Here is a 104,793-nt window from a genome sequence, read left to right as displayed (position 1 = left end):
GCCGACCAGGCAGAAGACCTCACGCGGGGCGACCTCCAGGTCGATGCCCTTGAGGATGTGCGCCGCACCGTAGGACTTGTGGACGCCCTCGGCCTTCACCATGGCAGTCATCAGGCCACCGCCTTGCTGTTCGAGAAGCTGGACAGCTTCGCCTTGATCTTCTGCAGCGGCGTGGGCGGCAGGGTCCGGAGCGCGCCACGGGCGTAGCGGCGCTCCAGGTAGTACTGGCCGACGCTGAACACGCTGGTCAGCGCGAGGTACCAGATCGAGGCGACGAAGAACATCTCCATGACCGCGAACGAGGTCGAGGCGATGTCCTGGGCCGCGCGCAGCAGGTCGAAGTACTGCACTGCGACGACGAGCGACGACGTCTTGAGCATGTTGATGAACTCGTTGCCCGTGGGAGGCACGATCACCCGCATGGCCTGCGGCAGGACGACGCGGCGCATGGTCTGCGTCCGGGTCATGCCCAGCGCGTGCGAGGCCTCGGTCTGGCCCTCGTCGACCGACTGGATGCCGGCACGGACGATCTCCGCCATGTACGCGCCCTCGTTGAGGCCGAGGCCCAGCAGCGCGGCCAGGAACGGCGTCATGACCTGGGTCATCTCGTCCTTGTAGAACCCGAGGTTCAGGATCGGGAAGATCAGGGCGAGGTTGAACCAGATGAGGAGCTGTACGTACACCGGGGTGCCGCGGAAGAGCCAGATGTAGAACCAGGCGATGGTGCTGGTCACCGGGTTCTTCGAGAGGCGCATGACGGCGAACAGGACGCCGAGCGCCAGGCCCAGGGCCATGGCGGTGACGCTGATCCAGATCGTGTTGACGACACCTCGCAGGATCGAGGGGTCGAACAGCTTCTCCGGCACGGTCGCCCAGCGCACGTTGCCCTGCGAGAAGGCGACGATGAGCGCCACGACCAGGCCGATGACGACCACGGCACTGATCCAGCGGCCGTAGTGGCGGACCGGGATGGCGCGGATCGCCTCGGGGGGGACGGAACCGGCCGGCGGGGTGTCCGCCGGACCCGGGTCCTTGTCGAGCTTGTCAGTCACAGTGACTGCCCTTCAGTGTGCTGCGGTGGTACGCGGAGGTCAGGAACCGGCGTTGATCTTGGCCTCGGTGACGGCGCCGGAGCCGGCGTTCCACTTGTCCAGCGCGGCCTTGTAGGTGCCGTCCTTGATGATCGCGTCGAGGGCTTCCTTGAGCGCGTCGCGCAGCTCGGTGTTCTTCTTGTCCACCGCGATGCCGAAGAGGCCGGCGTCGGTCGGGTTGGCGATGGCCTCGAAGTCGTTGCCGCCACCGGCGGTCTGCGCGATGTACGCGGCGACCGGGGAGTCGTTCAGGTCGGCGGCGGCGCCACCGGCCTTCACACGGGTCTGGGCCTCGGCGTCGGTCGGGAAGGACTCGACCTTGAGCTCGCCCTTGCCGTCCGTCTTGCACTTCTCGGCCTGGGTCTTCGCGGACTCCTCGTACGTGGTGCCGCGCTGGACGGCGACCGTCTTGCCGCACAGGTCGTCGAGGGTCTTGATGCCCTGCGGGTTGCCCTTCTTGACCAGGATGCCGGTCGAGGCGGAGAAGTAGTCGACGAAGTCGACGCCGGCACCGGTCTTGGCGCCCTTGTCGTCCAGGCCCTCCTGACGGGCCTTGGTGTCGGTGAGCGAGGACATGACCAGGTCGCTGCGGCCGGTCTGCATGCTGCCGATCAGCGTGTCGAAGGTGCCCGACTCGAACTTGAACTGGACGCCGAGCTGCTTGCTCAGGGCTGCGGCCACGTCGGGGTCGACGCCGACGATCTTGCCACCCTCGGTGAACTCCATCGGCGCGTAGGTCGCGTCGGTGCCGACCTTGATCACACCGGCGTCCTGGATCTTCTTCGGAAGCTTCGAGAAGAGCGGCGCGCTGCTGTTGTTCGCCGCACCCGACGGGGTCGACGACGCCTTGTCGGTCTGGTCGCCACAGCCGGTGAGGATCAGGGCGCCGGCGACCGCGATCGCGCCGACCGCGGCGATCCGGGACCGTGCGGCGGTCGTACGACGGGTGGTGCTAGCGGTCATGGCTTCGTTCCTCCGACAGGGGTCGAAAAGCATCGAAAAACGGTCGGACACGCACCATCGAGTGTCGCGACCTTGTGTGATTACGGCATCTTGCCATTCGGACTGAGACATTCAGGCTGCCCGTCAGGTCAAAATCGCATAACGGGCGACACGGGTAGGCCAACAGGACTGCGGGCAAGGGGGTTCGAGGCCGCAGATACTGCCGTGACCAGGCCTTTTGGGCGCAGTTTCTACGGAGCGTCTCGCCCACCGGACGCGAAGGTTTGGACTTTTCGCCAAAAGGCGGGCAGTTGACCTACGGTTGAGCCGGAATCGACTCGTCTGAGCGAGCGTTCTTCGGGTAGAACAGATCCTTACACCCCTCATCCGGGGCTCAGGGCGCGCGTGCGGCGCGCCCGCGCGTACGAACCTCCCCTTCGCGGAGACGGGCCAACCGTCGATGCGGAGTACGGACGCGGTGCCCGCCCACCCCTTAACCAGGAGTGGCCACCCTCAACGAACAAAAGGAATTAAGGGGTCACACGAAGTGGCAGCGGAGATCGTCAACCCTCGCAGCGACAGTGCGACGGACAACAACCCCGACGCGGTGTTCGCACTGCACCGGGGCGGCAAGATGGCCATCCAGGCAACCGTTCCGGTGAACGACAAGGACGACTTGTCCCTGGCGTACACCCCGGGCGTGGCGAAGGTGTGCACCGCCATCGCCGAGCAGCCGGAGCTGGTGAACGAGTACACCTGGAAGTCCAACGTGGTCGCCGTCGTCACCGACGGTACGGCCGTGCTCGGCCTCGGTGACATCGGCCCGGAAGCCTCCCTCCCCGTGATGGAGGGCAAGGCCATCCTCTTCAAGCAGTTCGGCGGTGTCGACGCGGTCCCGATCGCGCTCGCCACCAAGGACACCGACGAGATCGTCGAGACGGTCATCCGTCTGGCGCCCTCCTTCGGCGGGGTGAACCTGGAGGACATCTCCGCCCCCCGCTGCTTCGAGATCGAGCGGCGCCTCCAGGAGGCGCTGGACATCCCGATCTTCCACGACGACCAGCACGGCACGGCCATCGTGACGCTGGCCGCGCTGCGCAACGCCGCCAAGCTCACGGGTCGCACCCTCGGCGACCTGCGCGCCGTGATCGCGGGCGCGGGCGCGGCGGGCATCGCCATCGCCAAGATCCTGGTGGACGCGGGCATCGGCGACGTCTGCGTCACCGACCGCAAGGGCGTCGTGTCCGCGGACCGCTCCGACCTGACGGACGTCAAGGCGGAGATCGCGGGCCTGACCAACAAGACCGGCCAGACCGGCTCGCTGGAGCAGGCCCTCGCCGGCGCGGACGTGTTCATCGGCGTCTCCGGCGGCTCCGTCGCCGAGGAGGCGGTGGCCACCATGGCGAAGGACGCCTTCGTCTTCGCCATGGCCAACCCGAACCCGGAGGTCCACCCGGACGTCGCGCACAAGTACGCGGCGGTCGTGGCCACGGGCCGTTCGGACTTCCCGAACCAGATCAACAACGTGCTGGCGTTCCCGGGCATCTTCGCGGGTGCCTTCAAGGTGCGCGCCACGCGGATCACCGAGGGCATGAAGATCGCCGCCGCCGACGCCATCGCCGGTGTCGTCGGTGACGAGCTCGCCGCCGACTACGTGATCCCCTCGCCGTTCGACGAGCGCGTCGCGGAGGCCGTCGCCGCGGCCGTCGCCGCGGCGGCCAAGGCCGACGGCGTGGCCCGCCTGGCCTGATCACGGACCCGAGCAGTACGCGAAGAGGCCCGACCGGATCCATTCCGGCCGGGCCTCTTCGCATGTGCGCGGCGCTCGCGCGGTGCCGCGCCGGGGGCCCCTGCCGCCCGCGGGAGCGGGCCGGGTGCGACGAAGGCCTCACCCGTGCGGTCGCGGGAGGTCTGGAACGGGGACCTACCGAGCGGTAGCGTCGCCGCATGTTCGCTGCCTATGCCGCCCGAATCGACCGTGACCAGCCGCTGAACGGCCTTGTGCTGGGCGACCGCCCCGCTCCCCGGGCCCGTCCCGGCTGGGTGACCGTGAACGTCAGGGCCGCCTCCCTCAACCACCACGACCTGTGGTCGCTGCGCGGGGTGGGCCTCGGCGAGGAGAGCCTCCCGATGATCCTCGGCTGCGACGCCGCCGGGATCGACCAGGACGGCAACGAGGTCGTCCTGCACTCCGTGATCGGCCAGAGCGGCCACGGGGTCGGCCCGGACGAGCCCCGCTCGATCCTGACCGAGCGCTACCAGGGGACCTTCGCCGAGCAGGTGACCGTCCCCGCCTGGAACGTCCTGCGCAAGCCCGCCGAGCTGTCCTTCGAGGAGGCCGCCTGCCTCCCGACGGCCTGGCTGACCGCGTACCGGATGCTGTTCACGAACGCCGGGGTCCGCCCCGGGGACTCCGTCCTGGTCCAGGGAGCCGGCGGCGGTGTCGCGACCGCCGCGATCGCCCTCGGCAAGGCGGCGGGCCTGCGGGTCTTCGCCACCAGTCGCGACGAGGCCAAGCGCAAGCGGGCCGTGGAGCTCGGCGCGGTCGAGGCGTTCGAGCCGGGTGCCCGGCTGCCGCAGCGGGTGGACGCGGTGATCGAGACCGTGGGCGCCGCCACCTGGTCCCACTCGGTGAAGTCCCTGCGTCCCGGCGGCACCCTGGTGATCTCCGGCGCCACGAGCGGCGATCGCCCGGCGCACGCCGAGCTGACCCGGATCTTCTTCCTGGAACTGAAGGTCGTCGGCTCGACGATGGGCTCCAAGGACGAGCTGGAGGATCTCCTGGCCTTCTGCGCCGCGACCGGGCTGCGGCCGGTGATCGACGAGGTCCTGCCGCTGGACCGGGCGCGCGAGGGATTCGAGAAGCTCGCCTCGGGCGACCTCTTCGGAAAGATCGTCCTCAAGCCCTGACCCCCCTTCATGTCAACCAGGGTTGACGATTCTCCCGCGTCAACCTACATTGACATGCATGACCGAAGCCACTGATCTCGCCGAGCGGGCCGGTGACCGGGACCCGCGCGTGGGCCTGCGTGCCGTGGCCGCCCTCCGCAGGCTGCTGGAGCAGCTGGAGGCCGTACAGGTACGCAGCGCCCGCGCGCAGGGCTGGTCCTGGCAGGAGATCGCGGCCGAGCTCGGCGTCAGCCGGCAGGCCGTGCACAAGAAGTACGGGAGGCTCTGATGTTCGAACGCTTCACCCGTGACGCCCGGTCGGCAGTGACCGGGGCGGTGGCCGAGGCCCGGCAGGCCCGGGCCGCCACCGTCACCGAGGAACACCTGCTGCTGTCCCTGCTGGCCCTGGGCGCCCTGGACCCCCTCGGCGTGGACCGCGCGGCGGTGGCCGCCGACCTCGCGGCGGCCCGTCGGCGGGGCGGCATGTCCCGGGCGGACGAGGAGGCACTGGCCGGACTCGGCATCGACCTCACCGAGATCGTCTCCCGGATCGAGGAGACCCACGGCGAAGGGGCCCTCGCGGCGCCCGCGCCGCGCCGGCGGACCCTGGGCTCCTCGCTCCGCTCGGCCCTGGGGCGCGCCGAACCGGACGACCTCGGCGGCAGCCGCCACGTCCCCTTCACCGAGGGCTCGAAGAAGGTGCTGGAGCAGTCCCTGCGCATCGCGCTGGGCCGCAAGGACAACCACATCGGCACCCTGCACCTGCTGCTGGCCCTGCTCTCCCGCCCCGGCACGGTGTCCGAGGTCCTGGCGGACCACGGCATCACCTACGCCACGGCGGAATCTAAGCCGGCGGCGTAGCGGCTCGGCCCCGGCGGCGTTCGATGCGCGAGGCCCTGGGTCACGCCGAGGGCCCGGGCGGAGTCCCGGGGCCCCGGCCCCGCCGGGGGCGTTCGGCGCGGCGCCACGGGCCAGGGGCTACGGGCTACGGGCGGGGGGCGAACGTCCCGTTCAGCCGGGCCGCGGCGGACGCGAGGTGGTCGCGGGCCTCGGCCACCCGGGCCTCGGTCACCCCGTGGTCCCGCGCGGCGTCGCGCACCTCGTCGCGGAAGCGGTCCAGCAGCCGGTCCAGGTCACGGGCCGGGTCGCCGGTGGGCGCCAGGTCCGCGGCCCAGCCCGGGGCCCGGCCCGCGTGGGCCGCATCGGGCCGGCCCGCCGCGCCGGCGCCCTGGGAACCGCCGCCGAGCCAGGCGCCGGCCAGACCGCCGAGGACACCGCCGGACTTGGCGAACTGCTCCTGGAGCTGGCCCGCGATGCGCTGGACCTCCTCGCGGGCCCGGTCCTGGGCCTCCTTGGCCTGGCGGCGGGCCGTCTGCGCCTCCTCACGGGCCCGGCGGCTCTCGTCCTTCGCCCGGCGGGCCTGCTCCTTCCACTCCTGCCTGGCCTTGCGCAGCTCCTCCTTGGCCGCCTTCCAGGAGTCGTCCTCGCCCACCCGGGTGGCCGACGCGGAGGCCGCCTCCCGCATCTCGCGCCGCAGGTCGCCCGCCGCGCCACGGACGTCGCTGCGGATCTCGGCGGCCAGTTCGGTGACCGAGTCGCGGATCTCCAGCTCCAGGTCGGCCAGCTCGCCGCTGCGGTCGGCCAGTTCGGCGCGGCCCGCCTCGGTGATGGAGTACACCTTGCGCCCGCCCTCGGTGGCGTACGTGACCAGGCCCTCCGCCTCCAGCTTCGACAGGCGCGGATAGACCGTGCCCGCGGAGGGGGCGTAGAGGCCCTGGAAGCGCTCCTCCAGCAGGCGGATCACCTCGTAGCCGTGGCGCGGGGCCTCGTCCAGCAGCTTGAGGAGGTAGAGGCGGAGGCGGCCGTGGGCGAAGACGGGCGGCATGTCAGAGCACCTTCTTGTCGAGCGCGAGCGGGGCGGGGGTGTCGGGGTCGGCCTGCGGGCGGCGCAGCAGGGCGATGCCGCCGGAGACCGTGGTGGCCCGCAGGGTGCCGGCGCCGGAGCCGAGGGTGCCGGTGATCCGCTTGGCGCCGAGCTGGCCGGAGACCCGCAGGTCCTCGAAGGCGTTGGAGACGCCGCCGGTGGCGGTGTTGGCCTCGACGCGGGCGTCGGCGGGGTGCGGGAGGCGGATGGCGACCTGGCCGGAGACGGAGTTCAGGGCGATGTCCACGGGGCGCTCGGCGTCCGGGCCGGGGTCCAGGTCGATCAGCATGTCGCCGCTGACCGAGTCGGCGCGCACGCTCACGCCCGCGCCGTCGACGACGGTGAGGCCGCCGGAGACCGAGTGGAAGCCGAGGTCGCCGGTGACCGACTGGGCCTCGACGCTGCCGGAGACGGTGTGCGCCTTGACCCGGCCGGACAGTCCGACCAGCGTGGCATCGCCCGAGACCCCCTTGACGTCGGTTTCGGCGGAGATGCCGGACACGAAGGCGGCGGCGTCGACCGTGGCGACGTGGACGCGGGTGGCGGCGGGCACGGTGAGGGTGACCGCCACACGGCGCTCCCACACCTTGCGGCCGGAGGCGGAGGAACCGGACCAGGCCTTCCAGGGCTTGTCCTCGAACCACTGCTTGAGGCCCTGGGAGCCGTTCCAGGGCACGTCCTCGTAGGAGACCGTGAGGACGCCGTCCTCCTGCACGACATACAGGGGCGGTCCGTCGACCTCGGTCACCTCCAGGCGGGCCGGGCCCTCCTCGGCTGCCACCACGTTCACGGTTCCGCTGACGACGCGTACGCGGAGCTCGGTCACCGGCTCCTCGAAGGTGAGCTTCTGCGGTTCGGCGAAGTGCCACGTCGACCGCGACGGCTGGGACGACTGCTCTGACATGGTGCTGATCCTCCTCGTGCGTTCACGGACAGGCTCGACGCACGCAACATATCGCGTCTTCTGAGAACACGATATATCGCGGTCGGGTGAAGTCAAGCAGCGTGTCGCAATCCGCCATTTGGGGGTGATTTGCCTTAGCGTGTGAGCATGTCAATTTCCGGGCCCCCGACCGGCGGGCTGCTCCTCTGCCGCACCGACCCGCTCACCGCCCGCTCCCCCGCGCACCTGCTGCGCGTACGCCTGCTGCTCGCCCCGGCCGGCGCGTGGACGGTGCTCGTTCCCGAGGACAAGCCGTGGCTGGCGGGCGAGGAGAGCACGGCCGAGGTGTTCTCCGGCTGGGGTTCGACAATCGCGCTCGGCGCCGACCGGCCGGTGCTGGGCCTGTGGTGGGAGGGCGAGCGGGCCGGGTTCTCGCTGGCCGGCGGCTTCCGGCGGACGGTCTCCCAGCAGTGGGACGCGGCCGGGCAGCCGTCCGGCGATCCCGACGCGATGCGGACCCTGGCGGCGCGGCTCGGGCTGGATCCCGTACTCGACCTGGAGGAGCTGGAGCGGCTCATCCGCCCCGGCTCCGGGCCGGGCGCGGACGGCCCGGCCCGGCTGCGCGGGCTGACCGCGCTGCTGACCCGCGCCGGCCTGGCCCTGCCGCCCGGCCTGACGCCGGGCGAACCGGCCGACCGGCTGCGCAGCGCGGCCCGGATGGCCCCGGGCGTGGAGGCGCTGGAGCGGTCGGGCCGGCGCGACGCCCTGCGGGCCCGGCTCGACGGGGTGGAGGCGGGCCCGCTGGGCCCGTGGGTCCGCGGTCCGAGAGCCCGGCGGCTGGGCGCGGCACAGGTGGCCGCGGGTGCCCCGGTCCTGGCGTGGGCGGCCCGGCGCCGGAGCCCGGCGTGGGCCGCGGCCGGTGCCTTCCTACTGGCCCAGGGCGCCCTCTCGCTGGCCTACGACCGGGCGCGCGCCCGGAGTCGGGCCGTCGGGGCTCCCCCGGGAGCGGGTCAGGCCGCCTCCAGCAGGGGGCTCGCGTGGTGGTGCAGCCACGCCCGGTACGGGGGCGTGCGCAGGGCCGCCTCGCGGTAGGCCGCGCGGAGGTCCTCGTAGACCTCCGCGTGCGCGCCCGGGCGGGTCGCCAGGAGCAGCCGCACGGCCAGGGGGTCCCCGCACAGCGGCCGGATCGCCATGTCCTCGCGCGGCCCCGAGGTCGGCTGGCAGGGCGCGACGGCCTCGCCGGAGATGATCAGCGAGGTCGCCGTGTGGTAGTCGGTGTGCAGCACCGGCGGGTCGAGCCCGGCCCCGGCGAAGACCCTGCGCAGGCCGTCCCATTCACCGTCGACCGACGGATCCACCGCCCAGCGGTCCGCGGCCAGGTCCCGTAAGGAGACGATCTCCTGTCTCGCGGCGGGATGGTCCCTCGGCATCGAGACGAACTGCGGCTCCCGCTCCATCAGCACGTGCGTCTGGAGCCCCTCGGGCACCCGCAGCGGACTGCCCTCCACCTCGTGCACGAACGCCACGTCCAGCTGCCCGGTGGCGACCATCCTGAGCAGCGCGTTCGCCGAGACGTCCACCAGGAGGGAGGTCTCGGTGTCCGGCAGCCGCCGGTGGAGGCGCCGCAGCCATCCCGGCAGCGCCCGGCTGGCCGTCGATCCGATGCGCAGCCGCGGGCCGTGGGCCTGCGCCCGGGCCTCCGCCACCAGCGCGGCCATGTCGGCGAGAAGCGGCCGGGCCCGGCCCAGCACGGTGCGGCCGAAAGGAGTGGGCCGGCAGCCGGTCCGCTCGCGCAGGAACAGCTCGCCGTCCAGGGCCCGTTCGATGCGGCGCAACTGGGTCGTCAACGAGGGCTGGCTCACGCCGAGTTGCCGGGCGGCCTTGTGCAGGCTGCCGGCGTCGGCGATGGCGCACAGCGCGCGCAGGTGCCTGACCTCAAGCTCCATGCCCCGAGGGTAGGCCGGGCCCGTGGACCGCACCAGCCACCGATAGCCCCCCGAATCCCGCCATTCTCACGCTAGTTGGGCTGTCGAAATCTTCCCGATAGGCCGGCGCTATCGGCCAGTGACATCATCCGCCGGCCCGTTCCGCTCCCGCAGACTCCGGTACCGAACGACCCACCCCCCACCGCACCGGATGAGTAGGAGCTCCCCCACATGCGCCACTCCCGTAAGGCCCTGCTGGCGACCGCCGTCGGCATCGGTCTCGCCGCCACTCTCGGCGCCGTCCCCACCGCCGCCGCCGCGTCCGCCCCCGTCGGCAATGCCGCGAGCTTCGCGGCGTACGAGCGTTCGCCGGAGAACGAGGCCGCCAACCGCGCCTTCTTCGAGGCCGTGCAGCGCTCGGTCGCCGAGCAGCGTGCCGCGAACCCGGGCGCCCTCGCCGTCACCGTCACGTACAACACCCGCAACGCGCCGAGCTTCCGCACCCAGATAGCCAACTCCACCCGCATCTGGAACAGCTCGGTCAGCAACGTGCGGCTGCAGGAGGTGTCCTCCGGCGGCAACTTCTCATACCGCGAGGGCAACGACTCGCGCGGCTCGTACGCGAGCACGGACGGGCACGGCCGGGGCTACATCTTCCTCGACTACCGGCAGAACCAGCAGTACAACTCCACCCGGGTGACCTCGCACGAGACCGGCCACGTGCTGGGTCTGCCGGACCACTACTCCGGCCCGTGCAGCGAGCTGATGTCGGGCGGCGGCCCGGGCACCTCGTGCCAGAACGCCACCCCGAACTCCGCCGAGCGGTCACGCGTCAACCAGCTCTGGGCCAACGGGTTCGCCTCCGGCCTGGGCACGAAGGACCTCGCGCCCACGGGCTGAGTCACCGCCCCTCGTGATCCACGCTGTCCGTGCAGTCGGGGTTCCGGCAGGGACCCCGGCTCCACACCGGGATGAAGACCCCGAGTGACTTGCGCCGCCTGACCACCGTGTCGACGCGGAGCCCGCACGCCGGGCACGTCTGCTGTTCGTGCCCGGCCTGCGGGGCCACGGTCTCGTGCGCGTGCTGCTGTTCACCGGCCATACCTCCACGGTAGGCCGGTTTTCGTATGTCCGCTGGTCAGCCCGTGCGGACGTAGGTGCTGATGACCTGGCCGCCGCCGAGGGCGGTGACCCCGGTCAGCTCCAGGGGCCGCACCCCGAAGCCGGCGCGTGTCATCGGCATGCCGGTGCCCGCGAAGACGGGGTAGGTCTTGACGACGAACTCGTCGATCTCGTCGATGAGCTGGGTGGCCAGGTCCGCGCCGCCGCAGAGCCAGATGCCGAGTCCGTCCCGGGCCTTGAGCTCACGGACCCGGGCCGCCACGTCGCCGCTGATCAGCTGCACCTGCGGGTCGGGCGGGGTGGTGAGGGAGCGCGAGACGACGTACTGCTCGGGCAGGTGTCCGTAGGGGCTGGTCATGCCCGCCTTCAGGCCCGGCTCGTAGGTGGCGCGCCCCATGAGGACCGCGTCGAAGCGCTTCGGCGGAGTGTCGGCGATCCCGAGCTGCGCGCGCCCCTGGGCGGCGATGGTCTCCGGGTACTCGGCCTTGAGGTGCTCGACGAACTCGGCGTCGAGCCGGCCGTAGAAGAAATCGCCGTCGCCGTCGGGGGCACCGATGAACCCGTCGACGGTGGTGGCGATGAAGTACGTGAGCTTGCGCAAGCGATTCTCTTTCGTCCGACAGCGCCACCGCACCGGGGCACGCCAAGTAAAGTACTTCGAGTGAAGTGGTTACGCAAGCTCCCGCACCCGGGCGGCCGTCAGCCCCTGGGCTTGCGCCACATCGGCCACATCAGAGGACCGTCCGGCAGGCGCACCGCGTCGCCCGTGAACTCCCAGCCGAGCCGCTCGTACAGCCCCTTGCTGCGCTCGCTGCTCGCCTCCAGGTACGCCGGCACGCCCTCGCGGTCGCAGCGCTCCAGCACCGGCCGCATCAGCTCCGTGCCCAGCCCCTCCCCCTGCCGGCCCGGGGCGACCGCGATCATCAGCAGGTACTCGTGCTCCTCGGACGTCGGGTGCACCGCGCCCGTGAGCCGCCCCACCAGCTCGCACCGCTCGTTGTCCGGGTCGGCCACGGCCCGCATCTTCGCCGGGACCTCGTCCTCGCCCTCCGGCTCACCCGCCGGGATCCGCAGCCACAGCGCCGCCGCCGAGCCGTCCACCGCGTAGTCGATCCGGCCCTCGGCCAGCGCGACGTCGACGAAGACCCCCAGGAACCTCCCGTGCACGGCGGCCCGGTGCTCCGGATCCGGGAAGACCCAGCTGCTCACGGGGTCGGTGCGGAAGGCCTCGTCGAGGAGCCGCGCCACCGCGTCCCGGTCCGACTGATCCGCCTGACGTATCTCCAGCGCCACTGGTCACACCCTTCGCTCAACGGTCAACAACCGTCAGCGATCCTAGAGTTGGCGCGTCCATGCGGTAAGGCCCGTTCCGGCACCGTGCGGTGCCGGAACGGGCCTCCCCCCCCGTCCTCGGGTGATCACCTCGTACGGCGCGTCACGAACTCCGCCAGCGCCAGCAGCCCGCCCGCCGCCCCGAGGTCCGGAACGGCCCGGGACAGCTGCTGGACCGCGCGGCCCATCCGGTCGGCGGCCTGGACCTGGGCCCAGTCGCGCCCACCGGCCCGCTCCACCGCGTCGGCCGCCCGGAGCACGTCGTCCCCGGTCATGGGGCCCGCGTACAGGTCGGCCAGCTCCCGGCCCGCCGCGGTGCCCGAGGTGAGGGCGGCCACGACCGGCAGCGACTTCTTGCGGGCGATCAGGTCGGCCCCTGCGGACTTGCCGGTGTGCCCCGGGTCCCCCCAGATGCCGATCAGGTCGTCGATCAGCTGGAAGGCCAGACCCGCCTCCCGGCCGAAGGCGTCCATGGCGTCGACCTCGTCCGGCCCAGCCCCCGCGTACAGCGCGCCCAGCGCGCACGCGCAGCCCAGGAGTGCCCCGGTCTTGGCCGTCGCCATGGTCAGGCACTCGTCGAGCGAGACGTCCGGACGCTGCTCGAAGGCGCAGTCGGCCTGCTGGCCCGCGCACAGCTCGATGATGCAGGCCGAGAGCCGGGACGAGGCCGCCGCGGCGGCGGGGTGCGGATCGTCCGCGAGCAGGCGCTGCGCGAGCGCCATCATGGCGTCGCCCGTGATGATCGCGTCCGGCGTCCCGAAGACCGTCCAGGCGGTGGCCCGGCCGCGCCGGCGGACGTCCTTGTCGATGACGTCGTCGTGGAGCAGCGTGAAGTTGTGCGCCAGCTCCACCGCGACCGCGGCCGGTACGGCGTGGTCGACCGGGCCACCGCCGCCCTGGCCCTGCAGGGCCTGGGCGGCGGCGAGCACCAGTGCGGGCCGGATGGCCTTGCCGGGGCTGCCCTCGGCCGGGGTGCCGTCCGCGTGCTCCCAGCCGAAGTGGTACATGGCCACGCGCCGCATGCCGCCCGGCAGGCTCTCGACGGTGCGGCGCAGTTCCGGGTTGACCGTTTCTCTCGTACGTTCCAGGAGGGCCGCGGCCTCCTGGCCCTCGCCGGTCGCGATCGCGTTCACCTCGCTCAGCGCCAACGGCCGATCTCGACGTTCTCCAGCACGCCGAGCGCGTCCGGCACCAGCACCGCCGCCGAGAAGTACGCGGTGACCAGGTAGGAGATGATCGCCTGTTCGCTGATCCCCATGAAGCGGACCGACAGGCTCGGCTCGATCTCGTCCGGGATCCCCGGCTGGTGCAGGCCGATCACGCCCTGCTCGTCCTCGCCGGTGCGCATGCACAGGATGGAGGTGGTGCGGGCGTCGCTGATCGGGATCTTGTTGCTCGGGAAGATCGGCACTCCGCGCCAGGTGGTCACGCGGGTGCCGTCGACGTCGATCGTCTCCGGGTAGATCCCGCGCTTGTTGCACTCGCGGCCGAAGGCGGCGATCGCCTTGGGGTGCGCCAGGAAGAGCTTGGAGCCGCGCCGCATGCTGAGCAGCTGGTCCATGTCGTCGGGGGTGGGGCCGCCGTCGTGCGGCTGGATGCGCTGGTCGTAGTCGGCGTTGTGGAGCAGGCCGAAGTCGCGGTTGTTGAGCATCTCGTGCTCCTGGCGCTCGCGCAGCGCCTCGACCGTGAGCCGCAACTGCTGCTCGGTCTGGTTCATCGGCTGGTTGTAGAGGTCGGCGACGCGGGTGTGCACGCGCAGGACCGTCTGGGCGATGGAGAGCTCGTACTCGCGCGGGCGGCCCTCGTAGTCCACGAAGGTGCCGGGGAGGACCGCCTCGCCCTGGTGGCCGGCCGAGAGGTCGATCTCCGCCTCGCCGTACTTGTTGGTGCGCTGGGCGGGCGTGGAGCGTACGCGGTCCAGGTGCTCGCGCAGCGAGGGGACCCGGTCGGCCAGCAGCTGGAAGTCCTGCCGGGTCAGGGTGAGGGCGGTGCCGGGGGTGGCGGCGCGGGCGGTGTACTCCCAAATCGATTCTTCATCGACGAGGGCGTCCTCGCCGAAGTAGGCGCCGTCGGCGACGGTCCGCAGGACGGCGTCGTCCCCGTAGGGGCCGGGGCCGATCTGGTCGATGCGGCCGTGCGCGAGGAGGAAGACCTCGTCGGAGGGGCTGCCGAAGGAGGTCAGCTCCTGGCCGGCCTCGAAGTCGATCTGCCGGCACCGCTGGGCGAGTTCGCCGAGGACGTCGAGGTCCTCGTAGTCGCGCAGGAGCGGGAGTTCGCCGAGCTCGGCCGGGATCACCTGGACCTGGGTCCCGGTCTTGACGAACTCCACGACGCCGTTGCCGACCGAGTAGCTCAGCCGCCGGTTCACCCGGTAGGTGCCACCCTGGACCGACACCCACGGCAGCGCCTTCAGCAGCCACCGCGAAGTGATCTCCTGCATCTGCGGCGCGGACTTGGTCGTGGTTGCCAAGTTCCGTGCGGCCGCCGTCCCCAGACTGCGCTGCGGTGTCTGGGCCTCGGACTCGGAACCTGCCTGGACCGACATGTCTTTCCCTTTCGATCACTCCATGGGTCTGCGGAAGGCAGCCTTTCAGCACGCAACGTGGTGGGACCATTACACAAAAGGGTGGGACTACTCCGCCGGGGGGCGGGGCACTCTCTCGGATCGAACTCCCCGCCCGCGGGCCGCGGGAGCCCTTCACGACCCATCGGTTTCGGCCAAGCCGCGACCCCGGCCGAGTTTTAATTTGTATCTTGGATGCGAATTTTCTACGGTGGCCCCATGCGGCTGACCCGATTCACCGACCTGGCGCTGCGCACGCTGATGCGCCTGGCCGTCGAGGAGACGGACCTCCCGACCACGCGCGACGTGGCGGCGACGATGGAGGTCCCGTACACCCACACGGCCAAAGTGGTCGCCAGGCTGCAGCATCTCGGCCTGGTCGAGGCGCGGCGCGGCCGCGGCGGGGGGCTGACCCTGACCTCGGCGGGACGGGTCGCCTCGGTGGGCGCGGTGGTGCGCGAGCTGGAGGGCGCCGGCGACGTCGTCGACTGCGAGGGCACCGCCCCGTGCCCGCTGCGCGGCGCCTGCGTACTGCGCGGCGCCCTGCGCCGGGCCCAGGAGGCGTTCTTCGCCGAACTGGACCCCCTGACGGTGAACGACCTGGTGGCGGCCCCGACCGGCCCGCTCCTCCTCGGCATTTCGAGCAGGGCGCCCAGGGGGGCCGAAGGTCCCTGACCCCAGGGCCGAATGGCCGATTACCACTACCCGCCGGACCTCGTAGCCTCACCTCCGACGGGAGTTCGAACAGAAGTCCGCACCGCGGCGGGCCCCTGCGATCAAAAATACGCATCTAAGATGCCAATTAATGGACCAGTTCCACCACGAGGAGTTCCCCATGCTGTCCGAGAAGTCGACCGCGACCGTCCGAGCCACCCTGCCCGCCGTCGGAGCGGCCATCGGCGACATAACGGAGCTCTTCTACGCGAAGCTCTTCGCGGCCCACCCGGAGCTGCTCCGAGACCTCTTCAACCGGGGCAACCAGAACGCGGGCCTGCAGAAGCAGGCGCTCGCCGGCTCCATCGCCGCCTTCGCGACCCACCTCGTCGAGCACCCGGACACCCGCCCAGACGTGATGCTCGGCCGGATCGCGCACAAGCACGCCAGCCTCGGCGTCACCCGCGAGCAGTACGCGGTCGTCCACCGGCACCTGTTCGAGGCGATCGCCGAGATCCTCGGCGAGGCCGTCACGCCCGACGTCGCCCAGGCCTGGGACGAGGTCTACTGGCTGATGGCGAACGCCCTCGTGGCCATCGAGGAGCGCCTCTACGCCGGCCACCGGATCGCCGCCGGCGACGTGTGGCGCGAGTGGACCGTCACCGGCCGCGCGGAGGAGACGGCCGACTGCGCCACCTTCCGCATCGCCCCCGCCGACGGCGCCCCCGCGCCCGCGCACCTGCCCGGCCAGTACGTCTCCGTCCAGGTCGAACTCCCCGACGGAGCCCGCCAGATACGCCAGTACAGCCTCTCCTCCGCGCCCGGCTCCGCGGTCCGCGCGATCACCGTCAAGCGGGTCCACGGCCCGGCCGCCGCGGGCCCCGACGGCGAGGTCTCCAACCACCTGCACGCCCGCGTCCGCGCGGGCCACACCCTGCGGGTCTCGGCCCCGTACGGCGACCTGGTCCTGAAGGACTCCGGGGCCCCGGTCCTGCTCGCCTCGGCGGGCATCGGCTGCACGCCGATGCTCTCGATGCTGGAGCACCTGGCCGAGACCGGGTACACCGCACCGGTGACGGTGCTGCACGCCGACCGCTCCCCCGCGGACCACCCGCTGCGGGCCGACCACCGGGCCCTGACCCACAAGCTGACCGACGCCTCGGCCCGGTTCTGGTACGAGGAGGAGGCGGAGCCGGGCGACGGCACGGGCCTGATGGACCTGTCGGACGTACCCGTCGCCCCGGGGACCCGGGCCTACCTGTGCGGGCCGCTCCCCTTCATGCGGTCCGTGCGCGAGCAGCTGATCGCCAGGGGCGTGCCGGCCTCCGACATCCACTACGAGGTGTTCGGCCCCGACCTGTGGCTCGCCTCCGCGTGAAGCCTGTCCGGATCCGCTCGCTCGCCGTACGAAAGCACTAGCCGCGGAAGGGCCGCCTCCACTAAACCGGAGAGTGACGATTCGGACACATGGGGTGTCCATCGCGCACCGCACGAAGGGAGGCGGCCATGGCCGCACCCATGTCCGCGGACCGGTTCATCAACGCACTGAGGAACGAAGGCCTGACCGTCGTCGAGGTCGGCGCCTGGCGCACCCACAACCGCAACCACAAGGGGCCCTGGGGGCCGCTGCACGGGGTGATGATTCACCACACCGTCACGCGCGGCACCGCCTACTCCGTCGAGCTCTGCCGGGACGGCCACAGCGCCCTCCCGGGACCGCTCTGCCACGGCGTGATCGGCAAGGACGGCCGCGTCCACCTGGTCGGCTACGGCCGCGCCAACCACGCCGGCCTGGGCGACCCCGACGTCCTCTCGGCGGTGATCGCCGAACGGCGCCTCCCCCCGGACAACGAGGCGACCGCCGACGGCAACCGCCACTTCTACGGCTTCGAGTGCGTGAACCTCGGCGACGGCGAGGACCCGTGGCCCCCGGCCCAGATCGACGCCATCGCCCGCGCGGCGGCGGCCCTGTGCCGGGTCCACCGCTGGACGGCCCGCTCGGTCATCGGCCACCGCGAATGGCAACCGGGCAAGGTCGACCCCCGCGGCTTCACGATGGACTCCCTCCGCGACCGCATCGCCGAACGCCTGAAGTAGCCATCACCGACGAAGTGGCGGCCGGCCGCCACTTCGTCACCCGAGGTACGGCACGTCCCGCCGCTCCAGGAAGTGCCGCAGGCGTTCGTGCCGCGAGTGCGGCAGTCGACCTCCCGATGCCGATGCTGAGGCGTGACTGGTGAGGCACCGCATCACTCGCTCCAGAGCGTCAGCCTCCCGCGAGGCAGCCGGATCAGAACGGTGCGAAGCTCGGCTCGACCGGACCGATCTCACCGCGCTCTGCCAGTTCGTTCAGCTCCTCCGGCTCAAGGAACTCCAACAGATCGGGGTCGACCCCGTGGTGCGGGTCCACGTCGCGCAGGCGTTTGACGAAGCCGAGCACGAAGTCGGTGAACGGTCCGCCGAAGACCTCGGGGTCAGCTCCGTTGATGTTCGTGACGATCTTCCAGCGGTCAGGGTTCGGGTCACACGGCCAGAAGAAGTGCTCGTCACCGGAGTAGTCGTATCCCCAGGAGATCAGGCCGCCTGAGGTGGGGTGGAAGCGGAAGGGGTACTTGTCCGAGTCGCGTCGCCACGACTGGCCGAACGACTCGTGGATCTTCCGCATCCGATCCAGCAGCGGGCTGGACCCCAGGGGGTGGAAGACGACCAGCTCTCCGCAGATCGCGCCGGTGCCATAGGCGTCAAGGAATGCCTTGAAGTCACTCGGTAGCGCCGAGCCGAGATAGTTCTCGACCTCGGCCCAGCCGTCCGGGAATGGCTCTCGAGCCGGTGGCAGGCCGAGCAGTTGCACCAGGTCATCCAGCCCCGCCATGAGCCCCACCTGCTTGATCGCCCGTTGTCGGCGGAAAGCTAGTCAGACTCAGCTGCGGGAATCAAGGGGAGCGGGGCCGGAAGCCACCCCGCCGTCCGACGGACCCGACATGCGACGTCCGCGCGGCCCTGGTAGTGCAGCGCGCGGAGTGCTACCGGCTGCGGAGCCGAGTCGGGTGTGCACGTGCAGGAGGGCCCGCAGGACTGGGCGCTCCGGCATGCCGGGCGGACCGGGCACGGACTGTCCCGGCGGGTGTTCACCGATCACGCACGCGTCACCCGCGACGCGTAGCCCCCGCCCGTGCAACGACACGGGGCGCCCCACAATGGACGGGTGGACCACCCCGAACTGCAGGCACGGCCGGCGTCCCCGCTCGTCGAGGCGGTGGACGAGCGGTTCGCCGCGCACGGCGTGCGGCTGCTGCTGAAGCGGGACGACCTCGTCCATCCCGAGCTGCCCGGCAACAAGTGGCGCAAGCTCGCGCCGAACCTGCGTGCGGCCCTGGAGGCGGGGCACGACCGGCTCGTCACCTTCGGCGGCGCGTACTCGAACCACCTGCGGGCCACCGCGGCCGCCGGGCGGCTGCTGGACCTCGGGACGGTCGGCATCGTGCGCGGCGACGAGCTGGCCGGCCGGCCCCTGAACGACTCCCTCGCCCGGTGCGCGGCCGACGGCATGCGGCTCCACTTCGTCTCCCGCTCGCGCTACCGGGCCAAGGCCGATCCGCAGGCACTCGCCGCGCTGCTGGACGAGGCGGGCGCGAGCGGCGCGTACGTCGTCCCGGAGGGCGGCAGCAACGCCCTCGCCCTGGCGGGCTGCGCCGAGCTGGGCCGCGAACTCCACGGCCTCACCGATGTGGCGGCCGTGGCCTGCGGCACCGGCGGCACCCTGGCGGGCCTGGCCGCGGGCCTCGCCCCCGGGCAGCGGGCGCTGGGCGTTCCCGTCCTGGCCGGCGGCTTCCTGGCCGCGGAGATACGTTCCCTCCAGACCGAGGCGTACGGCGGCCCGGTCGGCGACTGGTCCCTGGCCGAGGACTTCCACCACGGCGGGTACGCCCGCGTACCCCAAGCCCTGGAGTCCTTCGCCGCCGACTTCGCCTCCCGCCACGGCTTCCCGGTGGAGCGGATCTACGTCGCCAAACTCCTCTGGGCCCTGACCACCCTGACCAGGACGGGAGCCTTCCCGCCCGGCACCACCGTCACCGCGATCATCACCGGCCGCCCGTAACGAGAGCCGCCGGGCCGGGGACGGGGTGGGGGTGATGTCCGGGACGTAAACGTGATTTGTTGGCGCGGCATCGGCTCGTACCAGTGGCCCCTGAGCGGGCGCCATAAATCATGAGTACCGGACGTCACCCCCACCCCGGCCCCGGCACCGGCCCCCGCCGAGCAGCCCCGCAGGGGTCACGTCGACTCGCGGTACGCCGCCGCCTCCTCCAGGTCCAGCCTGCGCAGCAGCACCCGCAGCATCTCGTCGTCGATCCGCCGGCCGTCCCGCAGCGCGACGAAGACCTCCCGCTCCGCCTCGATCATCTCCCCCGCGAGCCGCCGGTAGATGTCGTCCGCGGACTCCCCCGTCAGCGGGTTGACCTCGCCCAGCCGTTCCCACACGGCGTTGCGCCGCCGTTCCAGCACCGTCCGCAGCCGGTCCGCCAGCGGCGGCGGCAGCGTGGAGTTCTCCGGTTCCTCCAGCAGCTCCGCCAGCCGCTCCTCCGCCGCCCGGGAGGCCTCGCTCTGCGCCTGCGCCTCCGCCAGCGTCTCGGCCTGCACGTCCTTCGGCGGCAGCTTCAGCGCCTTGATCAGCGGCGGCAGCGTCAGCCCCTGCACCACCAGCGTCCCGATGACCGTCGTGAAGGTCAGGAAGAGGATGAGGTTCCGGTGCGGCACCGAGATCGGCACGGAGAAGGCGATGGCCAGCGATACGACACCCCGCATCCCGGCCCAGCCGACGATCACCGGGGCCTTCCAGTCGGTCTCCGGCTCCCGCGTCCGGATCCGGGGCGAGATCCACCGCGGTACGAAGGTCGCCGGGAACACCCACACGAAGCGGGCCACCACCACCACGAGGAAGACGGCGATCGCGTACCAGGCCGCGGAAGCACCTTCGTACTCCCCCAGCCCGGTGAGGACCACCGCCAGCTGGAGGCCGATCAGCGCGAAGACGACCGACTCCAGGATGAAGGCGACCATCTTCCACACCGCCTCCTCCTGCAGCCGGGTGGCGAAGTCGACCTGCCAGTTCCGGTGCCCGAGGTACAGCGCGACCACGACCACCGCGAGCACACCGGACGCGTGCACCCGCTCGGCCGCCGCGTACGCCACGAAGGGGATCAGCAGCGAGAGGGTGTTCTGGAGCAGGGGTTCCTTCATCCGTTTGCGCAGCTGGTGGATCGGCACCATCAGCAGCAGGCCGACCCCGACGCCGCCCACCGAGGCCAGCAGGAACTCCGCGATGCCGCCCGCCCAGCCGGCGCTCACCCCTACGGCCGCCGCCAGCGCCACCTTGTACGCGGTGATCGCGGTGGCGTCGTTGACCAGGGACTCACCCTGCAGGATGGTCGTCAGCCGGTTCGGCAGCCGCAGCTTGCGGGCGATCGCGGTGGCGGCGACCGCGTCGGGCGGCGCGATGACCGCTCCCAGCACGAGCGCCACCGGCAGGGTGAGCCCGGGCACCACCAGGTATGCCGCGTACCCGACGACGACGGTCGCGAAGAGCACGTAGCCGACCGACAGCATCGCGATCGGCCTGATGTTGGCGCGCAGGTCCAGGTACGAGCTGTCCACCGCGGCCGTGTACAGCAGCGGCGGGAGCAGCAGCGGTAGCACGATGTGCGGGTCGAGGGTGTAGTCCGGCACGCCCGGGATGTACGAGACCGCCAGACCGGCGGCGACCAGCAGGAGCGGCGCGGGCACCGGCGTGCGGCGGGCGAGTCCCGCCACGGCCGCGCTGCCCGCGACGAGCGCCACCAGCTGCAATACGTCCATCGAAGATCCATCCTCCGTCGTCGTCCGCCCGCACCCTGGCCGTACGCTGGCCATCATGAGCGAGTGCACCCACGTTGCCGAACTGCCGCGCCCCGAGCCGGTCCCGTCTGCACAGACCTGCGCCGAATGTCTGGCGGTCGGCAGCCACCCGGTACAGCTGCGGATGTGCCTGGGGTGCGGGCACGTGGCGTGCTGTGATTCCTCGCCGTTCCGGCACGCGACGGCGCACCACGACGAGAGCGGCCATCCGGTCATGCGGAGCTTCGAGCCGGGCGAGACCTGGCGATGGTGTTTCGTGGACGGTTCGATCGTCTGAGGCGGGGTAGTTCAACCCTCCGCCGGTTCCCCCGATTTGACCCCCGCAGACCCCTAGCCACTGTGCGTACCCATGGGCTTACCATCAGTCACTGGCCGCACGGCAGGGTGCTCACAGCGGGCGTCACGAGGGGTGCCGCGACACGATCGCCCGGATCGCGGTAGCGTCACCGGCGAAAAGAGCTCGTACCACCTTGGAGGTGAGGGTGTCCCAGATCGCAGGCGAGCCCGGGACTCAGGACTTCGTGGAAGTCCGGCTGCCCGCTGCGGGTGCCTACCTGTCGGTGCTGCGGACGGCCACGGCCGGCCTCGCGGCACGTTTGGACTTCACCCTCGACGAAATCGAGGATCTCCGCATCGCGGTGGACGAGGCCTGCGCGATCCTGCTCCAGCAGGCCGTGCCGGGCTCCGTCCTCAGCTGCGTCTTCCGGCTGATCGACGATTCGCTGGAGGTGACCGTCTCGGCACCGACCACGGACGGACGCGCGCCGGAGCGCGACACGTTCGCCTGGACGGTCCTGTCGGCGCTGGCCGGCAAGGTCGAGGCCACGGTCGAGGAGAACCGGACGGTGAGCATCAGCCTCTACAAACAACGCGGCGCGGGGCCAGGCCCGGCGTGAGCGGCGGGGAGATCCCGGTGCGGGGCGGGGATCGGCCCCGGGTACGGCACGAGGTCGACGGCGGCATTCCGGAGCAGCAGCACGCCCGGCCGCACCCTGCTGACGCGGATGCGGAAGACGGCTTTTTGGACTCGGCGGAGCGACGGGCGGGCCCTATGAGCGAGAACCAGCACGACCCATCACAGCCGGCACAGCCACCGGAGGCCGCTGCGCCGGCCCCGGCGGCGGGGTTCCCGGTGTCTTCGGCGCCTGCGGCGCTGCCCGATCCGCGCGACCGCAGCAGCGCGCGGGGTCTTTTCATCGAGCTGCGGGCGCTGCCCGACGGCTCGCCGGAGAAGGCGGAGCTGCGCAACCGGCTCGTACGGATGCACCTGCCCCTGGTCGAGCACCTGGCGCGGCGCTTCCGCAACCGCGGTGAGCCGCTGGACGACCTGACCCAGGTCGCGACGATCGGGCTCATCAAGTCGGTGGACCGGTTCGACCCGGACCGTGGGGTCGAGTTCTCCACGTATGCCACGCCCACGGTGGTCGGCGAGATCAAGCGCCACTTCCGGGACAAGGGCTGGGCGGTGCGGGTGCCCCGGCGCCTGCAGGAGCTGCGGCTCTCGCTGACGACGGCCACGGCCGAGCTGTCCCAGCAGCACGGGCGCTCCCCGACGGTGCACGAGCTGGCCGAGCGGCTGGGCATCTCCGAGGAGGAGGTGCTGGAGGGGCTGGAATCGGCCAATGCCTACAGCACGCTCTCCCTGGACGTCCCGGACACCGACGACGAGTCGCCGGCGGTCGCGGACACCTTGGGCGCGGAGGACGAGGCCCTGGAGGGCGTCGAGTACCGCGAGTCACTCAAGCCGCTGCTGGAGGGGCTGCCGCCGCGGGAGAAGCGGATCCTGCTGCTTCGCTTCTTCGGCAACATGACGCAGTCGCAGATCGCGCAGGAGGTCGGCATCTCCCAGATGCACGTCTCGCGCCTGCTCGCCCGCACCCTCGCCCAGCTCCGCGAGAAGCTCCTCGTCGAGGAGTGAGGGCAGCGGGCGGGGCTCAGGTGGAGGAAGGCCCTCCGATGCCGAGGGCCTCGGTCGCCGTCGGGTTCACGAGGAGTGCGACGACGGCCACCGCGGCCACCGCGAGGGCAGCGGCGGCGGCGGTCATGGCACCGCCGGTGGTGTAGAGGGTCCAGGCCACCGGCAGCGCCATCAGCTGGGTGATCAGTGCCGGGCCGCGGCTCCAGCGGCGGCCCATGCGCAGTCCACGGGCGGCGATCAGCGGCAGCGCGGCGAGCGCGAGCAGGGTGATGCCGCCCGTCTCGGCCTGCTGCGGGGAGTCGGGGTCGCCGGCGATGCCGACGAACAGCATGTACACGCCGAGGCCGGCGAGGGCCAGGCCCTCCAGGGCGGTGAGCGCGGCCGCGGCGGTCAGCCGGCGGGGCAGCGCGGCGGGCGCTTCGACGGTGGGGGCGGGGGCCTTCGCGGGCTGCTTCATACTCACCCATGCAGGGTAGCGGCGCCCTGCCGGAGGCCGGAGGGGACGGGCAGTAGGGTCGGCTCGTGAAGGGGTGGGTAGTCTGGCGCTCATGCGTGCACTTCTCGTGGCCAACCCAGCAGCGACGACCACCAGTGCGCGCACGCGCGACGTCCTGATCCATGCCCTGGCCAGCGAGATGAAGCTGGAGGCGGTCACCACCGAGTACCGCGGGCACGCCCGGGACCTGGGCCGCAAGGCCGCGCACGAGGGGCTGGACCTGGTGGTCGCCCTGGGCGGCGACGGCACGGTCAACGAGGTGGTGAACGGGCTCCTGCACAACGGGCCCGATCCGGACCGGCTGCCCCGGCTGGCGGTGGTCCCCGGCGGCTCCACCAACGTGTTCGCCCGCGCCCTGGGGCTGCCGAACGACGCGGTCGAGGCGACGGGCGCACTGCTGGACGCGCTGCGCGAGGAGCGCGAGCGGACGGTCGGCCTGGGTCTGGCGGCCGGCACCCCCGGTACGGAGGACGAGTCGGTTCCGGCGCGCTGGTTCACCTTCTGCGCGGGCTTCGGGTTCGACGCGGGTGTCGTGGGGCGGGTCGAGCAGCAACGGGAACGCGGCAAGCGTTCGACACACGCCCTGTACGTACGACAGCTCATGCGTCAGTTCTGGGAGGAGCCCAACCGCCGGCACGGGACGGTCACCCTGGAGCGCCCCGGGGCCGATCCGGTGACGGACCTGGTGCTGTCGATAGTCTGCAACACCTCGCCGTGGACGTATCTGGGGAATCGTCCGCTTTACGCCTCTCCGGAGGCGTCGTTCGATACCGCACTTGACGTATTGGCGCTCAATCGTTTGTCAACTCCGGCGGTCGCCCGGTACGCGACACAGCTCCTGACCTCCACTCCTGAGCGGGGTCCACACGGCAAGCATGCGGTGTCTCTGCACGATCTGACCGACTTCACCTTGCATTCGAAGGTCCCCCTCCCGTTCCAGATGGACGGCGATCACCTGGGACTGCGCACCAGCGTTCGGTTCACAGGCGTACGCCGTGCACTGCGTGTGATTGTGTGAGTAGAAGGCCCTGCGGACCTTTCACTCGAACGTTTACACGCCGGTCCACCCTCACGATGTAGGGCTGTGACCTAGTAGACACCGACGAATCAAAAAAAACTTTCCGGAAGGGGTTGTATCCCCGTCCGAGGTTTGCGAATCTCTTCATGGCGATCGGGACAGCCCGCAGAACCGGCACCCACACAGACCGCCAGAACCCCTCCACGAATCTCTGACTGATCACCCGCGTGAAACCGGGCGGTCGCCCTTCCCTCACGGGGGGATTCGTGAAAGCGTTCACATTCACAAGCAAAGTGCCCGCAATACAAGGAGATGGAGCAGCCATGGACTGGCGTCACAACGCCGTTTGCCGCGAGGAAGACCCGGAACTCTTCTTCCCCATCGGCAACACCGGTCCTGCGCTGCTGCAGATCGAGGAAGCCAAGGCCGTCTGCCGCCGCTGCCCCGTGATGGAGCAGTGCCTGCAGTGGGCGCTCGAGTCCGGTCAGGACTCCGGCGTCTGGGGCGGCCTCAGCGAGGACGAGCGCCGCGCCATGAAGCGCCGCGCCGCTCGCAACCGGGCGCGCAACGCCAGCGCCTGACAACGACTTTCGAGCCTCGACGCGCAGCGCGCAGTAACCGAACAGCGCTCAGCAACGTGCTCTTGAGCCCCGGACCGAAGTATTCGGTCCGGGGCTCAGTGCTGCTGCGGGACTACTCTCCGTGCGCGCCGCCCGCTGGCCGTCGCTCACGTTGAGTCACCGTCCGGCAGCTACTTCTGCGGGCTGGACGGCAGGTCGAGGACGACCTTGGTGCCGCGCGGCTCGGCCCGGACCATGTCGAAGGTGCCGCCGAGCTCACCCTCCACGAGGGTCCGTACGATCTGCAGTCCGAGGTTGCCGGCCCGCTGGGGGTCGAACCCCTCGGGCAGGCCGTTGCCGTCGTCGAGCACGGTGATCAGCAGCCGCCCGTCCTTGCGGCCGGTTCCGCTGCGCAGCGCGGCCACCTCCACGGTGCCCCGCTCCCCCTGGGTGAAGGCGTGCTCCAGGGCGTTCTGCAGGATCTCCGTGAGCACCATCGACAGCGGGGTGGCGACCTCCGCGTCCAGGATCCCGAAGCGGCCGGTGCGCCGGCAGTCGACCCGGCCCGGCGAGATCTCCGAGACCATCGCGATCACGCGGTCGGCGATCTCGTCGAACTCGACCCGCTCGTCGAGGTTCTGAGAGAGCGTCTCGTGCACGATCGCGATCGAGCCGACGCGGCGCACGGCTTCGTTGAGCGCCTCGCGGCCCTGCGGCGAATCCATTCGGCGCGCCTGGAGCCGCAACAGCGCCGCCACGGTCTGGAGGTTGTTCTTCACCCGGTGGTGGATCTCCCGGATGGTCGCGTCCTTGGTGATCAGTTCACGTTCGCGACGGCGCAGTTCGGTGACGTCGCGGCAGAGCACCAGGGAGCCGATCCTGGTCCCCTTCGGCTTGAGGGGGATGGCGCGCAGCTGGATGACGCCGCCGTTGCCCTCGACCTCGGTCTCGCGGGGGGCCCAGCCGCTGGCGAGCTTGACCAGCGCCTCGTCGACCGGACCGCGGGAGGGGGCGAGTTCGGCGGTGGTGGCGCCGAGGTCCTGGCCGACCAGGTCGGACGCGAGGCCGAGGCGGTGGTAGGCGGAGAGCGCGTTCGGGGACGCGTAGGTGACCACGCCGTCGGCGTCGAGCCGGATCAGGCCGTCCCCGACGCGCGGGGAGGCGTCCATGTCGACCTGCTGGCCGGGGAAGGGGAAGGAGCCCGCCGCGATCATCTGTGCGAGGTCCGAGGCGGACTGGAGGTAGGTCAGCTCCAGCCGGCTGGGTGTACGCACGGTGAGCAGGTTGGTGTTGCGGGCGATCACTCCCAGTACCCGCCCCTCGCGACGGACGGGGATCGACTCGACGCGGACCGGCACCTCCTCGCGCCACTCCGGGTCACCCTCGCGCACGATGCGGCCCTCGTCGAGCGCGGCGTCCAGCAGCGGGCGGCGGCCGCGCGGCACCAGGTGGCCGACCATGTCGTCCTGGTACGAGGTGGGACCGGTGTTCGGGCGCATCTGGGCGACGGAGACGTACCGGGTGCCGTCGAGGGTGGGCACCCACAGCACGAGGTCGGCGAAGGACAGGTCGGAGAGCAGCTGCCACTCCGAGACCAGCAGGTGGAGCCACTCCAGGTCGGTTTCTCCGAGAGCGGTGTGCTGGCGTACGAGGTCGTTCATGGAGGGCACGTTGCGAGCGTACCCCGGGTACGCACGATGACTTTCCCCACGCCGGTACTCAGGAGTATCCAGGAGGGGCACGGGCCGCGTAGGGTTGGAGGAAGTGACGGGTTTCCAGCTACCGTCATTGGATGGACAGAACAGAATGGTCTAGTCCAGAATTGACTCAGAGTCTCCGCCCTCCCCGCACAGGAGGACGGATCGAGGTAGCCGCGCGCTCTGCCCTGACCGCGCAGGCACCTCTCACCGGCCGCCGGGAACCGCACACCTGACGGCCGTAAGTACTCCGGGCTACGGTGCCGGACGGGTTGAGGGTCCCGTCCTGCACCGTGGCCCAGAGGAATTTTCGGGGCCTTTCACGGCCAGGCCAGCAGGGCCCGCTCCGCCACCGCCGCCAGCTCTTCCCGGCTCGCCCCGTCGCGCGACTGCTGGGACATCCCCTGGAGCACGGCCCCGGTGTACCGGGCCAGCGCCCGTGCGTCCGTGTCCGCGGGCAGCGCTCCGGTGGCGACGTCGGCCCGGATCCGGCGCTCGAAGAGCTCCAGGTTGGCGTTGCGTCGCATCCGCAGCGCCTGGGCCACCTCCTCCGAGGTGGTGTTGATCGCCGCGCTGATCACCATGCAGCCCGGCGGGTGGGCCGGGTCGGTGTAGATCTCGGCGGCCTCGCGCAGGATGCGCTCCACGGCGGCTCGGGCGGTGGACTCCTCGGCCAGCGCCACGGCGGCGAAGTCCGCGTACCGGCTCCCGTAGACCACGACGACCTCGTCGAAGAGCTTCCGCTTGTCGCCGAAGGCGGCGTAGAGGCTGGGCGCGCTGATGCCGATCGAGGCGGTCAGGTCGGAGATCGAGGTCGCTTCGTAGCCGCGCTCCCAGAAGGCCGTCATCGCCTTGTCGAGGGCGGCGTCGCGGTCGAAGGAGCGGGGCCTGCCGCGCTGTCCGGTCACCATCCGCACATTCTATAGCGGTCGCTAGAGAATCTGATACGGTCCTTTCTGTAGCGACCACTAGGGATTTCGAAGGGGGGCGCGTCATGGGCGTGCTCAAGGGGAAGACGGCACTGGTCACGGGCGGCAGCCGGGGCATCGGCCGGGCCGTCGCGGAGCGGCTGGCGCGCGACGGGGCACTGGTGGCGGTGCACTACGGCCGCAACGCGGCGGCGGCCGAGGACGCCGTGGCGGCCATCGGGGCGGCCGGCGGACGGGCCTTCGCCATCGGGGCCGAGCTCGGGGTGCCGGGGGACGCAGAGGCCCTCTGGGCGGCGTACGAGGCCCATCCCGCGCACACCGAGGCCGTGGACATCCTCGTCAACAACGCGGGGGCGGCCGTCTTCGCGGGGATCGGGGACACCGACGAGGAGGCGTACGACCGGGCGCACGCGCTGAACGCCAAGGCGCCGTTCTTCGTGATCCAGCACGGGCTGGCGCGGCTGCGGGACGGCGGCCGGATCGTGAACGTGACCGGCACCCCGGACCTCGCGCTGCCGGCGATCCTCGCGACGGTCATGGCGAAGGGCGCGGCGAACGCCATGACGCGCTCACTGGCCGCCGAGCTCGCCCCGCGGGGGATCACCGTGAACTCGGTGGGGCCGGGGATCACCGAGACGGACCTGAACGCGGCCCTGCTCGCCGATCCCGCGACCCGGACCCACCTGGCCGCGCGTTCGGTCTTCCACCGGGTGGGCACGGCGGAGGAGGTGGCGGACGTGGTGGCCTTCCTGGCCTCGGCGGACTCCCGCTGGGTCACGGGCCAGCACCTGGACGCCACGGGCGGCCTGCAGCTGGCACTGATCTAGGGCGAGCGGGTGTCTTGTCGGTCGGGCCGCATCGGCGACCGAGGACAACGCGGCGAGGCGCGCCACCAAGGCGCGCGAGCCGCGGCCCGATCCCCGGGACACCCCTCCGGGTCACGGCCGCGACGTCCCGGCCGCCCGTCGGGCGGGCGGGACGTCGCGGACACGACCTCAGGGCCTGCCGGCCGGGACGCGGCTGGGAACCGTCGGGAACACGACGCCCCGCGGGGCCTCGGACGCCGCGGCGCTCGCCTCGACCAGGTCGAGCAGGGTCGGGAGCTCGTAGTCCTCGGCACCGTCGAGGTCGACCTGGTATCCGAGGTCTCCCAGGCTCGCCACCGTCAGCCGACTCAGCTTGTTCTTGATCGTCGGGTTGCCCGCGGTTCCGATGTTCGGCGACATGAGCTCATGGCCGAAGAGGGACTCGCGCCAGTGGCTGCCCGCACTTCCCCCACCACCCACGTTCGCGACCGGTACGGGAGTGGGGCCGGTCCCGACCAGCCTGCCGAACTCTCTCGCCGCGCCGGTACCCACGAAGGTGGGGTCGGGCCCGGGGAAGTCCTTCAGCAAGCCGAACTCACGCCATACCGTTTTGGTGATGCCCAGTACGTGGCCCATCTCGTGCGTGATGACGTCGAGAAGGGTGCCGTCGTCCTCCATCGCGTTCAGGTCGGCCGTGTCGAACCGCATGATGCCCTTGGCCGGGAGGTTCGCCCCGGCGGCCGCGTCCTCGCTCCGGAAGGCGACCGGTCCTGCAGCCCCGAGGATGCCGCCCTCGCCGTCGATCGGCACTCCTTCGGCATCGATCAGCAGGTCGTCGATGACGAGTTCGCCGCTGAAGTCGCGGATGACAGCGGTCTCCAGGTCGCCGACGATGACCCGCGCCCAGCGCTCGGCCGCCTCGGCGAAGACGTCCTTCTGGTTGTTGGTCAGCCCGCCGACGAAGCGCACCTCGATCTGGAACGGGGAGGTGGTCTCGGCGAGATCGGCGGCGCGCGTGGCGCTCGCCACTGCTGTGTAACTCTCGAAGGCGTAGGTCGGGTGCCTGGTCATGACTACCACTCCAATCGCACATAGCACGATTTACCTACCAAAGCCACCTTATGCGACAAAGGAGTTGTAGACAGGGCAACCAATGGCAGGTCAGACCGGCTGTAGCACGGTGCACCGCACCGGCCGTCCGGGTGACTCCCCCAGGAGGCCGGACGGCGGCATCGGGATCACCATGGAAAGCGGCGGGACCCCCGCCGGACCCGGCTCCCTCTGCTAGATTGGTCTATACCACACCACCCACTCCAGATCGGCAGGCCCCGCGTGGAAGTTGTCATCGTCCCGGACGCCAAGGCAGGCGGCGAGCTCATCGCGGAGGCCATGGCGGCCCTGGTGCGCCGCAAGCCCGACGCCCTGCTCGGCGTGGCGACCGGCTCTACCCCGCTGCCCATCTACGAGGCCCTCACGCGCAAGGTCGGGGCGGGTGAGGTCGACGCCTCCAGGGCCCGGATATGCCAGCTCGACGAGTACGTCGGCCTGCCGGCCGGGCACCCCGAGTCCTACCGCGCCGTCGTCCTGCGCGAGGTCGTCGAGCCCCTCGGTCTGACCGAGGCCTCCTTCATGGGCCCCGACGGATCGGCCGAGGACCTCGTCGCCGCGTGCGAGGCCTACGACCGGGCCCTGGCCGAGGCCGGCGGTGTGGACCTCCAGCTGCTGGGCATCGGCACGGACGGGCACATCGGCTTCAACGAGCCCTGCTCCTCCCTGGCCTCGCGCACCCGGATCAAGACGCTGACGGAGCAGACCCGCGTGGACAACGCGCGCTTCTTCGAGGACGACCTGGAGCAGGTGCCGCACCACGTCATCACCCAGGGCATCGGCACCATCCTCGACGCCCGCCACCTGGTGCTGCTGGCCACCGGAGAGGGCAAGGCCGAGGCCGTCGCACAGACCGTCGAGGGTCCGCTGTCCGCTCTCGTGCCGGCGTCCGCGCTGCAGTTGCACCGCCACGCGACCGTCGTCGTGGACGAGGCCGCCGCCTCGAAGCTCAAGCTGGCCGACTACTTCCGCCACACCTACGCCAACAAGCCGTCCTGGCAGGGTCTGTAGACCCCGACAGCGGGCGAAGGGCCGGGCACCCCCTCGGGGGAGCCCGGCCCTCGCGCGTACGCGGCGGAGCCGGGCACCACCCCTGTGACAAGGTGCCCGGCTCCGGTTCCGCGGCGCGTCACACCCCCGTGACGGCCCCCGCGACGACCTCGGCGGCGGCGCGGCCGCATACGCGCGCGGCGCCGTGCGTGGCGATGTGCAGGGCCCCGCGCGGCTCGGCGCGCGGCAGCCCCATCTCGACCACCACCGTGTCCGGCCGGGCCTCGACCAGATCGTCCAGCACCTCGGCCATCCACGGGTGGCGGTGCGCGTCGCGGACCACCGCGACGACGGTGCGCTCCCCCGCGGCCGCCAGGATCTCCCCGGCCGTGGCGCCCTGCGGGTAGAGGTCCGAAGCGGTGCCGGGCAGCAGCTCGGCCAGCTCGGCGGCGGGACCCCACGGGGTCTCGTCGCCGACGGCGATGTTCGCGACCGGGGTCAGGGTCGCGACGTACGGGCCGGCCGGCGGGCGTGCCGAGCCGGTGACGACGAGGGCCCGGCGGGCCGCGGTCAGGCCGATACCGGACGCGCGGCTCCCCTCGGGCCGCGCGTCCGGCCGGGCGCCCAGGGTCCACGCGGCCAGCGCACGGACCCGGGCGGCGGCGTCGGCGAGCCGCTCCTGCGGGAGCGTGCCCTCGCGTACGGCCGCGACGAGGGCGTCGCGCAGCCGCAGGACGGTGTCCTCGTCGGCGAGTCCGCCGCCGACGCAGATGGCGTCGGCGCCCGCCGCGATGGCCAGGACCGAGCCGCGCTCGATCCCGTACGTCCCGGCGATGGCGTGCATCTCCATGCCGTCGGTGACGATGAGGCCCTCGTAGCCGAGCTCCTTGCGCAGCAGGCCGGTCAGGATCTGCGGGCTGAGCGTGGCCGGGCGGGTCGGGTCGAGGGCGGGCACCAGGATGTGCGCGCTCATCACGGCCTTCGTCCCGGCCTCGATGGCGGCCCTGAACGGTACGAGTTCCCGTGCGGCGAGGGTGTCGAGGTCCACGTCGATGCGCGGCAGGGCGTGGTGGGAGTCGACGTTGGTGTCGCCGTGGCCCGGGAAGTGCTTGGTGCAGGCGGCGACGCCGGCGGCCTGGAGGCCCTCGACGTAGGCGGCGGTGTGCCGGGCGGCGAGGTGGGTGTCGGCGCCGAAGGACCGTACGCCGATGACCGGGTTGTCCGGGTTGGAGTTGACGTCGGCGGAGGGGGCCCAGTTGAGGTTGACCCCGCACTCGGCGAGGCGACGGCCCAGCTCGTGGGCGACGTCCCGGGTCAGGCGGGTGTCGTCGACGGCACCGAGGGCCAGGTTGCCGGGGAAGGACGAGCCGCCCCGGACCTCCAGGCGGGTGACGTCGCCGCCCTCCTCGTCGATGGCGACGAGCACGTCGTCGCTTTCGGCCCGCAACTGCGCGGTCAGCGCGGCGAGCTGCTCGGGCGAGGCGATGTTGCGGCCGAACAGGCCCACCGAGGTGAGGCCTTCGCCGATCCTGCGGAGCAGCCAGGCCGGGGCGGTGGTGCCCTCGAAGCCGGGCTGGAGGACGGCGAGGGCGTCGCGGGTCACCTCGTCGGAGGCGGTGGCGCGGTGCGCAAGGACAGTCATGACGGGCGTCATCCCTTCACGGCGCCGGCGGTCATGCCGCCGACTGCCTTGCGCTGGAGGAAGATGAAGATGAGCAGGACCGGGACCGCGAAGAGCGAGGAAGCGGCCATGGTGGCGCCCCAGTCGTTGCCGAAGGCGGACATGAACTCGGTCAGCCACAGCGGCAGGGTCTGCGCGGTCTTGTCCTTGTTGAGGATCAGGACCATGGCGAACTCGTTCCAGGCGGTGATGAAGCCGAAGAGCGAGGTGGACATCAGGCCGGGGGCCAGCAGCGGGAAGATCACCTTGCGGAAGGCCTGGCCGCGGGTGCAGCCGTCGATCTGGGCCGCCTCCTCCAGGGTCACCGGGACGGCGGCGATGAAGCCGCGCAGGGTCCAGATGGTGAAGGGGAGGATCATCACGAAGTAGATGGCGGTCAGCAGCGGGAGGCTGTTCAGCAGCTCGCCGTCGCGGGCGATCATGTACATCGCGATGACCATGACCTCCCAGGGGGCCATCTGGGCCATCATCACGGTCAGGACCAGGCCCTTGCGGCCCTTGAAGCGCATGCGGGCGATGGCGAAGCTCGCGGCGAGGGCGACGAGCAGGGCCAGCACCACGGCGCCGACGGTGACCAGGACGCTGTTGGTGACGTACGTCCAGAAGTTCTCGACCCCGGTGGCCTTGCCGAAGTTGTCCAGCGTCGGCGTGAAGACGAAGACGGGGTCCTTCGTGAGCATCTGGTCGGCGGGCTTGAGGGCCGACGAGAACATCCAGTACACGGGGAAGACGAAGACCAGGGCGAGCAGGAGCGCGCCGAGGTTCTTGGCCACGGCTCCGGGTCGCACCGGGCGGCGGGTACGGAGCTGCTGCGCGGGCCTCTCGGGAGCCGCGGGCTTCGGGGCGGTGGTCGTGCTCACTGCTCCTCCTCCTGCTTCAGGATCAGGCGGAAGTAGAAGGACATGACGACCACGAGGATCACGATCGTCAGGACGGAGATCGCGGCGGCGAGGCCGTAGTGGGCCTGGCTCTGGCCCTCGACGTAGGCGAAGACCGGGAGGATCTCGGAGGCGCGGTCCGGGCCGCCCTTGTTCATCGCGTACACCTGGGTGAAGGCCTTGAACACCCAGATCACCTCAAGGAAGGTGGTGATGAGGAAGAAGGGCTTCAGGTTCGGGAAGACGATCTTCCAGAAGGTCTGCCAGCCGTTGGCGCCGTCCATGCGGGCGGCCTCGTACAGCTCGGCGCCGACCGTGGTGAGGCCGGCGTACATGTTGAGGGCGACGAAGGGGATGGAGCCCCAGACCACCAGGATCGTGACGATCACCATGGTGGAGAGGCCGGTCTCCATCCAGTTGTGCTGTTCGTAGCCGGAGAAGCCGGCGGTGCGCATGACCCAGTTCATGACGCCGAACTGCTCGTCGAACAGCCAGCGGAAGACCTGTACCGAGGCGACGATCGGCATGGCCCAGGCCATCACCAGCGCCATGGAGAGGACCAGGCGCATCTTGGTGCCGAGCTTGTTGAGCAGGATGCCGATGAGGCTTCCCAGCACCATGATCAGCGCGACGTTGGCCAGGGTGAAGGCGAAGCTGCGGACGACGACGGTCCAGAAGGCCGAGTCACCGAGGAGCTCGGTGTAGTTGTCGAGTCCCGCGAAGGGGTACTTCCGCTGGATGAACTCGACCTTGTTGATGTCCTGGAGGGACAGGATCACGTTCTTGATCAGCGGGTACAGCAGGAGCGTCGCGAGGGCGAGCACCGCGGGCGCGACCAGCGCATAGGGCAGCCACCCCGAGGGGAGCGACTTCCTGCCTCCGCGAGGCGGCGTATGGCTGGCGCCGGTTGCTGGGGCCGGCGTCTCGGGCCGTCCGGCGGACTTCGGTGGTGCGTCCTGTGGAGCGCTGGTCACCGCTCCCTGGGAGTGCACGGTCATGGCTTGGCTTCCTCGCGGTTGACTGTGGAGTCAAATGCGCGACCGGGGGCGCGGCGGGTGTCCGGGCACCTGCCGCACTCCCCGGTGCGTTCACACTGCTGGGTGGTGCGGGTACTGCGGGGCGGGACTACTTGTTGATGCGCTTCGCGATCTCCGCGTCCGCCTCGGCACCGGCCTTGGCCGCGTCCTCACCCTTCAGGACCTTGGTCATGAACTCCTTGATGGGGTTCGGCTCGGTCTCGACGTTCGCCCAGCCCGCGGTGACCGGGGTGATCTTGCCGTTGACGCCGCCCTTGCCCATGGCCTCGGCGAAGGAGCCCGCGGCGGGGGTGAAGTTGGCCGCGGCCTGGTTCGGGAGCAGCGCGCCCTTGGTCTCGGCGGCGTACTTGGTCATCTGGTCCTTGCCGGCGGCGAGGGCCAGCCACTCCTTGGCGAGCTCCTTGTTCTTGGAGCGCTCGGCCACGGCGAGGTTCGAGCCGCCGAGGAAGACGGTGCTGGTCTTGTCCGCGGTCTTGCCCGGGATCGGGAAGTAGCCGAAGTCGGCTTCCTTGCCCGCGTCCTTCAGCGCCTTCTCGGCACCGCCGGCCTCCCAGCCGAGACCGATCCAGGAGGCGACGCCGCCCTTGGGGACGATGTCGGTGGACTGCTGCGGGTTGGCCTCGTCCTTGTCCTTCGGGGCGGTGGAGTAGGACTGGAGCTTCTTGTAGAACTCCATCGCGGCGCCGGCCTGCGGGGTGCCGAGGCCGCCCTTCCACTTGGCGCCGTCCTTGACGGCGAGGTCGCCGCCCTCGTCCCAGATGAGACCGGCGAGGACGTACCAGCTCTGGCCGGGGAGGTAGATGGGCTGGGTGGCCGGGTCGGCCGCCTTCAGCTTCTCCAGGCCGGCGATCCACTCGTCGCGGGTGGTGGGCGGGGTGACGCCGGCCTTGGCGAAGGCCTTCTTGTCGTAGACGACGACGCGGTTGGCGGCGTACCAGGGGGCGGAGTAGAGCTTGCCGTCGACCTCGGCCGAGGCGAGCATGCTCTTCTGCCAGGCGTCGGCGCCGAGGGCGGCCTTGTCCTTCGTCAGGTCGGCGAGACCGCCGGTGACCGCGTAGCCGGCGGTCTGGGTGTTGCCGAGCTCAAGAACGTCCGGAGGGGTGTTCTCGGAGAGGGCCGTGGTGACCTTCTCCTGGATGCCGGTCCACTTCTGCTCCTCGACCTTGACCGTCACATTGGGGTGCTTGGCCGAGAACTCCTTGTTGACCTCGTCGATCCAGGCCTTCGGCGCGGAGCCGTCCATGACCCAGACGGTGATCTCCTTGGGACCCGCGTCGGCCTTGGCCTTGTCGTCGTCCCCATTGCCACACGCCGCGAGTCCGACCATCATGCCCGCGACACCGACCGCCGCGATGAGCTTGCGCTTCACGCCACCCTCCTCAGGGATGCCTGCCTGCACTTCCCTTGCCCGCCGCGGTGACATACGCGAAGTACTGCCGTGGGGCTGGGATCTGATCCATATTGGTGTAGACCAGTAGCTGGAGCTTGGCCTAGACCTTTAGGGGTGTCAAGGGTCTAATGAGCGGGTGCCCGGTCCGTTATCGGACCGACACCTGGGGAGAGAGAAGGCCTGTACCCCCAGTCGTGTCACCATGTGACCGCACATATCGGAGGAGCCGGTGACGGCAGCGAAACTGGAGTCGGGAAGGCGGGCGGCGATGGCCACCGAAGGGGCACTCACGGAGCCGGACGGCGGGGCAGCCACTCGCACGGCACGTGTACCCAAGTACTACCGACTCAAGCGGCACTTGCTCGACATGACGGAGACCCTGCCGCCCGGCACCCCGGTACCGCCGGAGCGCACGCTCGCGGCCGAATTCGACACCTCGCGGACCACGGTCCGCCAGGCCCTCCAGGAACTGGTCGTAGAAGGACGACTGGAGCGGATCCAGGGCAAAGGCACCTTCGTCGCCAAGCCCAAGGTCTCCCAGGCCCTGCAACTGACCTCCTACACGGAGGACATGCGGGCCCAGGGCCTGGAGCCGACCTCACAGCTCCTCGACATCGGCTACGTGACCGCCGACGACACCCTCGCCGGACTGCTCAAGATCAACACCGGTGGGCGGGTGCTGCGCATCGAGCGGCTGCGCCTGGCCAGCGGCGAGCCGATGGCCATCGAGACCACCCACCTCTCGGCCAAGCGCTTCCCCGCGCTGCGCCGGTCGCTCGCCAAGTACACCTCTCTGTACACCGCCCTCGCCGAGGTGTACGACGTCCACCTGGCGGAGGCCGAGGAGACGATCGAGACCTCCCTGGCCACCCCGCGCGAGGCCGGCCTGCTCGGCACCGACGTCGGGCTGCCGATGCTGATGCTCTCCCGGCACTCCCTGGACGCCGACGGCGAACCGGTGGAGTGGGTGCGGTCGGTGTACCGCGGCGACCGCTACAAGTTCGTCGCCAGGCTCAAGCGCCCCGCCGTCTGACACCCGTGGCCCCGCCCCGCGTGCCGGAATTCCGCGACCGGAATGCGGACGGGGTCTTACGTTCACCAGGCAATCCCCCGTAGATTCCGCCTGCTTACGCAGATGATCGACGAGGGGACCAGGATCATGCCTGAACCGGAAGCAACAGGTACACAACGGGACACGGCGAGCCCGGGAACCCCATCGGGCTCGCCCTCCCCCAAGTCCATCGCCGTGTGGGTGCTCGTCGGACTCGTCGGCGCCATCGGCTGGGGCGTCCTCGCGCTCTCGCGCGGCGAGGAGATCTCCGCGGCCTGGCTGCTCGCCGCGGCCCTGGGCTCGTACGCCATCGCCTACCGCTTCTACGCACGCTTCATCGCGCACCGCGTATTGAAGGTCGACGCGACGCGGGCCACCCCCGCCGAACGCCTTGACAACGGTGTCGACTTCCATCCCACCGACCGCCGGGTGCTCTTCGGCCACCACTTCGCCGCGGTCGCCGGCGCCGGCCCGCTCGTCGGACCCGTGCTCGCCGCCCAGATGGGCTACCTGCCCGGGACCATCTGGATCGTCGCGGGCGTGATCTTCGCCGGCGCCGTCCAGGACATGGTGACGCTGTTCTTCTCCACCCGCCGCGACGGCCGTTCGCTCGGCCAGATGGCGCGGGACGAGATCGGCCCCGTCGGCGGAGCCGCCGCCCTGGTCGCCGTGTTCGCCATCATGATCATCCTGCTGGCGGTGCTGGCCCTGGTCATCGTCAACGCCCTGGCGCACTCGCCCTGGGGCGTCTTCTCCATCGGCATGACCATCCCGATCGCCGTCTTCATGGGCTTCTACCTGCGCGTCCTGCGGCCGGGCCGGGTCACCGAGGTCTCCCTCATCGGTGTCGCCCTGCTGCTGCTCGCCATCGTGGCGGGCGGCTGGGTCGCCGAGTCCTCCTTCGCCGGGACCTTCACCCTGGAGAAGGAGACGCTCGTCATCTGGATGGTGGTGTACGGCTTCCTGGCCTCGGTCCTGCCGGTGTGGATGCTGCTCGCGCCCCGCGACTACCTCTCGACCTTCATGAAGGTCGGCACCATCGCCCTCCTCGCGATCGGCGTGGTCATCGCGATGCCGACGCTGAAGATGCCCTCGGTCACCGACTTCGCGGCCCGCGGCGACGGCCCGGTCTTCGCCGGGTCGATGTTCCCGTTCGTCTTCATCACCATCGCGTGCGGCGCGCTCTCGGGCTTCCACGCCCTGGTCTCCTCGGGCACCACCCCGAAGATGATCCAGAAGGAGACCCAGGTCCGCATGATCGGCTACGGCGCCATGCTGACCGAGTCGTTCGTCGCCGTCATGGCCATCATCGCGGCCTGCATCATCGAGCCCGGCCTCTTCTTCGCGGTCAACTCCCCTCCCGGGATCATCGGCACCACCGTCGAGTCCGCCTCGCAGGCGGTGACGAACTTCGGCTTCGCCATCTCGCCCGAGGCGCTCACCCAGGCCGCCAAGGACGTCGAGGAAGCCAGCCTGCTCTCCCGTACGGGTGGCGCGCCGACCTTCGCACTCGGAATGTCGGAGATCTTCTCCTCCGTCATCGGCGGCGCCGGGATGAAGGCCTTCTGGTACCACTTCGCGATCATGTTCGAGGCGCTCTTCATCCTGACGACGCTGGACGCGGGCACCCGCGTGGGCCGGTTCATGCTCCAGGACACCCTCGGCAACGTCCACAAGTCCTTCAAGGACGTCAGCTGGAAGCCCGGCGTGTGGTTCGCGAGCGCGATCGTGGTCGGCGCGTGGGGCTACTTCCTGTGGGTCGGCATCAAGGACCCGCTGGGCGGCATCAACCAGCTCTTCCCGCTCTTCGGCATCGCCAACCAGCTGCTGGCCGCGGTCGCCCTGGCCGTCTGCACCACGCTGCTGGTGAAGTCCGGCCGACTCAAGTGGGCCTGGGTGACGGGCGTCCCCCTGGTCTGGGACGCCACGGTGACCCTCACCGCCAGCTACCAGAAGGTCTTCTCCGAGGACGTGAAGGTCGGCTTCTTCGCCCAGCGCGACAAGTACCAGGCGGGCATCGACGCCGACAAGGTCCTGGCCCCGGCCAAGAGCATGGACGACATGCACACGATCGTCACCAACGCCACGGTGGACGGCGTGCTGTGCGCCCTCTTCGCGGTGCTGATCATCGTGGTCCTCGCGGACGCGCTCCGCACCTGCGTCAAGGCCGTCCGCGACCCGGGGTCGGCGAAGCTCTCCGAGGTCCCGTGGACCGAGTCGAAGATCGTCGCCCCGGCGGGCCTGATCGCGACCGCGGAGGAGCGGGCGGAGTTCGCCGCCGCGGCCGACCGCGATTCCGGCGGCGGCCAGGTCAAGGAGCCGGTGGGGTGAGCACCGTACGGAGCGTGCTGGCCAGGGCCAGGTTCTACGTACGGGAGTTCTCCGGGGAGGCCGCCTACGACCGGTACGTCGCCCACACCCGCTCCCACGACCCGGACGCGGAGGTCCTCACCCGCCGCGCCTTCGAACGCGCCCGCACGGACGCCCGCGAGGCGGACCCCCGCGAGGGCTTCCGCTGCTGCTGACCCACGCGAAGGGCCCCGCCGCGTCCTGCGGCGGGGCCCTTCGGCGCTGCTCAGCGCACCCAGTCCTTGAGGACCTCGGTGGGCAGGGTGATGCCGACGGGGTCGGGCAGTGCGATGTCCGTCCCATAGGGCACGATGTGGATGCTCTCGTACCGCTGGCCGTTGGGCTGGCTGTAGACGGAGACCTCGCACTTGGCCCGGTCGATCAGCAGGTAGAGGGGGATGCCGGTCTCCGCATAGGCACGGGGCTTTTCGACGTGATCCCGCCGGACGGTGTCGGAGCCCCACGAAGTCACCTCGACGGCCATGAGGATCGGAGCGGGGTCGACCCAGTCGCTTCGCCCTGTCCCGCGAAGGCCTTTTCCTCGACGGTGCCGCCTCCGACGATAGCGCCGCCCGCCGGGAGGCGTCCTGCACACTCGACCGCATGGACATGCTGATCAGAACGGCGGTGCCCGCCGACCACGAGACGCTGGGCGAGATCACCGCGCAGGCCTACCTCGCCGACGGGCACCTGGACTTCAACGAGGACGACGCCTACCTGAACGTGCTGCGCGACGTGGCCGGGCGGGCCGCACTGGCCAAGGTGCTCGTCGCCGAGCGCGACGGGCAGGTGCTCGGCGGGGTGACCTTCGCCGCACCCGGCAGCCCGCTCGCCGACATCGCGGGCCCGGACGAGGCCGAGTTCCGGATGCTGGCGGTGGCCCACGCGGCCCGCGGACAGGGCGCCGGCGAGGCCCTGGTGCGGGCGTGCGTCGAACGGGCGCGGGCCGTGGAGGGCGTCACGGGCGTCGTCCTCTCCACCCAGCGCAGCATGGCCGGGGCCCACCGGATCTACGCGCGCCTGGGCTTCGTACGCACTCCGGAGCGGGACTGGGCGCCGATCGAGGGCCTGACACTCCTCACGTATCGACTCAAGCTGTAGCCACGCCGACACTACATGTGGGGGTTGCCGCACAAGGGCGCCCCCACATGTATGCTCATGCCTGCTGTCGCCGCAGGGGAATCCGGTGGGAATCCGGAACTGTCCCGCAACGGTATGAAGTGTCCGACATCCGGACACCAAGTCCGATGACCTGCCGGCAGCGCGCCCGGATCGACCGACCCGGGTGCCGACACGTCCGGGCCTCGCGGTTGGGCCGGTGGACGCCGTGCGGTGTGCCCTCCTGCCACGCCCGCATGCGCCCGCGCCCGCCCGCCGATGACCGGGCCGAGCGAGGGAGAGCTCCCGCCGTGACCATCGCGCCTTCCGCACCGCGCGCCGAGTCCGTTTCTGGCGACAACACCGAGGGCCCGGGGGCCACGCTGCTGCGTACCCTCACCGAACTTACGGCGGACCTCCCCGACACCGACCCCGGCCGCGTCGCCGCCGCCGCGCTCCGCGGCCGCAGCTCCGCCGCCGACGAGGCCGAACTGCGCGGGCTGGCCACGGAGTCCGCCGCGGGGCTCATCTCCGAGGACCCCGCGTACTCGAAGCTCGCCGCCCGCCTGCTGACGCTGGCCGTGCGCGACGAGGCCGCGAGCCAGGGCTCCACCTCGTTCTCCGCCTCCGTCGAGGTCGGCCACCGCGAGGGCCTCATCGCCGACCGCACCGCCGAATTCGTGCGCACGCACGCGAGCCGTCTGGACGCGCTGGTCGAGCACACCCTCGCCGAGGGCGCCGACGACCGCTTCGGCTTCTTCGGCCTGCGCACCCTGCACAGCCGCTACCTGCTGCGCCACCCGATCACCCGTCAGGTCATCGAGACCCCGCAGTTCTTCATGCTGCGCGTGGCCTGCGGCCTCGCCGCGGACGAGAGCATCCAGGCCGTCGAGGAAGTGGCCTCGCTGTACCGGCTGATGAGCCGCCTCGACTACCTGCCCTCGTCCCCCACGCTCTTCAACTCCGGCACCCGGCACCCGCAGATGTCCTCCTGCTACCTGCTGGACTCCCCGCTGGACGAGCTCGACTCGATCTACGACCGCTACCACCAGGTCGCGCGCCTGTCGAAGCACGCGGGCGGCATCGGCCTGTCGTACTCCCGCATCCGCGCCCGCGGTTCGCTGATCCGCGGCACCAACGGCCACTCCAACGGCATCGTGCCGTTCCTGAAGACGCTCGACGCCTCCGTCGCCGCCGTGAACCAGGGCGGCCGCCGCAAGGGCGCCGCCGCGGTCTACCTGGAGACCTGGCACGCGGACATCGAGGAGTTCCTGGAGCTCCGCGACAACACCGGCGAGGACCAGCGCCGCACCCACAACCTGAACCTCGCCCACTGGGTGCCGGACGAGTTCATGCGCCGCGTGAACGCCGACGCCGAGTGGTCGCTGTTCTCCCCGGCCGACGTCCCCGAACTGGTCGACCTGTGGGGCGACGACTTCGACGCCGCCTACCGCAAGGCCGAGGCCGACGGCCTGGCCCGCAAGACCATGCCCGCCCGCGACCTGTACGGCCGGATGATGCGCACCCTCGCGCAGACCGGCCAGGGCTGGATGACCTTCAAGGACGCCTCCAACCGCACGGCGAACCAGACCGCCGAGCCGGGCACGGTCGTGCACTCCTCGAACCTGTGCACCGAGATCATCGAGGTCACCAACGACGGCGAGACGGCCGTCTGCAACCTGGGCTCGGTGAACCTGGGCGCCTTCGTCGTGGACGGCGAGATCGACTGGGAGCGGATGGACGAGACCGTCCGCACCGCCGTGACCTTCCTCGACCGCGTGGTGGACATCAACTTCTACCCGACCGAGCAGGCCGGCCGCTCCAACTCCCGCTGGCGCCCGGTGGGCCTGGGCGCGATGGGCCTCCAGGACGTCTTCTTCAAGCTGAAGCTGCCCTTCGACTCCCCCGAGGCGAAGGCCCTGTCCACCAAGCTCTCCGAGCGCATCATGCTGGCCGCCTACGAGGCCTCCTGCGACCTCGCCGAGCGCAGCGGCACGCTGCCGGCCTGGGAGCAGACCCGCACCGCGCGCGGCGTCCTGCACCCGGACCACTACGACGTCGAGCTGAACTGGCCGGAGCGCTGGGACGCGCTGCGCGCCCGCGTCGCCGAGACCGGCATGCGCAACTCCCTGCTCCTCGCCATCGCCCCGACGGCGACCATCGCCTCGATCGCCGGCGTGTACGAGTGCATCGAGCCGCAGGTCTCCAACCTGTTCAAGCGCGAGACTCTGTCGGGCGAGTTCCTCCAGGTGAACGGCTACCTGGTGGAGGAGCTCAAGCAGCTCGGCGTGTGGGACGCCCAGACCCGTGAGGCGCTGCGCGACTCCTCCGGCTCGGTCCAGGGCTTCGGCTGGATCCCGGCCGAGGTCCGCGAGCTGTACCGCACGGCGTGGGAGATCCCGCAGCGCGGCCTGATCGACATGGCGGCGGCCCGTACGCCGTTCCTGGACCAGTCGCAGTCGCTGAACCTGTTCCTGGAGACGCCCACCATCGGCAAGCTCAGCTCGATGTACGCGTACGCCTGGAAGCAGGGCCTGAAGACCACGTACTACCTGCGTTCACGCCCGGCGACGAAGATCGCCCGCGCCGCGCAGGCCGCCACCGCCGCTCCGGTGGCGCTCCCGCAGGCCGTCGACGCCGATGCCCTGGCCTGCTCCCTTGAGAACCCCGAGTCCTGCGAGGCCTGCCAGTAATGAGCTCCACCGACAACAAGAACCTCCTGGACCCGGGCTTCGAGCTCACGCTCCGCCCGATGCGCTACCCGGACTTCTACGAGCGCTACCGGGACGCGATCAAGAACACGTGGACGGTGGAGGAGGTCGACCTCCACTCGGACGTCGCGGACCTCGCGAAGCTGACGCCCGCCGAGCAGCACATGATCGGCCGTCTGGTCGCGTTCTTCGCGACCGGCGACTCGATCGTCTCGAACAACCTGGTGCTGACGCTCTACAAGCACATCAACTCCCCGGAGGCGCGCCTGTACCTGTCGCGCCAGCTGTTCGAGGAGGCCGTGCACGTCCAGTTCTACCTGACGCTGCTCGACACCTACCTGCCCGACCCGGACGACCGCGCGGCCGCCTTCGACGCGGTCGAGGAGATCCCCTCCATCCGCGAGAAGGCGCAGTTCTGCTTCAAGTGGATGGACTCGGTCGAGAAGATCGAGCGCCTGGAGACGGCCGCCGACCGCCGCCGCTTCCTGCTGAACCTGATCTGCTTCGCGGCGTGCATCGAGGGTCTGTTCTTCTACGGCGCCTTCGCGTATGTGTACTGGTTCCGCTCGCGCGGTCTGCTGCACGGCCTGGCCACCGGCACCAACTGGGTGTTCCGTGACGAGACCATGCACATGAACTTCGCCTTCGAGGTCGTGGACACGGTCCGCAAGGAGGAGCCCGAGCTCTTCGACGACGCCCTCCAGCAGCAGGTCGTCGACATGCTGAAGGAGGCCGTGGAGGCGGAGCTGCAGTTCGGCCGCGACCTGTGCGGCGACGGCCTGCCGGGCATGAACACCGAGTCGATGCGCGAGTACCTGGAGTGCGTCGCGGACCAGCGCCTGGTCCGTCTCGGCTTCGCGCCGGTGTACGGCTCGCAGAACCCGTTCTCCTTCATGGAGCTGCAGGGTGTCCAGGAGCTGACGAACTTCTTCGAGCGCCGGCCGTCGGCCTACCAGGTCGCGGTCGAGGGCACGGTCGACCTGGACGAGGACTTCTAGTCCGACCGCTGGTCCGACCGCTGGTCCGACCGCCGGTCCGACCGCGCACCCCCGGGTGCACCGAGAGCCGGGACGCGAGGTGATCGCGTCCCGGCTCTTCGCGTTCCGGGGCGGTGAGGACGCCTGCGGGAGGGCGTCGGCGGGGCTCAGTGGGCGAGGCGCCCGCGGCGCCAGGCTTCCGACCGCGGGCCGTGCCGGCGCGGGGTCGGCGGCATGCCGCCCGCCTTCTGCCGCGGCAGCCACACGAGCCGGGTCTGCACGGCCCGGATCTGCCGGTCGATGCGCCGCTCGCGCAGGGCCCCGTAGAGGCTGGGGGCGAGCAGCAGGGTGGCGACGGCGAGGACGGCGAGGTAGCTCAGGAACGTGTTCATGTCTCCACTGTCCCTCCGTCCGGGCAAGCCCGCGAGTGGCAGGACTGTCATGAAAGAGCGAATTACTGCCACACTGGATCCCATGCTGACCAACGTGGCCGTGGCCCTCCTCGACGAAGTCGCCCCCTTCGAGTTCGGGATCTTCTGCGAGGTCTTCGGGACCGACCGCAGCGACCATGGGCTGCCGGTCTACGACTACGCCGTGTGCGCGGCGGAGGACGGCCCCCTGACCATGTCCGGGACCGGTTTCGCGCTCGCCCCCGCCCACGGGCTGGAGCGGCTGGAGAGCGCCGACCTGATCTGCGTGCCCGCCTTCCGCAACGCCTCGGAGCGCACCTGGCCGGAGCCGCTCCTGGCCGCGCTGCGCCGCGGCGTGGAGCGCGGCGCGCGGGTGCTCAGCGTGTGCAGCGGCGCGTACGTACTGGGTGCGGCCGGGCTGCTGGACGGCCGCCGCTGCACGACGCACTGGATGCACGCACCGGCCCTGGCCGGGCGCTTCCCGCGGGCGCTGGTCGACCCGGACGTGCTCTACGTCGACGAGGGCCCCGTGATCACCTCGGCCGGCACCGCCTCCGGCATCGACGCCTGCCTGCACGTGGTCCGCCAGGAGCACGGCGCCGAGGTGGCCAACGCCGTCGCGCGGCGGATGGTCGTACCTCCCCACCGGGACGGCGGGCAGGCGCAGTACATCCAGCGGCCGCTGCCGCGCACGTCCTGCGACACGGTGGGCGAGGTGATCCAGTGGATGGGCCGCCACCTGGACGAGGAGATCACCGTCGAGCAGCTCGCGGAGCGCGCGCACATGTCGCCGCGGACCTTCGCCCGCCGCTTCCTCCAGGAGACCGGCACCACCCCGTACAAGTGGGTGCTGCGCCAGCGGGTCCTGCTGGCGCAGGAGCTGCTGGAGTCCACCGACGACACGGTCGACGCGATCGCCGGCCGCTCGGGCTTCGGCAACGCGGCGGCCCTGCGCCACCACTTCCTGCGGACCCTGGGCACCACGCCGAACGCCTTCAGGCGTGCCTTCCGGGGCCCGCAGGCCGCCTAGCCGGTCAGGCGTTGGGGACGGTCTCGTAGCGCGGGGTGCCCTCCGCCATCTGGCGCAGGGCGTCCTTGCGGTCCCGCTTCGAGAGCCGGTCGATGTACAGGTACCCGTACAGGTGGTCGGTCTCGTGCTGCAGGCAGCGGGCGAAGTAGCCGGTGCCGCGGACCTTGATGGGGTTGCCCTGGGCGTCCTGGCCCTCGACCTCGGCGTAGTCCGGGCGGGCCAGCGAGGCGTACGCCGTCGGGACGGACAGGCAGCCCTCGTTGGAGTCGTCCAGCACCCGCGAGCCCGCCGGGAGCTCGACGAGCTTCGGGTTGACCACGACACCGGTGTGGCGCACGCCCTCGTCGTCCGGGCAGTCGTAGACGAAGACCTTGGCGTCCACGCCGATCTGGTTCGCGGCCAGGCCCACGCCCTCGGCGGCCTTCTGGCTGGCGAACATGTCGTCGATCAGCTGGGCCAGTTCGTCGCCGAACTCGGTGACATCCTTGCACTCGCGGTGCAGGACGGGGTTGCCGACGACCGTGATCGGGTGGGCGGTGCCGCGCTCCCGGTGGGCCAGCTCGCGCGCCTCACAGTCCTCGGTGTCCACGACGTACCCGTCGTTCACGACCTCGCCACCATCGACAACCTGGTTCTCCTGCTGCGCCATGTCCGCCGTACGCCTTCCGTAAGTCCCGGTCACCGGTGGTCGCCGATGGCCACCGATGTGCCCGTACAGCCTACGGCCCCGTTTCAGCAGACTTCTTCGAGATCCCGCCACTCGCGGCTGTCCGGGCTGTCGGCGACCCAGCCGTCGAGGAGCCCGCGCACGAGTCCGGCCGGTGCCGCGATGCCGCATTCGCGCTCGGGCACCCACAAGGAGCCGGAACCCGCCGTACGGTGCCCCAGCGGTCCGGGGTGTCCCGGCTCGCTGTGGTCGTGGGGATCCAGGTGCTCGCCGTCGCCCTCGTCGCTCGGCATCTCGCTCTCCGAGCAGGTCCGGCACAGCAGCCGCACCGACGAGGACCAGTCCTCGGCGGCGAAGCCCGCGTCCGAGGCCAGCTGCTCCAGCGCGTCGCGGTCCGCCTCGGTGGCCGCCTCCAGCAGCACCACCCATGTCGGCACCGGCGAGGGGGCCCACAGCTCGATCTCGTCGAACACCGGGTACGAGGGGCCTGCTGCGGTGACCCGCTCGCCGTGCGGGACGCCGTCGTGGAGGACTACCTCGCCCCAGCGCCGCCCCGAGGAGGGCAGCGGGATCGACAGGACCTCCAGGCGGGCCGGATCCAGCCTGCGGCCCCACACCACCTCGGCCTCGCCCTCCGGCGAGAGCCGCACTGCGGCGCTGCCCAGCTCCATGCCGACCGGTTCGCCGTTCCCGCTGCCGTGGGGGTCGCCGGGCACCTTCAGGCCGTACGCCTGCCAGGCCCGCCGGGCCAGCGGCCAGTCCTGCAGCGCGGTGGCGGCGATCCCGACGTTCCACCAGTCCGGGGCGCCGGTCTCACGGTCCAGCAGGGCCACGGCGCGCAGTCCGGCGGCCCTCGCCTGCTCCCAGTCGTGCCGGAACTTGTGCAGCAGGGCCAGGTTGAACCAGGACTCGGAGAGCCAGGGCTCCAGGTCCGCGGCTCTGGTCAGCAGCGCGCCGGCGTCCTCGTACCGGCCGTCGCCGATCAGCGTGAACGCGCGGTCGGTGGCCTGCCGCCACGAGGCGGAGGGCCGATGCCGTACCTTCCCGAAGATCCTCACGATTCCCGCCTGCCTGGGGGCACCCTCCCAGCGGTGGCTGGGGGACTACGGTGCAGCCTTGCGGACACTCTTACTGGCATCCAACCATGCCCACTCGGACGGCCGCTCATTACCCATGGGTTACCCCGGTGGGACGGGCACCACTCTGCCACGTCCGCCCCTGGCCAGAACCCTCGCCAGGCATTCCACGACCTCCGGCTGGTAATCGTGCCCGGTGCCCAGGCGGAGCTGTTCCAGGGCGGCCAGTGAGCCGCCCGGGTGACGGTTGCCGCCGACGAGGTCGTCGTACGCGTTCACCGCGCGCACGATGCGGGCGAGCGGGGGCTGCTCCATGTAAGGGTCGGCCTGGCGCTCCACCACCACGGCGACCTCGGCGGGCACCCCGGTCTGGCGGGCCACCTCCCCGCCCAGCCCGGCGATCCGGCGGGCATCGGCGGCCGGCAGCCCGGCGGTGGCCCCGTCCGGCACCGGGTCGACCAGGGAGAGCTGGCCGATGTCGTGCATCAGGGCGGCGTACTCCAGCACCGTGAGCTCCCGCTCCGACAGACCGAGCTCCCGGCCGACGGCGCAGCTCAGGGCTGCGACCCGGCGGGAGTGGCCGGGCGGGGTGTACCCGGCGATCTCGGTGGCCCGGGCCAGGGAGGTGATGGTCTGGCGGTAGGTGGTCCGGATCGCGGTGATCCGGTGGAAGGACAGCTGGGTCAGCAGGAGCGGCACGCTGAAGACGGGGATGGCCCACAGGCCCGCGACGGCCGCGCCGAGCGCGATGACGACGCCGGTGGCGCAGATCGCCGGGCCGATGCCGAGCTGGGCGCGGAGCCCGTCGCGCAGCAGGGGCACGTACGGCCGGCCCGTGCGGGCCCCGCCGAGAGCGGTGGCGAGCACGGCGTCGCACAGGGCGACGAGGCCCAGCAGGAGCAGCAGGAAGACGACGAGGTACGGCCCCTGGCCGACCCGCTCCTCCAGCAGGCCGGAGTTGTAGAGCGGCTGGAAGCAGGCGGCGGCGAAGGCGACGGTGAGCACCCGGCGGGCCAGGTGGTCCGCGGCGGGCCCGCGGCCGCGGGCCACGTGCGGGACGATCCCGGCGAGGGCGGCCGCGGCGACGACGGCGACGGTCTCCAGCACCCCGTGATCGGTCGGGCGGCCGGCGTTCTGGCCGAGCAGGGCGTAGGCGAGGGCGCCGGCCGAGCCGAGCGGCGCGCCCTGGTGGTCGGGGGCGCCCGGCCGGTCCCGGCGGGCGAGCTCGCCGACGGCGACCAAGGTGCCGAAGGCCAGGGCGGCCGCGGGCTCGGCCAGGCCGTGCCACAGGGTGTGGGCGAGGGCGACGGCGGCGAGCGCCCCGGCCGCGCCGTGCACGGCCCGGGCGGCGGCCCCCCTCACCGCCCGCCCCGGGCGGGCGGGACCGGGCCCTCGGCGCCGCTCGGCCCCGCGCCGGCCCGGCGGCCCGCCGGAACACCGTGACCGGAGCCGGGAACGGAACCGGAAGCGGAACCGGAACCGCGGGCGGGACCAGGGCCGGAGCCCGGCCGGGAGCCCTGCCCGTGCAGCGCGGCCGGCTCCGCCGGGGTGGGAGCCGCGGTGGGAGCCGCGCCGGCGGCCGCGGCAGGCCCCCCGGCGGCGGAACTGATCACCTGGAGGTCGTCGTCCGAGGTGACCACCGGATGCCAGCCGTGCCGGCCGATCGCGTGCGTCAGGGCCCGCACCATCGCCGGATCGAACTGGGCGCCGGCGCACCGCTCCAGCTCGGCGAGGGCGGTGGGCACCGGCCGGGCCCGGCTGTACGAGCGGGTCGAGGTCATGGCGTCGAAGGCGTCGGCCACCGCCACCACCCGGGCCAGCACCGGGATCTGCTCGCCGGTCAGCCCGTAGGGGTAGCCGGTGCCGTCGACCCGTTCGTGGTGGTGCAGGATCGCGGACCTGGCCTCTCCCAGGAAGCCGATGCCGCGCACCATCTCGTGCCCGTACTCGGGGTGCAGCTCGATGATCCGGCGCTCCTGCGGGGTGAGCGGCCCGTCCTTGCGCAGCAGCCGGGTCGGGACGCCGAGCTTGCCGACGTCGTGCAGGATGCCGGCGATGCGCACCACCTCCAGCCGGTCCTCGGCCATCCCCAGCTCGCGGGCGATCATCGTGGAGGCCTGGCCGACCCGTTCGCTGTGGCCGCGCGTGTAGCGGTCCTTGATGTCGACGGCCTGGACGAGGGCCCGGATGGTGGCCTGGTGGGCGGCGCGCTCGCGCTGGTACTGGGCGAAGACCCAGCAGGAGACGTACATAGGCAGCAGGACGAGCAGCGCGGCCGGGACCCCGTACGGGCTGCGCCACATGACGGCCATCATCAGGCCGGCGAGGCCGTGGACGCAGTACGGGGCGAGGGAGCCGGCGACCAGTCCGTGCAGGGCGGTGGCGGCGGGCCTGCGCTCGGCGGCGGCCAGGATGCCTGTGTCGAGCGCGGTGACCACCAGGCAGAAGGCGGTGGCCGCAGCCGTCGCGGGGAGCATCGCGTAGGGGAAGTCGGCCGGCCACGCGGGGTGCCCGGCTCCGGCGGACGGCCCCCCGCCGAGCGCGGCCGGGCCGTCCAGCAGCCGGAACACCTGTCCCGCCGCCCATGCGCCGATGGCCTGCTGGGCCCCGTGCCACACCCGGCGCACCGTGGCGGGCCGCTGGACCACGGTGGCGGCGAGGCCTCCGGGCAGCGCCACGAGCGCGGCGGCGGCGGGCGGCAGCAGGAAGACGGCGGCGAGGACGACGGGCAGGAAGGAGCCGATGCCCTCGGGCACCCGCCCGCCGGGCAGCGGGCAGAGCTTGACGAGTTCGCAACCGAGGTAGAGCGCGGCGAGGAGGGTGACGGCCGGCCAGGGCGTGGCGGGATCCGTCAGGGCCGGGGCGGTGCAGGCGACCGCCGCCAGGGCGGCACCGAGGACGAATCCGCGCGCGGTCGGCGGAAGATCCCGCATGGCGCTCTCCTCCCCTGGGCCGGGCAAGCCGGGTGCCGGTGCCGAATCGAACCGGCACCGATTGGGGAGAATAGGTGGGGCCCCGAGCGGGGCGGGCCACATTTTCGTATTGCGCCATGCGGACGCCCCCGGATTAGCACATTCGGGTGAATGAACTGATCTTCCGGGGGCGGCTGTTCAGTAGTTCGACGGATACCGGCGCGGTCAGCCGGGCGCGGGATTGTCGGCGGTGACGTCGTGGTCGGGCACCGCCTGCCCCGACCGGATCAGCTCGATCCGGCCCATCACCTTCGACCGCAGGTCGCTCGGCACGTCGTCCGACCCGCAGCAGCGCTTGACCAGCTTCTTCACGGCCTGCTCCAGGCCGTACTTCTCCAGACAGGGATTGCACTCGCCGAAGTGGGTCTCGAACTTCGTGCAGTCGCTGTCGGGCATCTCATGGTCGAGGAACTCGTACAGGTGGTCCAGGACCTCAGAGCACTCTGTCTCGTGCGGCTCTCCGCAACTCATGAGCCCGCGCCTTTCCGGTCGTTCGCCTCGCCCGCGCCCGCGGGAACCAGCCCGCGCTCACGGGCGTAGTCCTCCAGCATTCCGCGGAGTTGACGGCGGCCACGGTGCAGTCGCGACATGACCGTTCCGATGGGTGTACCCATGATGTCCGCGATCTCCTTGTACGCAAAGCCCTCTACGTCTGCAAGATAGACCGCGATGCGGAACTCCTCCGGAATGGCCTGCAGCGCTTCCTTCACATCCGAGTCGGGCAGGTGGTCGAGCGCCTGCGACTCGGCCGAGCGCAGTCCGGTCGACATGTGCGACTCGGCGCGCGCCAGCTGCCAGTCCTCGATCTCCTCCGCGGCGCTGCGCTGCGGCTCGCGCTGCTTCTTGCGGTAGGAGTTGATGAACGTGTTGGTCAGAATGCGGTACAGCCACGCCTTCAGGTTGGTGCCCTCGCGGAACTGGTGGAAGGACGCGTACGCCTTCGCGTACGTCTCCTGGACCAGGTCCTCGGCGTCGGCCGGGTTGCGCGTCATGCGCAGCGCGGCCGAGTACATCTGGTCGAGGTAGCCGAGGGCGTCCCGTTCGAAGCGCGCGTTGCGCTCCAGGGTCGTCTCCTCCGCGTGGCCTTCGTCGGTCCCAGCGACAGGACCCACCTCCTCCGACTGCGTGGCGGCTCCGAAAGCGGATCCGCTCGAATCGGAGAATAGTCGACCTTCCCGGCCCCCCGCCGCCCGAAGCGGGCTGCGCTTGGGGGCGGGCAGCACCGTCCAGTCCAGGTCAGCGGCCTGCGGACGGTTCTGGCTGATGACCTGGGTCATGCGCTCCCTCTCCTCCGACGTTCCGTACGTATCGACATCCGGGACAACGCCGGAGGCAGGGCGGCGCATTCCCCGGCGCGCCACGGGTTTTCGGCCTTCGGCGGGCCGGATCCGGCGGGTGTGGCCCGCGTCACCCGGGGAGCCGCGCCAGCCACTCCCCGACCGCTTCGGTGATCGTCTGCAGGGCCTCCTCCTGGGTGGTGTCGGCCCTCTTCGGCACGGCGAAACCGTGATCGCCGTGGGCCACCTCCACGAGCTCGTACGGGTGCCTCCCACTCGGTGCCGGGAACTCCTCGGGACGGCCGAACGGGTCCCGGCCGCCCTGGACCACGAGGGCGGGCCGGCCCGCCCCGGTGAGCTCCTCGGCGCGGGACTTCTCCGGCCGGCCCGGCGGGTGCAGCGGGAACGCCAGGGCCAGTACCCCGGCGGCGCCCAGTTCGTCGGCGGTGCGGCAGGCCACGCGGGCCCCGGCGCTGCGCCCGCCCGCGACCACCGGCAGCCCGGGTGCCGTGAGCGCCGGCCACAGCCCGCGCCAGCCCTCGTCCAGCACCTTGGGCGCGGCAGCGACCTTCTTGCCGGCGACCCGCCAGGGCTGTTCGACGAGCGCCACCGTGATCCCGCGGGCGGGCAGGGCGGCGGCCAGCGCCCGGAGGTCCCGGGCCTCGATGCCGCCGCCGGCTCCGTGGCTCACGGCGAGGACGAGGCGGGCACCGGGAGCGGTGTGCCAGGTGATGCGGGCCTCGCCCGCCGGGGTGTCGACACTCTCGGTACGCGTGGTCATGCCCCCATCGTGCCGTCCCGGCCGGTCAGAAGAGGGTGCCCTCCTCCGGCGCGGCCAGCTCCGTCAGCAGTTCCGGCCCGTTGTTGCGCACGCTGCTCACGGCGGTGGACACCGGGTAGGCGCGCATCAGTCCGCCCGGCGGCGGCGCGAGCAGTTCCCGCAGGGAGCCCTCGGTGTCGGTGTTCGCGGGGTCCAGCCAGGCGTCCCAGCGGTCGGGGGTGAGCATCAGCGGCATCCGCGGGTGGATCTCGGACAGCGAGCGCGGCCCCTCGGCGGGGGCGACGCCCAGCGGCCCGGTCTCGGCCTCGGTGGTGATCACCGAGCAGGTCACCCACCAGGCGAGGGGGTGCTCGTCGGGCAGGGTCCGGTCGCGCCAGAACTCGTATATGCCGGCCATGGCGAAGAGGGAGCCGTCGGAGGGGAGCACGAAGTAGGGCTGCTTGCGGGCCCGCTTCTTCCTGCCCTCCACCTCCAGCTGCCGCTCGTCGTGGGCGGTGACCCACTCGTAGTACCCGTCGGCGGGGATGATGCAGCGGCGCTGCGCGAACGCCCGGCGGAAGGACGGCTTCTCGTGCACGGTCTCCGACCGGGCATTGATCATCCGGGCGGCGCCGTCGGGGTTCTTGGCCCAGGAGGGCACGAGGCCCCATTTCAGGACGCGCAGCTGGCGAACCGGACGCGGGTGCGAAGCGTCCTTCAGAGGACGGTCGAGGACGACGTGGACCTCCTTCGTCGGCGCCACGTTGAAGTCGGGGGCCAGGGCCTCCTCCGGCTCCCACTTCTCGATGCCGAAGGCCTCCACGAGGTCCTGCGGTCCACGACTCGCTGCATACCGTCCGCACATGGCTGTCACACTGCCATGTCCACCGCACACCACCGCAAGGAGTCCGCCACCTCATGGACAGCAGCACGACGGCCGGCCTGTGGGACCGGCTCACGGGCATACAGACCGCACCGGAGCAGTGGCTGGTGATCGCGACCGGCGTGGTCGCACTGGCCGCCGTGGGGCCGCGCCCGCTGTGGCGGCTGTCGCGCAACGCCATCACCATCGCGCACGAGGGCGGGCACGGCCTGCTGGCGCTGCTCACCGGGCGCCGGCTGAGCGGGATACGGCTGCACTCCGACACCAGCGGGGTCACCGTCAGCCGGGGCAGGCCGACGGGGCTGGGGATGATCCTCACCGCGGCCGGCGGCTACACCGCGCCCTCGCTGCTCGGCCTCGGCGGGGCGGCCCTGCTGTCGGCGCACCGGATCACGCTGCTCCTGTGGGCGGCCACGGCCCTGCTGGTGGCCATGCTCGTGATGATCCGGAACGCGTACGGGGCGCTGACGGTGGTCCTGACCGGCGGAACCTTCCTGCTGGTGTCCTGGCTGACCCCTGCCGAGGTGCAGGCGGGCTTCGCCTACCTCGTCGTGTGGTTCCTGCTGCTGGGCGGGGTCCGGCCGGTCTTCGAGCTGGGAGCCAAGCGTCGGGGCGGCGCGGCGCCCGATTCCGACGCCGACCAGCTGGGGCGCCTCACCCACTTGCACCCCGTGGTGTGGCTGCTCTTCTTCCACGTCGTCGCGCTGTGCTCGCTGGTCGGCGGCGGCCGCTGGCTGCTCGGCCTGTGACCACCCTCTGAGACCGGAGGGCGATCAAGATCCGGGCCCGGAGGAAGCCACTAAAGTGGGGGCCATGACCGAGACCCCCGCCCCTGCCCTCTGGCCCGCTCCGCTCGCCGATGGGACCGTCCACGCCACCGTCACGGTGCCGGGGTCCAAATCGGTCACCAACCGCGCCCTCGTGCTCGCCGCCCTCGCCTCCGAGCCGGGCTGGGTGCGCCGCCCGCTGCGCTCGCGCGACTCCCAGCTGATGTCGGACGCGCTGCGCGCGATGGGCGTGGGCATCGAGGAGACCGTCTCCTCCAGCTCCGCGGGCGCCGGCGCGAGCGGCGAGGCCTGGCGGGTCATCCCGGCGGCCCTGCACGGCCCGACGACCGTGGACGTCGGCAACGCCGGAACCGTCATGCGCTTCCTGCCGCCCGTCGCCACCCTCGCCGACGGCGACATCCGCTTCGACGGCGACCCGCGCTCCTACGAGCGCCCCCTCGGCCAGGTCATCACCGCCCTGCGCACGCTCGGCGCCCGGATCGACGACGACGGCCGGGGCGCGCTGCCCATGACCGTCCAGGGCGGCGGGGCCCTGGAGGGCGGCACGGTCGAGATCGACGCCAGCAACTCCTCGCAGTTCGTCTCCGCCCTGCTGCTGTCCGCCCCGCGGTTCAACCAGGGCGTCGAGGTCCGGCACGTGGGCGGCAAGCTGCCGTCGATGCCGCACATCCGGATGACCGTGGAGATGCTGCGCGCGGCGGGCGCCCAGGTGGACACTCCCGAGGCCGGCGGCGAGAAGGACGTGTGGCGGGTCTCCCCCGGCGCCCTGCTGGGCCGCGACATGGTCGTGGAGCCGGACCTGTCCAACGCCCAGCCGTTCCTGGCCGCGGCCCTGATCACGGGCGGCACGGTCACCGTTCCCGACTGGCCGCGCCGCACCACGCAGCCCGGTGACGCGCTGCGCCGGATCTTCACGGAGATGGGCGGGTCCTGCGAACTGACGGACGCGGGCCTGGTCTTCAGCGGTACCGGCAAGATCCACGGCATCGACGTGGACCTGAGCGAAGTCGGCGAGCTCACCCCGGGCATCGCGGCGGTGGCGGCCCTGGCCGACTCCGAGTCGGTGCTGCGCGGCGTCGCCCACCTGCGGCTGCACGAGACGGACCGGCTGGCCGCGCTGACCAAGGAGATCAACGGTCTCGGCGGCGACGTCACCGAGACCGAGGACGGTCTGCGCATCCGGCCGCGCCGGATGCACGGCGGGGTGTTCCACACGTACGAGGACCACCGGATGGCCACCGCGGGCGCGGTGATCGGCCTGGCGGTGGAGGGCGTGCAGATCGAGAACGTGGCCACGACCGCGAAGACCCTGCCGGACTTCCCGAAGATGTGGACGGACATGCTGGCCGGGGACTCGGGACCCGAAGCGGGTGCGGGAGCGTAGGGCACGTCATGCGCAGGTACGGCAAGCACACCGACGAGGACGACATCCGCCAGCGCCCCAACCCCAAGGGCAACCGGCCCCGGACGAACATCCGGCCCAAGCACGAGGACGCCTCCGAGGGCTTCGTCCTGACCGTCGACCGCGGCCGGCTGACCTGCCTGGTCGACGGGCGCACGATCACCGCGATGAAGTCCCGGGAGCTGGGCCGCAAGGCGGCGGTCGTGGGCGACCTGGTCTGGATCGTCGGTGACCTGTCCGGCAAGAAGGACACCCTGGCCCGCATCGTGCGGATCGAGGAGCGCAAGTCCGTCCTGCGGCGCACCGCGGACGACGACGACCCGTACGAGCGCGTGGTGGTCGCCAACGCCGACCAGCTGGCGATCGTCACCGCCCTGGCCGATCCGGAGCCGCGGCCGCGGATGATCGACCGCTGCCTGGTGGCGGCGTACGACGCCGGGCTGGAGCCGCTGCTCGTGCTGACCAAGTCCGACCTGACCTCCGCGGACAAGATCCTGGAGATCTACTCGACGTTCGGCCTGAACTACGTGGTCACCAACCGCGAGGAGCTGGCCGCCGGCGACGCGGCCGAGCGGGTCCGCGAGCGTCTGACGGGCCGGATCACCGCCTTCGTCGGCCACTCCGGCGTCGGTAAGACCACCCTGGTGAACTCGCTGGTCGCCGAGGGCCGCCAGCGTGCCACCGGGCACGTGAACGCGGTCACCGGCCGCGGCCGGCACACGACCACCTCGGCGCTGGCGCTGCCGCTGCCCTCGGGTGACGGCTGGGTCATCGACACCCCGGGTGTGCGTTCCTTCGGTCTGCACCATGTGGACCCGTCCCGGGTGATCCTGGCCTTCCCGGACCTGGTGCCCGGTACGGAGGAGTGTCCGCGCGCGTGCAGCCACGACGAGCAGGACTGCGCGCTCGACAAGTGGGTGGAGGACGGCCACGCGGATCCGGCGCGGCTCTACTCGCTGCGGCGGCTGCTGGCGACGCGGGAGCGGCGCGAGGGCGACTGACCGACCCGGCGGGTATGCCGTGTTTGTCGGAGGACCTGCCGGGACAAGTGCATAATCGCACCGAGTGACGCGATGTCACATGACGCGGGGAGGCATTCGCCATGGCGTGGCTGCTGGTCGTCGTCGCCGGACTCCTGGAGACCGGTTTCGCGGTCTGCCTCAAGCTCTCCCACGGATTCACCCGGCTCTGGCCGACCGTCGCCTTCGCGTGCTTCGCGCTCGGCAGCTTCGGTCTGCTGACGCTGGCCCTCAAGAAGCTGGACGTGGGCCCGGCGTACGCGGTCTGGACGGGCATCGGTGCGGCCGGTACCGCGATCTACGGCATGGTCTTCCTCGGCGATCTGGTCTCCACCCTCAAACTCGTCTCGATCACGCTGGTCATCCTGGGGGTCATCGGGCTCCAGCTGTCCGGATCGGCGCACTGAGCAGACCGATCAGCTCCCCCGGCCCCGGTTCCTCCCCCGGCGCGATCACGTAGGAGAGGGCGAGCCGCACCGCCAGCTCGCACCGCTGCGGCCCCTCCCCCGGCGTGAGCGCGGCGGCCGCCCGGTCGCGCACCGTCCGGGCGAGTTCACCCGGCCCGGGTTCGCGCCTGCCCGCCGCGGGCAGGCCCGGCCCCCAGCTGCCGGTGAGCAGGGCCCGTACGAGGGGGTGCGCGCGGGCCGCCCGTACGGTCCACTCCGCGACCGCGGCGAGCCGCTCGGGGGCCCGGACCGGGGTGGACAGGACCCGGTCCACCCCTTCGAGGTACCGGTCGGCCTCGCGCCGGACCAGGGCGCGGCCCAGGCCCGCCTTGCCGCCGAACTCGTTGTAGAGGGTCTGCCGCGACACCCCGGCCGCGGCGGCCACCTCGACCATCCGGACGTCCGGCCAGGGGCGCGCCGAGAGCGCCGCTGCCGCCGCGTCCAACAAGGACTCCCGGGCTGCCGGCATCCGCGCCTCCCCGCCTCGGTTCTCCGGCCAGAGTTGACGGGGCGCCAGACCCTGTCAAGGGCGCACCGGCTGTCAAGGGGCTCGTCCGGCCGCGCCCGGCCGGCCGCACTGTGGACCTCGTTGGCCGGGGTCGGGGAGTCTCGCTACTGTTCGGGCATGCCCGAGTATGACGATGACCTGCGCCTTGCCCTCGAACTCGCCGACGCGGCGGACGTCGCCACGATGGAGCGGTTCCGCGCCCTCGACCTGAAGGTCGAGACGAAGCCGGACATGACCCCGGTGAGCGAGGCGGACAAGGCCGCGGAGGAGGTCGTCCGGGCCGGCCTCGCGGCGGCCCGGCCCGACGACGCCATCCTGGGCGAGGAGTACGGGCTCAAGGGCAGCGGCCCGCGCCGCTGGGTCGTGGACCCGATCGACGGTACGAAGAACTACGTGCGCGGGGTACCCGTCTGGGCGACCCTGATCTCCCTTATGGCGGAGGGCGAGGACGGCGTGTTCCGCCCCGTGGTCGGCGTGGTGTCCGCACCGGCGCTGGGCCGCCGCTGGTGGGCGGCGCAGGGCGCCGGTGCGTACTCGGGCGGCGCCCTCGGTGAGCCCACCCCGATCGGCGTGTCCCGCGTGGGCGGGCTGGGCGACGCCTCGTTCGCGTACTCCTCGCTGAGCGGCTGGGAGGAGCAGGGGCGGCTGCCCGGCTTCCTGGACCTGACCCGGGCGTGCTGGCGTACCCGCGGCTACGGCGACTTCTGGCCGTACATGATGGTCGCGGAGGGCTCCCTGGACCTGTGCGCAGAGCCGGAACTGAACCTGTGGGACATGGCGGCCATCGCGGTCGTGGTCCAGGAGGCGGGCGGCCGCTTCACCAGCCTGGACGGGGTCGACGGCGTGCACGGCGGGAACGCGGCGGCGTCGAACGGACTGCTCCACGAGGAGATGCTCGATCTGCTCCGCCCGCGCGCCTGACACACCCGTGCGCCGGACGCGCTCCTTTCGCACGCCTCCTTGCTGGCCCTCCCGGTCCGTGGGAATCTGAGGATCCCCCCGCTTGTGCCTTTGTGAAGCGTTTCACTGGAGGCGACTTCACACTGTGCACCCACCGAAGCGGGGGGAATCACCCCAGGAGGTGGCTCTCTTCATGCTCGTCCGCGACGCAATGAGCACCGTGATCCTCACCCTCGGACCCGCACACACCCTCCGGCAGGCGGCCTGCCTGATGTCCGGCCGGCGCGTCGGCGCGGCCGTCGTCCTCGACCCCGACCACAGCGGAATCGGCATCCTGACCGAGCGCGACATCCTCAACTCGATCGGCGCGGGCCACGATCCCGACCGGGAGTCGGTGGGTGCGCACACCACGAACAACGTCGTCTTCTGCACCCCCGACGCGACGGTGCAGGAAGCCGCCGAGGCCATGGCCCACGGCGGATTCCGGCACCTGATCGTGCTGGAGCACGGCGGACCGGTGGGCATCGTGTCCGTGCGCGACGTCATCCGCTGCTGGGTCCCGGCGCGGCGCGCGGTCTCCGCGTGAGACGACGCCGGGCCGCAGACCTCCGAGGAGGTCTGCGGCCCGGCGTCCTGCTACGGCAAGCGGTCCCCGTCAGGCGCGGAGGGCCTGGACCGCGGCTTCGAGGCGCTTGCCGAAGTCGCCGTCCGCCTGGCGGAAGTTGTCGATGGCGCGCTCGACGATGTCGTCGCGGGAGACCTTGGCGATGAAGCCGGAGAGGTTCTCGATCAGACGGGTCTTCTCGTCCTCGGAGTACAGCCGGTAGAGGTTGCCGGCCTGGACGAAGTCGTTGTCCTCGCTGTGCACGGCGGCGGCGTGGTTGCCCGTGCCGCCGGTGACCGCGACCGGCTGCCACAGCGGGCGGCCGGTCTCGTGCGGTCCGCCGAAGCTGTTCGGCTCGTAGTTCTTCGCACCCTTGTGGCGGCCGTCGTAGAGGTGGCCGTCACGGGAGTTGGTGCGCGCCTCGGTGGCGTGCGGACGGTTCACCGGCAGGTGGTCGGCGTTGATGCCGACGCGGTAGCGGTGGGCGTCGCCGTAGCCGAAGAGGCGGCCCTGGAGCATCTTGTCCGGGGAGGGACCGATGCCGGGGACGAAGTGGGCCGGGGAGAAGATGCTCTGCTCGACCTCGGCGAAGACGTTGTCCGGGTTGCGGTTGAGCTCCAGCTTGCCGATCTCGATCAGCGGGTAGTCCGCGTGCGGCCACACCTTGGTGAGGTCGAACGGGTTGAAGCGGTAGGTCGCCGCCTCGGCCGCGGGCATGATCTGGACCTGCACGGTCCAGGACGGGAAGTCGCCGCGCTCGATGGCCTCGCGCAGGTCGCGCTGGTGGCTGTCGGGGTCCTCGCCGGCGAGCTTGTTGGCCTCGTCCTGGGTGAGGTTCTTGATGCCCTGGTCGGTCTTGAAGTGGTACTTGACCCAGAAGACCTCGCCGGCCTCGTTGTTCCACTGGAACGTGTGCGAGCCGAAGCCGTTCATGTGGCGGTAGGACGCCGGGATGCCGCGGTCGCCGAACAGCCAGGTCACCTGGTGGGTGGACTCGGGTGACAGGCCCCAGAAGTCCCAGACGTTGTCCGCCTCCTGCGAGCCCGTGTACGGGTCGCGCTTCTGGGTGTGGATGAAGTCGGGGAACTTGATGGCGTCCTTGATGAAGAACACCGGGGTGTTGTTGCCGACGAGGTCGTAGTTGCCCTCTTCGGTGTAGAACTTCAGCGCCCAGCCGCGGGGGTCGCGCACCGCGTCGGCGCTGCCCAGGTTGCCCGCGACGGTGGAGAAGCGCAGGAAGGTCTCGGTCTGCTTGCCGACCTCGGACAGGAAGGCCGCACGCGTCCACTGCGAGACGTCGCGGGTCAGCGTGAAGGTGCCGTACGCGCCGGCCCCGCGGGCGTGCACCACGCGCTCCGGGATGCGCTCGCGGTTGAAGTGCGCGAGCTTCTCCAGCAGGAGCTGGTCCTGGACCAGAACGGGACCGCCGATGCCGGCCGTCTCGCTGTTCTGGTTGTCGGCCACCGGCGCCCCGGCCTCCGTGGTGAGCGGTCCCTGCGTCACGTGCGCCTCCTGCGTCATTGCTGCGTGTCCTGTCCTTCGGCCTTGGGCCTTCGCCGTACTCGATCCTACGATGGACTTTGTCTAAGTCAAGTAAGCATCCAATTCCGCACTGGTTCGGGAGTTACACCGAATCCCCTCACTGTTAGGCTGATGCCCATGAGTGACCTGCTGGAACGACTTCGCGGACGCGGCTGGCGCATGACGGCACAGCGGCGCGTCGTGGCCGAGGTGCTCGACGGTGACCACGTGCACCTGACGGCCGACGAGGTGCACGCGCGCGCGGTGGCCAAGCTGCCCGAGATCTCGCGCGCGACCGTCTACAACACGCTGGGCGAGCTCGTCTCCCTCGGCGAGGTCCTGGAAGTCGCCACGGACCGGCGCGCCAAGCGGTACGACCCGAACGCCCACCGGCCGCACCAGCACCTGGTCTGCGCACAGTGCGGCGCCATCCGCGACGTCCACCCCGCGGGCAACCCGCTGGCCGACCTGCCGGACTCGGAGCGCTTCGGCTTCGTCGTGTCGGCGGTCGAGGTCACCTACCGCGGCGTCTGCCCGAACTGCGCGAGCGCCTGATCCCGGACGACGAAAGGCCCGGCCCCTGCGGGGTCCGGGCCTTTGCGCTTCCCCGGACACTTCGCCCATGGAAACGACTCAGGGCCCGGATCCAATGGATCCGAGCCCTGAGTCTTCAGTAGCGGGGACAGGATTTGAACCTGCGACCTCTGGGTTATGAGCCCAGCGAGCTACCGAGCTGCTCCACCCCGCGTCGGTGAACCCAACGTTACGTGAAGGCCCCCGGCAGATGCAAATCGGTTAACCGCGGGGCGTGAACCGGGTGCGGGGCCGGGCCTTCACACGGCCCCGCAATCGGTTCACGCCGAGAGTTCCTCCGCCAGGGCCTCGCGCAGCCGGGCCGCACGCTCCGAGACCTCCGCGGGCCCCAGCTCCATGGCGCGGGCGCACCACTTCTGCCCCTCCGCGAGGTCGCCGTGGCGGGCCGCCAGCAGCCCCAGCCGCAGGGCGGCCCGGCCGTGGCCGGCCACCGCCGCGCGCGTCCACCACAGGGCCGCCTCCGGCTCGCTCCCCTCGCGGGCCAGCAGCAGCCCCAGGTTGAACGCGCCGTTGCGGGACCCGGCCTCGGCCGCCTCCCGGTACCAGCGCGCGGCCGACTCCATGTCGCCGCGGGCGGCCGCCAGCATGCCGACGCGCACCTGGGCCCGGCGGTGCCCCAGCTCGGCGGCCCGCTCGTACCACTCCTCGCTCTCGGTGCGCGGGGCGCTGCCCACCGGCTCGCCCAGCGCCGGCGGCTCCGGCGGCGGGGCCAGCGACTCCAGCAGCGCGGCCAGGCGGAACGCCGCCTCCGCGCTGCCGCCGCCCGCCGCACACCGCAGGTGCCGCTCGGCGGCCCGCTCCTCACCGTCCCGCACCAGCGCGATGCCGACCTGGAGGGCGGCGTCGGTGTGGCCGGCCGAGGCGGCCCGCTCGTACCACTTCAGCGCCGTACGGTCCTCGTCGCGGCTGGCGAAGAGGATGCCCAGGTTGAAGGCGGCGTCGACGCTGCCCGCCTCCGCGGCCTTGGAGAACCACGGTTCCGCGCCCGCCGCGTCGCCGACCTGGAGCAGCATGATGGCCAGCGCGTTGGCCGCCTCGCGGTGGCCGGCGTAGGCCGCCCGCCGGTACCACTGCTCGGCCTGCGCGGTCCGGTCCTGTGCGGCGCACAGCAAAGCAAGGTTGTACGCCCCGTTTTGATCTCCGGCGTCCATGGCGGTCCGGTACCAGCGCTCCGCGGTCTGGGTCTCGCCCCGCGCGGCGTGCAGCGCGCCCAGGGCGTTCGCGGCGTTGCCGTCCCCGTCCTTCGCCGCCCGGTGCCACCACGCGGCCGCGCTCTCCTCGTCACCGGCGTCGCGCAGCAGGAAGCCGAGCGCGCACGCGGCCCGCGCCTCGCCCTGCTTGGCGGAGGTCAGGTACCAGCGCCCGGCCTCCTTGAGCTCCCCGCGCGCCTCCAGCAGGGCGCCCAGGTGCAGGGCGGCGCGCCGGTGCCCGCGGGCGGCGGCCTGGCGGTACCACTGCTCGGCCTCGGCGGGGTCGCCCTTGCGCAGGTGCCTCGCCAGTCGGTAGGCGGCCTCGCGGTGACCCTGTTCGGCGGCGGCGCGGAACCACCGCTCGACCCCCTTGTCCCCGCGGTGCTCCAGCAGGTCTGCCAGCCCGTACGCACCCAGCGCGTGGCCGGATTCCGCCGCCTGGCGCATCCAGTACTCGGCGGCCGGCTCGTCCCCGCGCTCGCGGAAGTGGCGGCCCAGGGCGTGCGCGGCGGGCGCGGAGCCGGCCACGGCGGCGACCCGCCACCAGTCGGCGGCCTCCTCGGGGTAGCCCCGCTGGAGCAGCAGGACGCCCAGGTTGTTCGCGGCGGCGCGGTCCCCCTCGGCGGTGGCCCCGCGCAGGTACGGCTCGGCGCCGTCCAGGTCTCCGCGGCGCAGCAGCAGCGCGCCGAGCACGCTCATGGCCCCGGGGTCGCCCTTGTCGGCGGCCACCCGGTGCCGGGCCTCCAGCTCGGCGTCGCTCGCCGATTCGGTCTCGGCGAACATCTCCTGTGCGAAATCCGCATCGGTCAGCGCGGTCTGCGTGTCGGCAACGGGTGCCGACTCGTTGGCTCCTGTGCCCGCTTCGGCCTGCGCCCTCACAAACCGCCCTGTCTCCAGCAGAGTTGACCTGTCCCCCATAAATCCCATCGTCGCATCACCTGCTACCCGCGTACACCTGGTATGTCGCAGTCAGTGAGGTCACTACAGCGTTTTGTCGACATGCCCACAGTGAGGTAAGTCAAACACGCTCCTGCCCCAACTCACCCACCTCAGCTACCGCGTGTCCCGTGCGGACATGACGAAGGCCCGGATCCCATGGATCCGGGCCTTCGTTTTCAGTAGCGGGGACAGGATTTGAACCTGCGACCTCTGGGTTATGAGCCCAGCGAGCTACCGAGCTGCTCCACCCCGCGTCGGTGAAACCACAGTATCACGACGCGGGACGGAGCCCTCACTCTTTGATCATCAGCCGCCCGAGGGAGGGGGCGAGGCGGGAGGCGTGGCCTTCGCTTCCGCCTCGATCGCCCGCTTCAGCGCGGCCTTGATGTCGTCCTGGGCCTTGCCGAAGGCCGCCCAGTCGCCGGCCTGCCTGGCCTTCTCGGCCTCCTCGATCGCCTTCTGGGCGTCGGAGAGGGCCGCCTTGACCGTCGGGTCCTGGTTGGTCGGGGGCGTGACGGTGCCCTCGCCCGGCGGCTGGGCCGGCGGCACCGGCGTGGTCGGGGCCTCGGCTCCGAAGACCACGTTCAGCGCCTTCTCCAGGGTGTCCTCGAAGGCGGTCTGGTTCCCGTAGGTCACCAGCACCTTGCGCAGCAGCGGGTACTTGAGGCCGGAGCTGCGGACGTAGACCGGCTCGACGTAGAGCATCCCGCCGTCGAGCGGCACCGCGAGCAGGTTGCCGTACTCGATCTCCGAGTCGCCACCGCGCAGCAGGCGGATGGACTCGGCGATCTTCGGCTCGGACTGGAACTTGCTCTGCACCTGGCCGGGGCCCTCCGGCGGCTTGCTGGTGGGCATCTTCAGGATGCGGATCTTGCCGTAGTCGGCAGTGCCCGGATCGGCGTTGACCGACATGAAGGCGCTGAGGTTGGGCCGCTCGTTCGGCGTGAACGTCGTCGTGAGCGAGAAGACCTGGTCCTTCTCCTTCTGCTCCGGCATCTTCATCGACAGGTAGTACGGCGGAACCGCCGTGCCGGCCTTGGTCGTCGGGTCGTCCGGAACGGCCCAGGCCTCACTGCCGCTGAGGAAGGTCTGCGGGTCGGTGACGTGGTACCGGGTCAGCAGCTCGCGCTGGACCTTGAAGAGGTCCTGCGGGTAGCGGAGGTGGTCCATGAGCGGCTTGCCGATCTCGCTCTTGGGCTTCACCGTCCCCGGGAACGCCTTCATCCAGGTCTTCAGGACCGGGTCCTGGGTGTCCCACTGGTACAGGTCGACCGAGCCGTCGTAGGCGTCGACGGTGGCCTTCACCGAGTTGCGGATGTAGTTGACCTGGTTCTCCTGCGCGACCACCGCGCGCTGGCTGTTGGTCAGCGAGTCCGCGGTGGACTGGCCCAGCGTGGTGCGCGAGGCGTACGGGTAGCCGTTGGTGGTCGTGTAGGCGTCGACGATCCACTTGATCCGGCCGTCGATCACGGCCGGGTAGGGCGCGCCGTCGATGGTCAGCCACGGGGCGACGGCCTCGACGCGCTGCTTGGGCGTGCGGTTGTAGAGGATCCGCGAGCCGTCGCCGATGGCGCCCGAGTACAGGATCTGCGGCTCGCTGAAGGCCAGCGCGTAGGCGGCCCGGTTGACCGGGTTGTCCAGATTGACTCCGGAGTCGCCCTTGTAGCTGGTCTCCTTCTCGCCCTTGTCGTCGGAGTAGTCGAGCTCCTTCTGCGGCCCGCCGACGATCGAGTACTGCTTCGTCTGCTCGCCGTAGTAGATCCGCTGCTCGAAGTCCGTGCCGAACATCCCCTTGGAGGGCAGGTCGGACTGAGTGAAGTCGGGGGCGCCGTCCTTCACGGTGGTGCCCTTGGCCGCGACCACGCCGTACCCGTGCGTGTACTTGAAGTGGTCGTTGATCCAGTTGTTCTTCGGGATGCCGCCGATGTTCAGCTCACGCAGGCCGATGACCGTGTCCTGGCCGCTGTACCGGTCGACGGCGAGCGTGGACGGGAAGGCGTAGTAGCCCTTGACCTGCTGCAGCTGCTGGAAGGCGGGCGAGACGATGTTCGGGTCGAGGAGGCGCAGGCTGGCCGTGGTGTCGGCCGCCGAGCGCAGCTTGGTGCGGTCCTCGGTCTGCGGTACGCCCGGGTAGTCCTTGACCTCGGCGCCGGCGATCCCGTAGGCGTCGCGCGTCGCCTTGATGTTCTTCTGGACGTACGGGGATTCCTTGGCCTGCTCGTTCGGCTGGACCTGGAACTTCTGCACGATCGCCGGGTAGAGCCCGCCGATCAGGATCGCCGAGAGCACCATCAGGCCGAAGCCGATCACCGGCAGCTGCCAGGTGCGGCGCCACAGCGTCGCGAAGAACAGCACGGCGCAGATCGCGGCGATGGCGACGAGGATCGTCTTCGCCGGCAGGTAGGCGTTGGCGTCGACGTACCGCAGGCCCGTCCAGTTGTCGGCGGCCTTGAAGTCGCTGGACTTCACGGCGAGGCCGTACCGGTCGAGCCAGTACGCGACCGCCTTGAGCGTCACGAAGAGGCCCAGCAGCACCGAGAGGTGGCCGGTCGCGGCCGCGGTGGCCCGGGCGCCCGGGCTGGTCACGCGCAGTCCGCCGTACAGGTAGTGCACGACGGTCGCGGCGATCACCGACAGGACGACGGCGGCGAAGCCGAAGCCCAGCAGGAAGCGGTACCAGGGCAGGTCGAAGGTGTAGAAGGACACGTCCATCTGGAACTGGGGGTCCTTCGTGCCGAAGGGCACCCCGTTCACGTACATGAGCCAGGTCTTCCACTGACCGGCCGCCGAGGCTCCGGCGATCAGGCCGACGAGCACCGAGATGCCCAGGAGCAGCCACTTCTTGTACGGGGCGATGCTCATCCGGTAGCGGTCGAGGCTCTGCTGCTCCATCGACATCGCGCTGAGCGGCGGCCGCAGCCGGTGCGCCAGCCAGATGTTCAGCCCGACCGCACCCGCCATCAGCAGGCCGAAGACGGCGAAGAGGCCGATCTTGGTCCACAGCGTGGTGGTGAAGACGGTGGAGTACTGCACGGAGCGGAACCAGAGCCAGTCCGTCCAGAAGCCAGCGAACATGATGAAGAGCATTCCCAGGACGGCCAGCACGCCCAAGGTCATGAGGAGAGTGCGAGCACGCCGGGAGGGGCGTCCGACTCTCATCCGTGGCCCGGAAGGGCCTCCGCCGCGGTCCGGCATCTGGAAAGCCAAGGTGCGCACCTCGAAAGTCGCTGAGTACTGGTATGGAACGGACCCCCGATCGTAGAGCCCATTCATGCAACTTACTGAGGCTCCGGTCAGTTCCCGGTATGGGGCGGAAAGGAGGCAGGATGTTGTCCATGTCCAACGTTTCGCCTTCCCCCGGCACCCCCATGGCGGCCAGCCCGCTGACCCGCGCCTGTCTCGAGATCGACGAGTACGCGGCCGGCCTCGGCTGGGACAAGCCCGCGCGGCTGTTCGCGCTGGTCGACACCGCCCGGCTCAAGAAGCAGGAGCCGCGCCTGGCCTCCCAGCTCGGCCTCGACACGGACGACGCCGGAAAGAGCTCCCTCACCCCGATCGAGCAGGACACGGTCCCGGCCGGGACCCCCCTCGACAAGTTCCTGGGCACCATCGCCTGGCCCGACGCCGTCGTCGGGTGTGCGCTGACCGTCGAGCGCCTGATGCTGCCGCCGTCCGCGGAGGCGTCCGTGCCGGAGGGCCTGAGCGACAAGCAGCTGTCGAAGTGGGTCGCCTCGCACCCGGAGCGCCAGGAGGTCCGGATCACCGTGGCCGTGCTGCGCGACGGCTCGCGGGAGTCCGCCGTACGGCTGCGCGAGAAGGACTCCTCGACGGAGGTCCTCACCGGCGGGGGCCTGGTGCCGGGCCTGGCCGAGGCCCTGGCGGCGACTTTCGCCTAGAGGGCCCGGAGCGGGATCCGGCCGGGCGGACCGGTCAGGGCTTGGCGCTGCACTGCGGCAGCCCGGCCGTGTCCCCCTTGCTGATCTTCTGCAGCGACTTCGTGGCGTCGTCGATGGTGGAGACCTTCACCAGCGTCAGCCCGTCCGGCACGTTGGAGGCCGCGGAGGCGCAGTTGTCGGCGGGGGTGAGGAAGTACTGCGCCCCGGCCTTGCGGGCGCCGATGGTCTTCATCTGGATGCCGCCGATCGGACCGACCTTGCCGGCGTCGTCGATCGTGCCGGTGCCGGCGACGAACTTCCCGCCGGTCAGGTCCTCCGGGGTCAGCTTGTCGACGATGCCCAGCGCGAACATCAGCCCGGCGCTCGGGCCGCCGACGTCGGCGAGCTTGATGTCGATCGTGAACGGGAAGGTGTGGTCGCTGCCGGCCCGGATGCCGACGATGGCACGGCCGTCGCCCTCCGCCTTGCCGGCGGTGATCGTGACCTTGGAGGTGCCGGTGGGCTCGCGGCCTTCCTTCGCCGCCGCGGCGGCGTCGGCGGCGGGCACGATGGTGAACTCGACCGGTTCGCCGGGCTTGTGCTTGGTGACGAGCTTGGCCACGTCCTCGGGGGCGTTGACGGGGGCGCCGTCCACGGCCTTGACCACGTCACCGGCGTGCAGCCGGCCCTCGGAGGGGCTGTCCTTGACCACGGAGGCGACGATCACGCGGGGTGTGACCGGGATGCCGAGCTGCTTGAGCGCCGCGACCTTGGCGCTCTGCTGCGACTGGCTGAACTCCTCGGCGTTCTCCTGGGTGGACTCCGCGTCGGTCTTGCCGTTCGGGTAGAGGTTCTCGTGCGGGACGACGATGTTGTCGCCGGCCAGCCACCCGTAGACGGCCTCCACCAGGTTCATGTCGTAGTCGGCGCCCGTGACGCGGACCGTCGTCATGTTGAGGTGACCGCTGGTCGGGTACGTCTTGCGCCCCGAGATGTTGAGGACCGGCGCGCCGTGCGAGTCCCCGAGCGTGTTCACGGTCGGGCCGGGGCTCATCTCGGAGTACGGGACCTTGATGAACACCCCTGCGCAGAGCAGCGCGAACAGCACCAGGGTGGAGGCGAGCATCGTCGCGGTGCGGCGTGGCATGGATCCGACAGTACGGGACGGCCCCGGCGAGCGGCCCTCGGGGCCGGTCCGTACGGGGTCCGTGCGCGAAACTCTCAGCGAAATCTCAGCGGAAGCCCGCGGGGTGGGCGGTGCGGAGCGGGAGCGGGGCGGGACGCCCCGCGCCGGGCGGACGGCGTCAGACGGCGTCGGAGGCGGAAGCCGCCTCGGCCTTCGCCCTGACCTGGTCGGCGTTGCCGTGACCCTGGCCGTTGCCCATGGCTTCACGGAACCGTGCGTAGCCCGCGAGCTCGGATATGTCTCCTTGCGTGCGGTCGCGTGCCGCCCAGCTGCCCCATATCGCCGCGCCGATTGCGGCGACGAGCGGAATCAGCAACCACGCCAGAGATGCCATGGGCGTGCCTCCCTGCCCCGAAGTGCGTTTCGTTGGTGGCTTCAACGCTCGTGCCCGTGGGGGGGTTACGCAAATCGAGGGCGTGTTGCGCGGCCGAACGGGTGTGAGGGTACCCGCCCGCCGATCACGCTCCGCGACCGGGGTCGGTCCGCCCGGCCGCTGCCGTCAGCAGGCGCCGACCCACTCCTCCGAGCCGTCCGCGAACGTCTGGTGCTTCCAGATCGGGACCTCGTGCTTGAGGTCGTCGATCAGCATCCGGCAGGCCTCGAAGGCCTCCCCGCGGTGCGGGCAGGAGACGGCGACGACCACGGCCAGGTCGCCCACGGCGAGGTCGCCCACGCGGTGCACGGCGGCCAGGGCGCGGACCGGGTACTTGGCCACGACGCGCTCGGCGATCCGGCGCATCTCGGCCTGCGCCGTCGGGTGGCAGGAATAGCCGAGGGACTCGACGTCCGCCCCGCCGTCGTGGTTGCGCACCGTGCCGACGAAGAGCGTCGTGCCGCCCGTGGCGTCGTCGCCGACGGCCCGGAAGACCTCGTCGATCGAGAGCGGGGTGTCACGGATCTCGAGCAGCCGGACGGGGTCCTGGGCGGCCTGCTCGCCGGGGTGGTCGAAGTGCGGTGCCATACCGTCCATCGTGCCCTAGCCGCTGACAGGGCGAAATAGCTGAATCGCCCGGCCCGCGGCGCCGGCCTTGGGAGCCTCCTACAGGATCCGGCGCCGCGGGATCAGATCCCGCGGCGCTTGCGGGCCAGGCGGACCGCGGCGGCCGCGCCGAGCAGGGCCACCGTCGCGCCCGCCGCACCGGCGGCCGTGGCGGCGTCCCTGCGGCCGAGCCGTCGGCCGGCGACGGTGTGGCGGCCCGCGACCTCCTGGAGGAGCTCGGCGAGGACCTCCTCGTTGGTCCAGCGCGGCCGCCAGCCGGCCGCGTGCAGGCCGCTGACGCTGACCACCCAGGGGTGCATCGTGTACGCGAGGTCGCCGGCCGGGGAGGGGGTCAGGCCGATGCGGTGCAGGCGGGCCGCGGCGCCCAGCGCGACCGCCGAGGGCAGCTCCATGCGGCGGATGCCGCTCAGCTCCTCGACCTCCTCCTGCTCCAGCCACCCCTCGCAGCCCACGGCCAGCTCGCCCTCGACCTTCTCCAGAGCCGCGTACTCCAGGGCGCTGACCAGGTCCTCCACGTGGCAGAACTGCCAGGTGGGACGGGATCCCGCGACCACGAGCAGGCGCGGGGACTCGAAGTACCGGGTCAGGGCGGTGTCGGTGCCGCCGACCAGGACCGCGGGGCGGACCACGGTGACGTTGAGCCCGGGGTGGGCGCGGGGCGCCCGGCGGCCGAGGCGCTCGATCTCCAGCAGGTCGCCGACGCCGGTCGCCTCGGCGGTGGCCCGCAGCTCGGAGTCCTCCGACAGCGGGATGTCGTTGTCGGGCAGGGCCCCGTAGACCATCGCGGAGGTGCACAGCACGACGCGGTGCACGCCGGCCGCGGCGGCCGCCGTGAGGACGGTCTGGGTCCCGCGCACGTTGTAGGCCGTGCGGGCCGCCGGGTCCGTCTCCAGGTCGAGGTCGAGGGCGAGGTGGACGACGACGTCCGCGCCGCGCAGCTTCTCGGCGATCGCGGGGTCCCGTACGTCGAGTACGTGCCACTGCGCGGCCGCGCAGTCCCCGCGCCGCTCGTCGATGGCGACGACCTGCTTGACCTCGTCGGAGGCGGCGAGGCGGCTCACGAGGGCCGCGCCGACGCCCGAGGCGGCACCGGTCACGGCGATCACGGGGCTGGGCCGGCGGGGGCCCTCCGGGTTTCGCGGCTGGCGAACGCCGGGGGCGCCGTCGCCGTGCTCGGGGCGGTCGTCGTCCTGCGTAGCGCGGTTGCGCTCATCCGAAACGTGCGGATCTGGGGAACTCACCGGGCGTCTCCAGCGGTTGTCTTCAGTAGGGACGCGCCGTGACGCGTACCCACCAGGTGATGTCCATCCTGCCGCAGCCCAGGAGTCGGCGGAGCACCGAGCCCGGATGCGGGCTGCGGTGTCTACGCTGGGTGGTGTTGTCGGGACCATTGCCCGTCGGCTCCCGCCGACGGCCCTACGAGCCGAGGAAACCCGTGAGCGACACCCCATTCGGATTCGGCCTTCCGCCGGAGGAGCCGGACAACGGCGACGAAGGCAAGAAGAAGGGCAACCAGGGCGGTCAGGGCGGCCCCGCGAATCCCTTCGGGTTCCCCGGCATGGGGCTGCCGGGCGCCGGTGGCCCCGGTGGCGCGGACAATCCCTTCGCCGCGATGTTCGGTTCCATGAACCCGAACGACCTCGGTGCGGCCTTCCAGCAGCTCGGCCAGATGCTCAGCTACGAGGGCGGTCCCGTGAACTGGGACATGGCCAAGGACATCGCCCGCCAGACCGTCGCGCAGGGCACGGCGGACGGCGTGAAGGACACGAGCGTCGGCATCGCCGAGAAGTCGGCCGTGGAGGAGGCCGTGCGCCTGGCCGACCACTGGCTGGACGGCGTGACCTCGCTGCCCTCCGGTGCCACCACGGCCGTGGCGTGGAGTCGCGCCGAGTGGGTCGAGGCCACCCTCCCGGTGTGGAAGGAGCTCGTCGACCCGGTCGCCGAGCGCGTCGGCGCGGCCATGGGCAGCGTGCTGCCCGAGGAGATGCAGGCCATGGCGGGCCCGCTGCTGGGCATGATGCGCTCCATGGGCGGGGCCATGTTCGGCCAGCAGATCGGGCAGGCCGTCGGCGTCCTCGCCGGCGAGGTCGTCGGCTCGACCGACATCGGGCTGCCCCTGGGCCCTGCGGGCAAGGCCGCGCTGCTCCCGCTGAACATCGAGGGCTTCGGCAAGGATCTCGGCGTTCCCTCGGACGAGGTGCGGCTGTACCTGGCGCTGCGCGAGGCGGCCCACGCCCGGCTCTTCGCGCACGTCCCGTGGCTGCGCTCGCACCTGTTCGGAGCCGTCGAGGGCTACGCCCGCGGCATCAAGGTGGACACCTCGAAGCTGGAGGACGTGGTCGGGCAGCTGGACCCGTCCAACCCGGAGCAGCTGCAGGAGGCCCTGCAGGGCGGCATGTTCCAGCCGCAGGACACCCCCGAGCAGAAGGCCGCCCTGGCCCGCCTGGAGACGGCGCTCGCGCTGGTCGAGGGCTGGGTCGACGCGGTGGTGCACGAGGCCGCCAAGCCGCGGCTGGCCTCGGCGGACGCGATGCGCGAGACCATGCGCCGGCGGCGCGCCTCGGGCGGCCCGGCGGAGCAGACCTTCGCGACGCTGATCGGCCTGGAGCTGCGGCCGCGCCGGCTGCGCGACGCCTCCCGCCTGTGGGCGTCGCTGACCGACGCGCGCGGTGTCGACGGCCGCGACGGGCTGTGGGAGCACCCGGACATGCTGCCGACGGCCTCCGACCTGGACGACCCGGACGGCTTCGTGCACCGCGAGCAGCTGGACTTCTCCGAGATCGACAAGATGCTCGGCGAAGCCGCCGAGAAGCGCGGTCAGCAGGGCGAGGACGAGGGCGAAGAGAACAAGTGAGCCTCTACGACGACGCGGTCCTGGTCCTGAAGGGCTACGAGGACCAGACCGAGCTGCGCGACCTCTACCTGGAGCACCTGGCCGCCCACCCGGACGGGGTCTACAAGCCCTGCACGGCGGGGCACGTCACGGGCAGTGCGCTCGTGATCGACCCGGTGGAGAAGCGGGTGCTGCTGACCCTGCACAAGAAGCTGGGCATGTGGCTGCAGATGGGCGGCCACTGCGAGCCCGGTGACACGACGATGGCGGACGTGGCCCTGCGCGAGGCCCGCGAGGAGTCCGGCATCGAGCACGGTCTGACCCTGGTGCCCGGCGGCCCCGTGCGCCTGGACCGGCACCCCATCCCGGCGCCCTGCAACTGGCACCTGGACGTGCAGTACGCGGCGCTGGCGCCGGCCGGCGCGGTGGCGGAGGTCAGCGAGGAGTCCCTGGACGTGCGCTGGTTCCCGTACGAGGAGGTGGCCTCGGTGGCCGACACCTCGGTCGTCCTGCTGCTGGAGGCGACCCTGGCGCGGCTCGCCGCGCGCTGAGTCAGGGCATGACGAAGGGGCGGTCCCGTACGGGACCGCCCCTTTCGCCGTCCTGGTCAGTTCCAGGCGTTGTTCTGGTTCTGGGCGTGGGCGCCCTGCTGGCCCATGCCGAACTGCGCGGCGACGCCCTGTCCGATCTGGGCGTTCTGCGGCGGCAGCGCCTCGCTGGGCTGCACCAGCGCGATGCCGGTGCCGAGGAAGCTGAGCTCCCAGCCCTCGCCGGTGTTGCCGCGGCGCCGCCAGACGCCGCTGGAGTGCGTCTGCGCCTGCATCTGCACCCGCAGCGAGGTGGACCAGGCGACGATGGCGTCCGCGTCGACGTTGACGTACTTGTCGGGCGTGACGTGCATCATCAGCGGCTGCCCGGAGGTCATCAGGGCGACCTTGCCGCGGCCGGAGATGTTGAGCTGGTACTTGCCGGATCCGGAGATCCCGTACTGGCTGTCCACCGCGATGACCTCGGTGTGCAGCGTGGAGTCCAGGGCCAGGACGTAGCTGCTGTCGACCGTCAGGCCCTCCTGGTCGACGTCCACGACGTGGACGTACTGGGCCAGGTTGGCGAGGTAGACCGTGCCCTGGCCGGAGCAGCGCATGAGGTCAAGGCCCTCACCGGTGCGCCGGCGGGCGTTGCGCTGGCCCGTGCTCTGGTACTCGCCGTCGAAGTCGATGATCCCCTGGTAGGCGACCATCGCGCCCTTGCGGGCGAGCACGTCGTCGGAGCCCGTCAGCGAGACCCGCAGCAGCTGCGGGTTCTGGACGGTGTACCGGTCCTGGGACTGCGCCTCTGCGTGGGCGAAAAGTGCGCTCTGCATGATGTGTCCGCTCCCCCTCAGCCCCGGGCCCGAAGCCGGTCGGTGCTGTCCTCGCTGGGCTGTACGACGACGATGCCCTGGCCGGAGAAGGCCATCTGGTAGGCCTCTCCGCTGCCCCGGCCGAGCATGGACGAGGCCTTGAAACTGCGCTTCCCCTTGACCTTCAGGTTCGGCGACCAGGCGACGAGCGCGTCGGGGTCGACGTACGTCTCGTCCTCGCCGCGGCCGCAGTCGACCACGATCGGGGTGCCGCGCGAGGTCAGGGCGACCCAGCCGGTGCCCGCGACCTGGACGTTGAACAGGCCCTGGCCGGCGAACTTCGCCAGGCCCTTGACCCGCTCGACGCCCCACTGGAGGTGCGCGTCGAAGGCGAGCAGGTTGGTGCCGTTGACCGACAGCGAGTCGTTGGCGAGGTTGATGACGACGACGTCGGCGCCGTAGTCGGCGAGGTAGAGGAGGCCGTCGCCGGTGCACTTCATCAGGGGTGCGCCCTCGCCCGTGACCCACTGGGAGGCCATCTGGCGGACGGCCGGCGGGTTGGGCTCGTACTGCACGAAGCCCTCGTAGGCCACCATCGAGCCGGTGCGGGCGAAGAGGTCCTGGCCGCTCTGCATGGCGACCTTGAGCATCGACCGCCCGTGGTTCTCCATGCGGGCCGTGACCGGGGTCGGGGCGAAGCCCGCGAGCTGCTGGTTCATTGCGTTCATGTCGGGCTCCCTCAGACCTCGTACGGCTGGACGACGATGAAGTTGCCGGGAGCGCCGCGGAACTGGAGGTTCACGGTCTCCCCGCTGTGGCCGGGGTAGGCGTTGCGCCGCAGCCGGACCTGGCTGGAGATGATCACCTGCGAGGCGGCCGACCACGCCACGATGGCGTTGCTGTCCGCGAAGGTGGTCGGGGTGACGGGCAGGACCACCGGGATGCCGTGGGTCTTGACGATCACCGTGCCGGTTCCCTGGAACTGCATGGTGAACAGGGCGCCGCCGGGGATGCCGTGGCCCTCGATCCGGCGGACCTCGTGCTGGAGGGACTCGTCGAAGGCGAGGACGTTCTCCGCGGAGACGCAGATGGCGTCGCCCTGGAGCTCGATGGCGTGCAGGTGCGCGCCGTTCTCGGCGAGGAAGACCTGGCCGCGGCCGGTGCAGCGCATCAGCTGCATCTCCTGGCCGGTGGCGTTGCCGACGATGCGGCCGGCGAAGCCGGCGCCCTTGTAGCTGAAGTCGACCTTGCCCTGGTACAGGACCATGCTGCCCTGGCGGGCGAGGACGGCCTGGCCGCCCATCGCGAGGTCCACACGCATGAGCTGCTGGTTCTGCGGGGTCCAGCGGGTGCCGGTCGGGGCCTCCTTGTACGGCTGGAGGGCCGCGGCGAGACCTGCCCCGGGGGCGGCGGCCTGCGGGGCGTGGCCGGGCTGCTGGCCGGGGACCTGGCCCGGGACCTGGCCGTAGCCCGGCTGCTGCCCGTACGGCGCGGGGGCCGGGGCGGGCGGCGGCACCTGGCCCGGGTACTGGCCGGGGACCTGGCCGTACGAGGGCTGCTGCGGCGGCTGACCGTACGGCGCGGGGGCCGGCGGGGCGATGGGCGCGGCCATGGTGGGTGCCGCGTGCACCGGGGCCGGAGCCGCCGGCTGCGGGTACTGCGGAGGCTGGGGGGCGGCCGGAGCGGGAGCCGGGGCGGGCGCGCCGAAGGACGGTGCGGGAGCCGGGGCCTGCGGGGCCGGGGCGGGGGCGCCGAACGACGGGGCCGGAGCGGGGGCGGCCGCCTGCGGGGGCGGGGCGAAGCCGGGGGCGCCGGCCGCCGGGGCCTGCTGCTGCGGCTGCGGCTGCGGCTGCTCCTCGGCGACCTCGCCGCCGAAGTTCTTCAGGAGGGCGTCGAGCCCGCCGTCGAAGCCCTGGCCGACGGCGGCGAAGCGCCACACGTCCTTCAGGTAGAAGTCGCCGAGCATCACGGCCCGCTCGGTGCTGAACTCCGAGCCGTTGAACGCGTACCGGACCACCTCTTCGCCGCCGGCCACGATCCGGATGTAGCCCGGTCCGATCTGCGACATCTGTCCGGCGCCGTCGAGGGTGGCGGTGAAGGACAGCTTGTGGATGGACGCCGGAACACGGTCCAGGGTCACCCGGAAGGATTCCGTGTCGCCGGACTGCGCACCGAGCAGCTGAATGGACTCTTCCGGCGACTTCGGCTGATTGAAGAAGACGAAGTAGCGGTCGTCCGAGAGCTGCTCATTGGCGTCCAGGCCGAAACAGCTGATGTCGAAGGTGAGCCCGGGCCCGGCGATCTGGACGCCTACGTACAGATCGGTGCCCGCCGTGAGATCACTGACCTTGGCCTTGTGGCCGCGTTGGAATTCCCTTGCCATACGTAACGACGTCCCCCATCCCGACTGAGCATTCGTGCCGCACAGGCTAACGGCATCTACCGACATCCGGCCAAGCCGGTACCAACCCGGTACACATCACGCTGTGTGACATGACGGGTGGTAGGGAGACGGTCGGCTCCGCCCGGTCCGCTCCGGCGGGCGCGGTCACTCGGCGGGCGCGGTCACTCCTCGCGGGCGGTGGGTACCTTCGGCAGACGCTCGGCCGCGACCACGCCCTCCAGGTAGCCCCGGGCCCGCTCGGTGCGCGGGTACGCCTCCAGCAGCTCCCAGAAGCGGGGGCCGTGCCCGGGCACGAGGAGGTGGGCCAGCTCGTGCAGGAGCACGTAGTCGACGACGTACTCGGGCATGCCCTGGAGGCGGTGCGAGAGCCGGATGCTGCCCTCGGCCGGGGTGCAGGAGCCCCAGCGGGTGTTCTGGTTGGTGACCCAGCGGACCGAGCGGGGGCGGGCGCGGCCGTCGAAGTACTGCTCGGACAAACGCTCGGCGCGCTCGGTGAGTTCCGCGTCCCCGAGGGTGCGTTTGCTCTCCTGGGCAGCCAGCTTGTCGAGCATGACGCCCACCCAGCGCTGCTCCTCCGCCTCGGACATCCGGGCAGGGATGAGGACGACCGTACGGTCACCCTCGCGATAGGCGGATACGGTCCTGCGGCGGCGCGCGCTCCGGCGGACTTCGACGGCGCGCTGCGGTGGGTCGGCGGACACGCCACGACGTTACCCGGTGTCGGTGGCGGAAGTCCCGCTCGTCCGGGGTTCGAACACGGGTGGTTCGCAGCCGGCGTCCGAAGCGGCATTGCTCTTCATCTCATATGCCGAATACCTGCTGCCTGTGGACAAATTCCCACGCGGATTCCGGCGGAGGGGCACTGTTGCCGGGGAGCGGGAAAGGGGCGGCGCGGGTCCGCACGGATATCGAGGGGGTCGGACATGTTTCCGAGGGTGAAGCCGGCACTGGCACGGGCCTGGCGGGATCTGCAGACGGTGCAGTTCGGGGTGACGCCGGCGCATGCGGTGGTGCTCGGGCCCGTGGACACGGCGACGGGCGCGCTCATCGACCGCATCGACGGGACGCGGGGGATGGATCTGCTCCGGGCCGAGGCCACGCGGATGGGGCTGCCGGACGGCCTGGCCGACGCCCTGGTCAGGCGACTGGCCGGGGCCGGTCTGCTCGACGACGCCACCGCGGGCGGCCCGCGGGCGCAGGCCCTGCGCAGGCATCCGGAGACCCTGGAGCGGCTGGGCCCGGACCTGGGTTCGCTCTCGCTGGTCCACCGGGAGCCCGGCGGGGACTTAGGGAGGATCGCGGCGCGCCGGGCGATACGGGTCCGGGTGCGCGGGAGCGGCCGGGTGGGCGCCGTGATCGCGGCGGTCCTGGCGGGAGCGGGCGTGGGGCGGGTCGAGGTGCTCGACGGGGGCCGGGTGGAGCCGGGCGATGTGGCACCGGGCGGGCTGGGCCCCGCGAGCGTGGGCCGGATGCGGACCGAGGCCGCGGCGGCCGTGGTCCGCTCCGCGGCCCCGGGTCCTGGTCCGCGGGCCGGCGAGGAGGAGGGGCCGGAGCCCGGGCTGGCCCTGGTGGTGGTCGCGCCGAGGGACGGGCTGCACGCCTGGGCCCCGGATCCGGACACGGCGGCCGACTGGGTCGCCTCCGGGATTCCCCACCTGTACGCCGGGGTGCTGGAGGGGACGGGGCTGGTGGGGCCGCTGGTGCTGCCGGGCACGACGGCGTGCGCCGGGTGCATGGAGCGCGACCGCGTGGACCGGGACGCGGCCTGGCCGAGGATGCTCGTGCAGTGGCGCTCCTCGCACCGCCGCCGCGGGAGCGCCTCCTGCGACCTGGGCCTGTCCACCGCGGTGGCCGGGCTGGCCGCGGCCCATGCGCTCGCCTTCCTCGACGGGCAGCTGCCCGCCTCCACGGGCTCCCGCTGGGAGGCGGCCCTGCCCGCCCTCCACTGGGAGGCGGCCCCGGTCCGCCCCCACCCCGACTGCCCGTGCGGCGCGGCCGCGGAGCCCGCGCAGCGGCTCCAGCCGGCCGGGCGGGCCCCGGGAAGAGGATCGGGAGCGGACCCGCCGGGAGGGCCGTGACAGGATGCTTCGGGACCGAGGGTTTCTGCCGAACCGCCGCTTGCGGCGCAGCTGTCTGGGAAATGGAGGGGGCGGCATGTCTGATCTTCCCCGGAAGGCGGTCACCCGTACCGTCAAGCTGGCCGCGCTGCCGATCGGCATCGCGGGTCGGGTCACCTGGGGCCTGGGCAAGCGGATCGGCGGCAAGTCCGCCGAGATCGTGGCCCGCGAGCTCCAGCAGCGCACCGCCGAGCAGTTGTTCCGCACTCTGGGAGAACTGAAGGGCGGCGCGATGAAGTTCGGGCAGGCCCTGTCGGTCTTCGAGTCGGCGCTGCCCGAGGAGGTCGCGGGGCCCTACCGGGCGGCGCTGACCAAGCTCCAGGAGGCGGCTCCGCCGCTGCCCGCGGCGACGGTGCACCAGGTGCTGGCGGACCGTCTGGGTGCGGACTGGCGGGACCTGTTCGAGGAGTTCGAGGACAAGCCGGCCGCGGCGGCGTCGATCGGGCAGGTGCACCGGGCGGTGTGGCACGACGGCCGGCAGGTGGCGGTCAAGGTCCAGTACCCGGGGGCGGGCGAGGCGCTGCTGTCGGACCTGAAGCAGTTGGGCCGGTTCGCGGGGCTGCTGGGGCCGCTGGTTCCCGGCATGGAGATCAAGCCCCTGATCAAGGAGTTGCGCGACCGGGTCTCGGAGGAGCTCGACTACGAGCTGGAGGCCGAGGCCCAGCGGACGCACGCGGACGCCTTCGTGGACGATCCGGACGTGGTCGTCCCCGACGTCGTGCACCAGGGCGACCAGGTGCTCGTGACCGAGTGGATGGACGGGACCCCGCTGTCGGAGGTGATCGCCGACGGCACCGAGGAGGAGCGCGACCGCGCCGGGCAGCTGCTGGCCCGGTTCCTCTTCTCCGGTCCCGCGCGCACCGGTCTGCTGCACGCCGACCCGCACCCGGGCAACTTCCGGCTGATACCGGGGGCGGATGGCCGGATGCGGCTGGGCGTCCTGGACTTCGGCACGGTCGACCGGCTGCCCGGGGGCTGGCCCAAGCCCATCGGCAGGTCCCTGCGGATGACGCTGGACGGCGATGCCGAGGGGGTCTACGGCCACCTGTGCGCCGAGGGGTTCGTGAAGGAGTCCGTCGAGCTGGACCCGGACGCCGTGCTGGACTACCTGAAGCCGATCATCGAACCTGCCGAGGCCGAGGAGTTCACCTTCACCCGTCCGTGGCTGCGCGGTCAGGCGGCGCGGATCGCCGATCCCCGCTCCCCCGCGCACCAGTTGGGCCGGCAGATCAACCTGCCGCCCTCGTACCTGCTGATCCACCGGGTGACTCTGAGCACCATCGGCGTGCTGTGCCAGCTGGGCGCGACGGTGCGGCTGCGCGACGAACTGGACACCTGGCTGCCCGGGTTCGCCTCCGCCGAGTGACGGCGCCGGCCGTCACCACCAGGAGGAGTCGAGCCTGCCCTCGATCGACCTGAGGTTGGCGCGGGCGCATTCGACGCAGAAGTACTCTCTGGTCCCGTTCTCCACCGAACAGGTCCAGGTGGGCGGGGCTCCGCCGGGGGACTCTTTGCCGCAGCGCGCACAGACGACGGGCTGGGCCTCGGATTCCGACGGGTCGGGCTGGGGAGTCGGCTGGTCCACCTCCGGACGATACCTCCGCCGGGGTGGCCGGGCCCGCGCAACGCACCGGGGGGACCGGTCCGTTCGGACCGGTCCCCCCGGGGTGCTGTTCTCAGCTCTTAGTGCATGACGGCCATGGCCAGTGCGCGCCGGGCGCGCATGGAGACGCGCTCGGCCCGCCGCTGCATGCGGCGCGCGGCGACCAGGCGGAGGGCGTGACGCTCTGCGTCGGCCTCGCGCATGCGGTCGTCCATATGGGCGCGAGCCAGGGCTTCTGGGATGAGTTGCATTTCGCGGGTCCTGTTCTGACGCGAGGTGATCGCGCCGGCGGTGATGAAGTCTGCGTGGGCGGCGCCGTGGGGCTGCTCGCTCGTGGTGTGGGCGGTCATGAGGGCCTGCTTCAGGGGGTCGTGCGTCAGGGGGCGGTCGATGGTTCCGATGGCGGTCATGCCGAGACAACCGGGTTCTTGCGCGGACGGCCACGGGGGCGCTTCCGGGCTACGACGACACCCTGGACGAAGAGCTCGCCACCCCAGACACCCCAGGGCTCGCGGCGCTCGACCGCTCCGGCGAGGCAGGCCTCGACCAGCGGGCAGGTGCGGCAGAGGGACTTGGCGTACTCGACGTCGGCCGGGGACTCGGCGAAGAAGACCTCGGGGTCGAAGGTGCGGCAGGGAACCGGGACGCCGAGGTTCTCGATGGCGTCGTCGAGCGCGGTCAGCGCGGTGAGCGGGGTCAAGGTGTGGTCCTCCGGGACTGCGGGCGGGGAGATCGTTTGGGTCTGCGGTACGGACGGGGCGTGCGCTTCGAGTTGCACGGTGTTTTCTTCCTCGTCTTGTTCGGCTAGTCGTTCCGGCCGGTCGGCCGGGTGCGGCTGGTACCTGGTTCTGCCAGTCCCGAGGCCCCTTCTCTGTCATGGCCCCCGGTCGGGGACAAACAGAAGGGCCGCGGATCCCGGGTGGGGTTCCGCGGCCCTGAAGGCGCCGGCCTGATCATGCGATCAGGCTGGATCACTCCAGGGTTCGAGCCCGCGGAAGGCCCACATCAGGTGGTGCTGCTGCTTCGTCTGCTTCGTCAGGGATCCGGCACCGGCCGCGGCGGCAAATCCATAGGCGCCATGCGCCTGTGCTTCTGCTGCCAGTACTGCCACCGGTGCCTGGGTCGGTCGCTCATTGCGCTCGCTGACCGCAAGGGTCGCGAGCAGGGCGGGGACGCCGGCGGAAATCGCGGACGCACCGGTACCCAGAGCAGAGACGGAACCGAGCAGGCAGGAGGCATCAACCGAGCGATCGGTCATTTTGGTGAAGGTCATGAAGCTGGTCACTGGTCTCGCCTCCTCTCGGCGTCTCGGGGACTCGGCCCGAGGGCCTGTCCCATGCGTATTCGGATAAGTACAGCACGGATCCAGGGCTTCGGAGAAGCCACCGTTTCCGTTGCTAAGAACCTATGGGTCTTCGCTGGGCATGTGCAAACTATTTTTCCGACGAGTTTCTACGCGTCGTCAGGATCCTCGCCCCCAGGCTCCTGACCTGCACAGATGGCCAGGACATCGGCTCCGTACCGGTCAAGCTTGCGGCCACCCACCCCGGAGATCATAGAGAGCTCCCCCGCCTCGGCGGGCGCGGCCTCTGCGATCGCCATCAGCGTCTTGTCCGTGAAGACGCAGTAGGCGGGCAGGCCCTGCTCCTTCGACCGGGCGGCGCGCCAGTCCCGCAGTCGCTCGTAGAGGCCCTCGTCCATGTCGGACGGGCAGTCCTCGCAGCGCATCAGCTTCAGCTCGCCCGCCTCTGTCAGCGTCCTGCCGCAGACCCGGCACCGCACCGGGCCGCGGCTGCCGCGCTTGGGGGCCCCTCGCTCGCCCGCGGGGCCCGTCCGGGTTGCCGGGGCCGCGGAGCCCGGCCGCAGGCCGTTCAGGAAGCGGCTGGGGCGCCGGGAGGCCCTTCCCCCGGGGGTGCGGGAGAGCGCCCAGGAGAGGGTCAGGTGCAGGCGGGCCCGGGTGACGCCGACGTAGAGCAGCCGCCGCTCCTCCTCGACCTGTTCATCGGTCTTCGCGTAGGTGATCGGGACCATGCCGTCGGTGAGGCCGACGAGGAACACGGCGTCCCACTCCAGGCCCTTCGCCGCGTGCAGCGAGGCGAGGGTGACGCCCTGGACGGTCGGGGCGTGCTGGGCGGCCCTGCGCTCGTCCAGCTCGACCGTGAGGTCCGCGAGGGTGGCGCCGGGCCGGGTGCGGGCGAAGTCCTCGGCGAGCCGGAGCAGCGCGGCCACCGATTCCCACTGGTCGCGCACGGCGCCGGAGCCGGCCGGCGGCGTGGTGGTCCAGCCGGTGGAGCTGAGCACCGCCCGGACCTGGGAGCCCAGGTCGACGATGTCCTCCAGCAGTGGGTCGTTGCCGCCGGAGCGGGCCGCTCCGCGCAGCGCGAGGATGGCCTTCTGGACCTCCTGGCGCTCGAAGAACCGCTCGGCCCCGCGCAGCTGGTAGGGCACCCCTGCGTCGGCTAGGGCCTGCTCGTAGACCTCGGACTGGGCGTTGATGCGGAAGAGCACGGCGATCTCGCCCGCGGGCACGCCCGCGGCGATCAGGTCACGGATCCGGCGGGCGACGCCCTCGGCCTCGGCGGGCTCGTCGGCGTACTCGGCGTAGACCGGGTCGGGGCCGCTCTCGCGCTGGGAGACGAGCTCGAGGCGGTGCTCGGCGGCCCGCCCCTTGGCCTGGCTGAGGAGGCCGTTGGCGAGGTGCACCACCTGGGGGGTGGAGCGGTAGTCGCGGACCAGCTTGACCACGGTGGCCCGCGGGTGGCGCGTACGGAAGTTCAGCAGGTGGTCGGGGGTGGCGCCGGTGAAGGAGTAGATGGTCTGGCTGGCGTCGCCGACGACGCAGAGGCTGTCGCGCTCGCCGAGCCACAGGTCGAGCAGCCGCTGCTGGAGCGGGCTGACGTCCTGGTACTCGTCGACGACGAAGTGCTGGTACTGGCCGCGGATCTGCTCGGCGATGTCGTGGCGGTCCTGGAGGATGCCGACGGTCAGGAGCAGCACGTCCTCGAAGTCGATCATTCCGCGGTCGCGCTTGAGCTGTTCGTACGTCCCGTAGATCTGGGCGATCTCGGCCATGTCCCGGGGGGCCTCGCGGCCCGCCTTGAGGGCGGCCGCCGGATAGTCGGCGGGCACCGTCTGGGTGACCTTGGCCCACTCGATCTCGCCGGTCACGTCGCGCAGCTCACCGCGGTCGAGGCGGATGCGGCAGCGGGCACCGGCCTCGGCGACGAACTGGATCTTGCGCTCCAGCAGCCGCGGCACGTCCCCGCCGATGGCTTTCGGCCAGAAGTACTGGAGCTGGCGCAGGGCCGCCGAGTGGAAGGTCCGGGCCTGGACACCGCCCGCGCCGAGCGCGCGCAGGCGGCCGCGCATCTCGCCGGCGGCCCGGTTGGTGAAGGTGACGGCGAGCACACTGGCCGGCATGAGCTGTCCGGACCGGACGCCGTAGGCGATGCGGTGGGTGATCGCCCGGGTCTTGCCGGTACCGGCACCGGCCAGCACGCACACCGGTCCGCGCAGGGTCGTCGCGACCTCGCGCTGCTCCGGGTCGAGGCCCAGGAGCACCGCGTCGGCCGAGTCCGCGTCGGCGGGGAAGGGGGAGGAGGGCGTTGCTGCTGTCACTCCGCCATGCTGCCAGGTCGCACGAGCCGGGCGGGAAATCCGTCCACAGGCGGTGCGGATTCGTCGTATTGGTCACACCGGCGGTACGGATGTGCACGTACGGGAATGGCCGTGCGGTCGCGTACGTTCGAGTACCTGGACCACCGAGCCTTCACGAAGGAGAGCGCACCATGCAGGACACGGGCACCGTCACGATGTACAGCACGACCTGGTGCGGCTACTGCCGTCGGCTGAAGACCCAGCTGGACCGGGAAGGCATCGCGTACAACGAGATCAACATCGAGCTCGACCCGGAGTCCGCGGCGTTCGTCGAGAAGGCCAACGGCGGGAACCAGACGGTGCCCACCGTGCTCGTGAAGTCCGCCGCCGGCAACGAGTCCGTCATGACGAACCCGAGCCTGGCCCAGGTGAAGCAGGCCCTCGCCGTCTGAGTGGGCTCTCAGCCGTCCGCAGCAGGCCCCCGCCTTCCGAGGCGGGGGCCTTCCGCTTGTACCGGACGCGGACGCCGGACGCGGACGCCGGACGTGCACGCCGGACCGTGTGACGGACGTTACGCAGCGGCCTTGGGCAGCGGTTCGCCGTACCAGAGCTCGACCAGCCGGGCCGCGATGGAGATCCCGGACGGGGGCAGCACCGCGCCCGACGCGAACGCCGCGCGCAGCTCGTCGCGGGAGAACCAGCGGGCCTCCTGGATCTCCTCGCCGTCCACGGTGATCTCGGAGCTGGTGGCACGGGCGTTGAAGCCCAGCATCAGGCTGTACGGGAACGGCCACGGCTGGCTGGCCACGTACTCGACCCGCCCGATCCTGACGCCCGCCTCTTCCCACACCTCGCGCACGACGGACTGCTCGATCGACTCGCCCGGCTCCACGAACCCGGCGAGGGTCGAGAAGCGGCCCTCCGGCCAGTGCACCTGGCGGCCCAGCAGCGCGCGGTCGTGCTCGTCGGTGACCAGCATGATCACGGCGGGGTCGGTGCGCGGGTAGTGCTCGGCGCCGCAGCCCGGGCAGCGCCGGATGTGCCCGGCGGCGGCGACCACCGTGCGCTCTCCGCAGCGGGAGCAGAAGCGGTGCATCCGCTGCCAGTTCTCCAGGGCCACCGCGTTGACCATCAGAGCGGCGTCGCGGTCGTTCAGCAGCAGGCCGGCCTCGCGCAGGCCGGCCGGGCGGGCCGACTGGTCCATGCGGCCGGGCAGGGCGTCCTTCTGCAGCGCGAAGTACCGTACGCCGTCCTCGTCCGTGCCCAGGAAGTAGCGGTGGGTCTCGGTGACCGGGGCCTCGAAGGCCGGGGTCATCACGATGGCGGTGCCGCCGTCGGGGGTGTCGTCGATCAGCACCTGGCCGCCGGAGACGACGAAGACGCGGGTCGTCGGGTGGCTCCAGGCGGCGGCGAGCCAGGCCTCGTCGAGGCGGTGGTGCGCGGCACGGTCGATCCCGCTCGGCGCGGTGAGCGAGAGAGGTCGCTCGGTATGGGTGCTCACTGGTACTTCCAACTCCCCCGGTGGTGGGACAGGCAGGCTCGGTACGACAGGTGTGTGCGCCGGTCAGGCGGGTGTGCGGGGCGTGCGGTGGTCGCGGAGGCCGTCGGCCAGGTCCCCCCAGAGGTACGCGGCCGTCTCGACGCCCTTGAGCAGCAGGTCCAGCTCGACCTTCTCGTTCGGGGCGTGCCAGCCGTCGGACGGCACCGAGATGCCGAGGAAGAGGACGGGCGCGCCGAGGACGTCCTGGAGGTCGGCCGCGGGTCCGGAGCCGCCCTCGCGGGTGAAGCGGATCTTCTGGCCGAAGGCCCGGCCCATGGACCGTACGACGGACTGCAGGGCGGGGTGGTCCAGCGGGGTCAGGCACGGGCGGGTCGGTGCGCCGAAGGTGATGGCGTGGCGGATTCCGTCCGGGATCCGGGCCGCGACCCACTCCGTGACTGCCGCCTCCACCTCGTACGGGTCCTGCCCGGACACCAGGCGGAACGACAGCTTCACGTGGGCGGAGGAGGGCACGATGGTCTTCCCGCCGGGGCCCTGGTAGCCGCCGCCGATGCCGTTGACCTCGGCCGTCGGGCGGGCCCAGACCCGCTCCAGGGTGGAGTAGCCGGCCTCGCCTGCCGCCGCGTGGGACTTGGCCGTACGCAGCCACTCGGACTCGTCGAAGGGCAGCTCGGCGATGAGCGCGCGCTCCGCGTCGGTGAGCTCGGCGATGCCGTCGTAGAAGCCGGGGACGGTGACCCGGCCGTCGGCGTCGTGCAGGGCGGCGACCAGGCGGGCGGCGGCGGTGGCCGGGTTGGGCACGGCTCCGCCGAAGGCACCGGAGTGGATGTCCTGGTCGGGGCCGTGGAGGTCGATCTCGCAGTCGGCGACGCCCCGCATGCCGGTGCAGACGGTGGGGGTGGTCTCGGACCACATGCCGGTGTCGGAGACGATCACGACGTCGGCGGCGAGCTCTGCGGCTCGGGCCTCGACGAGGGCGCGGAAGTGCGGGGAGCCGGACTCCTCCTCGCCCTCGATGAGGAGCTTGAGGTGCACGGCGGGGGCGGCGGCCCCGGTGGCCGCCAGGTGCGCCCGTACACCCAGGGTGTGGAAGAACACCTGGCCCTTGTCGTCGGCGGCGCCGCGCCCGTACATCCGGCCGTCCTGGATCACCGGCTCGAAGGGGTCGGTGTGCCAGCCGTCGGCGAGGGCTGCCGGCTGCACGTCGTGGTGGCCGTACACGAGGACGGTCGGGGCGTCCGGGTCCTCGCTCGGCCAGTGCGCGTGAACGGCGGGGGCGCCGTCGGTCTCCCAGACCTCGGCGACCGGGAAGCCGGTCTCCTTGAGCTTCGCCGCGAGCCATTCGGCGCTGCGGCGTACGTCGTCCGCGTGCTCGGGCTGGGCCGAGACGGAGGGGATGCGCAGCCACTCGGCCAGGTCGTCGAGGAACGCTGCGCGGTGGGTGTCGATGTACGTGCGGACGACGCTGTCCGGCCGGGTGTCGCTCATGCCCCGAGCCTAGCCGTCCGCCAGGTGGTCATCGGCGGGGCCCGATTCGCCTTGGAGGATCCGCTCAAGACGGGCTCTGCCGGGGAGGTTGCGCGGGCGGATCACACGGCCGCTGCGGACGTGGAGGAAGGCTGCGGCGACCCGGTCGAGCGGGGTGTTCGTGGCCTCGGCCCAGGCCAGGCGGTAGACGGCGAGCTGGAGCGGGTCGGCCTCGGTGGTCCGGCCGGTCTTCCAGTCGACGATCTCGTAGGCGTCGTCGCCGTTCTCGTCGGTGGTCCTGTAGACGGCGTCGATCCGGCCGCGGATGACGCGGCCGGCGAGGGTGAGCTGGACCGGGGCCTCCATGCGGTGGGGCGGGCGGTCCGCGTACGGGCTGCGCTCGAAGGCGGCCTTGAGGGCGTCGAGGTCGGCCTCGTCGGCGATCTCCTGGCCGGATCCGGCGCCGGGGAGGTCGGCGACGGGGTCGAGGACGTCGAGGAAAGGGAGTGGGAGTTCGTCGAAGCGGGACTCCACCCAGGCGTGGAAGCGGGTGCCCTGGCGGGCCGCGGGCTGCGGGGGCTTGGGCATGGGGCGGGCGAGGTCGCGTACGAAGCCCTGCTCGTCGGCGGCGAGCCGGAGCAGCTGGCTGGCGGAGAGGGCGGGGGGCAGCTCCACGTCGCGGACGGCCGTGCGGGCACGGCGGAGCTCGCCCTCCAGGGCGTCGAGGTCCCGGTCCCAGGAGGCGATCACCCGCGCCTCCTCGGGCGTGAGCCGGCCGTCTCCGGCGCGGTCGGCGGGGTCGGCGGCCCGGGCCTCGTCGCCCCGCGCGACGCGCGACGCCCCGGCCTGCGGGGCGGACATACCGGCGCCGGAACTCGGCTGCGCCGCGGCAAGCGGCTCCGCCGGGCGGGCACCCGCGCCCCCGGGGCCGGTGGTGCCCCTGCCGGAGCGCGGCTCCGCCGCGGAGTCAGCGGCCCAGGCCTCGTCGGCCCACGCGCCCTGCGCCGCGGCATGCGGCTCCGCCGGGCGGGCACCCGCGCCCCCGGGGCCGGTGGTGCCCGCGCCGCGCGGATGGGGGACGGCACGGCGGTCCGGGCCCGCGGCCTGGCCGGTGGCGGCGGCGGTCGGGGTGGGGTCGCCCCAGAGGTCGTCGGTGTCCCGGTCGTCGGCAGGGCCGCCCGCGGCCGGGACCGCTTCGGCGGGCGGCTGCGTCGGGCGCGGGAGGGCGGCCGGGCCGTCCCACAGCGGGTCGGGGAAGGCGGGCCAGGGGTCGTCCGGGTCCGGGGGCCAGGGCTCGTCGTCGTAGGCGGGGTCCTCGCAGTCCGGGGGCCACAGGTAGGCGTCGTCCGGTTCGGGCGGGGGCGGGGTCGCCAGGTAGGACTCGACCAGGGCGGCGGCCGCGCGGCGCAGGGTGAGGGAGTGCGGGTCGAGCGGGAGCGGCCAGGAGTGCTCGGCCGCGGAATCGCCCGCGAGGGCCGGGTTCTCCGCGGACGGCTCGGGCTCGTCCGCCCAGGCCTCGATCTCGCCGAAGCCGGCGGCGCAGTGCTCGTACAGCGCGGTGAGGAACTCCGACGGGCCGCGGCGCTTCTTCTGGGTCGGGCCCCACCAGTGGCCCGAGGCCAGCAGCAGGGACCGCGGCCGGGTGAAGGTCACGTAGCCCAGGCGCAGCTCCTCCACCGACTTGTGGTGCTTGAGGGCGGCCTTGAAGGACTTCAGGCCGGCCGAGGTCCAGGCCGGGTCCGCGGGCAGGGTGGGGGCGTCGCCGCGCAGCGCGTACGGGAGGACCTTGGCGTACGAGGTCCAGGCCTCCGGGGCCTTCTCCTTCGGGAAGGAGCCCGCGCACAGGTCGGGGACCACCACCACGTCCCACTCCAGGCCCTTGGACTTGTGGGCGGTGAGGACCTTCACGGTGTTCTCGCCGCCCGGCAGGGCGTGGTCGAGGCCCTTCTCGTACTGGGCGGCCGTGCGCAGGAACGCCAGGAAGGCCAGCAGCGAGGCCTCCCCGTCGAGCGCGGCGAAACCGGCCGCGACGTCCATGAAGTTCGACAGGGTCTCGCGCCGGCGGGCCGCCAGCGCGTGCGGGGAGGCGGACAGTTCCACTTCGAGGCCGGTGGCGGACAGCACCCGGTGCAGGACGTCCATCAGCGGGTCGGCGAGGGACCGCCGCAGGTCGCGGAGCTCCTGCGCGAGGTGGGCGAAGCGGACCCGGGCCTCCGCCGAGAAGGGGAGGTCGTCCGGGGTCTGTCCGGCGCCGTCGAGGAAGGTCTCCAGGGCATCGGCCAGGGACACGATCTCGGCCGGGTCCACGCCCTCCACGGCCGCCGCCAGCCGTTCGTCGGGGTCGGCCCCGGCCGGTGCCCGGCCCACCAGCAGCCGCGCCCGGCGGCCCAGCAGGGCCAGGTCGCGCGCGCCGATCCGCCAGCGCGGGCCGATGAGGAGCCGCACCAGGGAGGCGTTGGCGCCAGGGTCCTGGAGGACCTCGCAGACGGCCACGAGGTCGGCGACCTCGGGCAGGTGCAGCAGCCCGGACAGGCCGACGACCTCCACCGGCACGTCCCGGTCCACGAGCACGGCCTGGATCTGCGCGAAGTCACCGGCGGACCGGCACAGGACGGCGATCTCGCGCGGCTCCGTTCCCGTGCGCACGAGGTGGGCGACGGAGTCGGCGACCCAGTCGAGCTCCTGGGCGTGGGTCTCCAGCAGGGCGCAGCGGACCTGCCCGGCGCGCTCCGCCCCGGGCGCGGGGCGCAGTGCCTCCACGCCTTCGTGCATGGCGCGCAGCGGGGCGGCGAGCCCGTTGGCGAGGTCCAGGAGGCGGCCGCCGCTGCGCCGGTTCTCGCTGAGGGAGAGCCGGGTGGCGGGGGTGCCGTCGGCGTGCGGGAAGTGCTCGGGGAAGTCGTCGAGGTTGGCCACGGAGGCTCCGCGCCAGCCGTAGATCGCCTGGCAGGGGTCGCCGACGGCGGTGACGGCGTGGCCGGAGCCCGCGCCGAACAGGCCGGACAGCAGCAGCCGCTGCGCGACGGAGGTGTCCTGGTACTCGTCGAGCAGGACCACCCGGAACTCCTCGCGCAGCAGTGCGCCGACCTCGGGCCGGGTCGTGGCGAGCTGCGCGGAGAGGGCTATCTGGTCGCTGAAGTCGAAGAGGTCGCGGGAGCGCTTGGCGGCCCGGTAGCGGCCGACGAGCTCCAGCAGTTCGAGGCGGCCGCGCACGGCCTCGGGGACCTTGCGCAGGTCCTCGTTGGTGAGCCGGGTGCCGGCGAGCACGTCGAGGAGCGCGGTGTCGTGGAGGCGCAGCCGCTCGGGGTCGACCAGGTGCTCGGAGAGCTCCGCGTCGAGGGCGAGGAGGTCTCCGACGAGGTCGGGGACGGACTTGGTGAGCGAGGGGTACGGGCCGGGGGCGTCGCGCAGCACCTTCGCGGCGAGCTGGAAGCGGGTGGCGTCGGCGAGGAGGCGGGAGCTGGGCTCCAGGCCGATGCGCAGCCCGTGGTCCTTGAGGAGCTGGCCGGCGAAGGCGTGGTACGTGGAGATGCGCGGCTCCCCGCCGGCCGCCGCGGCGTCGGCCGGGGAGGGGTCCGGGTCGGTGATGCCGGCCCGCGCCAGGGCGGTGCGGACGCGTTCGGACAGTTCGCCGGCGGCCTTGTTGGTGAAGGTGAGGCCGAGGACCTGCTCGGGTGCGACCGCGCCGGTGCCGACGAGCCAGACCACTCGGGCGGCCATGACGGTGGTCTTGCCCGATCCGGCGCCGGCGACAACGACCTGCGGGGCGGGCGGGGCGGTGACGCAGGCCATCTGTTCGGGCGTGAAAGGGATCCCGAGGAGCTCTTTGAGCTGCTCGGGATCGCTCAGTACGGATGCACGCGCGGACACGTAAAAAGGCTAGCCGCCCCCACCGACAGCCCCGACCGCCGAGCTCGTGCGACCTGGCTCACTCGACGGTCTGGCGGCCTTCCGGGCGGGCGCTGCACGAACTGCGGAAGGAGCAGTGGTCGCAGTGTCGGCCGGCGGCGGGCGCGAACCGCTCGTCCAGGACCCGGCCGGCGGCGGTGGCGAGCAGATCGCCGACCCACTCCCCGTCGAGCGGCTGCTGGGCCTGGACCTTGGGGACCGTTTCGCCGCCGTCGCGCTGCGCGGCGCCCTGGCGGAGCTGGACGAGTTCGGCGCCGCCGGGTGCGGGGCGCACCCCGTCGAAGACCTCGTCGACGGCGCCCTCGCGGACGGCGAGCTGGTAGACGGCGAGCTGGGGGTGGCGGGCGACCTCGTCCTTGGTGGGCGCGGACTTGCCGGTCTTGAAGTCGACGACGTACGCGCGCCCCTGCGGGTCCGCCTCGACGCGGTCCATGGAGCCGCGGACGCGGACGGCGACGTCGCCGGCTTCGAGGGTGACGTCGAACTCGTGCTCCGTGGCCACGGCCGCCCGGCCCCCGCGGTCGGTGGTGTGCCAGCGCAGGAAGCGTTCGAGGGCGGCGCGGGCGTTCTCCTTCTCCTGGGCCGACTTCCAGGGCGCGTCGAAGGCGAGGGCGTCCCAGACCGTGTCGAGGCGTTCCATGAGGACGGCCAGGTCGGCGGGGGTGCGGCCGGAGGCGACCTCGTCGGCGAGGACGTGGACGACGTTGCCGAAGCCCTGGGCGGCGGTGGACGGTGCGTCGGCCTTGACCTCGCGGCCCAGGAACCACTGGAGGGAGCAGGTGTTGGCGAGCTGGTCCAGGGCGCTGCCGGAGAGGGCGACGGGCCGGTCCCGGTCGCGGAGCGGGACGGTGCTGCGGGTGGGCTCGTACAGGCCCCACCAGCGCTGCGGGTGCGCGGCGGGGACCAGGGGGCGGTCCTCGTCGTCGGTGAGCGCGGCGAGGCGGGCGAGGCGGCGGGCGGCGGCGTCACGCAGGGCGGGCGAGGCGTCCGGGTCGACGGTGGTGGCGCGCAGCTCGGCGACGAGCGCCGGGACGGCGAGGGGGCGGCGGGGCCGGCCGGTGACGTCCTTGGGGGTGACGCCGAGCTCGGTGAGGAGGCGGGAGGGCTGGTCGCCGTCCTCGGCGGGGGCCTTGACGGCGGTGACGACGAGGCGGTCGCGGGCGCGGGTGGCGGCGACGTAGAAGAGGCGTCGCTCCTCGGCGAGGAGGGCGCCGGGGGTGAGGGGTTCGGCGAGGCCGTCGCGGCCGATGCGGTCGGCCTCCAGGAGGGAGCCGCGGCGGCGGAGGTCGGGCCACAGGCCCTCCTGGACTCCCGCGACGACGACGAGGGACCACTCCAGGCCCTTGGAGCGGTGGGCGGTCATCAGCCGGACCGCGTCGGGGCGTGTGGTGCGGGCCGTCAACGTGTCGGCGGCGATGTCCTCCGCCTCCAGTTGTTCGAGGAAGTTGAGCGCGCCGCTGCCGCCGGTGCGCTCCTCGGCGCGGGCGGCGGTGTCGAAGAGGGCGCAGACGGCGTCGAGGTCGCGGTCGGCGTTGCGGCCGGCCGCGCCGCCGCGGCGGGCCCGGCGTTCCAGCCGGTCGGGCCAGGGGGTGCCGTCCCAGAGGATCCACAGGGCCTCTTCGGCGGTGCCGCCGCCCTGGAGGAGCTCGCGGGCCTTGCGCAGGAGCAGGCCGAGGCGCTGCGCGCCGCGGGCGTAGGCGGGGTCGTGCGCGGTGAGGCGCTCGGGCTCGGCGAGGGCGCGGGCGAGCAGGACGTCGGAGGGCGCGGGCACCTTGACCCCTGCGGCGCGCTCCTCGTCGCGCAGGGCGCGGCCGAGCCGCCGCAGATCGGCGGCGTCCATCCCGCCGAGCGGCGAGGCGAGCAGCGTGAGCGCCTCCTCCACGCCTCCGGTGGGGTCGGCGGACTCTGCGGGTCCCGTTGCACGGTCTGCGGTGTCCTCGGGCCGCCTGTCCGGGCCCGCGTCGCCTTCGCCGGGGTTTGCGGGGGTCGTGTCCGCAGACTGCGGCTCCGAGCCGGGCCTGCCCTCCGGGCCCGCCTCGGCGGACGAGCCCGCGACGCCCGTGGCCGGTGACCCGCCGGCGGGATCCCCCTCCGGACCGGCCCCGGTGCCGGGGTCGGCGGACTGCGCCGCGGCAAGGGCGTCCTGCCTCGCGCCGGGCACGCCGTCGGCGGCCGCCGGGCCGGGCCCGGTGGCGGCCGCACCGCGCTCGTCGGGCACGTCGAGGTCTGCCGTCTGCGCCTGGGCACCGAGCGCATTGGCGGTGGCCTCCGCCGCGCCGGGCACGCCGTCGGCGGCCGCACCGCCCCCGTCGGGCACGACGGGATCTGCGGCCTGCGCCTCGGCGCCGAGCGCGTTGGCGGTGGCCTCCGCCGGGGTCGGCTCCGCCGGGGCGGGCCGCGCGCCGGGGTCGCCCGCGGCAGCGGGCAGCGGATCGGCGCCGGCGGACACGGGGCCCGCGGACACGGGGCCCGCGGGCGCGGCCTCTGGGGCGCGGTCCGCCTCCGGGCGGGACTCGCCCGCGGCCGCAGCCGGGGCCGGCTCCGCCGAAGTGGCGTCCGCGTCGGGCCCGCCCGGGGTGCTCGGCCAGGTGGCCGTGAGGCGGAGGGCCGTCAGGAGGGGGGCCACCGCCGGTTCGTGGCGCAGGGGAGTGTCCGTGCCGTCCGTCTCGACCGGGACTCCCGCCGCGATCAGGGCGCGGCGCATCGCCGGGAGGGTGCGGCCGCCGGCGCGGACCAGGACGGCCATGTCCTGCCAGGGCACGCCGTCCTCCAGGTGGGCCCGGCGCAGGACGTCGGCGATGTTGTCCAGCTCGGCGCCGGCCGTCGGGTACGTGAAGACCTCGACCCGGCCTCCCTCCCTCGTGGCCCGCAGGGCGCGGTGGGCGCGGACCGCGGCCGCGGGGAGGCGGGGCAGCGGCATGCGGGTGGTCAGGAGGCGGGTCGCCTCCAGGAGGGCCGCGCCGGAGCGGCGGCCCACCGTCAGGGCCCTGACCTGCGCACCGGGGAAGGAGGACTCGAAGTCCAGCACGTTGTTGATGTCGGCGCCGCGGAAGGCGTAGATCGACTGGTCCGGGTCGCCGAAGGCGACCAGCGTGCCGCCGCGCCCGGCCAGCGCGCGCAGCAGCCGCAGCTGCGAGGCGTCCGTGTCCTGGTACTCGTCCACGAAGATCGCGTCGTAGGCCGAGGCCAGCGACGGCGTCCGCTCGGCGAGGAGGACGGCGCGGTGCAGGAGTTCCGCATAGTCCAGGGTGCCCTGTATGTCCAGGACGTCGAGGTACTCGGAGAGGAAGGCGGCCGCGGCCTTCCAGTCGGGGCGGCCGATGCGGTCGGCGAAGTCGGCCAGGGCCGTCGGGCCCAGGCCCAGCTCGCGGGCGCGGGCGAGGACCGCCCGGACCTCGTCGGCGAAACCGCGCGTGGTCAGCGCGGCCCGCAGGTCGTCCGGCCAGCGGATCGAGCGGATCCGGCGCTGGCCCTCCAGGAGGGTGCGGACCATCACGTCCTGCTCGGGGCCGGACAGCAGGCGCAGCGGGTCGGCGAAGAGGTCGGTGTCCTGGTGGGCGCGGACCAGGCCGTAGCAGAAGGAGTGGAAGGTGGTGGCCTGCGGGGCGCGCGCACCGCCGAGCCGCAGGGCGGCCCGGTCGCGCAGTTCGACGGCCGCCTTCCGGCTGAAGGTGAGGATCAGAATCCGGGCGGGGTCCGTGCCCGCTTCCACCCGGGCGGCGACGGCCTCGACCAGCGTGGTCGTCTTCCCGGTGCCCGGTCCGGCAAGGACCAGCAGAGGTCCGCCCGGGTGCTCAACCACAGCCCGCTGCGCTGCGTCCAGCACAGGGGGATCCACCCGTTCCGGCCCGGTGCGCACGAGGCGGTACGCGTCGGGGGTCCGCGTACGCCGCCGTTCGGTGCGGTCCGAGGAAGAGGTGATCACGTGAGGTGCCGGTCCTGGTGGGTCTGCGGGGTGTGGCGGTGCTGCCGTGACGGCTCGCGCGGAGGCCGAAGAGGCAACGCTACGGCAACCGGCGCGTGCCGCGCAGTCCCCCCGGGTACCCCGGACGGGCGTTCGCACGGTCGCCCGATCGCCCGCCCCGGCGCCGCATGGCCGAAGCTGTCAGGTGTGAGCCTCGTCGCGTCAGCCGTCCCGTCCGGGGACCTCTCCAGGGTCCTCGCCGCCGTCCTGTACGGGGGATCCGTCCCAGCGTGCCCGGCGCATGTCCAGGCGCGGATGGCCGCCGGTCGTCAGGCGCAGCGGCGTGGCCTCCGTCCGGTAGTGCTCCAGGGCGCGCGCCTCGTGGCCGGGCAGCGGCAGGCCGTCCGAGCGCACCACGCGCCACCAGGGCACGGCTCCCCCGTACAGTGCCATGACACGCCCGACCTGGCGCGGTCCTCCCTCGTCGAGCCATTCGGCGACGTCCCCGTATGTCATCACCCGGCCGGGCGGAATACGCTCGACGGCCTCCAGTACGCGCTCCGCGTACGCGGGCAGCTCCTCACTCATTCAGCACATGGTGCAGTACGCCGGCCACCCGTCGGTGGAAGTTGTGGTTCCGGACCGGCGCGCACCCTGATGCCCCGACGGCCCCTCGGTCCGTGCCACCATCTTCCGGGCGGTGACTGGTGATACGTGATCAAGAAGAGACGGATGTGACGACGAAGGAGCAGGGTGTGAGCCCTCCGGAAGGCGCGGCGGGGGACGATGGCGCGCGCCCTGACGACGGCCCCGCCTCCCGTCCGCAGAACCGCCCCGAGGACCTCGCGCCGGGCCTGCCGGCCGGCCGCACCCCCGGCGCCGACGACAGCGGCGCCCACGACAACAGCGCCGACGACAACGCCGGCCCCGGCAAGGGCGGCCCCGACACCGGCGGCGCCGCCGGCGACCACGAGGACGCGGAGGCCCCGCACGGCCACGCCCCGACCGACGCCGACCGGGTGGAGGTCGACGAACCGCTGCTCGCCGCCCGCGTGCACCGGCCCTCCGACCTCGTACGCCTCCTCGTCGGCATCCTCGGCATCGCCGTCCTGCTCGGCATCGCCGCCTTCGCCCACGGCACCACCGTCGGCCTCGAGGAGGACATCAGCAAGGGCACCGGCCAGGCGCCGGACCTGTTGATCAAGGTCGCGGCGCTCGTCTCCAGCATCGCGGTGCTGCTGCTCCCCGTCGCCTTCGCCATCGAGCGGCTGATCAAACGCGACGGGCTGCGCATCGCCGACGGCGTGCTCGCCGCCGTCCTCGCGCACGGCGTCACCCTGGCCACCGACCTGTGGGTCTCCCAGGCCGCCCCCGGCACCATCCAGGACGCCCTGACCCGTCCGGCGGGCGGCGGGGCCCTGACCGATCCCGTGCACGGCTACCTCGCGCCCGTGATCGCGTACATGACCGCGGTGGGCATGACCCGCAGACCCCACTGGCGCGTCGCGCTGTGGGTGGTCCTGCTGCTCAACGCGCTCACCATGCTGGTCAACGGCTACACCACCCCCTTCTCGATCATCCTCACCGTGCTGATCGGCTGGAGCGTGGCCTACGGCACCCTCTACGCCGTCGGCTCCCCCAACGTGCGCCCCACCGGGCAGAACCTCCTCGCCGGGCTGCGCCGCGTCGGCTTCCAGCCGGTCAGTGCGATGCGCGCCGAAGGGCCCGAGGGCCCGGAGGCGTCCGAGACCGGTGACCGCGGCCGGCGCTACCACGTCACCCTGGAGGACGGTCCTGCGCTCGACGTGACCGTCGTCGACCGGGAGCAGCAGGCCCAGGGCTTCTTCTACCGGGTCTGGCGCCGGCTCACCCTGCGCGGCATCACCACCCGCCGCAGCCTGCAGTCGCTGCGGCAGGCACTGGAGCAGGAGGCGCTCCTCGCGTACGCGGCCATCGCGGCCGGGGCGAACGCGCCGAAGCTGATCGCCACCTCCGAGCTGGGCCCGGACGCGGTGATGCTCGTGTACGAGCACCTGGGCGGCCGGACCCTGGACTCCCTGCCCGACGAGGAGATCACCGACGAGCTGACCCGCAACGCCTGGGAGCAGGTGCGGGCCCTGCAGTCGCGGCGGATCGCGCACCGCAGGCTGACCGGGGACGCGCTCGTGGTGGATCGTTCCGGCAACGTCATCCTCACCGACCTGCGGGGCGGCGAGATCGCGGCCGGCGACCTGGTCCTGCGGATGGACATCGCGCAGCTGCTGGCCACCCTCGGCCTGCGGGTCGGCGCGGAGCGCTCGGTGGCCTCGGCGGTGTCGGTGCTCGGCCCGGACATCGTGGCGGACTGCCTGCCGCTGCTCCAGCCGATCGCGCTGAGCCGCTCCACGCGGGCGACGCTGCGCAAGCTGGCCCGGGAGCGGGCGGAGCGCGAGCGGGAGGCCGTACTGGAGTCCTCGCGGGCGGCGAAGGCCGCGCGCGAGGCGGGATCCGCGGCCGCCCCGACCTCGGCCGCCGCCGAACGCAAGGCGGAGAAGAGGGCCCTCGACGACGCGCTGGACGAGGCACGCGAAGAGGACCTGCTGAGCCAGATCCGCCGGCAGGTGCTGCTGATCCGCCCGCAGGCGCCGGTGGAGCCGGCCCGGCTGGAGCGGATCCGGCCGCGGACCCTGGTGTCGTTCATCGCGGGCGCGTTCGGTGCGTACTTCCTGCTGACGCAGCTGGCGCACGTCCCCCTCGCCGAGACCGTCGCGGACGCGGAGTGGGGCTGGGTGGGTGCGGCGCTGGCCTTCTCGGCGCTCAGCTACCTTGCGGCCGCCATGAGCCTGCTGGGCTTCGTCCCCGAGCGGGTGTCGTTCGCGCGGACCGTGGTCGCGCAGGTGGCCGGGTCGTTCGTGAAGCTGGTGGCCCCGGCGGCGGTCGGCGGTGTCGCGCTGAACACGCGCTTCCTGCAGCGGGCGGGGATCCGGCCGGGGCTCGCCGTGGCGAGCGTCGGCGCCTCTCAGCTGTTCGGTCTGGCCAGCCACATCCTGCTGCTGCTCTCCTTCGGTTATCTGACCGGGACCGAGAAGACCCCGGAGATGACCCCGTCCCGGGCGGTCATCGCGGGTCTGCTGACGGTGGCGGTCCTGGTGCTGGTGGTGACGGCGGTCCCGTTCATGCGGAAGTTCGTGGTCACGCGGGTGCGGGCGCTGTTCGCGGGCGTGGTGCCGCGCATGCTGGACGTGCTCCAGCGCCCGAAGAAACTGGTGACCGGCATCGGCGGGATGCTGCTGCTGACGGGCTGCTTCGTGATGTGCCTGGACGCGTCGATCCGGGCGTTCGGGGGCGGCGAGACCATCAGCTACGCGAGCATCGCGGTCGTGTTCCTCGCGGGCAACGCGCTCGGCTCGGCCGCGCCGACGCCGGGCGGCATGGGCGCGGTGGAGGCCACCCTGACGCTGGGACTGGTCGCGGCGGGGCTGGAGAAGGAGGTCGCGATCTCGGCGGTGCTGCTGTTCCGCCTGATGACCTTCTGGCTGCCGGTGCTGCCGGGGTGGATCTCGTTCAACTTCCTGACCCGCAAGGAAGCGATCTAGCCTCCGGACCGGTCTGCAGGGTACGGGGGCTCCGCCCGCGCCTCAGACGCCGGCGGGGCCGGGGGTGACCAGCAGCAGGGTCGTGAGCAGGGCCAGGGAGGCGGCCAGCTCGACGGCGCCGACGATCGGCACGCGCAGGCCCCGCCCGGGGAGGGCCGCCGCGCGGGCCAGGTAGGCCGCGAAGGGAGCGCCAGCCAGGGCGAGAGGCAGGCGGCCGCCGCCAGGGCCGCCGCGTGGTAGGCCACCGAGCCGGCCCGGTAGGCCCGGGAGTTCCGCTCCCGGATCATCGTCTTCACGTACGGCACGGCGCCCGCGAAGTAGAGCAGGCAGGCCACCGCCGGCCGCCACAGCGCCTGCGGCTCCGCGCCGGCCAGGCGGCCCGCCACCAGCAGCATCCCGCACGCCGGGACCACCGCCGCCAGGCCGTTCAGCAGAGCCCGCTCCCGGCCGCGCCACGGAGCTGTTCACGCGCCTGCGGGACCCGGCCCTGCTGCGCGGGCGGTGCGGGGCCTGCGAGTTCAAGGCCGTGTGCGGCGGCTCCCGCTCGCGGGCGTACGGCTTCACCCGCGACGTGCTGGAGGCGGACCCCTCCTGCGCGTACGAGCCGGGCAGCTTCCCGTACCAGGAGGAGCTGCGGGCTCTGACCGAAAGCACGAGGTGCTGACACGGGTGGGAGCCATACGTTGCACCGAGGGACATTTCGACGGCGGGAGAAGACCATGCGTTCAGTGATCGTCATCGGTGGCGGCATCAGCGGTCTGGCCGCCGCGTGGGAGCTGCGCGGTACGGCCGAGGTGACCGTGCTGGAGGGCCGCACCAGGGTCGGCGGCAAGCTCCGTACCGGCACCGTCGGCGGGATCACCGTGGACGAGGGCGCGGAGTCCCTGATGGCGCTGCGGCCGGAGGCCGTGGAACTGGCCGCGGCCGTCGGCCTCGGCGACGCCCTCTGCGACCCGGCGAAGGCGCCCGTCACCATCTGGACCGGCGGCGCCCTGCGGCCGCTGCCGGCCGGCCACGTCATGGGCGTGCCGACCGACCCGGCGGCCCTGGCCGGCACCGGGCTGCTCCCGCCGCAGGCCCTCGCCCGCGTGGCGGCCGAGGAACACCTCCCCGCCGCCCCGCTCACGCGGGACTGCTCGGTCGCCGCGTACCTGGCCGGGCGGTTCGGCCAGGAGGCCGTGGACCGCCTGGTCGAACCCCTGCTGGGCGGGGTCTACGCCGGCCGCGCCGACCGGCTCTCGCTGCGCGCGGCCATGCCGCGGATCGCGGCGCTGGCGGAGCGGGGCGGCCCCCTGCTGCCCGCGCTGCGCCGGATGCGGGCGGCGGGCGCGGCCACTTCCGCTCCGGCGGCGGTGCGGGGCGTGGCCGGCGGTACCGGACGCCTCCCGCAGGCCGTCGCCGAGGCATCGGGGGCGCGCATCCTGACGGGCACCGCGGCGCGTTCGCTCGAACGGCTCCCGGGGGACCGCTGGCGGGTCCGCGCCGTGACGGGCGACGGGACGCTCACCGTGGAGGCGGACGCGGTGGTCCTCGCACTGCCCGCGTTCGCGGCGGCCGAGCTGCTGGCCCCGCACTCCCCGATGGCGGAGGCGGGCCTCACGGCGATCCCGTACGCCTCGACCGCGGTCGTCACCATGGCCTTCTCCCGCGCCCGGGCTGCCTTCCTCCCCGAGGGCAACGGCTTCCTGGTCCCGCCCGTGGACGGCCACACCGTGAAGGCGGTGTCCTTCCTCTCCAACAAGTGGGCGTGGCTGCGCTCCGCGGCCCCGGACGCCTTCGTCCTGCGCGCCTCGGTCGGCCGGTTCGGTGAGGACGACCTGCCGGCCCGCCCGGACCGGCACCTGATCCGCAGCGCGATCACAGAGCTCCGCCGGGCGATGGGGCCGCTGGGCGAGCCGGTCGCCGCACGCGTGACCCGCTGGGACCGGGGCCTGCCGCAGTACGCCGTCGGCCACCACGACCGCGTGCGCGACATCCGCGAGGCGGCCGCGAAGCTCCCGGGCCTCGCGCTGTGCGGCGCCGCCTATGAAGGCGTGGGCGTGGCGGCCTGCGTGGCGACGGGCCGCGCCGCCGCCCGGCAGGCCCTGGCGGCGGCGGGGTAGCGGCAAACACGGGCCGCCCCCGGCCAACCCGAACGGGTCAGCGCGCGGGCGGGGTCGGACGGGGGCGCGCAGGATGGTGACATGCCCAAATACCTCCTGCGGGTCGCCGTCGCCGTCGCTCTCGTGGCCGGGGCGGCCAGTACCAGTGGCTGTTCCGACAGCGGGGAGGAGAAGACGCCCAAGGCCGGCGGCACCGAGGGGGCGCCACCCCTGAAGTGGGGGGACTGCGAGGCTCCGACGACCGCCGAGGGGGGCGGGCAGGCTCCGCCGAAGGACTGGCAGTGCGCCACGCTCCACGTGCCGCTCGACTACGCGGACCCCGAAGGAGAAACGATTCCTCTCGCCCTGATCCGGGCGAAGGCGAGGAACCAGAAGGAGCGCCTCGGCTCGCTCGTGTTCAACTTCGGCGGCCCCGGCGGGTCCGGGATCACCACACTGCCCGGCGCGGCCAAGGAGTACGAGGCCCTGCGCGAGCGCTACGACCTCGTGAGCTTCGACCCGCGCGGGGTGGGCGCCAGCTCCCCCGTCCTGTGCCTGGACAACAAGCAGCTCGACGCGTACTACGCCTCGAACTCCTCCCCCGACACGCCCGCGGCGGTGAAGGAGTACCTCGACAACACCCGCACGTACCAGCAGGCCTGCAAGGCGAAGTCGGGCAAGGTGCTCCCCTACGTCGGCACCGAGAACGCCGCCCGCGACCTCGACCGGATCCGCCAGGCCCTCGGCGACGAGAAGCTCAACTACTTCGGGATCTCCTACGGGACCGAGCTCGGCGGGGTCTACGCCCACCTCTTCCCGGACAAGGTCGGCCGGGCCGTCTTCGACGCCGTCGTCGACCCGACCGCGACCTCCGAGGAGGGCGCGCTCGGCCAGGCCAAGGGCTTCCAGCTGGCCCTCGACAACTTCGCGCAGGACTGCGTGGACCGGGGCGACGAGTGCCGCCTGCAGGGCAGCACCGTCAAGGAGATCGAGGACAACATCATCAAGCTCCAGAAGCAGCTGGCCGCCAAGCCCGTCCCGGGGATCGGCGACCGGATGCTGACCGAGTCCTCGGCGACCAACGGCATCGCCCAGGCCCTCTACTCCCAGGAGCTCTGGCCGCTGCTGGAGCAGGGGCTGGACGAGGCGGAGGGGGGCCAGGGACAGCTGCTGATGGCCCTGTCCGACGCCCTCAACGGCCGTGACCAGAACGGCAACTACAGCAACATCGGCGCCGCCAACACCGCGATCAACTGCGTGGACTCCAAGGACCGCTACACCCTGGAGCAGACGAAGGCGAAGCTGCCCGAATTCCGCGCCGCCTCCCCGGTCTTCGGGGACTTCCTCGGCTGGGCCATGATGGGCTGCACCGGCTGGCCGGTACCCGGGACCGCGTCGACCCCGGACGTCTCCGCCCCGGGAGCCGACCCGATCCTGGTGATCGGCAACACGGGCGACCCGGCCACCCCGTACGAGGGCGCCCGCAAGATGGTCGAGCGGCTCGGCCCCGGCGTCGGCGTCGAGCTCACCTACAAGGGCGAGGGGCACGGGGCGTACAACAGCGGCGACCCGTGCGTGCAGAGCGCCGTGAACTCCTACCTGCTGGACGGAAAGGTGCCGCCGGCGAACACGGTCTGCACCCCGCCCCCGGACGCCACGCAGTCCCCCGCACAGCCCTCGGCCCCGGTGTAACCCCTCGGCGCCCGACCGGGCCCGGTGCCGGTGCCCGGCCCGGAACGAGCACAGGGGCAGCACGAAGGGGCCGTACCCGCGGCCATCCTGCGGGTACGGCCCCTTCGCGGATGGATCAGTAGACCGGCTTCTCGGGTTCGATCTGGTGGACCCAGCCGATGACGCCGCCGCCGACGTGCACCGCGTCGGCGAAGCCCGCGGACTTCAGGACCGCGAGGACTTCCGCACTGCGGACACCCGTCTTGCAGTGCAGGACGATGCGCTTGTCCTGCGGGAGGTCCTGGAGGGCGGTGCCCATCAGGAACTCGCCCTTGGGGATCAGCTTCGCGCCCGGGATCGAGACGATCTCGTACTCGTTGATCTCGCGGACGTCGATGATCTCGATGGGCTCGTCGCTGTCGATCCACTCCTTGAGCTGCTTGGGAGTGATCGTGGAGCCGGCGGCCGCCTCCTGGGCCTCCTCCGACACGACGCCGCAGAAGGCCTCGTAGTCGATGAGCTCCTTGACGGTCGCGTTCGGGCCGCAGACCGCGCAGTCGGGGTCCTTGCGGACCTTGACCTGGCGGTACTGCATCTCCAGGGCGTCGTAGATCATCAGGCGGCCGACCAGCGGCTCGCCGACGCCCGTGAGGACCTTGATGGCCTCGGTGACCTGGATGGAGCCGATGGACGCGCAGAGCACGCCCAGTACGCCGCCCTCGGCGCAGCTCGGGACCATGCCCGGCGGCGGGGGCTCCGGGTAGAGGCAGCGGTAGCACGGGCCGTGCTCGGACCAGAAGACCGAGGCCTGGCCGTCGAAGCGGTAGATCGAACCCCACACGTACGGCTTGTTCAGCAGCACGCAGGCGTCGTTGACGAGGTAGCGCGTGGCGAAGTTGTCCGTGCCGTCGACGATGAGGTCGTACTGGCTGAAGATCTCCATCACGTTCTCGGCCTCGAGCCGCTCTTCGTGAAGGACCACGTTCACGTACGGATTGATGCCCAGCACGCTGTCGCGGGCGGACTCGGCCTTGGAGCGGCCGATGTCCGACTGGCTGTGGATGATCTGGCGCTGCAGGTTCGACTCGTCGACCTCGTCGAACTCCACGATGCCCAGCGTGCCCACGCCGGCCGCGGCCAGGTACATGAGGGCGGGCGAGCCGAGGCCGCCCGCGCCCACGGCCAGCACCTTGGCGTTCTTCAGGCGCTTCTGGCCGTCCATCCCGACGTCGGGGATGATCAGGTGACGGGAGTACCGACGGACCTCGTCAACGGTGAGCTCAGCAGCCGGCTCGACCAGGGGTGGCAGCGACACGGGGACTCCGTAGATGGTGACGACTTAACGGTGGTTCTCTCCGTAACACTGCCACGCCCGTCTTCATTCCAAGACACCTGTCCCGATGCGTGAGACGATTTCGTCCCAGTACCCGGGCATCGAGGCCCACGGGTCACGGTCCCCGACCGCACGGCGGTCGGTGAACCAGATCGTGCCGGCGCCCTGCCAGCGGGCGACCCTCATCGCCTCCTCCAGGTGCGTGCGCGGCACTCCGTGGACCAGGTGGCAGAACCGCTCCGGCGGGTACTCGGCCGTCCACTCCGCCACCTGCGACCAGCGGTAGTCGGCCCAGGCCCCGGAGAAGGTGACCAGCTGGTCGGCGGCCTCCACGTAGCCCTCGTACGGGTGCGTGCCGTGCCCGAGGACGATCCTCAGGTCCTCGCCCAGGCCGCGCAGGGTGTCGACGACCCGGCGCACCGACTCCAGGTCCGCCCGGTCGGCCGGGGCGTCGGCGAGGTAGAAGCCGCCGACGCCGTACCAGTCCCGGAAGCGGTGGGCGTCGGAGACGAGCTCCCCGAAGGAGCGCGATCCGTCCCGCATCGCGAGATGGCCGAGGACCGTGCCGCCCGCGGCGTGCAGCTTCGCGGCCGCCTCGGTGCAGTGCGGATCGGGCCGCCCGCCCGGGCCCTCCGTCACGTTCAGCACGGCCCAGTGCAGCGGCGTGCCGGGGCGGGTCAGCTCGGCCCACTCCACGGGGGCGAGCAGCGGGTGCGCGTAGCCGGGGATGCCCAGTCCGAGGCGGCCCGCCCCGGTCGCGGCTGCCGTCAGGGCCCCCGGCGGAGTGGTCAGATGCGGCACGCCGCCTCCATCCAGATGTCCGCGAGGGACTCCTCCAGGTTGATCCGGGGCCGCCAGCCGAGCCGGTCCCGGGCGGTACGCACGTCCGCCTGCTGCCAGGCCCCGCAGCCGTCGGGGTAGGGGTACGGCTGGGGGGCCGCGGCGGCCATCTGCTCGGCGGTGGCCTCGGAGCGGGGGGACCCGATGGAGGCGAGCCCGGCCGCGCGGGCGGCGTGCCCGTGGGCCTGCTGGGGTCCGCCGTGCGGCACGTCCAGCTCGTGGAGGGCTCCTCCGTACCCGGCGACCCGCGCCAGGACGGCGGCCGCGTCGCGCAGCCGGACGGCGCGGCCGGTGCCGATGTTCACCACGCCCTGGGCGGCGGACAGGGATGCGGCGTGGACGGCCCGCGCCACGTCCCGTACGTCGACGAAGTCGCGCTGCACGCCGAGCCCGCTGAGCTTGAGCTCACCGTCGCCGGACTGCATCGCGCGGCGCATGGCCTCGGCGAGGCGGCCGAGCGGGGACCCGGCGGGGGTGCCCGGGCCGACGGGCGAGAAGATCCGCAGCACGACGGCGTCCAGCCCGGAGCCGAGCACCAGCTCGGTGGCGGCCAGTTTGCTGACGCCGTACGGTCCGCCGGGTCTCGGGACGGCGTCCTCGGCCGTGGAGGATCCGGGCTGGCTGGGCCCGTACTCGGCGGCGCAGCCGAGCTGTACGAGCCGGGCCCCGCACCCGCTGCGGCGCAGGGACTCGCAGATCGTCGCGACGGCGACGGTGTTGTGCCGGGTGAGCTCGCGGGCCCCGCCCCGGGTGGCTCCGGCGCAGTTGATGACGACGCCCGGGTGGACGGCGTCGAGGAAGCGGGTGAGCGCTCCGGGGCTGCCGGTGGCGAGGTCGAAGCGGACGTCGGCGTCGTCGCCGCGGCCGAGCGCGGTGAGCTGGACGGCCGGGTCGGCGAGCAGCCGGTCGGCGACGTAGCGGCCGAGGTATCCGTTGGCTCCGATCAGCAGCACCCTCATCGCGTGACCCCTTGGTTGGTTGGCTGGCCGGTCATGTCTGTTTCTCCTTGCGGACGGATGGACGAATGGGGCGGGGTACAGGCAGAGCGCCTCGGCGTCGGCTCCGAGCTGCGGTGGCCCCGGGGGACGTCATGGCCGTGCGTGCGCGGATGCGCGGGACAGGGCGAGGACGGCGTGGACGAGGAGGGCGGCCGCGGCGGCGGTGGCCGCCGCCGGGACCGGGATCAGGGCGAGGGCCAGTGCGGCGGCGACGGGACCGCGGCGGGTTCCGTGCCGCAGCAGCAGCCTGGTCAGGAAGAGCAGCAGGGCGATCGGCACGGCCACCGGGAGCGGTGCGCCGGCGAGCGCGGCCGCGGCGGTGGCGGCCGCGGTGAAGCCGGCGACGGCCGCGAACAGCAGCGGCCGGGCCCGGTCGGCGAAGTCCTCCAGGGCGCGGCTCCCGTCGAGCCGGGCCCGGGCCCCGGCCGTGAAGGCCGCGGCGAGCAGGTGCCCGGGGGCGACGGCCAGCGCGAGGCCGACCGCGAGGGCGGTGCCGTACCGGTACGCGGCCCAGCCCGCGACGGCGGCGGCCATGCTCTGCATGACCCCGGGGCACCGCGAGACCGCGGAGCGCCTCGCCGAGGCCCTGCGCTCGGGCACCGCCCCAGTCCTGCTCGGCGGCTCGGGGATCTCCGGCGCCTACGCCCTGACCTTCTCCTGC

At 72.2% G+C, this 104,793-nt stretch carries 96 protein-coding genes, 2 tRNA genes, 1 pseudogene and 1 riboswitch; of the genes and pseudogenes, 40 read left to right on the top strand and 59 right to left on the bottom strand.

Features of this window, described 5'->3' with window-relative positions; all coding sequences use genetic code 11:
- The 3 genes and pseudogenes from E6U81_RS28650 to E6U81_RS28640 all read right to left on the bottom strand — a co-directional run.
- Positions 1-102, bottom strand: a pseudogene (locus E6U81_RS28650) (ectoine/hydroxyectoine ABC transporter ATP-binding protein EhuA); the annotation flags it as partial.
- 8 nt (positions 103-110) lie between these two features.
- Positions 111-980: an amino acid ABC transporter permease gene (locus E6U81_RS28645; RefSeq protein ID WP_225885144.1), complete on the bottom strand. Its 870-nt coding sequence runs from the start codon at positions 978-980 to the stop codon at positions 111-113.
- A gap of 111 nt (positions 981-1,091) precedes the next feature.
- Positions 1,092-2,054, bottom strand: a complete 963-nt coding sequence (locus tag E6U81_RS28640; RefSeq protein ID WP_031151656.1) for an ABC transporter substrate-binding protein — start codon at positions 2,052-2,054, stop codon at positions 1,092-1,094.
- Between the two features lie 526 nt (positions 2,055-2,580).
- On the opposite strand from E6U81_RS28640, the gene E6U81_RS28635 reads away from it, so the two are divergent.
- The 4 genes from E6U81_RS28635 to E6U81_RS28620 all read left to right on the top strand — a co-directional run bounded on the left by E6U81_RS28635 (position 2,581) and on the right by E6U81_RS28620 (position 5,783).
- Positions 2,581-3,783 carry an NADP-dependent malic enzyme gene (locus E6U81_RS28635; protein WP_030963439.1) on the top strand — a complete coding sequence of 401 codons (1,203 nt, stop codon included), beginning with the start codon at positions 2,581-2,583 and terminating at the stop codon, positions 3,781-3,783.
- 197 nt (positions 3,784-3,980) lie between these two features.
- Positions 3,981-4,943 carry a zinc-binding dehydrogenase gene (locus E6U81_RS28630; RefSeq protein WP_136232946.1) on the top strand — a complete coding sequence of 321 codons (963 nt, stop codon included), beginning with the start codon at positions 3,981-3,983 and terminating at the stop codon, positions 4,941-4,943.
- 58 nt (positions 4,944-5,001) lie between these two features.
- Positions 5,002-5,211 carry a helix-turn-helix domain-containing protein gene (locus E6U81_RS28625; RefSeq protein ID WP_030013034.1) on the top strand — a complete coding sequence of 70 codons (210 nt, stop codon included), beginning with the start codon at positions 5,002-5,004 and terminating at the stop codon, positions 5,209-5,211.
- Positions 5,211-5,783, top strand: a complete 573-nt coding sequence (locus tag E6U81_RS28620) for a Clp protease N-terminal domain-containing protein (RefSeq protein ID WP_136232945.1) — start codon at positions 5,211-5,213, stop codon at positions 5,781-5,783. Before E6U81_RS28625 ends, E6U81_RS28620 begins: the two co-directional genes overlap by 1 nt.
- 124 nt (positions 5,784-5,907) lie before the next feature.
- On the opposite strand, the gene E6U81_RS28615 is transcribed toward E6U81_RS28620, so the two are convergent.
- Both E6U81_RS28615 and E6U81_RS28610 read right to left on the bottom strand, forming a co-directional pair.
- Positions 5,908-6,807, bottom strand: a complete 900-nt coding sequence (locus E6U81_RS28615) for a PadR family transcriptional regulator (protein WP_136232944.1) — start codon at positions 6,805-6,807, stop codon at positions 5,908-5,910.
- A 1-nt stretch (position 6,808) separates the two neighbouring features.
- The gene (locus E6U81_RS28610) at positions 6,809-7,750 is read right to left on the bottom strand and encodes a DUF4097 family beta strand repeat-containing protein (protein WP_136232943.1); all 942 of its coding nucleotides are present in this window, start codon (positions 7,748-7,750) and stop codon (positions 6,809-6,811) included.
- A 153-nt stretch (positions 7,751-7,903) separates the two neighbouring features.
- Between E6U81_RS28610 and E6U81_RS28605 the strand changes: the two genes are divergently transcribed.
- Positions 7,904-8,821: a hypothetical protein gene (locus E6U81_RS28605; RefSeq protein WP_240804059.1), complete on the top strand. Its 918-nt coding sequence runs from the start codon at positions 7,904-7,906 to the stop codon at positions 8,819-8,821.
- On the opposite strand, the gene E6U81_RS28600 is transcribed toward E6U81_RS28605, so the two are convergent.
- Positions 8,740-9,675: a LysR family transcriptional regulator gene (locus tag E6U81_RS28600; protein ID WP_136232942.1), complete on the bottom strand. Its 936-nt coding sequence runs from the start codon at positions 9,673-9,675 to the stop codon at positions 8,740-8,742. The two genes, E6U81_RS28605 and E6U81_RS28600, sit on opposite strands and share 82 nt — an antisense overlap.
- A 210-nt stretch (positions 9,676-9,885) precedes the next feature.
- Between E6U81_RS28600 and snpA the strand changes: the two genes are divergently transcribed.
- Entirely contained in the window at positions 9,886-10,554 is a 669-nt protein-coding gene (snpA, locus tag E6U81_RS28595) for a snapalysin (protein ID WP_136232941.1), read from the top strand.
- Position 10,555: 1 nt separating this feature from the next.
- Here snpA and E6U81_RS28590 read toward each other — a convergent pair whose 3' ends face one another.
- The 5 genes from E6U81_RS28590 to E6U81_RS28570 form a co-directional block, all read right to left on the bottom strand.
- A complete protein-coding gene (locus E6U81_RS28590) occupies positions 10,556-10,756 on the bottom strand; it encodes a hypothetical protein (protein ID WP_136232940.1) in 201 nt (66 codons plus the stop codon).
- Positions 10,757-10,792: 36 nt separating this feature from the next.
- Positions 10,793-11,377: a dihydrofolate reductase family protein gene (locus tag E6U81_RS28585; RefSeq protein WP_136232939.1), complete on the bottom strand. Its 585-nt coding sequence runs from the start codon at positions 11,375-11,377 to the stop codon at positions 10,793-10,795.
- A 98-nt stretch (positions 11,378-11,475) separates the two neighbouring features.
- Positions 11,476-12,069: a GNAT family N-acetyltransferase gene (locus E6U81_RS28580; protein WP_136232938.1), complete on the bottom strand. Its 594-nt coding sequence runs from the start codon at positions 12,067-12,069 to the stop codon at positions 11,476-11,478.
- A gap of 125 nt (positions 12,070-12,194) precedes the next feature.
- On the bottom strand, positions 12,195-13,256 hold the full coding sequence (locus E6U81_RS28575; RefSeq protein ID WP_136232937.1) for a family 2 encapsulin nanocompartment cargo protein polyprenyl transferase: 1,062 nt from the start codon (positions 13,254-13,256) through the stop codon (positions 12,195-12,197).
- Complete coding sequence (locus E6U81_RS28570) at positions 13,247-14,653, bottom strand: family 2B encapsulin nanocompartment shell protein (RefSeq protein ID WP_136232936.1); 1,407 nt, start codon at positions 14,651-14,653, stop codon at positions 13,247-13,249. Before E6U81_RS28570 ends, E6U81_RS28575 begins: the two co-directional genes overlap by 10 nt.
- Positions 14,654-14,890: 237 nt before the next feature.
- Between E6U81_RS28570 and E6U81_RS28565 the strand changes: the two genes are divergently transcribed.
- The 3 genes from E6U81_RS28565 (at position 14,891) to E6U81_RS28555 (ending at position 17,422) form a co-directional block, all read left to right on the top strand.
- Entirely contained in the window at positions 14,891-15,346 is a 456-nt protein-coding gene (locus E6U81_RS28565; protein ID WP_136232935.1) for an Rrf2 family transcriptional regulator, read from the top strand.
- Between the two features lie 160 nt (positions 15,347-15,506).
- Positions 15,507-16,703, top strand: a complete 1,197-nt coding sequence (locus E6U81_RS28560; protein ID WP_136232950.1) for a globin domain-containing protein — start codon at positions 15,507-15,509, stop codon at positions 16,701-16,703.
- A 128-nt stretch (positions 16,704-16,831) separates the two neighbouring features.
- Positions 16,832-17,422, top strand: coding sequence for an N-acetylmuramoyl-L-alanine amidase (locus tag E6U81_RS28555; protein ID WP_136232934.1), 591 nt, complete (start codon positions 16,832-16,834; stop codon positions 17,420-17,422).
- Between the two features lie 193 nt (positions 17,423-17,615).
- Here the strand turns inward: E6U81_RS28555 and E6U81_RS28550 are convergent, their stop codons facing one another.
- A complete protein-coding gene (locus tag E6U81_RS28550; RefSeq protein ID WP_136232933.1) occupies positions 17,616-18,197 on the bottom strand; it encodes a hypothetical protein in 582 nt (193 codons plus the stop codon).
- Between the two features lie 333 nt (positions 18,198-18,530).
- On the opposite strand from E6U81_RS28550, the gene E6U81_RS28545 reads away from it, so the two are divergent.
- Positions 18,531-19,424, top strand: coding sequence for a pyridoxal-phosphate dependent enzyme (locus E6U81_RS28545; RefSeq protein WP_136232932.1), 894 nt, complete (start codon positions 18,531-18,533; stop codon positions 19,422-19,424).
- Positions 19,425-19,600: 176 nt separating this feature from the next.
- Here the strand turns inward: E6U81_RS28545 and E6U81_RS28540 are convergent, their stop codons facing one another.
- Positions 19,601-21,181 (bottom strand): Na+/H+ antiporter, encoded by a 1,581-nt coding sequence (locus E6U81_RS28540; RefSeq protein WP_136232931.1) that lies wholly within the window; start codon positions 21,179-21,181, stop codon positions 19,601-19,603.
- 55 nt (positions 21,182-21,236) lie between these two features.
- On the opposite strand from E6U81_RS28540, the gene E6U81_RS28535 reads away from it, so the two are divergent.
- From E6U81_RS28535 to E6U81_RS28525, 3 genes are all read left to right on the top strand, one after another.
- Positions 21,237-21,497: a UBP-type zinc finger domain-containing protein gene (locus E6U81_RS28535; RefSeq protein ID WP_031151631.1), complete on the top strand. Its 261-nt coding sequence runs from the start codon at positions 21,237-21,239 to the stop codon at positions 21,495-21,497.
- A 205-nt stretch (positions 21,498-21,702) separates the two neighbouring features.
- Positions 21,703-22,116 carry an anti-sigma regulatory factor gene (locus E6U81_RS28530; protein WP_030012703.1) on the top strand — a complete coding sequence of 138 codons (414 nt, stop codon included), beginning with the start codon at positions 21,703-21,705 and terminating at the stop codon, positions 22,114-22,116.
- The gene (locus E6U81_RS28525; RefSeq protein WP_240804057.1) at positions 22,113-23,138 is read left to right on the top strand and encodes an RNA polymerase sigma factor SigF; all 1,026 of its coding nucleotides are present in this window, start codon (positions 22,113-22,115) and stop codon (positions 23,136-23,138) included. Before E6U81_RS28530 ends, E6U81_RS28525 begins: the two co-directional genes overlap by 4 nt.
- 16 nt (positions 23,139-23,154) lie before the next feature.
- Here the strand turns inward: E6U81_RS28525 and E6U81_RS28520 are convergent, their stop codons facing one another.
- Entirely contained in the window at positions 23,155-23,595 is a 441-nt protein-coding gene (locus E6U81_RS28520; RefSeq protein ID WP_136232949.1) for a hypothetical protein, read from the bottom strand.
- 91 nt (positions 23,596-23,686) lie between these two features.
- Between E6U81_RS28520 and E6U81_RS28515 the strand changes: the two genes are divergently transcribed.
- Positions 23,687-24,652 carry a diacylglycerol kinase family protein gene (locus E6U81_RS28515; RefSeq protein WP_030829342.1) on the top strand — a complete coding sequence of 322 codons (966 nt, stop codon included), beginning with the start codon at positions 23,687-23,689 and terminating at the stop codon, positions 24,650-24,652.
- A gap of 323 nt (positions 24,653-24,975) precedes the next feature.
- Complete coding sequence (locus tag E6U81_RS28510) at positions 24,976-25,233, top strand: WhiB family transcriptional regulator (RefSeq protein WP_003953983.1); 258 nt, start codon at positions 24,976-24,978, stop codon at positions 25,231-25,233.
- A gap of 170 nt (positions 25,234-25,403) precedes the next feature.
- Here E6U81_RS28510 and E6U81_RS28505 read toward each other — a convergent pair whose 3' ends face one another.
- Positions 25,404-26,873, bottom strand: coding sequence for a PAS domain-containing sensor histidine kinase (locus tag E6U81_RS28505; RefSeq protein ID WP_031151627.1), 1,470 nt, complete (start codon positions 26,871-26,873; stop codon positions 25,404-25,406).
- Between the two features lie 356 nt (positions 26,874-27,229).
- The gene (locus E6U81_RS28500) at positions 27,230-27,820 is read right to left on the bottom strand and encodes a TetR/AcrR family transcriptional regulator (protein ID WP_136232929.1); all 591 of its coding nucleotides are present in this window, start codon (positions 27,818-27,820) and stop codon (positions 27,230-27,232) included.
- Positions 27,821-27,903: 83 nt separating this feature from the next.
- On the opposite strand from E6U81_RS28500, the gene E6U81_RS28495 reads away from it, so the two are divergent.
- On the top strand, positions 27,904-28,665 hold the full coding sequence (locus E6U81_RS28495) for an SDR family oxidoreductase (RefSeq protein ID WP_136232928.1): 762 nt from the start codon (positions 27,904-27,906) through the stop codon (positions 28,663-28,665).
- Between the two features lie 168 nt (positions 28,666-28,833).
- On the opposite strand, the gene E6U81_RS28490 is transcribed toward E6U81_RS28495, so the two are convergent.
- Entirely contained in the window at positions 28,834-29,715 is an 882-nt protein-coding gene (locus E6U81_RS28490) for a leishmanolysin-related zinc metalloendopeptidase (RefSeq protein ID WP_136232927.1), read from the bottom strand.
- 261 nt (positions 29,716-29,976) lie between these two features.
- Between E6U81_RS28490 and nagB the strand changes: the two genes are divergently transcribed.
- The gene (nagB, locus tag E6U81_RS28485) at positions 29,977-30,762 is read left to right on the top strand and encodes a glucosamine-6-phosphate deaminase (protein ID WP_136232926.1); all 786 of its coding nucleotides are present in this window, start codon (positions 29,977-29,979) and stop codon (positions 30,760-30,762) included.
- A gap of 118 nt (positions 30,763-30,880) precedes the next feature.
- On the opposite strand, the gene E6U81_RS28480 is transcribed toward nagB, so the two are convergent.
- The 4 genes from E6U81_RS28480 to E6U81_RS28465 form a co-directional block, all read right to left on the bottom strand.
- Positions 30,881-32,383 carry a glycoside hydrolase family 3 protein gene (locus E6U81_RS28480; protein WP_136232925.1) on the bottom strand — a complete coding sequence of 501 codons (1,503 nt, stop codon included), beginning with the start codon at positions 32,381-32,383 and terminating at the stop codon, positions 30,881-30,883.
- 8 nt (positions 32,384-32,391) lie between these two features.
- A complete protein-coding gene (locus tag E6U81_RS28475; protein WP_031151621.1) occupies positions 32,392-33,210 on the bottom strand; it encodes a carbohydrate ABC transporter permease in 819 nt (272 codons plus the stop codon).
- A 68-nt stretch (positions 33,211-33,278) separates the two neighbouring features.
- Complete coding sequence (locus E6U81_RS28470; protein WP_136232924.1) at positions 33,279-34,298, bottom strand: sugar ABC transporter permease; 1,020 nt, start codon at positions 34,296-34,298, stop codon at positions 33,279-33,281.
- A 127-nt stretch (positions 34,299-34,425) separates the two neighbouring features.
- A complete protein-coding gene (locus E6U81_RS28465) occupies positions 34,426-35,706 on the bottom strand; it encodes an extracellular solute-binding protein (RefSeq protein ID WP_136232923.1) in 1,281 nt (426 codons plus the stop codon).
- A gap of 289 nt (positions 35,707-35,995) precedes the next feature.
- Here E6U81_RS28465 and E6U81_RS28460 point away from each other — a divergent pair, with 289 nt between their 5' ends.
- The 3 genes from E6U81_RS28460 (at position 35,996) to E6U81_RS28450 (ending at position 39,303) form a co-directional block, all read left to right on the top strand.
- Complete coding sequence (locus E6U81_RS28460) at positions 35,996-36,760, top strand: GntR family transcriptional regulator (protein WP_030026774.1); 765 nt, start codon at positions 35,996-35,998, stop codon at positions 36,758-36,760.
- A 126-nt stretch (positions 36,761-36,886) separates the two neighbouring features.
- Positions 36,887-39,109: a carbon starvation CstA family protein gene (locus E6U81_RS28455; protein ID WP_136232922.1), complete on the top strand. Its 2,223-nt coding sequence runs from the start codon at positions 36,887-36,889 to the stop codon at positions 39,107-39,109.
- Positions 39,106-39,303: a YbdD/YjiX family protein gene (locus tag E6U81_RS28450; protein WP_030764507.1), complete on the top strand. Its 198-nt coding sequence runs from the start codon at positions 39,106-39,108 to the stop codon at positions 39,301-39,303. The genes E6U81_RS28455 and E6U81_RS28450 overlap by 4 nt, the downstream gene beginning before the upstream one ends.
- Positions 39,304-39,353: 50 nt before the next feature.
- Here the strand turns inward: E6U81_RS28450 and E6U81_RS28445 are convergent, their stop codons facing one another.
- Positions 39,354-39,611 (bottom strand): Uma2 family endonuclease, encoded by a 258-nt coding sequence (locus E6U81_RS28445; RefSeq protein WP_240804056.1) that lies wholly within the window; start codon positions 39,609-39,611, stop codon positions 39,354-39,356.
- Positions 39,612-39,730: 119 nt separating this feature from the next.
- Between E6U81_RS28445 and E6U81_RS28440 the strand changes: the two genes are divergently transcribed.
- The 3 genes from E6U81_RS28440 to E6U81_RS28430 all read left to right on the top strand — a co-directional run bounded on the left by E6U81_RS28440 (position 39,731) and on the right by E6U81_RS28430 (position 43,934).
- Positions 39,731-40,228 carry a GNAT family N-acetyltransferase gene (locus tag E6U81_RS28440; protein WP_136232921.1) on the top strand — a complete coding sequence of 166 codons (498 nt, stop codon included), beginning with the start codon at positions 39,731-39,733 and terminating at the stop codon, positions 40,226-40,228.
- Between the two features lie 44 nt (positions 40,229-40,272).
- Positions 40,273-40,402: riboswitch (cobalamin riboswitch) on the top strand.
- A 134-nt stretch (positions 40,403-40,536) separates the two neighbouring features.
- Positions 40,537-42,918, top strand: coding sequence for a ribonucleoside-diphosphate reductase subunit alpha (locus E6U81_RS28435; RefSeq protein WP_136232920.1), 2,382 nt, complete (start codon positions 40,537-40,539; stop codon positions 42,916-42,918).
- Positions 42,918-43,934, top strand: coding sequence for a ribonucleotide-diphosphate reductase subunit beta (locus E6U81_RS28430; protein ID WP_136232919.1), 1,017 nt, complete (start codon positions 42,918-42,920; stop codon positions 43,932-43,934). The genes E6U81_RS28435 and E6U81_RS28430 overlap by 1 nt, the downstream gene beginning before the upstream one ends.
- Positions 43,935-44,080: 146 nt before the next feature.
- Here the strand turns inward: E6U81_RS28430 and E6U81_RS28425 are convergent, their stop codons facing one another.
- Entirely contained in the window at positions 44,081-44,305 is a 225-nt protein-coding gene (locus tag E6U81_RS28425; RefSeq protein WP_136232918.1) for a hypothetical protein, read from the bottom strand.
- Between the two features lie 82 nt (positions 44,306-44,387).
- Between E6U81_RS28425 and E6U81_RS28420 the strand changes: the two genes are divergently transcribed.
- Complete coding sequence (locus E6U81_RS28420; protein ID WP_136232917.1) at positions 44,388-45,353, top strand: helix-turn-helix domain-containing protein; 966 nt, start codon at positions 44,388-44,390, stop codon at positions 45,351-45,353.
- Positions 45,354-45,357: 4 nt separating this feature from the next.
- Here E6U81_RS28420 and def read toward each other — a convergent pair whose 3' ends face one another.
- From def to E6U81_RS28380, 8 genes are all read right to left on the bottom strand, one after another.
- Positions 45,358-46,002: a peptide deformylase gene (gene def / locus E6U81_RS28415; protein WP_136232916.1), complete on the bottom strand. Its 645-nt coding sequence runs from the start codon at positions 46,000-46,002 to the stop codon at positions 45,358-45,360.
- Positions 46,003-46,085: 83 nt separating this feature from the next.
- Positions 46,086-47,078 carry a hypothetical protein gene (locus tag E6U81_RS28410; protein WP_031151610.1) on the bottom strand — a complete coding sequence of 331 codons (993 nt, stop codon included), beginning with the start codon at positions 47,076-47,078 and terminating at the stop codon, positions 46,086-46,088.
- Positions 47,079-47,198: 120 nt separating this feature from the next.
- Positions 47,199-48,458: an HD domain-containing protein gene (locus E6U81_RS28405; protein ID WP_136232915.1), complete on the bottom strand. Its 1,260-nt coding sequence runs from the start codon at positions 48,456-48,458 to the stop codon at positions 47,199-47,201.
- Positions 48,455-50,029 (bottom strand): HD-GYP domain-containing protein, encoded by a 1,575-nt coding sequence (locus tag E6U81_RS28400; protein ID WP_136232914.1) that lies wholly within the window; start codon positions 50,027-50,029, stop codon positions 48,455-48,457. Before E6U81_RS28400 ends, E6U81_RS28405 begins: the two co-directional genes overlap by 4 nt.
- A gap of 204 nt (positions 50,030-50,233) precedes the next feature.
- A complete protein-coding gene (gene rsrA / locus E6U81_RS28395; protein ID WP_030032336.1) occupies positions 50,234-50,539 on the bottom strand; it encodes a mycothiol system anti-sigma-R factor in 306 nt (101 codons plus the stop codon).
- Entirely contained in the window at positions 50,536-51,180 is a 645-nt protein-coding gene (locus tag E6U81_RS28390; RefSeq protein WP_031151607.1) for a sigma-70 family RNA polymerase sigma factor, read from the bottom strand. The genes rsrA and E6U81_RS28390 overlap by 4 nt, the downstream gene beginning before the upstream one ends.
- 295 nt (positions 51,181-51,475) lie before the next feature.
- Entirely contained in the window at positions 51,476-52,126 is a 651-nt protein-coding gene (locus E6U81_RS28385; protein ID WP_136232913.1) for an alpha/beta family hydrolase, read from the bottom strand.
- Between the two features lie 25 nt (positions 52,127-52,151).
- A complete protein-coding gene (locus E6U81_RS28380) occupies positions 52,152-52,970 on the bottom strand; it encodes an SOS response-associated peptidase (RefSeq protein ID WP_136232912.1) in 819 nt (272 codons plus the stop codon).
- A gap of 53 nt (positions 52,971-53,023) precedes the next feature.
- Here E6U81_RS28380 and E6U81_RS28375 point away from each other — a divergent pair, with 53 nt between their 5' ends.
- The 4 genes from E6U81_RS28375 to E6U81_RS28360 all read left to right on the top strand — a co-directional run bounded on the left by E6U81_RS28375 (position 53,024) and on the right by E6U81_RS28360 (position 56,604).
- Positions 53,024-53,737: a M50 family metallopeptidase gene (locus E6U81_RS28375; RefSeq protein WP_136232911.1), complete on the top strand. Its 714-nt coding sequence runs from the start codon at positions 53,024-53,026 to the stop codon at positions 53,735-53,737.
- A gap of 64 nt (positions 53,738-53,801) precedes the next feature.
- A complete protein-coding gene (aroA, locus tag E6U81_RS28370) occupies positions 53,802-55,160 on the top strand; it encodes a 3-phosphoshikimate 1-carboxyvinyltransferase (protein ID WP_136232910.1) in 1,359 nt (452 codons plus the stop codon).
- A gap of 8 nt (positions 55,161-55,168) precedes the next feature.
- A complete protein-coding gene (gene rsgA / locus E6U81_RS28365; RefSeq protein ID WP_136232909.1) occupies positions 55,169-56,179 on the top strand; it encodes a ribosome small subunit-dependent GTPase A in 1,011 nt (336 codons plus the stop codon).
- Between the two features lie 101 nt (positions 56,180-56,280).
- Positions 56,281-56,604, top strand: coding sequence for a multidrug efflux SMR transporter (locus tag E6U81_RS28360; RefSeq protein WP_030658800.1), 324 nt, complete (start codon positions 56,281-56,283; stop codon positions 56,602-56,604).
- Here E6U81_RS28360 and E6U81_RS28355 read toward each other — a convergent pair.
- A complete protein-coding gene (locus tag E6U81_RS28355; protein ID WP_136232908.1) occupies positions 56,570-57,112 on the bottom strand; it encodes a TetR/AcrR family transcriptional regulator in 543 nt (180 codons plus the stop codon). The genes E6U81_RS28360 and E6U81_RS28355 overlap by 35 nt on opposite strands.
- A 156-nt stretch (positions 57,113-57,268) precedes the next feature.
- Between E6U81_RS28355 and hisN the strand changes: the two genes are divergently transcribed.
- Positions 57,269-58,072: a histidinol-phosphatase gene (gene hisN / locus E6U81_RS28350; protein WP_136232907.1), complete on the top strand. Its 804-nt coding sequence runs from the start codon at positions 57,269-57,271 to the stop codon at positions 58,070-58,072.
- A gap of 172 nt (positions 58,073-58,244) precedes the next feature.
- On the top strand, positions 58,245-58,637 hold the full coding sequence (locus E6U81_RS28345) for a CBS domain-containing protein (RefSeq protein WP_136232906.1): 393 nt from the start codon (positions 58,245-58,247) through the stop codon (positions 58,635-58,637).
- A 69-nt stretch (positions 58,638-58,706) separates the two neighbouring features.
- Here the strand turns inward: E6U81_RS28345 and E6U81_RS28340 are convergent, their stop codons facing one another.
- Entirely contained in the window at positions 58,707-60,158 is a 1,452-nt protein-coding gene (locus tag E6U81_RS28340; RefSeq protein WP_206310032.1) for a catalase, read from the bottom strand.
- A 156-nt stretch (positions 60,159-60,314) separates the two neighbouring features.
- Between E6U81_RS28340 and E6U81_RS28335 the strand changes: the two genes are divergently transcribed.
- On the top strand, positions 60,315-60,731 hold the full coding sequence (locus E6U81_RS28335; protein ID WP_031151582.1) for a Fur family transcriptional regulator: 417 nt from the start codon (positions 60,315-60,317) through the stop codon (positions 60,729-60,731).
- Positions 60,732-60,850: 119 nt separating this feature from the next.
- Here E6U81_RS28335 and E6U81_RS28330 read toward each other — a convergent pair.
- The 4 genes from E6U81_RS28330 to E6U81_RS28315 form a co-directional block, all read right to left on the bottom strand.
- Positions 60,851-60,924, bottom strand: a tRNA-Met gene (locus E6U81_RS28330).
- Between the two features lie 106 nt (positions 60,925-61,030).
- On the bottom strand, positions 61,031-62,887 hold the full coding sequence (locus E6U81_RS28325; RefSeq protein ID WP_136232904.1) for a tetratricopeptide repeat protein: 1,857 nt from the start codon (positions 62,885-62,887) through the stop codon (positions 61,031-61,033).
- A 192-nt stretch (positions 62,888-63,079) separates the two neighbouring features.
- A tRNA-Met gene (locus E6U81_RS28320) sits at positions 63,080-63,153 on the bottom strand.
- Between the two features lie 52 nt (positions 63,154-63,205).
- Positions 63,206-66,094: a UPF0182 family protein gene (locus tag E6U81_RS28315; protein ID WP_240804058.1), complete on the bottom strand. Its 2,889-nt coding sequence runs from the start codon at positions 66,092-66,094 to the stop codon at positions 63,206-63,208.
- 131 nt (positions 66,095-66,225) lie between these two features.
- Here E6U81_RS28315 and E6U81_RS28310 point away from each other — a divergent pair, with 131 nt between their 5' ends.
- The gene (locus E6U81_RS28310) at positions 66,226-66,795 is read left to right on the top strand and encodes a PPA1309 family protein (protein WP_136232902.1); all 570 of its coding nucleotides are present in this window, start codon (positions 66,226-66,228) and stop codon (positions 66,793-66,795) included.
- Between the two features lie 34 nt (positions 66,796-66,829).
- Here E6U81_RS28310 and E6U81_RS28305 read toward each other — a convergent pair whose 3' ends face one another.
- The 4 genes from E6U81_RS28305 to E6U81_RS28290 all read right to left on the bottom strand — a co-directional run bounded on the left by E6U81_RS28305 (position 66,830) and on the right by E6U81_RS28290 (position 70,201).
- Positions 66,830-67,921 (bottom strand): PDZ domain-containing protein, encoded by a 1,092-nt coding sequence (locus tag E6U81_RS28305; protein WP_136232901.1) that lies wholly within the window; start codon positions 67,919-67,921, stop codon positions 66,830-66,832.
- A gap of 157 nt (positions 67,922-68,078) precedes the next feature.
- Positions 68,079-68,294 (bottom strand): hypothetical protein, encoded by a 216-nt coding sequence (locus tag E6U81_RS28300; RefSeq protein WP_031151570.1) that lies wholly within the window; start codon positions 68,292-68,294, stop codon positions 68,079-68,081.
- Positions 68,295-68,459: 165 nt separating this feature from the next.
- A complete protein-coding gene (locus E6U81_RS28295; protein ID WP_136232900.1) occupies positions 68,460-68,921 on the bottom strand; it encodes a molybdenum cofactor biosynthesis protein MoaE in 462 nt (153 codons plus the stop codon).
- Positions 68,922-69,022: 101 nt separating this feature from the next.
- Entirely contained in the window at positions 69,023-70,201 is a 1,179-nt protein-coding gene (locus tag E6U81_RS28290) for an SDR family oxidoreductase (RefSeq protein ID WP_136232899.1), read from the bottom strand.
- Between the two features lie 194 nt (positions 70,202-70,395).
- Between E6U81_RS28290 and E6U81_RS28285 the strand changes: the two genes are divergently transcribed.
- On the top strand, positions 70,396-71,814 hold the full coding sequence (locus E6U81_RS28285) for a zinc-dependent metalloprotease (RefSeq protein ID WP_136232898.1): 1,419 nt from the start codon (positions 70,396-70,398) through the stop codon (positions 71,812-71,814).
- Positions 71,811-72,344 carry an NUDIX hydrolase gene (locus E6U81_RS28280; RefSeq protein WP_136232897.1) on the top strand — a complete coding sequence of 178 codons (534 nt, stop codon included), beginning with the start codon at positions 71,811-71,813 and terminating at the stop codon, positions 72,342-72,344. Before E6U81_RS28285 ends, E6U81_RS28280 begins: the two co-directional genes overlap by 4 nt.
- 56 nt (positions 72,345-72,400) lie before the next feature.
- Here E6U81_RS28280 and E6U81_RS28275 read toward each other — a convergent pair whose 3' ends face one another.
- The 4 genes from E6U81_RS28275 to E6U81_RS28260 all read right to left on the bottom strand — a co-directional run bounded on the left by E6U81_RS28275 (position 72,401) and on the right by E6U81_RS28260 (position 76,240).
- Entirely contained in the window at positions 72,401-73,156 is a 756-nt protein-coding gene (locus E6U81_RS28275) for an AIM24 family protein (RefSeq protein ID WP_136232896.1), read from the bottom strand.
- Positions 73,157-73,173: 17 nt separating this feature from the next.
- Positions 73,174-73,854 carry an AIM24 family protein gene (locus E6U81_RS28270; protein WP_136232948.1) on the bottom strand — a complete coding sequence of 227 codons (681 nt, stop codon included), beginning with the start codon at positions 73,852-73,854 and terminating at the stop codon, positions 73,174-73,176.
- Positions 73,855-73,874: 20 nt separating this feature from the next.
- Positions 73,875-75,518, bottom strand: coding sequence for a TerD family protein (locus E6U81_RS28265; protein WP_136232895.1), 1,644 nt, complete (start codon positions 75,516-75,518; stop codon positions 73,875-73,877).
- A gap of 182 nt (positions 75,519-75,700) precedes the next feature.
- Positions 75,701-76,240 (bottom strand): M48 family metallopeptidase, encoded by a 540-nt coding sequence (locus E6U81_RS28260; RefSeq protein WP_031151554.1) that lies wholly within the window; start codon positions 76,238-76,240, stop codon positions 75,701-75,703.
- A gap of 222 nt (positions 76,241-76,462) precedes the next feature.
- Here E6U81_RS28260 and E6U81_RS28255 point away from each other — a divergent pair, with 222 nt between their 5' ends.
- Together E6U81_RS28255 and E6U81_RS28250 are read left to right on the top strand one after the other, a co-directional pair.
- Positions 76,463-77,617 (top strand): ThiF family adenylyltransferase, encoded by a 1,155-nt coding sequence (locus tag E6U81_RS28255; protein ID WP_136232894.1) that lies wholly within the window; start codon positions 76,463-76,465, stop codon positions 77,615-77,617.
- Positions 77,618-77,693: 76 nt separating this feature from the next.
- Entirely contained in the window at positions 77,694-79,022 is a 1,329-nt protein-coding gene (locus tag E6U81_RS28250) for an AarF/ABC1/UbiB kinase family protein (RefSeq protein ID WP_136232893.1), read from the top strand.
- A 12-nt stretch (positions 79,023-79,034) separates the two neighbouring features.
- Here E6U81_RS28250 and E6U81_RS28245 read toward each other — a convergent pair whose 3' ends face one another.
- From E6U81_RS28245 to E6U81_RS28225, 5 genes are all read right to left on the bottom strand, one after another.
- Entirely contained in the window at positions 79,035-79,241 is a 207-nt protein-coding gene (locus E6U81_RS28245; RefSeq protein WP_031151548.1) for a hypothetical protein, read from the bottom strand.
- Positions 79,242-79,339: 98 nt separating this feature from the next.
- Complete coding sequence (locus E6U81_RS28240; protein ID WP_031151546.1) at positions 79,340-79,669, bottom strand: hypothetical protein; 330 nt, start codon at positions 79,667-79,669, stop codon at positions 79,340-79,342.
- On the bottom strand, positions 79,666-80,037 hold the full coding sequence (locus E6U81_RS28235) for a WhiB family transcriptional regulator (RefSeq protein WP_030029453.1): 372 nt from the start codon (positions 80,035-80,037) through the stop codon (positions 79,666-79,668). Before E6U81_RS28235 ends, E6U81_RS28240 begins: the two co-directional genes overlap by 4 nt.
- Positions 80,038-80,220: 183 nt before the next feature.
- Positions 80,221-80,532: a hypothetical protein gene (locus E6U81_RS28230; RefSeq protein ID WP_168714761.1), complete on the bottom strand. Its 312-nt coding sequence runs from the start codon at positions 80,530-80,532 to the stop codon at positions 80,221-80,223.
- 179 nt (positions 80,533-80,711) lie between these two features.
- Positions 80,712-82,877: an ATP-dependent DNA helicase UvrD2 gene (locus E6U81_RS28225; protein ID WP_168714759.1), complete on the bottom strand. Its 2,166-nt coding sequence runs from the start codon at positions 82,875-82,877 to the stop codon at positions 80,712-80,714.
- A 170-nt stretch (positions 82,878-83,047) separates the two neighbouring features.
- On the opposite strand from E6U81_RS28225, the gene E6U81_RS28220 reads away from it, so the two are divergent.
- Positions 83,048-83,308, top strand: coding sequence for a mycoredoxin (locus tag E6U81_RS28220; RefSeq protein WP_030772737.1), 261 nt, complete (start codon positions 83,048-83,050; stop codon positions 83,306-83,308).
- 119 nt (positions 83,309-83,427) lie between these two features.
- Here E6U81_RS28220 and nudC read toward each other — a convergent pair whose 3' ends face one another.
- From nudC to E6U81_RS28195, 5 genes are all read right to left on the bottom strand, one after another.
- Positions 83,428-84,369 carry an NAD(+) diphosphatase gene (gene nudC / locus E6U81_RS28215; protein ID WP_136232890.1) on the bottom strand — a complete coding sequence of 314 codons (942 nt, stop codon included), beginning with the start codon at positions 84,367-84,369 and terminating at the stop codon, positions 83,428-83,430.
- Positions 84,370-84,420: 51 nt separating this feature from the next.
- Positions 84,421-85,845: a dipeptidase gene (locus E6U81_RS28210; RefSeq protein WP_136232889.1), complete on the bottom strand. Its 1,425-nt coding sequence runs from the start codon at positions 85,843-85,845 to the stop codon at positions 84,421-84,423.
- 9 nt (positions 85,846-85,854) lie between these two features.
- The gene (locus E6U81_RS28205) at positions 85,855-89,691 is read right to left on the bottom strand and encodes an ATP-dependent DNA helicase (protein ID WP_136232888.1); all 3,837 of its coding nucleotides are present in this window, start codon (positions 89,689-89,691) and stop codon (positions 85,855-85,857) included.
- A 58-nt stretch (positions 89,692-89,749) separates the two neighbouring features.
- A complete protein-coding gene (locus tag E6U81_RS28200; protein ID WP_136232887.1) occupies positions 89,750-93,655 on the bottom strand; it encodes a UvrD-helicase domain-containing protein in 3,906 nt (1,301 codons plus the stop codon).
- Positions 93,656-93,856: 201 nt separating this feature from the next.
- Positions 93,857-94,222 carry an MGMT family protein gene (locus tag E6U81_RS28195; protein WP_136232886.1) on the bottom strand — a complete coding sequence of 122 codons (366 nt, stop codon included), beginning with the start codon at positions 94,220-94,222 and terminating at the stop codon, positions 93,857-93,859.
- A gap of 119 nt (positions 94,223-94,341) precedes the next feature.
- Here E6U81_RS28195 and E6U81_RS28190 point away from each other — a divergent pair, with 119 nt between their 5' ends.
- From E6U81_RS28190 to E6U81_RS28175, 3 genes are all read left to right on the top strand, one after another.
- Complete coding sequence (locus E6U81_RS28190) at positions 94,342-97,209, top strand: lysylphosphatidylglycerol synthetase family protein (protein ID WP_240804055.1); 2,868 nt, start codon at positions 94,342-94,344, stop codon at positions 97,207-97,209.
- Between the two features lie 719 nt (positions 97,210-97,928).
- Positions 97,929-99,311, top strand: a complete 1,383-nt coding sequence (gene hemG, locus E6U81_RS28180; protein ID WP_136232885.1) for a protoporphyrinogen oxidase — start codon at positions 97,929-97,931, stop codon at positions 99,309-99,311.
- An 81-nt stretch (positions 99,312-99,392) separates the two neighbouring features.
- A complete protein-coding gene (locus E6U81_RS28175; protein WP_136232884.1) occupies positions 99,393-100,982 on the top strand; it encodes an alpha/beta hydrolase in 1,590 nt (529 codons plus the stop codon).
- Positions 100,983-101,097: 115 nt separating this feature from the next.
- Here the strand turns inward: E6U81_RS28175 and moeZ are convergent, their stop codons facing one another.
- The 4 genes from moeZ to E6U81_RS28155 form a co-directional block, all read right to left on the bottom strand.
- Positions 101,098-102,276 carry an adenylyltransferase/sulfurtransferase MoeZ gene (moeZ, locus tag E6U81_RS28170; RefSeq protein WP_136232883.1) on the bottom strand — a complete coding sequence of 393 codons (1,179 nt, stop codon included), beginning with the start codon at positions 102,274-102,276 and terminating at the stop codon, positions 101,098-101,100.
- A gap of 63 nt (positions 102,277-102,339) precedes the next feature.
- Positions 102,340-103,095, bottom strand: coding sequence for a spherulation-specific family 4 protein (locus E6U81_RS28165; protein WP_136232882.1), 756 nt, complete (start codon positions 103,093-103,095; stop codon positions 102,340-102,342).
- Complete coding sequence (locus E6U81_RS28160) at positions 103,083-104,093, bottom strand: NAD-dependent epimerase/dehydratase family protein (RefSeq protein ID WP_136232881.1); 1,011 nt, start codon at positions 104,091-104,093, stop codon at positions 103,083-103,085. The genes E6U81_RS28165 and E6U81_RS28160 overlap by 13 nt, the downstream gene beginning before the upstream one ends.
- 129 nt (positions 104,094-104,222) lie before the next feature.
- Positions 104,223-104,675, bottom strand: coding sequence for a hypothetical protein (locus E6U81_RS28155; RefSeq protein WP_136232880.1), 453 nt, complete (start codon positions 104,673-104,675; stop codon positions 104,223-104,225).
- Between the last annotated feature and the right edge of the window lie 118 nt (positions 104,676-104,793).

Source organism: Streptomyces sp. A0592 (genome assembly GCF_004795115.1).
Lineage (GTDB): Bacteria > Actinomycetota > Actinomycetes > Streptomycetales > Streptomycetaceae > Streptomyces > Streptomyces erythrochromogenes.
The sequence above is the reverse complement of the archived record's forward strand: the minus strand, read 5'-3'. Positions and strand labels throughout refer to the sequence as shown.

Bases quoted from the DNA above. Each gene is read 5' to 3' on its own strand.
- E6U81_RS28640 (WP_031151656.1), bottom strand. From the start codon at position 2,054: ATGACCGCTAGCACCACCCGTCGTACGACCGCCGCACGGTCCCGGATC.
- E6U81_RS28630 (WP_136232946.1), top strand. From the start codon at position 3,981: ATGTTCGCTGCCTATGCCGCCCGAATCGACCGTGACCAGCCGCTGAAC.
- E6U81_RS28625 (WP_030013034.1), top strand. From the start codon at position 5,002: ATGACCGAAGCCACTGATCTCGCCGAGCGGGCCGGTGACCGGGACCCG.
- E6U81_RS28620 (WP_136232945.1), top strand. From the start codon at position 5,211: ATGTTCGAACGCTTCACCCGTGACGCCCGGTCGGCAGTGACCGGGGCG.
- E6U81_RS28615 (WP_136232944.1), bottom strand. From the start codon at position 6,807: ATGCCGCCCGTCTTCGCCCACGGCCGCCTCCGCCTCTACCTCCTCAAG.
- E6U81_RS28610 (WP_136232943.1), bottom strand. From the start codon at position 7,750: ATGTCAGAGCAGTCGTCCCAGCCGTCGCGGTCGACGTGGCACTTCGCC.
- E6U81_RS28600 (WP_136232942.1), bottom strand. From the start codon at position 9,675: ATGGAGCTTGAGGTCAGGCACCTGCGCGCGCTGTGCGCCATCGCCGAC.
- snpA (WP_136232941.1), top strand. From the start codon at position 9,886: ATGCGCCACTCCCGTAAGGCCCTGCTGGCGACCGCCGTCGGCATCGGT.
- E6U81_RS28590 (WP_136232940.1), bottom strand. From the start codon at position 10,756: ATGGCCGGTGAACAGCAGCACGCGCACGAGACCGTGGCCCCGCAGGCC.
- E6U81_RS28570 (WP_136232936.1), bottom strand. From the start codon at position 14,653: ATGTCGGTCCAGGCAGGTTCCGAGTCCGAGGCCCAGACACCGCAGCGC.
- E6U81_RS28565 (WP_136232935.1), top strand. From the start codon at position 14,891: ATGCGGCTGACCCGATTCACCGACCTGGCGCTGCGCACGCTGATGCGC.
- E6U81_RS28560 (WP_136232950.1), top strand. From the start codon at position 15,507: ATGCTGTCCGAGAAGTCGACCGCGACCGTCCGAGCCACCCTGCCCGCC.
- E6U81_RS28555 (WP_136232934.1), top strand. From the start codon at position 16,832: ATGGCCGCACCCATGTCCGCGGACCGGTTCATCAACGCACTGAGGAAC.
- E6U81_RS28550 (WP_136232933.1), bottom strand. From the start codon at position 18,197: ATGGCGGGGCTGGATGACCTGGTGCAACTGCTCGGCCTGCCACCGGCT.
- E6U81_RS28540 (WP_136232931.1), bottom strand. From the start codon at position 21,181: ATGGACGTATTGCAGCTGGTGGCGCTCGTCGCGGGCAGCGCGGCCGTG.
- E6U81_RS28535 (WP_031151631.1), top strand. From the start codon at position 21,237: ATGAGCGAGTGCACCCACGTTGCCGAACTGCCGCGCCCCGAGCCGGTC.
- E6U81_RS28520 (WP_136232949.1), bottom strand. From the start codon at position 23,595: ATGAAGCAGCCCGCGAAGGCCCCCGCCCCCACCGTCGAAGCGCCCGCC.
- E6U81_RS28515 (WP_030829342.1), top strand. From the start codon at position 23,687: ATGCGTGCACTTCTCGTGGCCAACCCAGCAGCGACGACCACCAGTGCG.
- E6U81_RS28510 (WP_003953983.1), top strand. From the start codon at position 24,976: ATGGACTGGCGTCACAACGCCGTTTGCCGCGAGGAAGACCCGGAACTC.
- E6U81_RS28505 (WP_031151627.1), bottom strand. From the start codon at position 26,873: ATGAACGACCTCGTACGCCAGCACACCGCTCTCGGAGAAACCGACCTG.
- E6U81_RS28500 (WP_136232929.1), bottom strand. From the start codon at position 27,820: ATGGTGACCGGACAGCGCGGCAGGCCCCGCTCCTTCGACCGCGACGCC.
- E6U81_RS28495 (WP_136232928.1), top strand. From the start codon at position 27,904: ATGGGCGTGCTCAAGGGGAAGACGGCACTGGTCACGGGCGGCAGCCGG.
- E6U81_RS28490 (WP_136232927.1), bottom strand. From the start codon at position 29,715: ATGACCAGGCACCCGACCTACGCCTTCGAGAGTTACACAGCAGTGGCG.
- E6U81_RS28480 (WP_136232925.1), bottom strand. From the start codon at position 32,383: ATGACTGTCCTTGCGCACCGCGCCACCGCCTCCGACGAGGTGACCCGC.
- E6U81_RS28470 (WP_136232924.1), bottom strand. From the start codon at position 34,298: ATGACCGTGCACTCCCAGGGAGCGGTGACCAGCGCTCCACAGGACGCA.
- E6U81_RS28460 (WP_030026774.1), top strand. From the start codon at position 35,996: ATGGCCACCGAAGGGGCACTCACGGAGCCGGACGGCGGGGCAGCCACT.
- E6U81_RS28455 (WP_136232922.1), top strand. From the start codon at position 36,887: ATGCCTGAACCGGAAGCAACAGGTACACAACGGGACACGGCGAGCCCG.
- E6U81_RS28445 (WP_240804056.1), bottom strand. From the start codon at position 39,611: ATGGCCGTCGAGGTGACTTCGTGGGGCTCCGACACCGTCCGGCGGGAT.
- E6U81_RS28440 (WP_136232921.1), top strand. From the start codon at position 39,731: ATGGACATGCTGATCAGAACGGCGGTGCCCGCCGACCACGAGACGCTG.
- E6U81_RS28430 (WP_136232919.1), top strand. From the start codon at position 42,918: ATGAGCTCCACCGACAACAAGAACCTCCTGGACCCGGGCTTCGAGCTC.
- E6U81_RS28425 (WP_136232918.1), bottom strand. From the start codon at position 44,305: ATGAACACGTTCCTGAGCTACCTCGCCGTCCTCGCCGTCGCCACCCTG.
- E6U81_RS28420 (WP_136232917.1), top strand. From the start codon at position 44,388: ATGCTGACCAACGTGGCCGTGGCCCTCCTCGACGAAGTCGCCCCCTTC.
- def (WP_136232916.1), bottom strand. From the start codon at position 46,002: ATGGCGCAGCAGGAGAACCAGGTTGTCGATGGTGGCGAGGTCGTGAAC.
- E6U81_RS28400 (WP_136232914.1), bottom strand. From the start codon at position 50,029: ATGCGGGATCTTCCGCCGACCGCGCGCGGATTCGTCCTCGGTGCCGCC.
- rsrA (WP_030032336.1), bottom strand. From the start codon at position 50,539: ATGAGTTGCGGAGAGCCGCACGAGACAGAGTGCTCTGAGGTCCTGGAC.
- E6U81_RS28385 (WP_136232913.1), bottom strand. From the start codon at position 52,126: ATGACCACGCGTACCGAGAGTGTCGACACCCCGGCGGGCGAGGCCCGC.
- E6U81_RS28380 (WP_136232912.1), bottom strand. From the start codon at position 52,970: ATGTGCGGACGGTATGCAGCGAGTCGTGGACCGCAGGACCTCGTGGAG.
- E6U81_RS28375 (WP_136232911.1), top strand. From the start codon at position 53,024: ATGGACAGCAGCACGACGGCCGGCCTGTGGGACCGGCTCACGGGCATA.
- aroA (WP_136232910.1), top strand. From the start codon at position 53,802: ATGACCGAGACCCCCGCCCCTGCCCTCTGGCCCGCTCCGCTCGCCGAT.
- rsgA (WP_136232909.1), top strand. From the start codon at position 55,169: ATGCGCAGGTACGGCAAGCACACCGACGAGGACGACATCCGCCAGCGC.
- E6U81_RS28360 (WP_030658800.1), top strand. From the start codon at position 56,281: ATGGCGTGGCTGCTGGTCGTCGTCGCCGGACTCCTGGAGACCGGTTTC.
- E6U81_RS28355 (WP_136232908.1), bottom strand. From the start codon at position 57,112: ATGCCGGCAGCCCGGGAGTCCTTGTTGGACGCGGCGGCAGCGGCGCTC.
- hisN (WP_136232907.1), top strand. From the start codon at position 57,269: ATGCCCGAGTATGACGATGACCTGCGCCTTGCCCTCGAACTCGCCGAC.
- E6U81_RS28345 (WP_136232906.1), top strand. From the start codon at position 58,245: ATGCTCGTCCGCGACGCAATGAGCACCGTGATCCTCACCCTCGGACCC.
- E6U81_RS28335 (WP_031151582.1), top strand. From the start codon at position 60,315: ATGAGTGACCTGCTGGAACGACTTCGCGGACGCGGCTGGCGCATGACG.
- E6U81_RS28325 (WP_136232904.1), bottom strand. From the start codon at position 62,887: ATGGGATTTATGGGGGACAGGTCAACTCTGCTGGAGACAGGGCGGTTT.
- E6U81_RS28315 (WP_240804058.1), bottom strand. From the start codon at position 66,094: ATGCCGGACCGCGGCGGAGGCCCTTCCGGGCCACGGATGAGAGTCGGA.
- E6U81_RS28310 (WP_136232902.1), top strand. From the start codon at position 66,226: ATGTTGTCCATGTCCAACGTTTCGCCTTCCCCCGGCACCCCCATGGCG.
- E6U81_RS28305 (WP_136232901.1), bottom strand. From the start codon at position 67,921: ATGCCACGCCGCACCGCGACGATGCTCGCCTCCACCCTGGTGCTGTTC.
- E6U81_RS28300 (WP_031151570.1), bottom strand. From the start codon at position 68,294: ATGGCATCTCTGGCGTGGTTGCTGATTCCGCTCGTCGCCGCAATCGGC.
- E6U81_RS28295 (WP_136232900.1), bottom strand. From the start codon at position 68,921: ATGGCACCGCACTTCGACCACCCCGGCGAGCAGGCCGCCCAGGACCCC.
- E6U81_RS28275 (WP_136232896.1), bottom strand. From the start codon at position 73,156: ATGCAGAGCGCACTTTTCGCCCACGCAGAGGCGCAGTCCCAGGACCGG.
- E6U81_RS28270 (WP_136232948.1), bottom strand. From the start codon at position 73,854: ATGAACCAGCAGCTCGCGGGCTTCGCCCCGACCCCGGTCACGGCCCGC.
- E6U81_RS28265 (WP_136232895.1), bottom strand. From the start codon at position 75,518: ATGGCAAGGGAATTCCAACGCGGCCACAAGGCCAAGGTCAGTGATCTC.
- E6U81_RS28255 (WP_136232894.1), top strand. From the start codon at position 76,463: ATGTTTCCGAGGGTGAAGCCGGCACTGGCACGGGCCTGGCGGGATCTG.
- E6U81_RS28250 (WP_136232893.1), top strand. From the start codon at position 77,694: ATGTCTGATCTTCCCCGGAAGGCGGTCACCCGTACCGTCAAGCTGGCC.
- E6U81_RS28240 (WP_031151546.1), bottom strand. From the start codon at position 79,669: ATGACCGCCATCGGAACCATCGACCGCCCCCTGACGCACGACCCCCTG.
- E6U81_RS28230 (WP_168714761.1), bottom strand. From the start codon at position 80,532: ATGACCTTCACCAAAATGACCGATCGCTCGGTTGATGCCTCCTGCCTG.
- E6U81_RS28220 (WP_030772737.1), top strand. From the start codon at position 83,048: ATGCAGGACACGGGCACCGTCACGATGTACAGCACGACCTGGTGCGGC.
- E6U81_RS28210 (WP_136232889.1), bottom strand. From the start codon at position 85,845: ATGAGCGACACCCGGCCGGACAGCGTCGTCCGCACGTACATCGACACC.
- E6U81_RS28195 (WP_136232886.1), bottom strand. From the start codon at position 94,222: ATGAGTGAGGAGCTGCCCGCGTACGCGGAGCGCGTACTGGAGGCCGTC.
- hemG (WP_136232885.1), top strand. From the start codon at position 97,929: ATGCGTTCAGTGATCGTCATCGGTGGCGGCATCAGCGGTCTGGCCGCC.
- E6U81_RS28175 (WP_136232884.1), top strand. From the start codon at position 99,393: ATGCCCAAATACCTCCTGCGGGTCGCCGTCGCCGTCGCTCTCGTGGCC.
- E6U81_RS28160 (WP_136232881.1), bottom strand. From the start codon at position 104,093: ATGAGGGTGCTGCTGATCGGAGCCAACGGATACCTCGGCCGCTACGTC.
- E6U81_RS28155 (WP_136232880.1), bottom strand. From the start codon at position 104,675: ATGCAGAGCATGGCCGCCGCCGTCGCGGGCTGGGCCGCGTACCGGTAC.